General features: G+C 68.8%; 89 protein-coding genes. 24 read left to right on the plus strand and 65 right to left on the minus strand.

The features are described 5' to 3' along the window. Window positions 1-174: 174 nt before the first annotated feature. The 8 genes from TSO5_RS11545 to TSO5_RS11580 all read right to left on the minus strand — a co-directional run bounded on the left by TSO5_RS11545 (window position 175) and on the right by TSO5_RS11580 (window position 10,978). Window positions 175-846 (minus strand): hypothetical protein, encoded by a 672-nt coding sequence (locus tag TSO5_RS11545; RefSeq protein ID WP_109151726.1) that lies wholly within the window; start codon window positions 844-846, stop codon window positions 175-177. Window positions 847-903: 57 nt separating this feature from the next. After that, window positions 904-1,923: a cytochrome d ubiquinol oxidase subunit II gene (gene cydB / locus TSO5_RS11550; RefSeq protein WP_109151727.1), complete on the minus strand. Its 1,020-nt coding sequence runs from the start codon at window positions 1,921-1,923 to the stop codon at window positions 904-906. Window positions 1,924-1,928: 5 nt separating this feature from the next. Continuing rightward, window positions 1,929-3,326, minus strand: coding sequence for a cytochrome ubiquinol oxidase subunit I (locus TSO5_RS11555; protein ID WP_109151728.1), 1,398 nt, complete (start codon window positions 3,324-3,326; stop codon window positions 1,929-1,931). Window positions 3,327-3,519: 193 nt separating this feature from the next. Continuing rightward, window positions 3,520-4,146, minus strand: coding sequence for a MarC family protein (locus TSO5_RS11560; protein WP_109151729.1), 627 nt, complete (start codon window positions 4,144-4,146; stop codon window positions 3,520-3,522). A 66-nt stretch (window positions 4,147-4,212) separates the two neighbouring features. Further along, window positions 4,213-4,905: a DUF2161 family putative PD-(D/E)XK-type phosphodiesterase gene (locus TSO5_RS11565; RefSeq protein ID WP_109151730.1), complete on the minus strand. Its 693-nt coding sequence runs from the start codon at window positions 4,903-4,905 to the stop codon at window positions 4,213-4,215. Between the two features lie 229 nt (window positions 4,906-5,134). Further along, window positions 5,135-7,288, minus strand: a complete 2,154-nt coding sequence (gene scpA / locus TSO5_RS11570; RefSeq protein WP_109151731.1) for a methylmalonyl-CoA mutase — start codon at window positions 7,286-7,288, stop codon at window positions 5,135-5,137. 145 nt (window positions 7,289-7,433) lie between these two features. Continuing rightward, entirely contained in the window at window positions 7,434-9,434 is a 2,001-nt protein-coding gene (locus TSO5_RS11575; protein ID WP_109151732.1) for an acetyl/propionyl/methylcrotonyl-CoA carboxylase subunit alpha, read from the minus strand. Between the two features lie 11 nt (window positions 9,435-9,445). Continuing rightward, a complete protein-coding gene (locus tag TSO5_RS11580; protein ID WP_109151733.1) occupies window positions 9,446-10,978 on the minus strand; it encodes an acyl-CoA carboxylase subunit beta in 1,533 nt (510 codons plus the stop codon). Between the two features lie 231 nt (window positions 10,979-11,209). Here TSO5_RS11580 and TSO5_RS11585 point away from each other — a divergent pair, with 231 nt between their 5' ends. After that, window positions 11,210-12,670 (plus strand): short-chain fatty acyl-CoA regulator family protein, encoded by a 1,461-nt coding sequence (locus TSO5_RS11585; protein WP_109151734.1) that lies wholly within the window; start codon window positions 11,210-11,212, stop codon window positions 12,668-12,670. On the opposite strand, the gene TSO5_RS11590 is transcribed toward TSO5_RS11585, so the two are convergent. After that, window positions 12,642-14,090, minus strand: coding sequence for a diguanylate cyclase (locus TSO5_RS11590; RefSeq protein ID WP_109151735.1), 1,449 nt, complete (start codon window positions 14,088-14,090; stop codon window positions 12,642-12,644). The genes TSO5_RS11585 and TSO5_RS11590 overlap by 29 nt on opposite strands. A gap of 202 nt (window positions 14,091-14,292) precedes the next feature. On the opposite strand from TSO5_RS11590, the gene TSO5_RS11595 reads away from it, so the two are divergent. Further along, window positions 14,293-15,171 (plus strand): response regulator, encoded by an 879-nt coding sequence (locus TSO5_RS11595; protein ID WP_109151736.1) that lies wholly within the window; start codon window positions 14,293-14,295, stop codon window positions 15,169-15,171. Window positions 15,172-15,184: 13 nt separating this feature from the next. Here the strand turns inward: TSO5_RS11595 and TSO5_RS11600 are convergent, their stop codons facing one another. The 4 genes from TSO5_RS11600 to petA form a co-directional block, all read right to left on the minus strand. Continuing rightward, window positions 15,185-15,736 (minus strand): DUF924 family protein, encoded by a 552-nt coding sequence (locus TSO5_RS11600; protein ID WP_109151737.1) that lies wholly within the window; start codon window positions 15,734-15,736, stop codon window positions 15,185-15,187. Between the two features lie 114 nt (window positions 15,737-15,850). Beyond that, window positions 15,851-16,612 carry a cytochrome c1 gene (locus tag TSO5_RS11605; protein ID WP_109151738.1) on the minus strand — a complete coding sequence of 254 codons (762 nt, stop codon included), beginning with the start codon at window positions 16,610-16,612 and terminating at the stop codon, window positions 15,851-15,853. After that, complete coding sequence (locus TSO5_RS11610; protein WP_109151739.1) at window positions 16,612-17,880, minus strand: cytochrome b/b6; 1,269 nt, start codon at window positions 17,878-17,880, stop codon at window positions 16,612-16,614. Before TSO5_RS11610 ends, TSO5_RS11605 begins: the two co-directional genes overlap by 1 nt. Before the next feature lie 28 nt (window positions 17,881-17,908). Continuing rightward, window positions 17,909-18,478 (minus strand): ubiquinol-cytochrome c reductase iron-sulfur subunit, encoded by a 570-nt coding sequence (petA, locus tag TSO5_RS11615; RefSeq protein ID WP_109151740.1) that lies wholly within the window; start codon window positions 18,476-18,478, stop codon window positions 17,909-17,911. A 272-nt stretch (window positions 18,479-18,750) separates the two neighbouring features. Between petA and TSO5_RS11620 the strand changes: the two genes are divergently transcribed. After that, entirely contained in the window at window positions 18,751-19,233 is a 483-nt protein-coding gene (locus TSO5_RS11620; protein ID WP_109151741.1) for a tRNA (cytidine(34)-2'-O)-methyltransferase, read from the plus strand. Then, window positions 19,230-20,105: an oxygen-dependent coproporphyrinogen oxidase gene (hemF, locus tag TSO5_RS11625; RefSeq protein ID WP_109151742.1), complete on the plus strand. Its 876-nt coding sequence runs from the start codon at window positions 19,230-19,232 to the stop codon at window positions 20,103-20,105. Before TSO5_RS11620 ends, hemF begins: the two co-directional genes overlap by 4 nt. Before the next feature lies 1 nt (window position 20,106). On the opposite strand, the gene TSO5_RS11630 is transcribed toward hemF, so the two are convergent. Next, on the minus strand, window positions 20,107-20,442 hold the full coding sequence (locus TSO5_RS11630; protein ID WP_109151889.1) for a hypothetical protein: 336 nt from the start codon (window positions 20,440-20,442) through the stop codon (window positions 20,107-20,109). A 140-nt stretch (window positions 20,443-20,582) separates the two neighbouring features. On the opposite strand from TSO5_RS11630, the gene TSO5_RS11635 reads away from it, so the two are divergent. Beyond that, window positions 20,583-21,707: a DNA topoisomerase IB gene (locus tag TSO5_RS11635; protein ID WP_109151743.1), complete on the plus strand. Its 1,125-nt coding sequence runs from the start codon at window positions 20,583-20,585 to the stop codon at window positions 21,705-21,707. A 19-nt stretch (window positions 21,708-21,726) separates the two neighbouring features. Here the strand turns inward: TSO5_RS11635 and TSO5_RS11640 are convergent, their stop codons facing one another. Further along, window positions 21,727-23,721, minus strand: coding sequence for a SpoIIE family protein phosphatase (locus tag TSO5_RS11640; RefSeq protein ID WP_109151744.1), 1,995 nt, complete (start codon window positions 23,719-23,721; stop codon window positions 21,727-21,729). A gap of 225 nt (window positions 23,722-23,946) precedes the next feature. Between TSO5_RS11640 and TSO5_RS11645 the strand changes: the two genes are divergently transcribed. Further along, on the plus strand, window positions 23,947-24,321 hold the full coding sequence (locus TSO5_RS11645) for a hypothetical protein (protein WP_109151745.1): 375 nt from the start codon (window positions 23,947-23,949) through the stop codon (window positions 24,319-24,321). Window positions 24,322-24,334: 13 nt separating this feature from the next. Here the strand turns inward: TSO5_RS11645 and TSO5_RS11650 are convergent, their stop codons facing one another. The 3 genes from TSO5_RS11650 to wrbA all read right to left on the minus strand — a co-directional run bounded on the left by TSO5_RS11650 (window position 24,335) and on the right by wrbA (window position 26,385). Next, on the minus strand, window positions 24,335-24,718 hold the full coding sequence (locus TSO5_RS11650; RefSeq protein WP_109151746.1) for a hypothetical protein: 384 nt from the start codon (window positions 24,716-24,718) through the stop codon (window positions 24,335-24,337). Between the two features lie 62 nt (window positions 24,719-24,780). Next, a complete protein-coding gene (locus tag TSO5_RS11655; RefSeq protein WP_109151747.1) occupies window positions 24,781-25,746 on the minus strand; it encodes a glutathione S-transferase family protein in 966 nt (321 codons plus the stop codon). 36 nt (window positions 25,747-25,782) lie between these two features. After that, complete coding sequence (gene wrbA, locus TSO5_RS11660) at window positions 25,783-26,385, minus strand: NAD(P)H:quinone oxidoreductase (RefSeq protein ID WP_109151748.1); 603 nt, start codon at window positions 26,383-26,385, stop codon at window positions 25,783-25,785. Between the two features lie 142 nt (window positions 26,386-26,527). On the opposite strand from wrbA, the gene TSO5_RS11665 reads away from it, so the two are divergent. Next, complete coding sequence (locus TSO5_RS11665; protein WP_109151890.1) at window positions 26,528-27,463, plus strand: LysR family transcriptional regulator; 936 nt, start codon at window positions 26,528-26,530, stop codon at window positions 27,461-27,463. Window positions 27,464-27,469: 6 nt separating this feature from the next. Here TSO5_RS11665 and TSO5_RS11670 read toward each other — a convergent pair whose 3' ends face one another. From TSO5_RS11670 to TSO5_RS11720, 11 genes are all read right to left on the minus strand, one after another. After that, window positions 27,470-27,862: a hypothetical protein gene (locus TSO5_RS11670; protein WP_085086012.1), complete on the minus strand. Its 393-nt coding sequence runs from the start codon at window positions 27,860-27,862 to the stop codon at window positions 27,470-27,472. Between the two features lie 147 nt (window positions 27,863-28,009). Beyond that, on the minus strand, window positions 28,010-29,665 hold the full coding sequence (locus TSO5_RS11675; protein ID WP_109151749.1) for an alpha/beta fold hydrolase: 1,656 nt from the start codon (window positions 29,663-29,665) through the stop codon (window positions 28,010-28,012). Window positions 29,666-29,673: 8 nt separating this feature from the next. Continuing rightward, on the minus strand, window positions 29,674-31,983 hold the full coding sequence (locus TSO5_RS11680; protein WP_109151750.1) for a protein kinase: 2,310 nt from the start codon (window positions 31,981-31,983) through the stop codon (window positions 29,674-29,676). 53 nt (window positions 31,984-32,036) lie between these two features. Beyond that, window positions 32,037-33,677: a type VI secretion system-associated FHA domain protein TagH gene (tagH, locus tag TSO5_RS11685; protein ID WP_109151751.1), complete on the minus strand. Its 1,641-nt coding sequence runs from the start codon at window positions 33,675-33,677 to the stop codon at window positions 32,037-32,039. A gap of 55 nt (window positions 33,678-33,732) precedes the next feature. Continuing rightward, window positions 33,733-34,356 carry a DUF4123 domain-containing protein gene (locus TSO5_RS11690; RefSeq protein ID WP_247870706.1) on the minus strand — a complete coding sequence of 208 codons (624 nt, stop codon included), beginning with the start codon at window positions 34,354-34,356 and terminating at the stop codon, window positions 33,733-33,735. A 36-nt stretch (window positions 34,357-34,392) separates the two neighbouring features. Next, window positions 34,393-36,456 (minus strand): type VI secretion system tip protein TssI/VgrG, encoded by a 2,064-nt coding sequence (gene tssI, locus TSO5_RS11695; protein WP_109151753.1) that lies wholly within the window; start codon window positions 36,454-36,456, stop codon window positions 34,393-34,395. Continuing rightward, window positions 36,456-37,043: a type VI secretion system-associated protein TagF gene (gene tagF, locus TSO5_RS11700; RefSeq protein ID WP_247870707.1), complete on the minus strand. Its 588-nt coding sequence runs from the start codon at window positions 37,041-37,043 to the stop codon at window positions 36,456-36,458. Before tagF ends, tssI begins: the two co-directional genes overlap by 1 nt. Next, complete coding sequence (gene tssM, locus TSO5_RS11705) at window positions 37,043-40,552, minus strand: type VI secretion system membrane subunit TssM (protein WP_109151755.1); 3,510 nt, start codon at window positions 40,550-40,552, stop codon at window positions 37,043-37,045. Before tssM ends, tagF begins: the two co-directional genes overlap by 1 nt. A 92-nt stretch (window positions 40,553-40,644) precedes the next feature. Further along, window positions 40,645-42,036 carry a type VI secretion system protein TssL, long form gene (gene tssL / locus TSO5_RS11710; RefSeq protein WP_109151756.1) on the minus strand — a complete coding sequence of 464 codons (1,392 nt, stop codon included), beginning with the start codon at window positions 42,034-42,036 and terminating at the stop codon, window positions 40,645-40,647. Between the two features lie 163 nt (window positions 42,037-42,199). Continuing rightward, complete coding sequence (locus TSO5_RS11715; RefSeq protein WP_247870708.1) at window positions 42,200-45,484, minus strand: caspase family protein; 3,285 nt, start codon at window positions 45,482-45,484, stop codon at window positions 42,200-42,202. Between the two features lie 161 nt (window positions 45,485-45,645). Further along, window positions 45,646-46,461, minus strand: a complete 816-nt coding sequence (locus TSO5_RS11720) for a YMGG-like glycine zipper-containing protein (protein ID WP_109151758.1) — start codon at window positions 46,459-46,461, stop codon at window positions 45,646-45,648. A 293-nt stretch (window positions 46,462-46,754) separates the two neighbouring features. Here TSO5_RS11720 and TSO5_RS11725 point away from each other — a divergent pair, with 293 nt between their 5' ends. Further along, complete coding sequence (locus tag TSO5_RS11725; RefSeq protein WP_247870709.1) at window positions 46,755-48,326, plus strand: caspase family protein; 1,572 nt, start codon at window positions 46,755-46,757, stop codon at window positions 48,324-48,326. A gap of 18 nt (window positions 48,327-48,344) precedes the next feature. Here the strand turns inward: TSO5_RS11725 and TSO5_RS11730 are convergent, their stop codons facing one another. The 4 genes from TSO5_RS11730 to TSO5_RS11745 are packed head-to-tail and all read right to left on the minus strand — an operon-like array spanning window position 48,345 to window position 51,825. Further along, complete coding sequence (locus TSO5_RS11730; RefSeq protein ID WP_109151759.1) at window positions 48,345-48,788, minus strand: hypothetical protein; 444 nt, start codon at window positions 48,786-48,788, stop codon at window positions 48,345-48,347. Between the two features lie 33 nt (window positions 48,789-48,821). Beyond that, on the minus strand, window positions 48,822-49,628 hold the full coding sequence (locus tag TSO5_RS11735; protein WP_109151760.1) for an aminotransferase class IV: 807 nt from the start codon (window positions 49,626-49,628) through the stop codon (window positions 48,822-48,824). A 5-nt stretch (window positions 49,629-49,633) separates the two neighbouring features. After that, entirely contained in the window at window positions 49,634-51,016 is a 1,383-nt protein-coding gene (pabB, locus tag TSO5_RS11740; RefSeq protein ID WP_109151761.1) for an aminodeoxychorismate synthase component I, read from the minus strand. A 23-nt stretch (window positions 51,017-51,039) separates the two neighbouring features. Continuing rightward, window positions 51,040-51,825 (minus strand): SDR family oxidoreductase, encoded by a 786-nt coding sequence (locus tag TSO5_RS11745; RefSeq protein ID WP_109151762.1) that lies wholly within the window; start codon window positions 51,823-51,825, stop codon window positions 51,040-51,042. A 217-nt stretch (window positions 51,826-52,042) separates the two neighbouring features. On the opposite strand from TSO5_RS11745, the gene TSO5_RS11750 reads away from it, so the two are divergent. Next, window positions 52,043-52,732 carry a hypothetical protein gene (locus TSO5_RS11750; RefSeq protein ID WP_247870710.1) on the plus strand — a complete coding sequence of 230 codons (690 nt, stop codon included), beginning with the start codon at window positions 52,043-52,045 and terminating at the stop codon, window positions 52,730-52,732. A 92-nt stretch (window positions 52,733-52,824) separates the two neighbouring features. Here the strand turns inward: TSO5_RS11750 and clpB are convergent, their stop codons facing one another. Continuing rightward, window positions 52,825-55,509 carry an ATP-dependent chaperone ClpB gene (gene clpB / locus TSO5_RS11755; RefSeq protein WP_109151763.1) on the minus strand — a complete coding sequence of 895 codons (2,685 nt, stop codon included), beginning with the start codon at window positions 55,507-55,509 and terminating at the stop codon, window positions 52,825-52,827. Between the two features lie 271 nt (window positions 55,510-55,780). On the opposite strand from clpB, the gene TSO5_RS11760 reads away from it, so the two are divergent. The 3 genes from TSO5_RS11760 to TSO5_RS11770 all read left to right on the plus strand — a co-directional run bounded on the left by TSO5_RS11760 (window position 55,781) and on the right by TSO5_RS11770 (window position 57,711). Continuing rightward, window positions 55,781-56,065 carry a hypothetical protein gene (locus TSO5_RS11760; RefSeq protein WP_109151764.1) on the plus strand — a complete coding sequence of 95 codons (285 nt, stop codon included), beginning with the start codon at window positions 55,781-55,783 and terminating at the stop codon, window positions 56,063-56,065. 9 nt (window positions 56,066-56,074) lie between these two features. Further along, a complete protein-coding gene (locus TSO5_RS11765; protein ID WP_109151765.1) occupies window positions 56,075-56,698 on the plus strand; it encodes a hypothetical protein in 624 nt (207 codons plus the stop codon). A gap of 98 nt (window positions 56,699-56,796) precedes the next feature. Then, on the plus strand, window positions 56,797-57,711 hold the full coding sequence (locus TSO5_RS11770; RefSeq protein WP_109151766.1) for a LysR substrate-binding domain-containing protein: 915 nt from the start codon (window positions 56,797-56,799) through the stop codon (window positions 57,709-57,711). Window positions 57,712-57,719: 8 nt separating this feature from the next. Here the strand turns inward: TSO5_RS11770 and TSO5_RS11775 are convergent, their stop codons facing one another. Beyond that, the gene (locus TSO5_RS11775) at window positions 57,720-58,331 is read right to left on the minus strand and encodes an OmpA family protein (RefSeq protein ID WP_109151767.1); all 612 of its coding nucleotides are present in this window, start codon (window positions 58,329-58,331) and stop codon (window positions 57,720-57,722) included. 240 nt (window positions 58,332-58,571) lie between these two features. On the opposite strand from TSO5_RS11775, the gene TSO5_RS11780 reads away from it, so the two are divergent. The 4 genes from TSO5_RS11780 to TSO5_RS11795 all read left to right on the plus strand — a co-directional run bounded on the left by TSO5_RS11780 (window position 58,572) and on the right by TSO5_RS11795 (window position 67,432). Beyond that, window positions 58,572-61,088, plus strand: a complete 2,517-nt coding sequence (locus TSO5_RS11780; RefSeq protein WP_109151768.1) for a cation:proton antiporter — start codon at window positions 58,572-58,574, stop codon at window positions 61,086-61,088. A 24-nt stretch (window positions 61,089-61,112) separates the two neighbouring features. Next, the gene (locus tag TSO5_RS11785) at window positions 61,113-61,994 is read left to right on the plus strand and encodes a DMT family transporter (protein ID WP_109151769.1); all 882 of its coding nucleotides are present in this window, start codon (window positions 61,113-61,115) and stop codon (window positions 61,992-61,994) included. A 123-nt stretch (window positions 61,995-62,117) separates the two neighbouring features. Further along, window positions 62,118-63,755, plus strand: a complete 1,638-nt coding sequence (locus TSO5_RS11790; protein WP_109151770.1) for a GMC family oxidoreductase N-terminal domain-containing protein — start codon at window positions 62,118-62,120, stop codon at window positions 63,753-63,755. 173 nt (window positions 63,756-63,928) lie between these two features. After that, window positions 63,929-67,432: an indolepyruvate ferredoxin oxidoreductase family protein gene (locus TSO5_RS11795; protein ID WP_247870711.1), complete on the plus strand. Its 3,504-nt coding sequence runs from the start codon at window positions 63,929-63,931 to the stop codon at window positions 67,430-67,432. 21 nt (window positions 67,433-67,453) lie between these two features. Here TSO5_RS11795 and TSO5_RS11800 read toward each other — a convergent pair whose 3' ends face one another. The 6 genes from TSO5_RS11800 to bcsA are packed head-to-tail and all read right to left on the minus strand — an operon-like array spanning window position 67,454 to window position 77,471. Further along, on the minus strand, window positions 67,454-69,124 hold the full coding sequence (locus tag TSO5_RS11800; protein WP_109151772.1) for a tetratricopeptide repeat protein: 1,671 nt from the start codon (window positions 69,122-69,124) through the stop codon (window positions 67,454-67,456). Window positions 69,125-69,175: 51 nt separating this feature from the next. Then, window positions 69,176-69,886: a cellulose biosynthesis protein BcsN gene (bcsN, locus tag TSO5_RS11805; RefSeq protein ID WP_247870712.1), complete on the minus strand. Its 711-nt coding sequence runs from the start codon at window positions 69,884-69,886 to the stop codon at window positions 69,176-69,178. A 25-nt stretch (window positions 69,887-69,911) separates the two neighbouring features. After that, a complete protein-coding gene (locus tag TSO5_RS11810) occupies window positions 69,912-71,711 on the minus strand; it encodes a hypothetical protein (RefSeq protein WP_109151774.1) in 1,800 nt (599 codons plus the stop codon). Then, window positions 71,708-72,754 carry a glycosyl hydrolase family 8 gene (locus tag TSO5_RS11815; protein ID WP_109151775.1) on the minus strand — a complete coding sequence of 349 codons (1,047 nt, stop codon included), beginning with the start codon at window positions 72,752-72,754 and terminating at the stop codon, window positions 71,708-71,710. Before TSO5_RS11815 ends, TSO5_RS11810 begins: the two co-directional genes overlap by 4 nt. Next, window positions 72,751-75,300 carry a cellulose biosynthesis cyclic di-GMP-binding regulatory protein BcsB gene (locus tag TSO5_RS11820; protein WP_247870713.1) on the minus strand — a complete coding sequence of 850 codons (2,550 nt, stop codon included), beginning with the start codon at window positions 75,298-75,300 and terminating at the stop codon, window positions 72,751-72,753. The genes TSO5_RS11815 and TSO5_RS11820 overlap by 4 nt, the downstream gene beginning before the upstream one ends. Window positions 75,301-75,314: 14 nt before the next feature. Further along, a complete protein-coding gene (gene bcsA, locus TSO5_RS11825) occupies window positions 75,315-77,471 on the minus strand; it encodes a UDP-forming cellulose synthase catalytic subunit (protein ID WP_247870714.1) in 2,157 nt (718 codons plus the stop codon). A gap of 414 nt (window positions 77,472-77,885) precedes the next feature. On the opposite strand from bcsA, the gene TSO5_RS11830 reads away from it, so the two are divergent. Genes TSO5_RS11830 through TSO5_RS11840 form a run of 3 tightly spaced genes read left to right on the plus strand, consistent with a single transcriptional unit; the run spans window position 77,886 to window position 80,011 of the window. Beyond that, window positions 77,886-78,836, plus strand: a complete 951-nt coding sequence (locus tag TSO5_RS11830) for an AEC family transporter (RefSeq protein ID WP_247870715.1) — start codon at window positions 77,886-77,888, stop codon at window positions 78,834-78,836. A 15-nt stretch (window positions 78,837-78,851) separates the two neighbouring features. Then, entirely contained in the window at window positions 78,852-79,328 is a 477-nt protein-coding gene (locus TSO5_RS11835; RefSeq protein WP_109151777.1) for an OsmC family protein, read from the plus strand. Then, complete coding sequence (locus TSO5_RS11840; RefSeq protein WP_109151778.1) at window positions 79,325-80,011, plus strand: nitroreductase; 687 nt, start codon at window positions 79,325-79,327, stop codon at window positions 80,009-80,011. The genes TSO5_RS11835 and TSO5_RS11840 overlap by 4 nt, the downstream gene beginning before the upstream one ends. 12 nt (window positions 80,012-80,023) lie before the next feature. On the opposite strand, the gene TSO5_RS11845 is transcribed toward TSO5_RS11840, so the two are convergent. The 4 genes from TSO5_RS11845 to TSO5_RS11860 form a co-directional block, all read right to left on the minus strand. Then, on the minus strand, window positions 80,024-80,422 hold the full coding sequence (locus TSO5_RS11845; protein ID WP_109151779.1) for a response regulator: 399 nt from the start codon (window positions 80,420-80,422) through the stop codon (window positions 80,024-80,026). Window positions 80,423-80,459: 37 nt separating this feature from the next. Further along, window positions 80,460-81,800 carry a CHASE3 domain-containing protein gene (locus TSO5_RS11850; RefSeq protein ID WP_109151780.1) on the minus strand — a complete coding sequence of 447 codons (1,341 nt, stop codon included), beginning with the start codon at window positions 81,798-81,800 and terminating at the stop codon, window positions 80,460-80,462. 148 nt (window positions 81,801-81,948) lie between these two features. Beyond that, window positions 81,949-84,546: a PAS domain S-box protein gene (locus TSO5_RS11855; protein ID WP_109151781.1), complete on the minus strand. Its 2,598-nt coding sequence runs from the start codon at window positions 84,544-84,546 to the stop codon at window positions 81,949-81,951. Beyond that, complete coding sequence (locus TSO5_RS11860) at window positions 84,543-87,482, minus strand: chemotaxis protein CheB (RefSeq protein WP_109151782.1); 2,940 nt, start codon at window positions 87,480-87,482, stop codon at window positions 84,543-84,545. Before TSO5_RS11860 ends, TSO5_RS11855 begins: the two co-directional genes overlap by 4 nt. Before the next feature lie 427 nt (window positions 87,483-87,909). On the opposite strand from TSO5_RS11860, the gene TSO5_RS11865 reads away from it, so the two are divergent. Beyond that, a complete protein-coding gene (locus TSO5_RS11865) occupies window positions 87,910-89,955 on the plus strand; it encodes an NAD(+) synthase (protein WP_109151783.1) in 2,046 nt (681 codons plus the stop codon). A 283-nt stretch (window positions 89,956-90,238) separates the two neighbouring features. Here TSO5_RS11865 and TSO5_RS11870 read toward each other — a convergent pair whose 3' ends face one another. The 3 genes from TSO5_RS11870 to lptF form a co-directional block, all read right to left on the minus strand. Beyond that, complete coding sequence (locus TSO5_RS11870) at window positions 90,239-90,799, minus strand: flagellar biosynthesis regulator FlaF (RefSeq protein ID WP_109151784.1); 561 nt, start codon at window positions 90,797-90,799, stop codon at window positions 90,239-90,241. 87 nt (window positions 90,800-90,886) lie between these two features. After that, complete coding sequence (locus TSO5_RS11875) at window positions 90,887-91,897, minus strand: glycosyltransferase family 9 protein (protein WP_109151785.1); 1,011 nt, start codon at window positions 91,895-91,897, stop codon at window positions 90,887-90,889. Then, a complete protein-coding gene (lptF, locus tag TSO5_RS11880) occupies window positions 91,894-93,051 on the minus strand; it encodes an LPS export ABC transporter permease LptF (RefSeq protein WP_109151786.1) in 1,158 nt (385 codons plus the stop codon). The genes TSO5_RS11875 and lptF overlap by 4 nt, the downstream gene beginning before the upstream one ends. Before the next feature lie 186 nt (window positions 93,052-93,237). On the opposite strand from lptF, the gene TSO5_RS11885 reads away from it, so the two are divergent. The 4 genes from TSO5_RS11885 (at window position 93,238) to TSO5_RS11900 (ending at window position 98,826) form a co-directional block, all read left to right on the plus strand. Beyond that, complete coding sequence (locus TSO5_RS11885; RefSeq protein WP_247870716.1) at window positions 93,238-95,415, plus strand: tetratricopeptide repeat protein; 2,178 nt, start codon at window positions 93,238-93,240, stop codon at window positions 95,413-95,415. A gap of 109 nt (window positions 95,416-95,524) precedes the next feature. Then, window positions 95,525-96,862 (plus strand): sorbosone dehydrogenase family protein, encoded by a 1,338-nt coding sequence (locus TSO5_RS11890; RefSeq protein WP_247870717.1) that lies wholly within the window; start codon window positions 95,525-95,527, stop codon window positions 96,860-96,862. Window positions 96,863-96,928: 66 nt separating this feature from the next. After that, window positions 96,929-98,056, plus strand: coding sequence for a cysteine desulfurase family protein (locus tag TSO5_RS11895; RefSeq protein ID WP_109151789.1), 1,128 nt, complete (start codon window positions 96,929-96,931; stop codon window positions 98,054-98,056). A 98-nt stretch (window positions 98,057-98,154) separates the two neighbouring features. Next, the gene (locus tag TSO5_RS11900) at window positions 98,155-98,826 is read left to right on the plus strand and encodes a hypothetical protein (RefSeq protein ID WP_109151790.1); all 672 of its coding nucleotides are present in this window, start codon (window positions 98,155-98,157) and stop codon (window positions 98,824-98,826) included. Window positions 98,827-98,901: 75 nt separating this feature from the next. Here TSO5_RS11900 and TSO5_RS11905 read toward each other — a convergent pair whose 3' ends face one another. From TSO5_RS11905 to TSO5_RS11985, 17 genes are all read right to left on the minus strand, one after another. Then, on the minus strand, window positions 98,902-99,666 hold the full coding sequence (locus TSO5_RS11905; RefSeq protein WP_348981056.1) for a porin: 765 nt from the start codon (window positions 99,664-99,666) through the stop codon (window positions 98,902-98,904). A 320-nt stretch (window positions 99,667-99,986) separates the two neighbouring features. Further along, on the minus strand, window positions 99,987-100,760 hold the full coding sequence (locus TSO5_RS11910) for a 5-oxoprolinase subunit PxpA (RefSeq protein ID WP_199230871.1): 774 nt from the start codon (window positions 100,758-100,760) through the stop codon (window positions 99,987-99,989). 37 nt (window positions 100,761-100,797) lie between these two features. Beyond that, on the minus strand, window positions 100,798-102,372 hold the full coding sequence (locus tag TSO5_RS11915; RefSeq protein ID WP_109151793.1) for a HAMP domain-containing methyl-accepting chemotaxis protein: 1,575 nt from the start codon (window positions 102,370-102,372) through the stop codon (window positions 100,798-100,800). Window positions 102,373-102,410: 38 nt separating this feature from the next. Continuing rightward, complete coding sequence (locus TSO5_RS11920) at window positions 102,411-103,433, minus strand: biotin-dependent carboxyltransferase family protein (RefSeq protein WP_109151794.1); 1,023 nt, start codon at window positions 103,431-103,433, stop codon at window positions 102,411-102,413. Beyond that, complete coding sequence (gene pxpB / locus TSO5_RS11925) at window positions 103,430-104,197, minus strand: 5-oxoprolinase subunit PxpB (RefSeq protein WP_109151795.1); 768 nt, start codon at window positions 104,195-104,197, stop codon at window positions 103,430-103,432. Before pxpB ends, TSO5_RS11920 begins: the two co-directional genes overlap by 4 nt. A 58-nt stretch (window positions 104,198-104,255) precedes the next feature. Then, window positions 104,256-105,023: a transporter substrate-binding domain-containing protein gene (locus tag TSO5_RS11930; RefSeq protein WP_109151796.1), complete on the minus strand. Its 768-nt coding sequence runs from the start codon at window positions 105,021-105,023 to the stop codon at window positions 104,256-104,258. Window positions 105,024-105,112: 89 nt separating this feature from the next. After that, entirely contained in the window at window positions 105,113-105,901 is a 789-nt protein-coding gene (locus TSO5_RS11935; RefSeq protein WP_109151797.1) for a putative hydro-lyase, read from the minus strand. A gap of 178 nt (window positions 105,902-106,079) precedes the next feature. Then, window positions 106,080-106,784 carry an ABC transporter ATP-binding protein gene (locus TSO5_RS11940; protein ID WP_109151894.1) on the minus strand — a complete coding sequence of 235 codons (705 nt, stop codon included), beginning with the start codon at window positions 106,782-106,784 and terminating at the stop codon, window positions 106,080-106,082. 67 nt (window positions 106,785-106,851) lie between these two features. Beyond that, the gene (locus tag TSO5_RS11945; protein ID WP_247870719.1) at window positions 106,852-107,571 is read right to left on the minus strand and encodes an ABC transporter ATP-binding protein; all 720 of its coding nucleotides are present in this window, start codon (window positions 107,569-107,571) and stop codon (window positions 106,852-106,854) included. Further along, on the minus strand, window positions 107,568-108,614 hold the full coding sequence (locus tag TSO5_RS11950; protein WP_199230864.1) for a branched-chain amino acid ABC transporter permease: 1,047 nt from the start codon (window positions 108,612-108,614) through the stop codon (window positions 107,568-107,570). The genes TSO5_RS11945 and TSO5_RS11950 overlap by 4 nt, the downstream gene beginning before the upstream one ends. Beyond that, complete coding sequence (locus TSO5_RS11955) at window positions 108,614-109,480, minus strand: branched-chain amino acid ABC transporter permease (protein WP_109151798.1); 867 nt, start codon at window positions 109,478-109,480, stop codon at window positions 108,614-108,616. The genes TSO5_RS11950 and TSO5_RS11955 overlap by 1 nt, the downstream gene beginning before the upstream one ends. A 90-nt stretch (window positions 109,481-109,570) precedes the next feature. Beyond that, on the minus strand, window positions 109,571-110,911 hold the full coding sequence (locus TSO5_RS11960) for an ABC transporter substrate-binding protein (RefSeq protein WP_199230865.1): 1,341 nt from the start codon (window positions 110,909-110,911) through the stop codon (window positions 109,571-109,573). A 172-nt stretch (window positions 110,912-111,083) separates the two neighbouring features. Beyond that, complete coding sequence (locus tag TSO5_RS11965; protein ID WP_109151799.1) at window positions 111,084-112,004, minus strand: LysR family transcriptional regulator; 921 nt, start codon at window positions 112,002-112,004, stop codon at window positions 111,084-111,086. Window positions 112,005-112,061: 57 nt separating this feature from the next. Beyond that, window positions 112,062-112,631, minus strand: coding sequence for a hypothetical protein (locus tag TSO5_RS11970; protein WP_109151800.1), 570 nt, complete (start codon window positions 112,629-112,631; stop codon window positions 112,062-112,064). Further along, entirely contained in the window at window positions 112,628-113,290 is a 663-nt protein-coding gene (locus tag TSO5_RS11975; protein WP_109151801.1) for a ParA family protein, read from the minus strand. The genes TSO5_RS11970 and TSO5_RS11975 overlap by 4 nt, the downstream gene beginning before the upstream one ends. A 145-nt stretch (window positions 113,291-113,435) precedes the next feature. Beyond that, complete coding sequence (locus TSO5_RS11980) at window positions 113,436-114,092, minus strand: hypothetical protein (protein ID WP_109151802.1); 657 nt, start codon at window positions 114,090-114,092, stop codon at window positions 113,436-113,438. Next, window positions 114,089-114,919, minus strand: a complete 831-nt coding sequence (locus tag TSO5_RS11985; RefSeq protein WP_109151803.1) for a helix-turn-helix domain-containing protein — start codon at window positions 114,917-114,919, stop codon at window positions 114,089-114,091. Before TSO5_RS11985 ends, TSO5_RS11980 begins: the two co-directional genes overlap by 4 nt. Between the last annotated feature and the right edge of the window lie 424 nt (window positions 114,920-115,343).

Genomic DNA, 115,343 nt, shown 5'->3' on the forward strand with positions numbered 1-115,343 from the left:
AACAAGGAATGGGAGGCAATGCCACACTCACCATGAAAACAACATGGTTGCTCCCCCGCTTCGCGGGAGAGGGGGTAGGACGCTCGGTGACGTGGTATTATCGCAAAGCGGCGGAGTTCCCTCTCCCACCGAAGGTGGGGGAGGGTTAGGGAGGGGGCATTCGAAGCCGAACCCTTACGCACTCCCCTCCGGCGTCATCGTCGCCAGCCCTCTATCCTGGCCCCCATCCGCCCGCATCGACGCCAGCGTCAGCGCATGCCAGTAGAGGTCCAGCAGGGCCGCCGGCATGCCGCCTTCCTCATGGCCCTCCATCGGCATGATGGCGGCGGCATGGGCAAGCGCGGCGGTGGCGGCGTTCGCGCTGCGCGACACCGCGTCGCCCAACAGCCCAAGCGTCTGTCCCAGCGCGGCGGCGTCGAAGCGCAGCAGGGCCGGCGGCACGGTGATCTGCGCCTCTCCTCCGCGCAGGCGGCCGACGGCGATGTAGACATGCAGCAGGTCGGGCCGGTCCTCCGGCCGCAGCAGGGCGGCGACGATGCGGTTGCCGGTCAGCGGGCCAGTACCGTCGAACTCGTACATCGCGGCGCGCTCGCTCTGGCGGGTGGCGGCGAGGCCGGCGAGGCGGGCGGTCAGCGGCTCCCCGGCGCGGCGGTTGGCCTCGTCGAACAGGGCGGGGTGGCTGCCGCCCTCGCTCAGCACCACCAGCGGGGCGTCGGTCGCCGCCGCGGCGGCCAGTAGACGGGCCAGCACGGCGAAGGGATCGCTGCCCGCTTCGCCCGCTTCCGCTTCCAGCAGGCCGGCGCCGCGGCGCAGAACGGCCTCCGCAAAGCTGATGTCGATGTCCATGGCCGAGCCCTCCTCCCTGACGACGGAGCCCCTTTTAGGCCGGGCCGCCCCGTCCGCTCAATGGTAACCGAAGGCGCCCGTCACCTTTCCGCGGAAGATCCAGTAGGAATAGGCGGTGTAGCCCACGATCGCCGGGATCAGAAAGGCCATGCCGACCAGCAGGAACACCTGCGTTTCCGGCGGGGCCGCGGCCTCCCACACGGTGACGCCCGGCGGGATCAGGTGCGGCCACAGGCTGATGGCGAGGCCGAGATAGGAGAGGGCGAACAGCGCCATCGACAGCACGAAGGGTGCCACATCCCGGCTTTTGTCGATGGCCCGCCACAGGGCGACGGCCAGCACCGCCGTGAGGATGGGCACCGGCGACAGGAGGATCAGGTTGGGCATGGAGAACCAGCGCGCGGCGATCTCTGGCAGCAGGAAGGGCGTCCACAGGCTGACCACCGCCACCCCGGCCAGCACCACCAGCATCAGCAGACGCGCCATGCGGAAGCACCAGTCCTGCAACGGCCCGATGGTCCGCCAGATCAGCCATGTCGCTCCCAGCAGCGCATAGCCCACCACCAGCGCCACCCCACAGAACAGGCTGAAGGGCGACAGCCAGTGCAGCATGCCGCCGACGAACTGCCTCTCGTACACCGGAATCCCCTGGATGAAGGACCCCAGCACGACACCCTGCGCGAAGGTCGCCAGCAGCGAGCCGAGGAAGAAGGAGCGGTTCCACCAATGCCGCCCCGCCCGCGCCTTGAAACGGAACTCGAAAGCGACGCCGCGGAAGATCAGGGCGATCAGCATGACCAGCAGCGGCAGATACATCGCCGGCAGAACCACCGCATAGGCGATGGGAAAGGCCGCAAACAGCCCGGCTCCGCCCAGCACCAGCCAAGTCTCGTTGAAGTCCCAGACCGGCGCCACCGTGTTCATCATGGTGTCGCGGTCCTCCTCCGTCGGGGCGAAGGGATAGAGGATGCCGATGCCGAGGTCGAAGCCGTCCATCAGCACATACATGAACACCGCGAAGCCGACGATCCCGACCCAGATCAGGGTCAGCAGGCTTCCTTCCGCAATTTCCTGCATCGGGCTTACTCCGCCGCTTCGAGGGACTGGTCGGTGGCCGACAGCGGCCGTTTCGGGCTCTGCGCCTCCGGCGGCTGGGGCGCGTCATGGATGTGCGTCGGGCCGGTGCGCAGCAGCCGGATCAGGTAATAGGTGCCGGCGCCGTAGATGATGGTGTAGGCGACGACGAAGGACAGCAGCGAGATCAGCGCGGCCTCCGTCGTCAGGGACGGAGTCACTGCGTCGGCCGTTCTGAGATGGCCGTAGACCACCCAGGGCTGGCGCCCGATCTCGGTGGTGAACCAGCCGGCCAGGATGGCGACGAAGCCGATGGGCATGCAGCCGACCAGAATGCGGTAGAACCAGTCGCTGTTGTACAGCCGGCCGCGGAAACGCAGCACCAGATGAACCGCCGCCACCGTCAGCATCAACAGGCCGATGCCGACCATCAGGCGGAAGGTCCAGAAGATGATGCGCGGATCGGGGCGCTCGTCGGCCGGGAACTGCTTCAGGCCGGGCACCGTGCCGTTGAAGTCGTGGGTCAGGATCAGGCTGGACAGGGCGGGAATGCCGATCTCCAGATGGTTGGTTTCCTTCTCCACGTCGGGGATGGCGAACAGCACCAGCGGCGCGCGCGGGCCACCCTCCCAATTGCCTTCCATCGCGGCGATCTTGGCCGGCTGGTATTCCAGCGTGTTCAGCCCATGCTCGTCGCCGAGGAAGATCTGCAAGGGCGCAAGGACAGTGATGAGGGCGAGAGCCATGCCGAGCCCCAGCTTCGCATGGTCGAAATGCCGGCGCTTCAGCAGGTAGAAGGCGCTGATGCCGGCGACGACGAAGCTGGTGGTCAGGAACATCGCCGTCACCATATGGGCGAGGCGATAGGGGAAGGACGGGTTGAACACCACCTGCCACCAGTCGGTGACGAAGTAACGGCCGTCCCTGATCTCGAAGCCGGCCGGGGTGTGCATCCAACTGTTGGCCGACAGGATCCAGAAGGACGACAGCAGCGTGCCCAGCGCCACCAGACAGGCCGCCATCAGATGGATGCCGCGCGGCACCCGGTCACGCCCGAACAGCAGGATGCCGAGGAAGGCGGCCTCGAGGAAGAAGGCGGTCACGACCTCGTACTGGATCAGCGGACCCAGCACGTTGCCCACCGTGTCGGACCAGCGGCTCCAGTTGGTGCCGAACTGATAGGACATGACGATGCCCGACACCACGCCCAGCCCGAAGGACAGCGCGAAGATCCGCGTCCAGAACTCCGACAGGCTGCGGTAGATGCCCTTGCCGGTGCCCACCCACAGCGCCTCCAAGAGCGCGATCCAGCAGGCTAGTCCCACCGTGAAGCTGGGGAACAGAATATGGAAGGAGATCGTGAACGCGAACTGGATTCGCGACAGGATCAATGGATCGAGGTCCATGGCCGCCGCCTCTTTTGTTTGGGCGCGTGGATAGCCTTGCGCCGGGCGGAACCCGGCGCGGCTGTGGCAAGACCCCATGTAGGCTGAGTGATTGCGGCGGAAAGGGGACTAGGCTTTCGGGCTTGAGCAGGACTACGGGAAGCGGTAGCGAGGATGCGCTTTGCTGCGCGCACTGCCCCTTTGGACGATTTGGTCAGTGGGGCGGATATACCGCTGTGATGCCGGAAATCACCGTCTGCGCGGCCAGTGCGGCCAGCACGATGCCGAGCACCCGGCTGACCGTGTGGATCACCGTTCGGCCCAGCAGCCGCCCGACCCGGTCGGCGCCCAACAGGATCAGCGTCACCCCGCCGATTACCGTCGCCGCCGCGCCCAGGACGCTGACCTGCCCCGCCACCGTGGTGCCGACACGGTCCATCAGCAGCAGGATGGAGGTGATGGCGCCCGGCCCGGCGATCAGCGGCACCGCCAGCGGGAAAACGGCGATGTCATGGGCATCCTCGTCGGTCATCGCCTCTCCGGTCGCACGCTCCTTGCGTTCGGAGCGCTTGGCGAACAGCATTTCGAAGGCGATCCAGAACAGCAGCGCGCCGCCGGCGATGCGGAAGGCCGGCATCTCGATCGACAGAGTCTGTAGCACCACCTTGCCGAAATAGGCGAAGAAGACCAGGACGACGAAGGCGATGGCGTTGCCGCGGAGCGCAATGATCCGCTTGTGCCGGTCGTCGAAGCCGCGGGTCAGCGCGATGAACAGAGGCACCAGCCCCGGCGGATCGACGACGACGAAAAAGACGACAAGATTGCTGATGTAGTCCGACAAAGCGGGCTCCAGCCTTTTGTGATTATGGAATTGCGGCACCGATCATAGGCTTGGCGGTGCGGGGTGTCACCCCTCGGCCAGCGCGTGGGCGAACGCATCCACTCCCTGCAGGCCAGCCGGAGTCAGCGCGTAGGTGCCGCGCCCGACCCGCTCGAACCAGCCATAGACGTTGCGCAGCAGCATCGGCCCGACATCCTTCGGCGCCCCCGCCTTCCGCAACGCCGCGACGGTCAGCGGCCCGTCGCGCAGCAGGCGGGCGATGCGCAGCGCATCCTGGCGATAGGCGGTGACGATGGCGACGCGGGTGGAGCCGCCCCGGTTGGGGTCGCCGACCCGGCGGGCATGCTCGCCCAGCAGGCGGTGGGTGCGCTTCTTGTCCTTGCGCGGGGTATAGGGAACGGGATCGAGCAGCACGGTGACACGGCAGTCCTCCGCCAGCCCCGGATCGACCATCAGCAGACCGAGACCCAGCCGCCGACAGAGCTTTTTCACGTCGCTGTCGAGGGGGGACGGCCCAGTCGCCTTACGCCCCGGCTGCGGCACGGCAAGATAGACGCTGTCGCTAACCGCCAGCCGGTCCACCCCCTGCAGCACGAGGTCGAGCGTGAAACGCTTCTTCAGTTCGACGATCACCGGCGGCTCGGAGCCACGCGTGGCGACGAGATCGCAGCCATGGATCTCCGCCTTCACGTCGTAGCCCTGGGCTTCGAGGAACGCCTTCACGGGCGCGTAGAGGTCGGTTTCGGCGGTGACGGTCATCAATCCCCTCTCCCGCCCCGGGAGAGGGTGGCGCGAAGCGCCGGGTGAGGGGTGATGCAAGGAACCATGCGGTTCAGGTTCCTTGTACCACCCCTCACCCTCCCCGCCTGCCGCAGGTCCCCTCCCTCTCCCGGGGCTCTCAGCGTATCTTCGATCCGCCTGACGCCGTCAGCACAAACAGAGTTTGTGCGATAGGCGGGAGAGGGCTTATGTCAGCGGCATGGAGGCGTCAAGCCGCCGCCTTCTGCTTGCGCAGGATGCCCAGGATATCGGACGCCGCCTTCGGGATGTTGGTGCCCGGGCCGTAGATCGCCGCGGCGCCGGCCTTGTACAGGAAGTCGTAATCCTGCGGCGGGATCACGCCGCCGCACACCACCAGGATGTCGCCGGCGCCCTGCTTGCGCAGTTCCTCGATCAGCTGCGGCACCAGCGTCTTGTGGCCGGCGGCCTGGGACGACACGCCGATGACGTGGACGTCGTTCTCCACCGCCTGCCGCGCCGCCTCGTCCGGGGTCTGGAACAGCGGGCCGATGTCGACGTCGAAGCCGATGTCGGCGAAGCTGGTGGCGATCACCTTGGCGCCACGGTCGTGGCCGTCCTGGCCCATCTTCACCACCAGGATGCGCGGCCGGCGACCTTCGTCGGCGGCGAAGGACGCGACTTCCTCCTGGATCTTCTTGAAGCCCTCGTCGCCCTCATAGGCCGAACCATAAACGCCCGACACCGAGCGGATGACGGCGACATGGCGGGTGAAGGCCTTCTCCAGCGCGTCGGAGATTTCGCCGACGGTGGCGCGGGCGCGGGTGGCCTCGACCGACAGGGCCAGCAGATTGCCGGTCTTCTCGGTGGCGGCCTTGGTCAAGGCGGCCAGAGCCTCCTGGCACTTCGCCTCGTCGCGGCTGGCGCGGATCTGCTTCAGCCGGGCGATCTGCGCCTCGCGGACGGCGGTGTTGTCGATGTCCAGCACGTCCACCCCCTCGGGGTTCTCCGGACGGTACTTGTTGACGCCGACGATCACCTCCTCGCCGCGGTCGATGGCGGCCTGACGGCGGGCCGCGGCCTCCTCGATCAGCAGCTTGGGCATGCCGCTCTCGACCGCCTTGGTCATGCCGCCCATCTCTTCGACGCGGCCGATCAGTTCCAGCGCGGCGTTGGCGAGGCTGTGGGTCAGATGCTCGATGTAGTAGGAGCCGCCGAGCGGATCGACCACCTTGGTGACGCCGGCTTCCTCAGCGATGATCAGCTGGGTGTTGCGGGCGATGCGGGCGGAGAATTTGGTCGGCAGGCCCAGCGCCTCGTCGAAGGCGTTGGTGTGCAGCGACTGGGTGCCGCCCAGCACCGCGGCCATCGCCTCGATGGTGGTGCGGATGACGTTGTTGTAGGGGTCCTGCTCGGTCAGCGAGACGCCGGAGGTCTGGCAGTGGGTGCGCAACGCCAGCGAGCGCGCATCCTTCGGCTGGAACTTCTCCTGCATCAGCGAGGACCACAGCAGGCGCGCGGCGCGCAGCTTGGCGATCTCCATGAAGAAATTCATGCCGATGGAGAAGAAGAAGGACAGGCGCGGCGCGAACTTGTCGACCGGCAGCCCCTTGGACATCGCGGCGCGGACATATTCGAGGCCGTCGGCGATGGTGAAGGCCAGCTCCTGCACCGCCGTCGCCCCGGCCTCCTGCATGTGATAGCCGGAGATCGAGATCGAGTTGAACTTCGGCATGTGCTGGGAGGTGTACTCGATGATGTCGGCGATGATCCGCATCGAGGGTTCGGGCGGGTAGATGTAGGTGTTGCGGACCATGAACTCCTTGAGGATGTCGTTCTGGATGGTCCCGCTCAGCTTGTCCTGGGAAACGCCCTGCTCTTCCGCCGCGACGATGTAGCCGGCCAGGATCGGCAGCACCGCGCCGTTCATCGTCATCGACACCGACATCTTGTCGAGCGGGATGTCGGCGAAGAGAACCTTCATGTCCTCGACGCTGTCGATCGCCACGCCGGCCTTGCCGACGTCGCCGACGACGCGCGGATGGTCGCTGTCATAGCCGCGGTGGGTGGCGAGGTCGAAGGCCACCGACAGGCCCATCTGGCCGGCCTTGAGGTTGGCCTTGTAGAAGGCGTTCGACTCCTCCGCGGTGGAGAAGCCGGCATATTGCCGGATGGTCCAGGGCTTCACCGCGTACATCGTGGCGCGCGGGCCGCGGGTGAAGGGCGGGAAGCCGGGCAGCGTGTCCAGCTCCATCCCTTCGAGATCGGCGGCGGTGTAGAGCGCCTTGACGTCCAGACCTTCCGGGGTCTTCCAGGTCAGCTTGGAAAGGTCGCCGTCGGCGCCGAGATCCTTGGCCGCCAGCTTGTCCCAATCGGCAAGGGTCTTCTTCGGGAACTCGGTCATCGACGCCTCCTGATGGCTTCTTATGGCGCTGGTAGGGTATCAGTGCGTTTCCTCCCGATGCACCCTCTTCCAACGGTCCCATGAACCATTGGAAGAGGGGCAAGGGGGTACGCTTCCTCTCGGTACTGTTCTTCTTATTATACGGTTACGCGAATTCCACGATCTTCTGATCGACCGCCAGGCTGCTGCCCGGGGCTGCGTGGATTTTCGCGACCGTTCCGTCCTGCGCGGCGCGCAGAATGTTTTCCATCTTCATGGCCTCGACCACGGCCAGCACTTCGCCGGCCTTGACCTCCTGGCCTTCCGACACCGCCAGCGACACCAGCAGGCCCGGCATCGGCGACAGCAGGAACTTCGACATGTCCGGCGGAGCCTTGACCGGCATCAGCGCGTCCAGCTTGGCCGCCTTCGGGGTCAGCACCTTGACGATCGCCTGCGAGCCGCTGTGGTGCAGGCGATAGCCGACGCCGACGCGGTCGATCTGCACGCAGACATGCTCGCCGTTGACCGTGCCGCGGAACAGCGGCTCGCCAATCTGCCAGTCGCTCCACACCGTGTGGTGCTTGCCGTCGATGTCGACGGCGTAGCCGATGCGCTGCGGGCTGCCGTCGGCCGGGTGCAGGTGCACCGGATGCTGCGTGCCGTCCAGCACCACCACCCAGTCGTCGCGCACCGTCACCTTGCTGCCCGGCATCTTGCCGGAGATCTGGATGTCACGGTCGTTCAGGCTGCGGTGGATCACCGCCGCCACCGCGATCAGCACCGCCGGATCTTCCGGCGGCAGGTCGGAGGCGTGGAAGCCGTTCGGATATTCCTCGGCGATGAAGTTGGTGGTCAGCCGCCCGTCGACGAAGCGCTGGTTCGCCATCAGCGAGGCCAGGAACGGGATGTTGTGGCTGACGCCGCGGATGTAATACTGGTCCAGCGCCTCGCGCATGCCGGCGATCGCCGCGTCGCGCGTCGATCCCCAGGTGCAGAGCTTGGCGATCATCGGATCGTAGTACATCGAGATCTCGCCGCCCTCGAACACGCCGGTGTCGACGCGGACATGCGGATCGGCGGCCGGCGGCTGGTAATGGGTCAGGCGGCCGGTGGAGGGCAGGAAGTTGCGGAAGGGATCCTCGGCATAGACGCGCGCCTCGACCGCCCAGCCGGTCAGCTTCACGTCGTCCTGGGTGATCGACAGCTTCTCGCCGTAGGCGACGCGGATCATCTGCTCGACGAGGTCGAGGCCGGTGATCAGCTCGGTGACCGGATGTTCGACCTGAAGGCGGGTGTTCATCTCCAGGAAGTAGAAGTTGCGCTCGGCGTCGACGATGAACTCGACAGTGCCGGCCGACTTGTACTGCACCGCGTTGGCCAGGGCCACAGCCTGCTCGCCCATCGCCTTGCGGGTGGCGGCGTCGAGGAACGGCGACGGCGCCTCTTCGATGACCTTCTGGTGGCGGCGCTGGATCGAGCATTCACGCTCGCCCAGATACAGGCAGGTGCCTTGCCCGTCGGCCAGAACCTGGATTTCGATGTGGCGCGGCTGCTGGATGTACTTCTCGACGAAGACGCGGTCGTCGGCGAAGCTGGAGCGCGCCTCGTTCTGGGCCGAGCGGAAGCCCTCACGCGCCTCCTCGTCGTTCCAGGCGACCCGCATGCCCTTGCCGCCACCGCCGGCCGACGCCTTGATCATCACCGGATAGCCGATGTCGCGGGCGATGGTCACCGCCTCGCTGTCGTCGGCGATGACGCCGAGATAGCCGGGGACGGTGGAGACGCCGGCCGCCTTGGCCAGCTTCTTCGACTCGATCTTGTCGCCCATGGCCTGGATGGCGTGGGCGTCCGGACCGATGAAGGCGATGCCGGCGGCGGCCAGAGCCTCCTGGAACTCGCGCTTCTCGGACAGGAAGCCGTAGCCGGGGTGGACGGCCTGGGCGCCGGTCTTCTTGCAGGCATCGACGATGCGGTCGACCAGCAGATAGCTCTGGGCCGACGGGGCGGCGCCGATATGGACGGCCTCGTCGGCCATCTCGACATGCAGGGCGTTCTTGTCGGCGTCGGAATAGACCGCGACGGTCTTGATGCCCATGCGGCGTGCCGTGCGGATGACGCGGCAGGCGATCTCGCCACGATTGGCGATGAGGATCTTCTCGAACATGCTGCCGGCCCTCACAGCGGAATGTTGTCGTGCTTGCGCCAGGGGTTCTGGAGCTGCTTGTTCTTGAGCATGGACAGCGCCTTCGTGATGCGGCGGCGGGTGCCGTGCGGCATGATGACGTCGTCGATGTAACCGCGCGAGGCGGCGACGAAGGGATTGGCGAACTTCTGCTTGTACTCTTCCGTACGCGCCTCGATCTTCTCGGCGTCGCCGATATCGCTGCGGAAGATGATCTCCACCGCGCCCTTGGCACCCATCACCGCGATTTCAGCCGACGGCCACGCATAGTTCAGGTCGCCGCGCAGATGCTTGGACGACATCACGTCGTACGCGCCGCCGTACGCCTTGCGGGTGATGACGGTCACCTTCGGCACGGTGGCCTCGGCGTACGCGTACAGCAGCTTGGCGCCGTGCTTGATGATGCCGCCGTACTCCTGCGAAGTGCCGGGCATGAAGCCGGGGACGTCGACCAGGGTCAGGATCGGGATTTCGAAGGCGTCGCAGAAGCGGACGAAGCGCGCGGCCTTCTTGGAGCTGTCGATGTCCAGGCAGCCGGCCAGAACCATCGGCTGGTTGGCGACGATGCCGACCGTGGAGCCGTTCATGCGGGCGAAGCCGATGAGGATGTTCTTGGCGTATTCCGGCTGGAGTTCGAAGAAGTCGCCCTCATCCACGATCTTGAGGATCAGCTCCTTCATGTCGTAGGGCTTGTTCGGGTTCTCCGGCACCAGCGTGTCGAGCGAGAAGTCCTCGCGGTCGAGCGGGTCGCTGCAGGGGCGGACCGGCGCCTTCTCACGGTTGGAGGACGGCAGGAAATCGACGAAGCGGCGCAGCTGCAGCAGCGCCTCGACATCGTTCTCGAAGGCCAGATCGGCCACGCCCGACTTGGTGGAGTGGGTGACGGCGCCGCCCAGCTCTTCCGCGGTCACGACCTCGTGGGTGACGGTCTTCACCACGTCCGGGCCGGTGACGAACATGTAGGAGCTGTCCTTCACCATGAAGATGAAGTCGGTCATGGCCGGCGAGTACACCGCACCGCCGGCGCACGGCCCCATGATGAGGGAAATCTGCGGGATGACGCCCGACGCATCGACGTTGCGCTGGAACACCTCGGCATAGCCGCCCAGCGAGGCGACGCCCTCCTGGATGCGGGCGCCGCCCGAATCGTTCAGGCCGATGACCGGCGCGCCGACCTTCAGCGCCTGATCCATGATCTTGCAGATCTTCTCGGCATGCGCTTCGGACAGCGCGCCGCCGAAGACCGTGAAGTCCTGGCTGAAGACAAAGACGAGGCGGCCGTTGACGGTGCCGTGGCCGGTGACCACGCCGTCGCCGGGGACCTTCTGGTTTTCCATGCCGAAGTCGATGCAGCGATGTTCGACGAACATGTCGAACTCCTCGAACGATCCTTCGTCGAGGAACAGCTCGATCCGCTCGCGCGCGGTCAGCTTGCCTTTGGCGTGCTGGCCGGCGATGCGCTTCTCACCGCCGCCCAGCCGCGCGGCGGCGCGCTTGGACTCCAACTTGGCCAGAATGTCTTGCATCGGGCGTTTCCAATCCTTGGCGTCGCAGTGACGGTCCCCGCTCCGGCGGCAAGCGACGCAATCATTCACCGGAACGCCGCGGATTATTCACAAACTTCGCAGCGCTTCAAACAGCCTCTTCGCAAAAAGGTGCGAAGTTGCGAAGCCCTTTGCAATTGCGGCTTTGCGCTTGCTAAGATTGCGAAGAACGGCGGATTTCCAAGGCCGTCGCCGGGGCGGGAATTTATACGCATGCAAAAGAAGCTATTCCTTGGCTACAAGCTGCGCCGCCTGCGCGAACAGCGCAGCCTGACCCAGGCCTCGCTGGCCAAGACTCTGGAGCTTTCGCCCAGCTATCTCAACCAGTTGGAGAACAACCAGCGCCCGCTGACCCTGCCGGTGCTGATGCGGATCGCCGCCATCTTCGAGCTGGAACTGTCCGCCTTCCTGGAGGATGAAGACAGTCGGCTGGTCTCCGACCTGCGCGAGGCGCTGGCCGATCCGCTGTTCGTCGGCGCGCCGCTGACCGCGGGCGAGTTGCGCAGCGTGGTGGGCTCCAGCCCGGAACTGGCCCGCCGGGTGCTCAGCCTGCATCAGGCCTATCAGAAGCTGCATGAGCGGGTGCAGTCGCTGGCCGACAGCCTGTCCAACCGCGAACCCAGCAGTCAAGAGGGCGACAGCTTCGCCGGCCCGCAATTTCCCTACGAGGAGGTGCGGGACTATTTCCACTATTGCAACAATTACATCGGCCCGCTGGACGAGGCGGCGGAACGGCTGTGGGACACCGAGAAGATCCATTCCGGATCGCTGCTGAACGAGCTGGCCGCCTATCTGAAGCGCCGCCACGACGTGCGGGTGAAGATCGTCGCCGACGAGGCCGGCGAAACCGCCATGCGCAGCTACGACGCCACCACCGGGACGCTGCGGCTGTCGGCCTTGCTGACCAGCTCCAGCCGCGCCTTTCACATGGCGAACCAGATCGCGCAGCTGGAGTTCGGCGACCAGATCGACGAGCTGGTGGATCAGGCGAAATTCTCCAGCGAGGACGCGCGGTCGATCTGCCGGGTCGGGCTCGCGAATTACTTCGCCGGGGCTCTGGTTCTGCCCTACCGCGCCTTCGCGGCGCAGGCCCGCGCCTTGCGCCACGATGTGGAGCAACTGCAAAGCCGCTTCTCCGCCAGTTTCGAGCAGGTCTGCCACCGGCTGTCCACCCTGCAGCGGCCGGGGGCACGCGGCCTGCCCTTCTATTTCGTGCGGGTCGACATGGCCGGCAACATCACCAAGCGCCATTCGGCGACCCGCTTCCACTTCGCCCGCTTCGGCGGCGCCTGCCCGTTGTGGAACGTGCACGAGGCCTTCGCCCAGCCCGGCAAGATCCTGGTGCAGTTCGCCCAGATGCCCGACCGCACCGCCTATATCAGCATCGCCCGCACGGTGACCAAGCGCGGCGGCGCCTATCTGAAGCCGTCACGCCAGTTCGCCGTCGGGCTGGGCTGCGAGGCAAGCCACGCGCCGGAGTTGGTCTATGCCGCCGGCATCGACATCACCGACATGAAGGCGGCGGTGCCGATCGGCGTGAACTGCCGCCTGTGCGAGCGCACCGATTGCCAGCAGCGCGCCTTCCCGCCGATCGGCAGCGAATTGCGGGTGAACGAGCATCACCGCAGCTTCGTGCCCTATCTGTTCAACCCGCCGGACACACGGTCCGGCTGACCTTCGCGCCGGTCGGGACCGCCTCGCCCCCGTCGCCGTCGTCACCCCGGTCGAGAACGACCCGGTCACGCCCTTCGCCCTTGGCCCGGTACAGCGCATTGTCGGCACGGATCAGCAGGCGGTCGATGCCGTCGCCGTCCCGGAAGCCGGCGACGCCGAAACTGCCGGTCTGCCGGTGGCCGTTGGGGAAGCCATAGGCGCGCATGGTCCGCCGCAACCGCTCGGCAAGCGCAAACGCGGCTTCCAGGGTGGTCTCCGGGCAAAGAATCAGGAACTCCTCGCCACCCCAGCGGCCGACCGTGTCGGTCGACCGCAGCACTTCGCGGGCCAGACCGGCGAATTCAACCAGGACCTGATCGCCAAAAACATGGCCGTAGCGGTCGTTGACCTGCTTGAAATGGTCCAGATCGATGAGGATGATCGACATCGGCCTGCCATAGCGGACGGCCCGCTCCATTTCCGAGCGGCAGACGTCGTTCAGGTGGCTGCGGTTGGCAAGGCCGGTCAATACGTCGGTGCGCGACTGCACCCGCAGCCGCTCGTTCACCCGCATCAGCTTCAGAATCCAGAACAGGCTGGTCAGAATGACCGCCGCTGGAATGGCCAACAGCTTCGCCAGCGTCCACGGATCGAGCGGCGACTGGACCTGAATGGCGACATGCCGGTTGGCGATGACGGTACGCTCCGCGGACGAGATCGTCCGAACCCCGCGATCGAGGGCGGCCAGGAGGTCCGGCTCGTCCCGGCGCACGCCGATCCGCAGCAGATTCTCATAACCCGGCAGATGGCCCGCAACCTTCAGGTTGAACCAGCCGGCCGTCTTGATGGTGTAGACGGCGACCGTCAGCGACCTCAGCGTCATGTCGGCTTTGCCGCGGGAAACCATGGCAAATGCCTCGGCCTCGGTGTCGACCAGGACGATGCTCAGGTTGGGGAAATCGCGCCGCACCCTCTCTTCGATCGACGTGCCCTTGGGAAGCACCATCGTCTCGCCGCTGAGCCCGGCGAGATCGGCGACATAGTCGTGACCCTCCCGCGTCACCAGCACATTGGGATCGACGAACAGCGGTTCGGTGAAGGCCAGCCACTCCTCGCGCGTCGGCGTCCGGTTCAGAAAGCTGAGGAAGCGGCATCGCCCGTCACGCGCCGCCGCTATGCTTTCCTCCCAATCACGGGTCGGCAGGACACGCAGTTCCACCCCGGAGCGTTGCGAAACCAGGGACAGCAGGTCCGCGGCGATTCCCTGGTGCTTTCCGTCGGCGGTGATCGATTCGTAGGGCGGCCAGTCCGGATCGGTGCAATAGGGAATCGCCTCGCCGCCATGCGCCGCCGCACTGACCAGCAGTTGTACCGGAACCGCAAGCGCCGCCAGGAGGTGCCGCAGTCGGCCCAACGGTCGCCCGGACATCGATTCTGCCATAGAGCCACTTCTCCGGCGTCGGCCTGCCTACCCAGGTATTTCGTGGCAGGATAACGCGCTTCCTGGATCAGGGCTTGCTAAATGATGCTCCGCTGGCCCGTAACTTGCTGAGAATGGGTCGCAAGATCGGCCGGAGCGCTGACCTCGGTCGTTTTCCGGCCCGATCGCTGCAAGCTGCGTCGCATTTTGCCAATGGCGGGCCATGGACGGTGACAATCTGCATCACGCCCCCAACCGGCGGGGGACGGCCTTCGCTCCCGAAGCGCTGGCCCGCATGCTGTCGGTATCGACCGCGGCCCTGGCCCAGGGACGCGGCATCGCCCTGGACGTGAGCGTGCTGAGCGGCATGCCGCCGCGGCTGGTGGGCGATGCGGAAACCGCAGGCGCGCTGTGCAACGCGCTGGCCGCCAGCGCCATCGCCAATGCCGGCCCCGGCCGGCTGGATGTCCGCTTGTCGGCCCTGCCGGCGGGGGATGAGCGCGTGACCCTGCGGGCCGAGCTGACCGGACGCTTCGACAGCCATGGCGAGACCGGCTTCGGCCAGGAACTCGCCCGGCGCCTGCTGGCCGCGCTGGGCGCCCAGATGACGGTGGAACACCATGCCGACGGGATGCGGCGGGCGGTGCTGGACATGCCGGTCGCCCTGCCCTCCCGCACCACCGACGCCGAGCGGCTGATGAGCTGGGCACGCGCACGCGGCGGCCGGCTGCTGGTGGTGGACGACAGCGCCACCAACCGCATGGTGGTCGCCGGGCTGCTCGCCAAAGCGGGATTCTCGGTCGAAACCGCCAATGGCGGAGCGGAAGCGGTGGAGGCCGTCGCCCAGGCGCCGGTTCCGCCCGAAGCGGTGCTGATGGACGTCGCCATGCCCGACATGGACGGGGTGACGGCGACCGCAACCATCCGCCGGCTGGGCGACGGGCGGGGCCGCATCCCGATCATTGCCGTCACCGCCAACGCCCAGCCGGAAGATCGCATCCGCTGCCTGTCCGCCGGGATGAACGACTATCTGACCAAGCCGGTGCGGCGCGCCGACCTGCTGGGCGCCCTGGAACGCTGGCTGGCGACTCCACCGATCTGAGAAACCGTCCTCATCAGAAGGACGAGTCCGGCTCCGTCAGGAAGGCCACCTCTTCGGGCGTGCTGGTACGGCCGAGGATGGCGTTGCGGTGGGGGAAGCGGCCGAAGCGCTGGATGATCTCGCGGTGCCGCCGGGCATAGCGTACCGTCGTCTCGTCGCCCACCCGCTCGGTGAACAGGGCGACGGAGCGGTCCTGGCTCGCCATGTCTTCGTGATGCTCGAAGGGCAGGTAGAGGAAGATCCGCTCGTCGGTCGTGCATTCCAGATCGAAGCCGTTGGCGACGGCATGGTCGCTGATGCCCCGCGCCTTGCCGTCGGTGGCGAAGGCGCGCGGATCGTTGCGGAACATGTTGCGCGGCACCTGATCCAGCAGCACGCACAGCACGATGCAACCGTCGACATCCTCCTTCCAATGATCGTACGCGCCGCGCGCCGCCGCCTCGTAATGCGGGCCCAGCGTATCGGCGACCGCCCGGTCGAAGCTGGCCGATTTGCGGAACCAATAGGGCTTCATCGCCTCGTCGAACCAGAAATCGACGATCTCGTCGATCAGCGTGTCCACCATCGTTCTCTCCACCCCTGCGTCTGACGCCCGAAGAGCTTATACCCCCAAACAGGAACAGGGCGCCCAACGGGGCGCCCTGTCCAGGTCTCACATCACCTCACCGAACCGTCAGGCTCAGTGCAGCGTGCTCCACAGCTTGCGCTTGGCGGCGTACATCAGGCCGGCCAGCACCAGCAGGAACAGGATGACCTTGACGCCCATCTGCTTGCGGGCATCCAGGTGCGGTTCCGCGACGAAGGTCAGGAAGGTCGCCACGTCGTGCGCCTCCTGCTCCACCGTCGCCTTGGTGCCGTCGGCGTAGGTGACGCCGTCGGGCTGCAGGATGTTCGGCATGCCGACCTGATGGCCGGGGAACACCTTGTTGTAGTTCATGCCGTCCATCAGATGGACATCGGCCGGCGGCTCCTCGAAGCCGGTCAGGAAGGCGTAGACGTAATCCTCGCCACCCACACGGGCCTTGGCCATCAGCGACAGGTCCGGCGGCAGCGCGCCGTTGTTCGCCACGCGGGCGGCCTGGTCGTTCGGGAACGGAGCCGGGAAATGGTCGGCTGGGGTGCCCGGACGCATGAACATCTCACCCGCGTCGTTCGGGCCGGCATGCACCTCATAGCCGGCGGCGAGCGCCTTCAGCTCGTCTTCCTTGAAGCCGATGCCGGCCAGCGTGCGGATCGGCACCAGATTCATGGAGTGGCAGGCCGAGCAGACTTCCTTGTAGATCTGGAAGCCGCGCTGCGCCGCCGCCTTGTCGATGGTGCCGAAGATGCCGGAATGCGGCCAGCTCTGCTTGGGGATGTGCACGCCTTCGGCGGCCTGCGCGGCCCCGGCGATGCCGAGCGCCAGCGCCGCCGAAAGGATTGCAGTCTTCAACGCGCGCATCAGGCCTTCTCCATCGGCTTGGCATGGGCGCCGGCGGCGATGCCACCACCGCCCTTCAGAACGGACTCGGAGATGCTGGTGGGAAGCGGAGGCGTACGCTCCAGCTTGCCCAGCAACGGCAACAGAATCAGGAAGTGGAAGAAGTAGTAGGCGGTGCCGATACGCGCGATCAGCAGCCAGGAGCCCTCGGCCGGCTGCGAACCGGCATAGCCCAGGATCAGGGCGTCGATCGCCAGGATCCAGAAGAACTGGCGGTAGACCGGGCGGAACTTGCAGCTGCGGATCTTGGAACGGTCGAGCCACGGCAGGAAGGCCAGCAGCGCGATCGAGCCGAACATCGCCAGCACGCCGCCCAGCTTGTCCGGGATCGCGCGCAGCATGGCGTAGAAGGGCAGGAAGTACCATTCCGGCACGATGTGCGCCGGGGTCACCAGCGGGTTGGCCGGAATGTAGTTGTCCGGATGACCCATGTAGTTCGGCATGAAGAACACGAACACGGCGTAGATGATCAGGAAGATCACCACGGCGAAGCCGTCCTTGACCGTCACGTACGGGTTGAACGGGACGGTGTCCTGCGGACCCTTGGGTTCGATGCCGAGCGGGTTGTTCGAACCGCAGACATGCAGCGCCGCCGTGTGCAGGATCACCAGACCCAGCAGGACGAAGGGCAGCAGGAAATGCAGCGCGAAGAAGCGGTTCAGCGTCGGGTTGTCGACCGAGAAACCACCCCACAGCAGCGTGACGATGGGATCGCCGACGATCGGGAAGGCGGAGAACAGGTTCGTGATGACGGTGGCGCCCCAGAAGCTCATCTGGCCCCAGGGCAGCACATAGCCCATGAAGGCGGTGCCCATCATGACGAGGAAGATGATGACGCCCAGGATCCACAGGATCTCGCGCGGCGCCTTGTAGGAGCCGTAATACATGCCGCGGAACATGTGGATGTAGACGGCGATGAAGAACATCGACGCGCCGTTGGCGTGCACATAGCGCAGCAGCCAGCCGTAATTCACGTCGCGCATGATGCGCTCGACCGAAGTGAAGGCCAGCGAGGTGTGCGACGAGTACTGCATCGCCAGGAACAGGCCGCTGGCGATCATGATGACCAGCATGATGCCGGCAATGGCACCGAACGCCCACAGATAGTTGACGTTCCGCGGCATCGGGTAGTGGTTGTACTCGTGATCCAGCATCGTGAAGATCGGCAGGCGGCTGTCGATCCAGTTCACGACCGGATTCTTGAACTTGGTGGCTTGAACCTGAGCCATCTCGGGGTCTCCAGAACCGTTGGGCCGCTTAACCGAGCCGGATCTTGGTATCGCCGGTGAAGGCGTACGTCGGAAGGACAAGGTTGGCGGGGGCCGGGCCCTTGCGGATGCGCCCAGCGGTGTCGTAGTGCGAGCCGTGGCAGGGGCAGAACCACCCACCATAGTCGCCGCGCGGATCGGTGACCTTCTGCCCGAGCGGCACACAGCCCAGATGCGTGCAGATGCCGATGACGATCAGCCATTCCGGCTTCTTCACGCGGGCATCGTCGGCAACCGGGTCGCGCAGGTCGTTCAGATTGACTTCCTTGGCGGACTCGATCTCTTCAGCGGTGCGGTGGCGGACAAAGACAGGCTTTCCGCGCCAGGTGACCGTGATCGCCTGGCCGACGGCCACGGGGGCCAGATCGACGTCGATGGAGGCGAGCGCCAGGGTGTCGGCTGCCGGGTTCAGGCTGTCGATAAAGGGCCAAGCCGCCGAGGCCGCCCCGACGACGCCGACCGCACCGGTGGCAAGATACAGAAAATCGCGGCGGGAACCCCCCTCGCCGCCGGAGGCCGCGTGGCCACCCGTCCCGGGCGGATGCGTGGTCTGAGCCATAAGCCTGTTTCTCCTCAAGGCATGCCCGACGCCCTTTGCCCGCGCCGGACGACCGATGGACCGTAATACTGCAAGACGCGGTTAGCCCGCCCGCCGGAAGGAAAATCCTCAGGCACGCCGCGTCCGTCCGGAGTGGGTATCTCCGGATTCAGACCTGCGGTATACCGTCGCGTCGACATCTTGAAAAGTCCTTGGCCGGGGGACAATTTGTCGCGTGTGCGAAGGGCAAGAACATTTGTATGCAAAACAAACACTTCGAAGCAAGGCCCGCGTTGCGCCTTGTGCTGTTCGAACCCGACATTCCGCAGAATGCGGGGACCCTGATGCGACTCGCGGCAGGGCTCGGCGTCGCGCTCGACCTGATCGAACCCTGCGGCTTCGTGCTGGATGACCGCCGGTTGCGGCGCGCCGGGATGGACTATCTGGACCATCTGGACTGGGTACGGCACAGCTCGTGGTCCGCATACCGCGCGGCGCCGCAGGCCGGGCGGCTGGTGCTGCTGACCACGCGGGCGGCGATTCCCTACACCGACTTCCGCTTCGCCCCCGGCGACCGCATCCTGGTCGGCCGCGAGAGCGCCGGGGTGCCCGACGAGGTGCATGACGCCGCCGACGCCCGGCTGGTGATCCCGATGGTGCCGCCCGCCCGCTCCTTGAACGTTGCGGTCAGCGCCGCGATGGTGTTGGGTGAGGCCTTGCGGCAGACTGCCGCCGCAGGTCTCCAGACCCTCTCTGCACAGCCGGAAACGCCATGACAGCCGACCCCAGCACCGTCGAAGACCGCAAGGCCCGCGCCGCCGCCTGGTTCCAGGAGCTGCGCGACCGCATCTGCGCCGCCTTCGAGACGCTGGAGGACGAGCTGACCGGCACCCATGCCGACCTGCCCCCCGGCCGGTTCGAGCGCAAGAGCTGGGCCCGCCCCGACCATGGCGGCGGCGAGGGCGGCGGCGGCACCATGTCGGTGATGAAGGGCCGGGTGTTCGAGAAGGTCGGGGTCAACATCTCGACCGTCCACGGCACCTTCAGCCCGGAATTCCGCGCCAACATCCCCGGTGCCGCCGAGACCGGCGCGTTCTGGGCATCGGGGATCAGTCTGGTGGCGCACATGCGCTCGCCGCTGGTGCCGGCGACGCACATGAACACGCGCCACATCGTGACGACCAAAGGCTGGTTCGGCGGCGGCGCCGACCTGACGCCGATGATCCCGGACGACCGGGACACCGCCGATTTCCATGCCGGTCTGCGCGCCGCCTGCGACCGCCACGACCCGGACTATTATCCGCGCTACAAGGAGTGGTGCGACCGCTATTTCTACCTGCCCCACCGGGACGAGGCGCGCGGCGTCGGCGGCATCTTCTTCGACAATCTCGAGTCGGGCGACTGGGATGCCGACTTCGCCTTCACACGCGACGTCGGCACCGCCTTCCTCGACACCTACGTCGCCCTGGTCCGCCGGCACATGAACCGGCCCTGGACCGCCGAGCAGCGCGAGCACCAGCTGGTCCGCCGCGGCCGGTACGTCGAATTCAACCTGCTCTACGACCGCGGCACCACCTTCGGCCTGAAGACCGGCGGCAACACCGAGGCGATCCTGATGAGCCTGCCGCCGGAAGTGAAGTGGCCCTGACCTAGCGGCGGGGACCGAGGCCCATCTGCAGCCAGGGTGCCCAGGCCTGCCGCACCATCTCGCCCCACAGCCGCATCGGCGCCATCCACAGCTCGGCCATGCCGGCTGCCGCCGCCATCGGGTCGGCGGCCGGCTTGCCGCCGAGGGGGCCGGCCAGCAGCAGCGGGGTCATCAGGCTGGGGGCCAGCAGCTTGGCCACGGCATCGAAGGACGGGGTGGCGCGGAACTGGATGGCGATCACCTCCGTGCCGTCGTCGCCGGCCTCGCGGTGGCGGATCTGGATTTCCAGGTTCGGCAGATGGGCGGTCAGCGTCGTCTCGTCCGGCTTGCGGTCCATGCTCAGGCGCTCCATTCGGGTTTTTGGCCGGGATTGGGCCGGAATTTTGCCGATCCAGGATAGGGTTTTCGCAACTGCGAAGAAACCCTCTCCGAAGGGGGTAAAGGCAACCAAACACCGCGCCGGCCGTTGTTGGCCGTATGGACAGCACCCTCCCCCCACCCGATGCGGCCCCGTCCGACGCGGACACCCCCTCGCCCGAGCAGGAAGCCGCCTGCGCCGGGCTGACCTACAGCTCCGACGAGATGCCCGGCATCCGGCGGCGGCGCTACGGCAAGGGCTTCCGCTTTCTCTGGCCCGACGGGGCGCAGGTGACGGAGGAGGACACGCTGGCGCGCATCCGGAAGCTGGCGATCCCGCCCGCCTACCGCGACGTCTGGATCTGCCCCGATCCTGACGGCCATCTGCAGGCGACCGGCCGCGACGCCAAGGGGCGCAAGCAGTATCGCTACCACCGCCGCTGGACCGAACTGCGCGAGGGCACAAAGTTCGGCCGCATGCTGGATTTCTGCCGCGCCCTGCCGCATCTGCGCGAGCGGGTGAACGCCGACCTCGGCCATCGCGGCCTGCCGCGGGAGAAGGTGCTGGCTGCCGTGGTCGGCCTGCTGGAAACCACGCTGATCCGCGTCGGCAACGAGAGCTATGCCCGCGAGAACAAGAGCTATGGCCTGACCACGCTGCGCGACGGCCACACCGAGATCGAGGGGTCGGAGGTCCGCTTTTCCTTCAAAGGCAAGTCGGGCAAGGAATGGAATGTCTCGCTGCGTGACCGCCGGCTGTCGCGCGTCGTCGCCGCCTGCCGCGACGTGCCGGGCGACGAGCTGTTTCAGTATCTCGATGCCGACGGCCAGCGCCACGCGGTGACCTCCGGCGACGTCAACGCCTATCTGCGCGAGGCGACCGGCGCCGATTTCACCGCCAAGGACTTCCGCACCTGGGCGGGCACGGTGCTGGCCGCCATGGCTCTGCGCGAGTTCGAGAGCTTCGACAGCGCCAGCGCCGCCAAGCGCAACGTCACCCGCGCCATCGAGCAGGTCGCCACCCGCCTGGGCAACACCCCCAGCGTCTGCCGCAAGAGCTACGTCCACCCCGAGGTGCTGGACGCCTATCTGGAGGGCGACCTGCTGGAGTCGCTCAAGCGCGAGGTCGAGGCGGAGCTGCGCAACGAGTTGGCGGGGCTGAGTGGCGAAGAGGCCGCGGTGCTGGCATTCTTGCGCGAGAGGCTGGAACGGGAGACGGCGTCGCGGGCGCGGGAGAAGCGGTAGGTAGCGGGCTCTCGCCCGCTCAAACCGCCTCCGCCGCCTCCGTCACCGGCAGCAGGCGGCGCATGACCAGGCAGACCAGATCGCCGGCGATCAGGCCGTCCGCTCCCACATGGGACTGCACGCTGCGCAGCACCAATTCGGTGCGGTCGCGGGCGGACATGCCGCGGCTGTGGGCCAGGGCGGCGGCGAGCCGCTCCTCGCCGAAGGGCTCGCGCTGGCCATCGATGGAGCGCAGCACGCCGTCGGTGCACAGGAACAGCGTTTCGTCCTGGTTCAGCGTCACCACAGCTTCGGCATAGGGCGCGCCGCGGCGGACGCCCAGCGCCGGACCGCCGGTGGCGGTCAGGAACTCCACCCCGCCGTCGGCGGTGATGCGGCAAGCGCCGCGATGACCGGCGGCGGCATGGACCAGCGTGCCGGCGACACGGTCATAGACGGCGACGAAGACGGAAGCGAAGCCGTTGAAGGGGCTTTCGCCGCACAGCCGCTCGTTCGCATGGGTCAGGATCGCCGCCGGGCCGACGCCGGGACGGGCCGCTTCGCGGATGGCGCCGCGCACCATCAGCATCAGGAAGGCCGCCGGCACGCCGCCGCCGGACACGCCGGCGGTGACCAGCAGGCTGTAGCGCTCGTCCAGCTCGATCACGTCATAGAAGTCGCCGCTGACCGTATGGCCGGGCAGCAGCATACCGTAGAACTGGCTGTCGCGGCCGACCGGCAGCTGGCGGGGCAGCAGGTTGGACTGCACGTCGCGGGCGGCGCGCTGCTCCTCCTCGATCAGCTGTTCGGCGGCGGCCAGCTTCTCCGTCTTGGTCTCCAGCTCCGCCCCGCGCATGACCAGCTGAGCGTCGAGCGTCTCCTCGCGCGCGGTCGCCTCCATCGCCATGCGGCGGAAGACGCGCGACAGCCGGCCAAACTCGTCGTCACGGTCGGCGGCCTCGTTCAGGGTGAAGGGGTTGAAGCGGCCGGCCTCCACCGCCTTGACCGCCTCGCTCAGCCGCTCCACCGGCGCCATCTGGTCGCGGGCGAAGCGCACGCAGGCATAGACGCCGAGCGCCAGCACGAGGACGCCGACCAGACCGCCGATCTTCAACTGGCGGCTCAGCATCGCCCCGGGCTCCGTATAGGGAACCCGCACGACGGCGACCGTCGGCACGCCCGCCGCCGAACCCGCGGCGGTGGCGGGGCCGGCGTAACGGATCGGCGCCAGCGCCAGCATGCTGTTGCCCGCCACGCGGATCGCCACGTCGCCGCCCGGCACCACCGCCTTCGCCGCCGAAATGTCGGCGTCCGACAACGGACCGCCGGCCCCGTCGCCCATCACCGCCCCACGGGCCAGCACCCGCCCGTCGCGGTCGAGCAGCCATGCCCCCTCCACCGCGCGGGTGGCGAGCAGCCCGTCGATCAGGCCGTCGGTGCCGGCGTTGCGCACGATGTCGGCGAGGCGCCGCACGTCGGTGCCAACCTGGACGATGCGCGGCTTGTCGACGCCGGTCACGCCGGCGAACTTCATCAGCCGGCCGTTCTCCGTCGCCGGTTCGGAAACCACCGACGCGGGGGAGCGGTTCAGCAGGCCGGTATAAGCGCCGTGGCGCGGCCCGCCCTTGGCATCCTGGCCGAAGACCGGGTCGGGACCGGCGAGATTGTGCAGATAGGCCCGGCCGCGGTTGTCGGTGATCCACATTTCGTCCGGGCCGCCGGCTTCGGCGATCTGCTTCAGCCGGTCGTTGATCGCGCGCGGCGACTGCTTCGCCGCTTCCGCCATCGCCACCAGATGGGCGGTCAGCGTCGCTTCCGACAGCAGCCGTTCAGACAGCAGGGCGTCGACCTCCTGCGGGATGTCGCGGGCCTGGGCGGCCCCGCGCGCGAGCAGCCCGGCGGTCAGCCGCGCCTCCGCCTCGATCCGCTCGGTCAGGGCGGCGCGCGTCGTCCAGGCCATCGTCGTGGTGACCGCCGCGATCGCCAGCAGCACCAGACCGGTGACCAGCAGGATCAAACGCTGTTGGAACGTCATGGGTTTGCGCCCGCCCCCTGTGGCTGAACAAGCAATTTGCCTTTGCCACCGCTTCTACCGGTCCCGGGCGCGCAAGTCCAGGCACCGGTCGGTGTGGACTTGCGGCAGAACGCTCCGCCGGAGCATCGTGCGCAAGATTCAACCGCAGGCGCGACATTATCTCTTTCGTAACCAGATGGTCGGTATGACGGACAGGATCCGCCGCCTTCCCGCTGGTGCACGCCCATGCCGATGAATGTCCTGGAAATCGCCATCTATGCCATGGTCCTCACCGCCGGCAATCCGCAACCCTACGAATGCGTGGCGGTGAAGCCGGAGGGGGTGAACTGCACCAACGGCCTGTCGGCGAAGCCCGACGGACCGAATCTGCTGTTCAACTCCGGGATCCAGGTCATCAAGGACCGTCAGGGCCGCGTGCAGCTGAGCAACGGGCTGCAGACCCGCTTCGACAGCTCCGCCTGGGTGGAATTCCAAGATGCGGGCAAGAAGCCGGTGGTCAGCGTCCGCAAGACCGGCCCGCTGCGCTTCAAATTTTCCAACGGCTTCCAGTGCGAGGCGATGGGCAACCCGGAAGACATGGCCCGCTGCTACAAGCCCTGACGGCAGTCTCTGCTCAGCGGCTGATGCCGCGGCGGTCCATCTCGTCTTCGATGGCGCGGCGGTTCTGCCGGATCTGGCGCTGTTCCTCGCTCAACCGTTCATACTGGTTGCGCAGGTCGCGGTCGGAATAGTCGCTATAGGCATTGCCGCGGCGATTGCCGGAGGAACCTTCGTAGCGGCGGCCATCCCGATTCACGTCGCGGTTCAGATCGCGCTCGTCGCCCGCGCGGCCGTCGCGGTCCTGCGGGTAGGCGTTGGGGTTGACCGCACGGTTCAGCTGGTCGAGAGCCCCGCCCCATCCATTCTGCGATTGCCCATTCTGGGATTGGCCGCTCTGGGCCAGCGCCGGTGACGAGAGGGCCAGGACGGCCGCGGCCGCCAGGATGACTGTACGCATCGGACGTATCCCCTTCATGCGGTTGTCGTTCTCTTATCGACAACCGCCGGGGAAGCGATCCGTTACGACGCCAAGGGATCAGGACCCAGATCGGCACGGCCGTGCGGGGCGTCGAGGTCCAACTCCGGCCCCTTCGGCACGATGCCGGTGGGGTTGATGGTGGCGTGGCTGCCGTAGTAATGGCGCTTGATGTGGTCGAAATTCACCGTCTCCGCCACGCCCGGCACCTGATAGAGGTCGCGCAGATAGCCCGACAGGTGCGGATAGTCGGCGATCCGCCGCTTGTTGCACTTGAAATGCCCGACATAGACGGCGTCGAATCGCACCAGCGTGGTGAAGAGGCGCCAATCCGCCTCGGTCAGGCGGTTTCCGACCAGCCAACGCCGGGTCGCCAGCTTGGCGTCGATGCCGTCCAGCGCGGCGAACAGCGCGTCGAAGGCGGCCTCGTACTTGTCCTGGGAGGTGGCGAAGCCGGCCTTGTAGACGCCGTTGTTGATGGCGTCGTAGACGAAGGCGTTGACGCGGTCGATCTCCCCCACCAGCTCCGGCGGGCAGAAGTCGGTGTGCACGTCGGTGAAGGCGTCGAACTCACGGTTGAGCATGCGGATGATCTCCGCCGACTCGTTGTTCACGATGCTGCCGGTCTTCTTGTCCCACAGCACCGGAACCGTCACCCGGCCGCTGTAGCCGGGATTGGCCTTCAGGTAGACTTCGTACAGCCGGCGGGCGCCGGTGACGGGTTCCGGCTCCGCGAAGGTCCAGCCGTCCGACAGCATCAGCGGATCGACCACGCTGACGCCGATCACCCCGTCCAGCCGCTTCAGCTTGCGGAAAATCAAGGTGCGGTGCGCCCAGGGGCAGGCCAGCGACACCATCAGGTGATAGCGTCCGGCCTCCGCCGGGTAGGGGGTGGAGCCGTCGGCCGACACCCGGTCGCGGAACTGCGCCTCCGTCCGAACGAACGCGCCGCCGGTCTTCTTGGTGTCGTACCACTGGTCGTGCCACTGTCCGTCGATCAGCAGGCCCACGGCTCCCTCCTCTTCTTCAGCGTTTGTGACGGGTCATCAACCGTGCAGCTTGGTCGCGATCTCGGCGACATGGCGGCCCTGATAGCGGGCGCCGTCCAACTCGACCGCGCTCGGCCGGCGGGAGCCGTCGCCGTCGGCGATGGTGCTGGCGCCATAGGGCGAGTTGCCCATCACCTCCGAAACGCCCATCTGGCCCTGGAAGGAATAGGGCAGGCCGACGATCACCAAGCCCAGATGCAGAAGCACGGTGTGGGTGCTGAGGATCGTGCTCTCCTGCCCGCCATGCTGGGTTGCAGTGGAGGTGAAGGCCGCGCCGACCTTGCCGACGAGCGCACCCTTGGCCCACAGGCCGCCGGTCTGGTCGAGGAAGTTCTTCATCTGCGAGGCCATGTTGCCGTAGCGGGTCGGCGTGCCGATGACGATGGCGTCGTACTGGGCCAACTCGTCCACCGTGGCGACGGGGATGTTGCTCTCGTCCTTGTAATGGGCGGACTGGCGGACGGCCTCCGGCACCAGTTCCGGCACGCGCTTCACCGCCACCTCGGTCCCGGCGACGGAGCGGGCGCCCTCGGCCACCGCCTGCGCCATCTCCGACACGTGACCCCAGCTGCTGTAATAGAGGACCAGAACCTTCGCCATCGCCGTCACTCCCTGTTTCGTTGCGTCATCGGGCCGCCGTGGCCGGTCATGGCCGCGGCGTGACACCAAACATAGGGCGCAACGGCCTTTCCGGTATTGCCGGATCTTGGCACCTCATTGTTTCCGGGTGTACAACAATGCCATGGATCGCCTCGACGACATGCTCGCCTTCATCAAGGTGGTGGACACCAAGAGCTTCACCGCCGCCGCCGATCGGCTCAACCTGTCGAAGTCGGTGGTCTCCCGCCGCATCGGTGAGTTGGAGAACCGGCTCGGCGCCCGGCTGCTGAACCGCACCACCCGCAAGCTCAGCCTGACCGAGGTGGGGCAGGCCTATTACGAGCGCTGCACCCGCATCCTGGCCGATCTGGAGGAGGCGGAGCAGGCGGTCGCCGACCTGCATGCCGCGCCGCGCGGCCGGCTGCGGCTGAACGCGCCGGTCAGCTTCGGCATCCTGCATCTGGCCCCGGCGGTGGCGGAGTTCCTGGAGCGTTATCCGGCCATCGAGATCGACATGGACCTGAACGACCGCACGGTCGATCTGGTCGACGAAGGCTATGATCTGGCGGTTCGCATCGGCAAGCTGCGCGACAGTTCGCTGATCGCCCGGCGGCTGGCCCCCGCGCGGATGGCGCTGTGCGCCAGCCCGGCCTATCTGCAGAAGCATGGCGTGCCGGAGACGCCGGACGATCTGGCCAACCACAACTGCCTGATCTACACCAACGTGCCGACGCCGGACCTCTGGCCCTTCACCGTCGATGGCGAGCCCCGCAACGTCCGCGTCTCCGGGCCGATCCGCAGCAACAACGGCGATCTGCTGCGCGAAGCGGCGGTGGCCGGTGTCGGCTTCATCATGTCGCCGACCTTCCTGTGCGGTCAGGCGCTGGCGCGCGGCGAACTGGTCAGCGTCATGCACCGCCACATCCCCTCGGAACTGGCGGTCAACGCGGTCTATCCGCAGAACCGCCACCTGTCGCCGAAGGTGCGGGTGTTCGTGGATTTCCTGGTCCAGCGATTCGGCCCGCGCCCCTATTGGGACTGCGCGCTGCTGGACACGCTGTCGCCGGAGGAAGGCTGATAAGGTTTAGGAGGGCTGGTTGGGCCGGCGGCGGGAACGCAGGTTCAGCGCGGTGATGAAATTCGGCTGCTGGCCAACCACCGGGCCTTGCGGAACCGGCTTCTTCGGGGCGGTGGACAGGAAGCCGCCGACCCGGCCGCGCAGTTCGACCGCATGGTGCGCCGCCTCGTCCGCGGTTTCCGCCACCTGGCGGCGGACCGACGGCTCCAGCGTGTTGAAGGCGCGGGAGGCGAATTCGAAGGCCGGCTGCGATTTGGTGGCGATCACCTGACGCAGCGCCTTGGACACCAGCACCGTGTCGAGACCGCCCGGCCCCTCCACCCCGTCCAGCACGTCGGCGAGGATGCCGATGGCCTGGATCGTGCGGTTGTCGTCCAGCGAAAGGTCGTGAGCGTCCATACGGGTCTTCCGATCGTCTCAAGCGGTACGGGTCCCGTCCCTGCGGACACCCGGTTTGCACCAGACGAATCATAGTGTTTGCGCCGGCATCTGGCAATGGACGCCATATCGGCCGGCGGTGGAATCGTTAAGACTGCGCTTGGATGTTTATTGCCGGGTGGCGAAGGTCGGCGGCAGCAGCCGTTCGACGCAGGCGCCGGCATCGCCCACGGCCAGCGTCTCGACAAAGCGGGCGGCGGCGTTGCGGCCGCACAGGCTGGCGCCCAGCACGTCATGGCCGAGGCCGCGGAAGGACAGCAGCGTTGCCCGCGGCAGGCTCCGCCCCATCGCCTCGGCCTGCGCCGGGGCGGTGAAGGTGTCGTAGGCGCCGGTCAGGATCAGCACCGGCACGTCCGACGTGGCCGGCCGGTAGAAGGACGCATCGACCGGCCGCAGGCCAAGCGCCGGACAGGCGGCGTCGTAATCGGTCTCCACCGATTCGGCCATCACATAGGGGCGCAGGTCGGCGGCCGCGCGGCGGGCGGCGGCGGCGTCGATGTGCGGCCGGTTCTCGCGGCAGCCGACGGTCAGGTTCAGGCCGTAGGCCAGACTGTCCAGCACGGTCCAGATCGGCGGCGGCATCACCAGGGACAGGATGGCCGGGTCGTCCACCCGCCCCGCTGCCGCAGGATCGCCGACGATGCGATCGAGACGGTCGAGCAGGGCCGGCACCGCCACCATCCCGTCGCCGCTGCCCAGACGCAGCGCCAGGACGCCCGCCAGCGTCGGCCAGTCCAGGCGCAGGTTGGTCTCCCGCCCGGTGACGGGATGACGCAGACGCAACTCCAGTGGCCGGCGTTCCAACGCGACCGACAGCCGCTCGACCGCCTGTCCCAGCCGGGGAAAGGCGCGGGCGCAGTCGGGCTGGGCGGCGCAATCCTCGACCATGCGGCGGTGGGCCTTCCGGATGGCGGTCAGACGGTCAAGGTCGAGCCACGTCGCGTCCGCCGTGGCCGGGGAGTTCAGCACGAGGCTGCGCACCGCCGCCCCGTCGATGCGCAGAAGTGCCTGCGCCAGCACCCCACCGTATGAGGTCGCGACAACGTTCCAGCGCTCCACCCCCAACGCGCGGCGCAGTGCCGGCAGGTCGGCCGCGCTCTGGCCGCTGTCGAAATTCTCAAGCCGGTAGCCGGCGCGGCGCAAGGGCTCCAGGCAGGCGGTGGCGTCCTCCGCCGTCACGCCGCCGAACCAGTAGCGCAGCGGGTCGAGCCCCGGACAGCGCAACGAGGGTTTCGACAGGCCCGTGCCGCGTTGATCGACCAGGATGACGTCGCGGCCGGCCCGTATCGGCGCCAGGATCGCGGCGGTGCCGCGCAGATCGTCGCTGCCGCCCTGCCCCGGCCCGCCGCTGAGCAGCACCACCGGATCGGCCGCGGGCGCGCCGTTCAGCGCCGGCAGGATCGTCACGAACAGGTCGACCGGCAGGCTGTCCGCCCGCTGCCAGTCGGACGGCACGCGAAAGGACCGGCAGCGCGGCGCCGGCCCGGCCGGCAATGGGCCATCCGGGCAGCGGGTCTCCGACAGCGCCGGGAGGGCCGGCGGGACGGGAGCGACGGCGGGGACCGGCGCGGGAAGAGGGGCCGGGAGGGGAGCGGGGACGGGAGCCGGTATGGCAGGCGACGGCTCCACCGCCACGATCTGCGGCGGCGCAGGAGCAGGGCTCGCCAGCCGGTCGATGCCGCGGCCGAGCAGCCCGCCGGCCAGCGCGCAGAGCGCCAGAAGGCCGGCGATGACGGCAAGACGCCGGCCGCCACCGCTTTTCATCGGCGGAGCTATTCGGCGACGGTGGCGAAGAAGGCGGACTGGGCGACCACGCCGCCCTTGGCCTCCGCCTTCGCCAGCGCGCCGCGCAGGCTCGCCAGATAGGGGCCAGCCGGCTCCACCTCCTCGCGGTCGGCGGGAAACAGCGGTTCGCGGGTGACCAGCGCCAGGATCATCGCCGGGCCATAGGGCGGGGCGATGGTATAGACGCGGTCGCTCGCCGATTTCGCGATGCCCAGCGTCACCGGCCGGCCGGCCTCCAGCCGGTCGTCGCGACGCAGCCGCATCGGCACCATGTGGATCGCGTTGCCTTCCATGTCGATGTAATCGACGGTCAGGTAACCCGAGGTCCCGGCGGTCACGGTGACCTCCAGCTTGTCACCCTTGCGGTAGACCATCGACGGCCGGTTGAAACCCAGCCCCAAGGCGCCGTTCCCCTGGGCCTCGGCCCGTGCCGGCAGTCCGGCGGCGCCCAGCGCCTCGCACAGCGGCCAGGGCCGCACCGCGACCTGCGCATCGACGTCGATGCCGGCCGGCAGGGCGGTGATCGCCGCCTTCAGGATCTTGGCATCGTCCTCCGTGCCGACATAGCCGCCGATCCGCAGCCCGTTCCCGGCCTCCGCCATCCTGACTCCGGCGCAGGTGAAGGCACCGGCGGCCGTCTCCACCGCCTTGCGCGCCTCGGCCGGCGTCAGGCGCGGGACCGGTGGCGCGACGGGAAGGGCCGCCTGCTGGACCGGTGGAGTCGGCTGCGGCTGAACTTGCGGCTGCGCCGGGGGCGGGCTCGGCGGGGTCACGGTCTGGACCGCCGGCGTGATCGGCAGCAGCGGCGTGGCCGGATCGGCAGGCTGTATGGCGGGCTTGACCGGGCTGGGCGGCTGGGCGTCCAGGTTCGTCGCCTCGACGGGAGGCGGCTTCTGCTGCTGCTCCGAAGTCGAGGCGGAGGTGCCGAGCGGCGCCGTCGTCATGCCGGTCGAGGGCGGCGGAGCGGACGCGGTGGCAGCCGGCGGTGCGGTCGTTGTGGCCGCCGTCGTTGCAGTCGTTGCGGGGGTATCCGCCTGCTTGGCGGGAGCGGTCGACTGCGATTGCCCGAACAGCAGGAATCCGGCGATGCCGGCCGCCACCAGACCGCCGACGCCACCGGCGATCAGGCCGACCGGCGCCTTTTTCGTCTCACCGGGGGCTTTCCGACCGGCATCCGCCGGCTCGGGCTTGGCGGCCACCGTTGGCGCCACCACCGTCTTCGTCTCCTTTTCCGGCGTGGAGACCGGAAGGGAGGTGTGTTCGAAGGGCGTGATGTCGGCGGCGCGGCGGGTCAGGGCGCCGACCAGCTCCGCCATCGTCCTGGCGCGGTTCTGCGGGTCCGGCTCCAGCATCGAACAGAGGACGCCGCGCAACGGCTCCTCCAGCGCCGACAGGTCGGGCACCGACATGCGCCGCTCGATCATCGCTTGCGGCGTGCGGCCCATGTCGAGCGGATGCCCCAGCGCCGCCGCGGCCAGCACCAGACCGGCGCTGTAGATGTCGGACTGCGGCCCGACCTGCCCGCCGAACAGCCCGAACTGCTCGGGCGAGGCGAAGCCGTATTTGCCGGCGAAGCCGTCGCCGATGACGGTTCCCGCCCCGGCGGCGGTCTGCTTTGCGATGCCGAAGTCGATGATCTTGGCGTTGGCGATGTCGCGGCCGGGCAGGATGACGTTGTCGGTCGACATGTCGCGGTGGATGATGCCGCGCTGGTGCGCCGCCGCCAGACCGGAGGCGATGCGGTCGAGCAGGACGGCGACCGACGCCGCGTCCAGCGGGCCGGCCTGCAGCACCTCATGCAGCGACGGGCCGTCGAGAAACTCCATCGACAGCAGAAGCCGGCCGAATTCGTCGCGGAAGACGCCGTCGTAGGACACCACCGCCTCGTGCCGGATCTCCCGCAATGCCGCCGCCTCGCGCCGCAGCAGCTCGACCATCTTGGCGTCCTGCGCCAGTTCCGGCCGGATAACCTTCACCGCATGCCGGGTGTCCATGTCGACATGGCGGGCGCGGTGCACCTCACCCATGCCGCCGCGGGCGATCAATCCCTCCACCAGATAGGTGTGGCTCAGCAGCGTGCCCGGCCCGATCGGTTCCGGAACGGCCCGGACGCCCGACGGCTCCACGCCCGAAGCGGTGGAGGTCGGCACTGGGGTGGCCGGCACCGGGGTTGCGGGCGGCGCCGTCAGCCGGGTGGCCTGGGGATCCGCCCCTGTCTGCGTGCCCGTTTCCGCCCCCGCGCCGGCGGCGGGCAGGATGGCGGTGGGCTCGTGGCTGTCGTCAGGGGGCTGGGCCATGGAAGGGGCGTGGTCCGGTCAGAGGGTTGATGCGGCGGCGGAGTCGGGCGCGTTCAGTCGGGTTTTTCGCCGTCCGTGCCATCGCGGCGGATGAAGCGGTCATATTCACGGGCGATGGCATCGCCGACGACGCGGTCGAAATCCTCCTCCAGCTCGACCACCAGATCCTTGTAAAGGACCTCGTACTGGTCCCAGTAGCGCGCTTTGCGCGCGGCCGGAACGAGGCTGTCGAGAAGCCGGGTCTCCAGCCGCTGGCTGAGCGCGCCGGGATCGAACTTGGCGACCACCTGCTTCAGCGCGATCTGCAGCGCCGCGGCATAGGCAAGGTGATGGACCTGCACGTCGCTTGCCGCCTCGCGCACCGCGTCGCCCATCGGCAGGAAGCCGCGCAGGCGCGGGTTGGCCAGCACCGACACCGCCTCGTCCAGGGTTTCGCAGCGCTTCAGCGGATTCTCGCCCGCAGGGCGGAAGCTGGTCTGCTCCAGATGGAACTCGTCCTTGAAGCGCGCCCGCGCCCGCAGGCTGCCATGCAGCGCCCCCAGGCTGGCGCGCAACGCCTCGCCGAGGCTGCGCATCATCGCGGTGGCATCCGGCAGCCCGTCCGGCGGCAGCGGAGCACCGAACCCCTCGTAGAAGGCGGCAACCGCCGCACCGGCATCGGGCGCCGCCAGGGGTGCAGACAGTGGCGCCGGGGGAGGCGCCGGTGTCGGTCTTGGCGTCGGAGCCGGCATTGCCGCGACCGGACGGGGAGCGATGTCGGTATCATCCGGCAGCGGGTCCGGTTCCGGCGGCGGGACCGATTCCGAAGGAAGAATCTGGGCGGCGGAGTTGAGCGGCAGGTCCGGCGCCGCCTGATCGGGCAGCGTCTCGTCGATGTTCCAGTCGTCCGGCAGCGCCTGGGCCGATTTCGGCGGCGAGAAAAACTGTGGGTCCGGGGTGGCCGGGGCTGCCGGCTGCGGCATGCCGAAGAGCTCGTCATCCCAATCATCGGGGATGCCGCCGCCGGACGACCGCTGCGGCTCGTCCGGGAATGGGGCTGGGAAAGGAGCCGAGACCGGGGCCGGGAAGGAGACGCCGACCGACAGCGGCTGGTTCAGCGGATCGGAATGGTCGTCGACGGTGCCGAAATGCCAGTCGTCCGCCCGCTCCCGCGCCGCCGCCCCACTGCTGGAGGAGGTCCAGGAATCGAACGGCTCAGCCTCCGAACGCAGCGGCTGGTCTTCGAAGGGGCGTGCCGTCGGATCGCCGAACAGCTCGTCGAACGGATCCTGCCCAGCGGCATGCCGGGCCGGTGCCGGAGCGAACGGGTCGGCCTCACCGCCTCTGCCGCCCAGCGAGAACGCCCCGGTGATTTCGGTGAAGCTGGGGGCGTTCAGCGACTCCACCATCGCCTCGATGATGAAGCGACCGATGCGGATGCGATCGCCCGACGACAGCGGCGCCGTCGCGTTGCGGCCGATCGGCTGCTCCGATCCGTTGAGGAAGACGCCGTTGGTGCTGGTGTCGGTCACCCGGAAGCCGGATCCGGCCGCTTCGATCACGCAATGCTGGCGCGACAGCAGCAGGTCGGGATCGGGCAGGATCCAGCCGTTCTCCACCCCCCGCCCGACGGTGAGGCTGCCGCCATGCAGCGTCTTCTCGGCATTGCCGCCCAGCGACGCCCGATGGTCCGACACGATCCTCAGCCTCAGCATTCCACCATCTCCACCGCTGGCATCTCCACCGCTGGGGTCTCCTTTGGCTCGGGCATCAGCGGACAGGAAGGGCGCCGGCCGCCCCCGCGGGCGCGCCGAGGGGCACTTCGACGCGGCGCAGGTCGCCGTCCACCAGTTCGAACAGGATGAGCGCTTCGCCGCCCGCGTCCTCCATCATGAACCGGATGCCGGACCCGAACAATGCGCCGCGCTGGGCCGCATCGCTGATCGGCAGGAAGCTGCGCAGCACCGCCGGATCGTAGAAGCGGAACAGGTAAGTCGCCCCCTTCGCGTCGTTGACGATGGTGAGCTTGCGGAAATGCCGGCGCACCATGTCGATATCGCCGCCGGCCTGCACCAGGATGCCCCAGCCACGGCCCCAGCCCTCCCCGATCAGCCAGTCGGCGACGGCGCCGCCGCGATCCAGCCGGACCAGATAGGGGGCCACCTCGGCCATCTCGCTCGCGGTTTCGCCCTGGTAGAGGGCGCGCATCTCCGCCTCCTCCTCCCGCGCCAGCAGGCCGGGATAGAGGCCGGGGTCGCGCGCGGCGTCGACGATCATGTAGAGACCGCGCTCCTCCCCATCCGATCCGCTCTCTCTCTCGCCCTGCGGCCACAGATGATGCGCGAGCCGGGCAACCACCTCCTGCGGGGTGCGGCGGGGGGATGGGCCTGTCATCGCCTGGTTCATTTCTGGTGGGTCATGTCCGGTGGGTCATTTTTGGCAGATCTCGCACAGCGGCGTGTTGGACGCGGCGGCGTTGCGCATCACCATCGCCTGCGCCGCGGCCTTCGGGCTGTGACTTTGCGCCGCGCGCGGCAGCTTCGCCTTGGGCGGCGCCTTGATCGACCCGCCCTTGTCCTTGTCGGCGGGCGACGGCTTGTCTGGCTTTGCCGGCGCCGCGCTCAGCCCGTTGGCGGCACCGCCGCTGTTGATCAGCACCATGGTGCCATTCATCGAGATGCCGGCGGCGTTCAGCGTGATGAAGCTGCCGCCGACCTTCAGGGTCAGCGAGGCCCCGGCCTCCAGGCACAGGTTGGTCCCGGCATGGACGGCGTAGTTGGTGCCGACCTTGTCGTGCACATCGACGCCGACATTGCGCGACACGCCGCCGCCGATGGATTCGACATGGTCGCCGTCCACCGTGGCGTGGTGGTTCTTGCCCACCCACTCCCACAGGCCACCGGCGACGTTCACATGCTGGCCGGACGCCACCGACGTCCGGCTGTCATGGCCGATGCGCAGGTCGTAGTCGCGCTGGGCATGGAGGAAGACCTGCTCCTTCCCCGCCTTGTCCTCGAATCGGATTTCGTTGAAGCCGCGCCCGCCGGGCGAACTGCGCGTCTTGATGCCCGACCGCGTCTTGTGTTCGGGCAGGGCGTAGGTGGGCAGCGCATCGGCGTTGTTGACCACGCCGATCACCATCGGCCGGTCGGGATCGCCATCGACGAAATCGACCAGCACCTCCATGCCGACGCGCGGCACCGTCTGCATGCCCCACTGGTGCCCGGCCCAGCTCTGCGCCACCCGGATCCAGCAGGAGCTTTTTTCGTCCGACCGGCTGCGGCGGTCCCAATGGAACTGCACCATGATGCGGCCGAACTTGTCGGTATAGATCTCCTCCCCCGCCGGCCCGACGACGAAGGCGGTCTGGATGCCGCGCACCGACGGCTTCGGCGTCGACCGCGCCGGCCGCACCACCGATTTCGCCGGCAGGGCATAGAAGCTGTTGCCGTAGGAGGCCTTGCGCTTGTCGCCGGGCAGGAACCCTTCATTGCAGGCGTCGAACTCCAACTCCGCCACCACGACCGGCTGGTTGTTCTCGGCCGCCGTCGGGTGGTCGGTCAGCGCGAAGGTCATGCCGGGATGCAGGGTGCGGCAGGCGCCGATGCCGCGCACCCCCTCCAGCCCGCGCTCCTCCGTCTCCATCCGGCGGCGGGCGATCGCGGAGCCTGCATCGCGCGTGGCATAGCGGCCGGGATATTCGAACAGCTCGTATTTGGTGGACACCGGCACCTTGGCGACCGACGCCTCGTCGCTGTCGAGCGGCGTGCGCGGCGCCTGGAAATCATAATCCTTGGTTGCCCAGCGCCCCGACGCGATGGAATAGACCCGCTGCCACCGCTCGATCTGGTCGGCATATTGGCCGCTGGGGTTGAAGCGCAGCGTCGCCGCCGACAGCTTGGCATAGCCGGCGGCACTGTCCGACAGGATCAGCTTGTGGCGATTGCGCTCGTGCGCGAAGTAATAATAGATGCCCTCTTCTTCCAGCAGCCGGCTGACGAAATCGAAATAGGTCTCGTTGTACTGGACGCAATATTCGCGCGGTTGGTAGCTGCCGGTCAGGCTGCGGAATTCGAAGTTGGAAAAGCCGAATTCATGGAAGATCGTCTCGACGATCTTCGGAACCGCCATCGGGCCGCCGTTGCCCAGGCTGTGGAAGATGCGGCAATCGCTGGTGTAGGACAGCAGCGACAGCCAGGGCACCACCTCGATCGTGTAATAGCGCTGGTCGCGCCCCACCGGCACGCCGACGCCGAGCGAGCGGGCGATGCCGTTGACGTAATGCCGCTCGCCGTCCAACTGGCGGAAGCCGATGTTGATGCTGTTGCCGACGATGACTTCCGGCGCCAGCGGTTCGATGGGCCCGAGCGCATCGATGCGGTAGAGGAAGGGGCTGGACAGCGACTCCCGCCCCTGCACCCGCTCCACCAGCAGCACGTCGGGGCCGGCCGGGGTTTCCAGCGACAGTAGACGGTCATCCTGGACGAACTGCATCACGCCCCCTCCCCGGCCCGGCCGGTCAGGAAATCGGCGAAGCGCGCCGCGGACGGCAGACCGGCGCCGGTGAAGCCCTGCTCCGCCACGCCCTCGCCGCCCAGCGTCCACCAGCGGGCGGCGGCGGACGATGACGGCCCGGAGGACTGCGGCACCGACAGGGCGCCGACGGAGCCGACGAAGGCTTCGACATCCAGCGTGTGGGTCAGGGCGGACAGGGCCAACTCCTCCGCCGCCTCGAACCATGGGCCGTCGGCTTCGGCGCCGTCGGCGGAGTGGCCGGGCGCCAGCAGCGCCACCAGGGTCAGCGGGAAATGCCGGCCGGCCTTGTCGACACTGGACATCATCACGCCGGCCGCCGCCTGCGGGCCACACACGCCGGCCTCCAGCACGAAACGCCAGATCGGCGCGTTGAGGTAGCGGTCCATCCACCCCTCGCCCAGCGCCGCCCGGCTGGCCTGCAACCCGTCGAGCAGCCACTCGTGCCACGGGTCGGCGAAGCTCCGCGGCAGGCCGCGCAGCAAGAAGTCGCCGCGCGCCGGCAGTTTGCCGAAACAGCCGGCATGTCCCATCAAAGACCGGCCCATCAAAGACTGTCCGGGCATCGGAAGTCCTTAAGGTCGCGGATCGAGAACGGGTTGACGGCGCTGGTCATGCGCACGTCGAACCCGGCCGACTTGCCGGCGGCGCCGAAGCTCAGCGGGATGCGGTCGGGCACCGCCCCCTTGCGGCCGCGGTTGGCGTCCAGCGTGCGGAACCACGCCCAACTTCCGCTGCGCTGGGTCATCTCCGGCGGTTCGGTCGGCTGGCCGGTGAAGGTCACGCGCAGGTCGCCCGCCCCGCCCGGCTTCGGCCATTGCAGCCCCTGCGCCAGCGTGGCGTTGCGGGCGAAGGTCAGGCGCTGGCCGTCGATGTCCAGATCGACCTGCTCCACCCCCGGTCCGAGGTAGGTCGGGCGCAGTTCGAAGCGCAGCGACGGCGCCCGGCCCCCGTCGGGGAAGAAGGCGTCGCGAATCGCCGCCGCATGCTGGAAGGCCGGCAGGACGGCGGCCGGGATGCCGAGGTCGGCGGCCGACGGCTGCCAGCGCCAGGGTTCCTTCGTCGTGTCGACGAACGGCCGCAGCCGGTTGGTGAAGAAGGCGTCGATCAGCCCGCCGGGCGCGAACATCCGGGCGAAATCATCCATGCCGACATCGGCCGAGGCGCCCTTGACGAAGGGATAGCGGTTGTCGAGCGCGCGCCGGCACCAGGGCACGACCGTGCTTTGCCATTCCGCATTGATCTGCGCGCGGGCGCCGCTCAGCGTCCGCGCCGTGCCCTGCTCCACCAGTTCCTCGGTCCAACGACGGACCGGCTGCGGGAAATAGCCGACATCGGTGGCCAGCTTCTGGAACACCTCGCCGCCGCCGTTGGCCGCCAGATCGAACAGCTTCTGCCCGCCGCCGGAGCCGAGCGACAGCCGCGCCAGCACGGCATGCACGGCCTCCAGCTGACGCAGCAACTCCTCCAGCCGGGCGTTGCCGCTGTTGCGGGTGAAGTCGTTCAACGGGCGGAAGCGGTCGTCGACCATCTGCGTGACCAGCTTCGCCACGCCGCTGTCGGCCGCCGCCGCGGCCACCGCTGCCACCGCGGGCGAGGCGCCGGCCGGCGCCTCCGGCACGCGTTGCAGCGTCGTCTCGTTCGCCACCGCCGTCAGCAGCTTCTGCAGGGGAGAGCTGCGGCCGGACAGGATGTTGACCTCCTCGGCCAGCGCCTGCGGGTTGGCGGCCGGCACCAGGGTGATGTCGTTCAGCAGCGCATCCCAGCGGCCGGCATAATCGCGCAGGTAAAGCGTCAGTGCCGCCGTCTCAAGTTCCGGACCGGCTTCCTCCCCGCGCGGGGGCCCTAGCAGCCAGCTGAGGTCGCGCACCGAGCGCGCCGCGCCGGGCAGGCCCGGCAGCATGACGGAGGTGAAGCCTTGCAGGGTGTAGAAGCCGGGAACGCCATCGCTGAGGCGCGCACCGGAGGACCGGCGGAACACCCGGTCGCCTTCCGGACCGGCCTGCTCCGACGGGCGCCAGTCCTGCAGCTTGCGCGCCGCCTCGCCGTCACGCACGACGGCATAGGCGCGGGCGGCCAGCGGCGTGCGGGCCAGCACCTCGCGCGCCTGCCGGATCAACTCGGCATCCAGATTGGCCTTAGGCAGGCCGGCGGGGGCGGACAGCCCGGCGTCGATGTGGCCGAGGATCGCCTTGGTCTCGTCCTCGCCCGGCGGGGGCGAAACGCGGCGCAGCCAGCCGACGGTCCAGCCCTTCACCTCGTCGCCGTTGACCGGACCGGCGCCGCCCAGCGTCAGGTAGAGGCGCAGCAGGGCTTCCACCGCCGGGCCGTCGTCGGCCATCAGCCGGTCGCGCAGGTCGCGCTGCACCCGCACCAGCAGGCGCGGCATCAGCAGCCCGTTGATCGCGCGGCGATAGAGCGTGTCGCCGGCCTCCTCCAGCTTGTCGCCCTGGTAGAGGCCGAAATCGAGCGCCAGCTTCTGCTTCAGCGCCAGCGTGTCATGGCCGGCCGGCAGGGCACGCAGTTCGTTCAGCACCGGCAGGACGCGACGGATGTCGTCGTCGGCAACGGTGCCGGCGGCCAGCGCCTCCGCCTTCGGCCGATAGGCGTCGACCGCCTGCTGTTCACGGTCGATCAGCCCGGCATTGCCGAGATAGCTGGCGACCCAGGCGGCGGTCGCGGCGGTGGTGACCAGCCCGAACAGGCTGTAGGCGATGCGCGGGATCCAGATGCGCCGCCGTTCCGCCGCCGGGTCGAAGCCGACCATGTTGGCCTCGCGGAACACCAGATCGTTCAGCAGGCCGCCCAGGAAATAGCTGCGCTGCTGCCCCGCGGCGACGGCGCCGCCGCGGAAGGGCGCCGCCGGCAGGCCGAAGCTTTCGGCCAGCCCGCCGATCAGCCGGTCGATCTGCGTGCCTTCCTGGGTGCCGCTGGTGAAATAGATGCCGCGCAGCCGCAGCGCCGGCTCGTACCGGTTAGCCTTGAAAGCGGCGGACACGAAGTCGAGCAGCGGTTCCTTCAACGAGGCGAGCTGCGACGGGAAGGCGAAGATGGCGCCGCGGCGTTCCTGCGCATGTTCCTGCTGGATGCGGTCGACGGCGCGGGCGGACAGCCGGCCGGCGATGCCGTCCAACTCGCTGCCCAGCGTCGCCATGCCGGCATCGCCCAGTTCGCTTTCGGCCGCCGGCAGGGTGACGCCGACGATCTGCCGGCGTTCGTCGCGGTTCAGGTCGTGGAAGAACTCGTTGAAGCCGGCGATCAGATCGGCCTTGGTCAGCAGCAGATAGACCGGCGCCTTGACCTTGAGCGTCTCGTACAGCTCGCGCAGGCGGCGGCGGATGGCGGCGGCATGCTGCGCCCGCTCCTCCGGCCCGGCGGCGGCGAGGTCGGGGACCGCCATCGCCACCAGCACGCCGTTGATCGGCTGGCGCGAGCGCGCATCCTTCAGCAGCTTCAGGAAGGCGCCCCAGCCGGTCTGGTCGACCGTCTCGTGGCTGTCCTGGGTGGTGTAGCGCCCGGCGGTGTCGAGGAAGATCGCCTCGTCGGCGAACCACCAGTCGCATTGCCGGGTGCCGCCGACGCCCTTCAGCGGCTTGCCCCCGGTCTGGTCGGCCAGTGGGAAGTTCAGGCCGCTCTTCAGCAGCGCCGTGGTCTTGCCGGCGCCCGGCGGGCCGATGATGACGTACCAGGGGGTGCTGTAGAGATAGCCGTCGCCCAGGCCCCGCTGCTTGCGTCCGGCCTTCAGCAGGGCAAGCGATTCGGCGAAGGTCTTGCGCAGGCCGGCGACCTCGTCGGCCTGGTCCACCGCCGCCATGCGCGCCGCGTCGGCGCCGCCGGTCAGCTCCGCCGTCATCCGCTCCTCGGCTTTGGCGTCGCGGCGCTTCAGCAGGATCAGCACGATAGCAAGGATCGGGAAGGGCACGGCCGCGGCGACCGCCAGCCAGGGCATGTCCAGACCGGCGAGCGGCGCCAGCAGCGCGATCAGCGCCGCGGCGATCACCGCGCCGATGAGGCCCAACACTGCGCGGGAGAGCAAGATGGCGGTCAGCCGACTCATTCCGATACCCCTGTCCCTGATCTTCTTGCGGCGTCTTCGCCTTTCGGCGTCTCTGCCGGCCGCTGGCACCGCCCCCGGCGGGGCGGTTCCGCTCATTTCTTGAGGATGATGTCGATCCGGCGATTCGCCGCCCGGCCCTCGGGCGTGTCGTTGGACGCCACCGGCTCGGTATCGGACTTGCCCTCCGCCTTCAGGCGGGACTTGTCGGCGAACAGCGGATCGAACTCCGCCATCACCGATTCGGCGCGGGCCTTCGACAGGTGCCAGTTCGACGGGAAGCGCAGACGTCCGCCGCCGGTCATCGGCACATTGTCGGTGTGGCCGGTGATCAGCACCGCGCCCGGCTCCTCCGCGACGGCGCGGCCGACGCGCAGGACCGATCCCCGCACCTTGTCGTTCAGGGTGGCGCTGCCGCTGGCGAACAGGGTGGTGCCGCGCATGCGCACGGTGACCGACAGCGCGTCCTCCGTCACCTCGACCAGTCCCTCGGCGATCTCCGGTTCCAGGAATTTGCGCACACGCTGGACCTGGGTCGTCGGCGGCGGGGGCGGCGGGGCGATCTGCGGCGGGGGCGGCGCCTCTTCCGCCAGCTTGACCGGGGCGGGCGCCTCGATCACCACGCCGCCATGCGGCGGCAGCCCGGCCAAGCCGGCGAACAGCCGGTCGGACGCGCCGTTCAGCAGGAAGCTCAAGGCCAGGAACAGCAGCAGCAGGAACAGCGCCGTGCCGGCGCCGGTCACCCAGACCGGCAGCGAGCTGCGCGGCGGCCGGTACTCCATCGCCATCGCCGCCGCGTTCGGGCAGAGGATGCGGTCGGCGTAGCCGCGTTGCTTGACCAGGATGTTGTAGACGTCTTCGCGGATGCGGGCGTGCTCGGTGTCCTGGCGCCCGCCGACACGGTAGCGGCCGCGGAAGCCCAGCGACAGGCAGAGATACATCAGCTCCAGCAGATCACCGTACTTGCCCGGATCCTGACGGGCGGAGGCGAGACGCTCATAGAACTGCTCGCCGCCGACCACGTTCTTGTGGAACATGCTGGTGACGTTCTGGCGCGTCCAGGAGCTCTGGCTGCCCCAGGGGGAGTTCAGCACGATGTCGTCGATCAGCGCGCAGAGCACATAGTGCGCGGTCGCCTGGGTCGCCCCGTCCATGCCGGACGACGTCACCCATTTCTTGAAGTCGCCGAGCGCGCCGATCACGCGCTGGCGCAGCGACTCAAGGTCCGGCACGCCGCCGATGTCGTTCAGCCGCGCCGCCAGAAGCAGCACCGGCGAAGCGGCGGCGGCCAGCGGCGATCGCGCGGCGAAGATCGCCGCCAGCGCCGGGCCGGAAACCCCGACCGCCGATGCCCGCGATGCGAAAACCGCCTCCCCGCCGGCTGAACCGTCCGACGCGGCCGGCCGCCGGCCGCCCGGCGTCGGCATCAGGACCGTGCGTTCCGATTCCGGTCCGGGCGTGCCGCCAAACTGATCGCCGCCTTGCATGTCCACCCCAATCCCCGTGCCGTTCCCGAAACGGTCCGGTCCATCATTTCCAAACACTGTGAACGAACCAATCGACGTTAATCTACCCAATTCTGGCTGGCGATTTTGGCAGACGTCGCAACGGTCGGCCCCATGGCGGCGTTCCGCCCCCACCCCACCCGCCTCATGGCTTTCCGGCCTCCGGCGCGGCCAGCGGGAACGGGTTCAGTTCGTTGCCGCCGGTCTTGAAGATCGCGGACTGGTGCCAGCGCTTTTCCCGCGCCAGACGCGGCACAGCACGGTTCACATATTGGCCGAGCGTCAGGTTGTAGACCGCCTCGTCCCCCGGCAGCAGCGCCTTGCCCTTCAGCCCTTCCAGCACCGCGTGGGCGAAGATGCCGTTGCGGCCGTCATAGCTGTCCAACGCCTCCTCCTGCTCCGACGAAGCAGCCAGCAGGTAGCGCTGTCCCATGTCCTGGTACAGCTTGTCGACCGTGCCGGCGGAGACCGCACCGGAATGGCAGGTGTCGAGCATCACCAATACGTTGCGGGCGGAAATCGCGCTGACCAGCCGGTTCAGATCCTTCTCCGACAGGCCCTCCCGGCTGATCGCCTCGGCGGTGGCGGCGGTCACGTCCTGGGTGATGAAGTGATAGAGCTTGACCGACGGGTCCTTCGGCGACGGCACGATCACGCCATGGCCGGCAAGGTAGAGGACGACCGTATCCTCCTCCCGCGCATTGGCGGCGAGTGCTTCCAGCCCGGCGACCACGGCTTCGCGGCTCGCCTCCTCGTCATAGAGCGTCTTGGACAGCGCCAGCGAGCGTTCACGGTCATAGCTGGCGGGAATCCGGCCGCGCAGCGCGTCGGCGAAGGCGGTGGCGTCGGCGCGGGCGAAGCGCAGCTGCGACCCCTCCGGCCGGTACTTGTCGATGCCGACGACGAAGGTGATCAGCCGCGGCCGGTCCGGCACCGCGCGCTGCCCCTTGCCGTCGTCCGCCGCGGCGTTGGCAACCGCGGCAGGCTTCGGCAGCACGAAATCGACCAGTGCCGAGCGTTCGTAGATCGCGTCGGAGCCGTTGTAGGCGCGGATCTGCACCCGGTTGCTGCCGGCGTCGAGCCGGACGGTGCTGACGCGCTCCTCCGGTGCCGGGGTCTGGTCCTTTGGCGGAGCGACAGAGGGTTGCGAAGCAGTTGCGGGTTGGGGCGCCGGCTCCTTGGCGCGGGCGAAGGCGCGGGACTTGTCCTGACCGCTGACGTTGCGGCCGTTGCGGAACAGGTCGACCGTGCCGATGCCGCCGCCGGTGTCGGCGAGACGATAACGCAGACGGACGGAACCGATCCCCTCCGGCAACGCGACGGTCAGGCGCGGTTCCTCCGCCGCAACGTCCAGATCCACCCCCTGCGCCCCGCCCTGAGCCGCAGGCTTCGGCGGTGTCGGCTCCTTGGCGCGGGCGAAGGCGCGGCTGACCGGCGTCATGTCCAGCGGATGGCAGGTTTCGGCATCCGCCGCCGCGGTCGGAGCGGCCGGCGTGGGGGCCGGGGCGGGGGCCGGGCTTTCCGTCGGCGCGGGTGCCTCGGCAGCGCCGGTGCCGAGCGCCAGTCCGCGGGCGGCGGCGGGCACGGTGCAATAATCCAGCAGGGTCACCTGCGGCCGGCGCTGGGTCAGCAGGCGGATGTCACCGATGGCGGCGAGCCGCGCCGCGATGTCCGCCTGCCCGGTCTGCTGCAGCTTGGCACGCACCAGTTCGGGCGCGTCGAAGACGCGGTAGACCTGCTTGAACTCGATCCACTGGCTGCCCTTCTTCTTCGGGTCGTTCAGGTGGAAGCCGACCAGCGTCTCGCCACCGCTTTCCGAATGGTCAAAGAAGGCCTCTGGCGTCCACAGCACCCAGCGGCGGCCGTCGCGGTGCGGGAACAGCGCCGCCAACTCCTCCAGCGGGCGGGCGCCGCCGGACAGCGCGTACCAGCGCAGCGTGCCGTCGCCCAGCGCCGCCACGGCGACCCGACCGTCTGCGGAGGCCACGACACCCCACACGGCGGCCGGCACCTCGGCGCGGGCAAGCTCGGCCCCGGCCGAATCGAGCAGGCGCAGACTGAATTCACCGCCCAGCAGCACGCGGCGCTGCGGCCCCAGCACGGTGACGCTGCGCGCCCACTCGCCGCTGTCCAGCTTCACCGGCTGGCCGTTGACCTTCGGCGCGCGGCTGTTGCGCCAGTCCGCCACACCGATCCCCGGCCCTTCGGCGGCCGGACGGTTCAGGCCCGGCAGCGGTTCCGGCGCCGGGGTCAGGCTGCGGGCCAGAACATCGAAGCGCATCGGCCGCTGGCCGCCCTGCTCCATGCCGAATTCCAGCACCAGACCGTCGTCGGACAGGCCGAAACGGCCGAGATGGATATCGCGGTAATCGGCGACGTCGCCCATGCGGGCGAACTGCAGCCGGCCGGCCGGATCGATCACGCCCCAACCGGGATCGGCGGCGGCGAAGGCCACGCCGCCGCCCGGCAGGGCCAAAAGGTGGGTCACGGAATCGCGCGCCGCCGCGACGTCGGTGAAGGCGCCCTTCCCCGCCTCGGCCCAGCGGCGCACCACGTTGCGCGTTCCGTCCTGGGTCGCGGTGCCGGCGGCGACCAGGGTGGTGCCATCCCAGGCGACGGCTGCGAAGCTGCCCCCGGTGATGCCGGCGGTCTTGGGCGAATAGCGCGTCTTCAGGTCGGTGCCGGACAGCACGTCGACCCGCGTCTGATCGGCATAGCCGACCGCCAGCAACGCCCCGTCATGGGAAAAGGCGACCGAGTAGGGCAACCCCTTGCCCGGATTGCGCTTGGCCTTCTGCTTGAACCCGGCGTCATAGAGCCGGACATTGCCGTCGAAGGAGGCGGTGGCGAGCCGCCCGTCGGGGGCGAAGGCGAGGGCCGAGACCCGCGCCCCGTATCCCGCATCCTCCGCGACCATACGGAAGCTGGCGCTGTCCCACACGCGGAGACCGGCGGTACCGCCGAAGGCCCCGGCGACGAACCGGCCGTCCGGCGAGATGGCCAGATCGTTCAGCACCTGCGGCTGGCCGGGAAGCCGTGCCTTCAGCCGCTGCGCCTTCACGTCGAACAGGTAGAGCGTGACGCCGTCGCCCCAGCTGGTTCCCGTGTTCCCCGCAGCGACGGCCAGCGAGCCGTCGGCGGACAGGGCGACGGCATAGAGCGCCCCCTCGTCCCCCGCCTCCATCGGCACGCGCAGCACGCCCAGCGGCTCGCCGCTGTCGCGGCTCCACAGGCGCAGGGTCTTGTCGTTGGAAACGCTGGCGATCAGCCGGCCCTGCGCATCGCTGGCCAGCCGGTTGACGCGCGCGGTGTGGCCGCCGGTCTCGATGCGCAGGAAAGCCCCGGTCGACGCATCGCCTGCCAGCGCCGCCCCGGCCCCGAGCCAGCCCGGCAGGAGCCCGGCCAGCAGCAGGCCGAAAACGGCCCACAAGTAGACGGCGGCGCGGAGGCCGCATCGAAGTCGCACGTTCTGGCGAGTAGGACAGCCGGCCATCATCCGTTCCGCTTGCACTGTGTCACCGGGACTGGTCCGGCCGCAGGTCCCGACGATACCAGGGACACGCGGTCGGACCGCGCCGGTCAGACTACGCCTCAGACCGCGTCGAGGGTGGCTTCCTTCTGGGCGATCTGCTGAATGCTGCTGGTGGTGGCGTTGATGCGCTCCGACGTCTCGAAGGCGGTGTTGGTGCGCTGGACCACCTGCGACGCCGGGGTACCGCTGGCGGTGGTGGTCTGCTTGGGCTTCTTCTTCTTGGTGTGCGCCTGGACCACGGTCTTTGTGCGGATCTTCTCGGCGGAGCCGGGTTCGATATTGTCGGCGGCGATCAGATATTCGTCGCGGCGCTTGACGATGTTCTGGTTGATGCTGCTGGCGATGGCGTAATCCTTGTCCAGCTGGGCACGGATCAAGGTCATGCGCTGCTCCGCCTCCGGCTTGCCGATGCGCTTGGCCTTGTAGTCGGCCTTGACGCGCGCGATCTCGGCGCGGCGGCAGTTCACCAGCTGGTCGAGAGCGATCTGGGTACGGTTGAGGTTCTGGTTCTCGGTGTCGAGGTCGTTCATCACGCCCAGGATCGCCTGATCGCGGCCCTGCTGCGCCTTGGAATTCCAGTAGCCGCCGAGCGTGCCCAGCGCGGCACCGGCAGCGGCGCCGATCAGCGCGCCCTTCAGGTTGCCGCTGGCCAGCACGCCGGTCAGCGCGCCGACGCCGGCACCGATGACCGCGCCCTTCAGCATGTCCTCGGCATAATAATCGCCGGTCGAGTCGAGGGCGACGCGGTACTGGTAGCAGGCGTCGGTGCCGTCATTCGCGCCGATGCGGTCCTGCTGCGTGGTCACGCAGCCGCTGAGCGCCATGGCGACGATGGTGATGGAGACGAGGCTTGCCTTGGCGCGGTTGCTTCGCATGAGCTTATTCCCGTTTGCACTGCCGTTCGCGGCGTCATTCGTTCCGTCCCCGAATTCCCAGCCGGCCGTTCCACCCCCACAGTGGATGCGGCCCCCCTGCCGATCGGGTCCGGCTGCAACGCTGCCACAGCAACAACCGCAAAGGAAGGGATCTTTACCACCAATTCGTGCGGCCTTTTATGCATCGGCATCCACGTGTAGCCTGTGCTGCATGGCATCGTTGGGGGACTGCAATGTTTGGAGGAAGGCGACGCCAGGGCGCAGCCGCCGGCGCAATTCTGGGCGGCTTCGCCATGGTCGCGACCGCGGCGGGGCTTGCGCTCGCCGCCACGCCGGCGCGGGCGGAAATCGCCGCCCTGGTCATCGGAATTGACCGCTATACCCAGGTCAACCCGCTGCAGGGCGCGGTGAACGACGCCCGTGATATCGCCGACGCGCTGAAGGGGCTGGGCGTCCGCAAGCTGCGCCTGTTCATCGACGGGGAGGCGGAGCGCAGCCGGATCATCACCGCGTGGCGGCAGCTGATCGCCGAGACCACCCCCGACTCGACGCTGGTGCTGACCTTCGCCGGCCATGGCGCCCAGCAACCGGAGCGTGTGCCCGGCAGCGAGGCCGACGGCATGGACGAGTTCCTGGTGCTGGCCGATTTCGCCCCGCGCGGCCCCGGCACCGCCCAGCGTCTGACCGACGACGAGATCGCCGTTCTGCTGAAGGAGGCCGCCCCCCGCCGGGTGATCTTCATCTCCGATTCGTGCCATTCCGGCACGATGACCCGCGCCTTCGACGACCGCGCCGGCATGCTGGGCACGCGGGCGGCGAAGATCGACGGCGTTCCGGTCGACCACATCGAGGACGACGCCCTTCCCCTGCCCACCCGCGCCGCCCTGCAGGCGGAGGCGGAGGAGCAGCCGAACGTCACCTTCTTCGCCGCGGTGGCCGACCACGAGCTGGCGCCGGAGGTGATGATCGACCAAAAGCCGCGCGGGGCGCTCAGCTGGGCATTCGCCAATGCCTTGCGCGGTCAGGCCGACCGCGACGGCGACGGCATCGTCACCAAGGGAGAGCTGGAGGCGCATGTCCGCGGCGCCGTGCGCATGGCGCTGGAGGGGCGGCAGCATCCGCAGGTGCAGCCGCGCGGCCGTGGCGAGATTCCGCTGATCGATCCGGTCGCCGGCCGGCCGAAGCCGCCGTCCCTGCTGCCGGCCGCCGGGCCGATCCCGCTGCGCATCCTGGGCAAGCCGGCGGCGGTGAAGAAGCTGGCGGCGGGCTTCACCGGGATCGAACTCGCCGGCAAGGACGATCCCGCCCTGGTCTGGGACAGCGCCACCGGCGAGGTGGTCAGCTCGATGGGCGACGTGCTGGCCAGCATCCCCGGCGACCCGGCGGACCCGGAAACCCGGCGGCGGGTGCAGGGGGTGGTCGACAAATGGGCGCTGGTGGTGCGGGTGAAGGCGGCGGCGCAGGACCGCTCGCTGACCCTGGCGGTGGAGCCGGGCGACCGCGATTACCGCAGGGGGGAGACGGTCTCGCTCGACATCGGCGGCAACAGCGGGACCTATTTCACCCTGATCAACCTCGCCGCCGACGGCACGGTCAACTACCTCTACCCGCTGGCGGACCGCAACGACCCGGCGCAGATCCCGCGTGGCGGTCCCTACCGGCTGGCGCTGACGGTGGAGCCGCCCTTCGGCGCCGACCATTTCCTCGCCATCGCCTCGCCGAAGCCGATGACGGCGCTGCAACGCGATCTGGCGGCGCTCGACGGCAAGCCGGCCGCGGCGGAGGTCGCCGCCCTGCTGACCCGTCACCTGACCGGACAGCCGGTGGAGTTCGGCATCCACGGCGTCTACAGCACCGCAAAATGACGGGCGGCGGAGGCGGCGTCAGGCCAGCGCCGGCAGTTGCGGGGCGAGCGCCAGATGCAGTTCGTGGCGCCCGTCCGGCAACCCCGGCCGGTAACCGAAGTCGAGGGCGATGCCGGACAGCTTCAGCCCTTTCGCCTCGGCATGGGCCTGCAGACGGGCGAAACCGTCGGCGATCCCCGCCGCCGGTCCGTCCTGCACGGTGCGCAGATAGCGGCCGGCGTCGAGATCGACGCGGACCATGCCGGTGGGAATCTCGCTCGCCTTCGCTGCCATGAAGCCGACCAGCCGGCGCTGCAGCCCGTTCTCCTCCGGCAGCGACACGGCAGCGAAAGCGGCCGTTCCGGTGTCGGCGGCGAACACGCGCTCCCACGCGGCGGCGACGGCGGCGGGCAGGTCGTCGCGGCCCGCCTCGACCATGCAGCCGATGACGGTCAGTTCGGGAAAGGTCACTGTCTCGATCATCGCGATCTCTTGAATGGCGCCATGAATGGCAAATTACAGGTCCGCATCGGCCAGCAGACGGGTCAGCACCGGGCCTGCGGTACCGGAGCCGACCGGCCGGCCGTCGACGGCAACCAGCGGGCGCAGGCCCAGGCTGTTGGTCAGGATGACCTCGTCGGCGCGGGCGAGGTCGTCTGGGGTGAGCGGCGTCTCCTCCGCGCCATGGCGCTCCAGGATCAGGGCGCGGCGGATGCCGGGCAGGGCGCCGTCGGCGACGGTCGGGGTCAGCAGCCGACCACCGATGGACAGGAACAGATTGGCGACGCTCGATTCCGCCAGCCGGCCGGCGCCGTTCAGCAGCAGCGCCTCGTCGGCGCCGCGCTCCGCCGCCTCCTGCCGGGCCAGGATGGAATCCAGATAGTTCAGCGACTTCAGCCGGGACAGCGGCGAATGCTCGTTGCGGCGGGTGCAGCCGGCGATGATCGCGGCGACCGGCGACGTCATGTGGGCGGCCGGCGCCGCCGTCATCAGCAGGGTCGGCCGGGCATCGGCCGGCGGCAGCACGCCGCGGGCGCCGGTGCCGCGCGACAGGGTCAGGCGCACGACGCCGTCGGTCAGGCCCACCGCCTCGATCAGCGCCGTCATGGCACCGATCAGATCCGCGGCGTCATAGGGCAGTGGCAGGCGGAGCAGCGCCGCTCCGGCGCCCAACCGGTCGAGATGGCGCGGCAGGTGGCGCGGAGCGCCGTCCTTGATCCGGATCGTTTCGAACAGCCCGTCGCCCAGCGTGAAGCCGCGATCGGCCGGGTCGATCCGAGCATCCGCAGCGGGCATCAGCCGCCCGTTCAGCCAGATTGTCATTCCAGTCATTCCCCTGCCCAATCCACCACCGGATCGCCGGCGGCGCGCAGCTGGGCGCGGGCCTTGACCAGCATCTCCTCATGCTCGTCCGCCGGATCGGAATCGGCGACGATGCCACCGCCGGCCTGGGCGATCACATGATCCTGCGTCACCGACAGGGTGCGGATGACGATGTTGCTGTCCATGGCGCCGTCGAAGCCGATCCAGGCCACAGACCCGCAATAGGCGCCGCGCCGCGCCACCTCCAGCTCGTCGATGATCTGCATGGCCCGGATCTTCGGCGCCCCGGTGATCGACCCGCCGGGACAGGCGGCGCGCAGCAGGTCCACCGGACCCAGCCCCGGCACCAGGCGGGACGTCACCACCGACACCAGATGATGGACGGTGGCGAAGCTCTCCAGCCCGAACAGCACCGGCACCTTGACGCTGCCGACCTCCGACACCCGCGCCAGATCGTTGCGCAGCAGGTCGGTGATCATCAGGTTTTCCGCCCGGTCCTTGATGCTGGCCGACAGCTCCGCCGCCGCCGCCGCGTCGGCCGCCGCATCGGCCCCTGGATCTGCTGGGCGCGGGCGGGTGCCCTTGATCGGCCGCGTCTCGATCGTCCGGTCGGCGCCCAGCCGGATGAAGCGCTCCGGCGACGCCCCGGCCAGCCGCAGCCTGGGGCCGCAGTTCAGGAAAGCGGCGAAGGGTGCCGGGCTGAACCGGCGCAGCCGCTCGTACAGCGCATAGGCGTCGGTGTCCGGCCCGGCATCGGCCAGGAAGCGCTGGGTGAAGTTGGCCTGATAGATGTCGCCGGCGCGGATATACTCCAGAACCTGCCCGACCCGGTCGAGGTAGTCGGGACGCGACAGCTCCGACCGCCAGCGCATCGGCGCAGGCCCGGCCGATTGTTCCGGAGGCGGAACGGACAGCCGCGCCGCCATGCGCCGGGCGCGGTCCTCCGCCTCCGGCCGGGCGGCGATGACCCAGGCGCGCCGTTCCTGCCGGTCGAAGGCCGCAACGACGTCGTACAGGCCGAAGGCGAAGTCCGGCTGCCCGCCCGGATTGCCATGGCGGGAGCGCAGCCCCTCCAAAGCCGTTCCGGCTTCGTAACCGATGAAGCCTACAGCGCCTCCGGTGAAGGGAACCGGGCCGTCGGAGGGACGCGGATGAGCGGCAAGCGCCCGTTCCAGCGCGTCGAAAGGACTGCCGCCAACCGGGCGGCCGTCGATCAGGGTCTGGCCGCCGATGGCTTCGACGGTTTGGAACGGTTCCGCAACGATATAGGAATGCCGCCCATTCCGCGGATGGGGCGCGGCGCTGTCGAGCAGCATCGCCCAGGGCTCGGCGCTCCAGGGGCGGAACAGGGCGGCGGGATCGCCGCAGGAAATGGGAATCATCAGCATGGCGGGGGCAGTCGGCCGTCGGCTTACATCAAGATGGTGGCGCCGCCATCGACGACCAAGACGTGACCATTGACATAGGACGCCGCCGCCGAGGCCAGGAACACCGCCGCCCCGGCGATCTCCTCCGGCCGGCCCCAGCGCCGCATCGGCGTGCGGTTGGCGAAATAGGCGGAGCGCTCCGGATCGCCGGTGATGGCCGCATTCGTTTCGGTTGCGAAAAAGCCGGGAGCGATGGCGTTGCTGGTCAGTCCCACCGGTCCATATTCGGCGGCCAGCGCCCGCACCATGCCGTTCAGCCCCGATTTCGCCGCGGCATAGACGCTGTCGTTGGCCCGCGAAATCTGCCCGGCGACGGAGGTGACGGCGATCAGCCGTCCGCTGCCCCGCGGCAGCATCAGCCGCGCCGCTTCCCGCGCCAGGATCAGGCTGGAGGCCAGATCGACGTCGAGAAGGGTGACGATCTCGTCGTCCGTCAGATCGGCCAGCGGCTTGCGGTTGCGCTGCCCGACATTCTGGACCAGCACATCGAGCCGCCCATGCTCCCCTGCGATCTGTGCGAAGGCATCGCGCACCGCCGCCCGGTCGGCCACGTCGAAGGGCAGCGCCGAAGCCGATCCGCCGGCGGCTTCGATTTCGGCGACGCGGGCCTCCAGCGTCGCGGCGTCGCGGCCGTTCAGAAGCACATGCGCGCCCGATCCGGCCAGCGCCCGCGCAATCTCCAGCCCAAGCCCGCGACCCGACCCGGTGACGAGCGCGACCTGCCCGGCCAACGAGAAGGTCGACAGATACGGTTGGATGGCTGCGGTCATCTCTGCCCCCGGCTGTTGCGGCGCCGCCGAGATGTAGCAGAGCCGCAGACTGATTGGCACCCTCGATGGCAGGCCGAGGCATCACACTCGGCGAGGATTTCCCTTGTCCGGGACGGGAGAGGGGGTCATCGGCAGGCGCTTGCCGGCCAATTGTTTCCTCGATACCACTATTTTGCAAACCGGCCTCGCAAGCCGTCCCACTGCGAAAGGTCCGGCCATGCCGCTTCCCCCTCCCGACAAGCTTCGCGAACTCGCGACGATGTTTGCGACCAACGCGCCGGCCGCCGACAGTTTCGAGCCGTTCAGCGAAACACGGAACAAGCTGGCGAAATACTCCAAGATGGCGCTGATCGGCGGAGCCCAGAGCGGCCTGCAGACCGGCGTCACCATGCTCAGCGGGGTGGCGACCACGAGTATCAATATCGGGATCGGCTCGATCGCCCTGTTCCCGCTGGGGGCGGCGCTGGGGCCGTGGCTGGTGGCGCTGGCCATCGGCGTCACTGCGAACGGCATCTTCGCCCTGCACGACCTCCGCACCGCCGCCACGCGCAGCAACGGCTATCCCTGCAGCTGCGGCAAGTGCAAGGCCAACCTGACCTACGTGATCGACCGCAAAGAGAACAACATGGCGATCAAGGCGGTCAGCGTCTTCACCGTCGGGCTTCCCTTCATCGCCGACCGCATCTGGTCGATCCGCAAGTCCTTCCGGAAGGACAGCCCGAAGGAGAATGTCTGCACCAGCCTGATCGAAGGCGCGCGCGGCGGCTGCGTGTGCGCGATCGCCTCGATCATGATGCTGTGCGGCGAGTGGAAGCAGAACGAAAAGGCGGATGCCGCGCTGGTTGTCGACGCCGTCGCCATCATCTGGTCGAGCGACGGCGCCAAGCGCCTGAAGTCCCATTGGTAACGGCGCGCCGGACGGATTGGAGCAGGCCGGTCGCATGGCAAAAAGGCTTCGGATGCCGGAGCATCCGAAGCCTTTCCGTTACCGCGCCACCGTCAGTGGACCGACGCCTCCCGCGCCGCGGCGGCGCTCGCCACCGGCGGCAGGGCGAAGCCCAAGGGCGGCCGTTCCGGCGCCTTGAAGCCGTGCGCCCGGTCCTCCTCGACCACCACGCCGTCCAGCGCCAGCCGGCCATCGACCACCGACAGGGTCATGGTGGTCTTGCCCTCCACCTCCTCGTCGAGCAGGCGCTCGGCGATCGGGTCTTCCACAAGACCCTGGATGGCCCGCTTCAGCGGGCGGGCGCCGAACGCCGGATCCCAGCCCAGATCGCCCAGCCGCCGCTTGGCCGCCGCATCCGCCGCCAGGGTGACGCCGCGCTCGGCCAGCCGCTCGTTGACGCGGGCGAGTTGGATGTCGACGATCCGCGACATCTGGTCCCGGCCCAGCCGGCGGAAGATCAGCACATCGTCCAGCCGGTTGAGGAACTCCGGCCGGAAGGCCTTGCGCACCGCGTCCATCACCTCCACCGTCGCACCGGCCATATCCTCGTCATCGCCCAGCGCGCTCAGCGCCTCGGCCCCCAGGTTGGAGGTCATGATGAGGATGGCGTGGCGGAAGTCGGCGGTGCGGCCCTGCCCGTCGGTCAGCCGCCCGTCGTCGAGCGCCTGCAGCAGGACGTTCAGCACGTCGGGATGCGCCTTCTCCACCTCGTCCAGCAGCACGACCTGATAGGGCCGGCGCCGAATGCGTTCCGCCAGCGAACCGCCGTCGTCATAGCCGACATAGCCCGGCGGCGAGCCGATCATGCGGCTGACCGCGTGCTTTTCCATGTACTCCGACATGTCGAGGCGGGTGATCGCCGTCTCGTCGTCGAACAGGAAGGCGGCCAGGGCCTTGGCCAGTTCGGTCTTGCCGACGCCGGTCGGACCGAGGAACAGGAAGGAGCCGGTCGGGCGGCTGGGGTCCTTCAGCCCGGCGCGGGCACGCCGCACCGCCTTGGACACCGCACGCACCGCCTCTTTCTGGCCGACCACGCGCTCGGCCAGCTTGTCCTCCATGCCCTTCAGCCGCTGGCGTTCGCCCTCCAGCATCCGTTCGACCGGAATGCCGGTCCAGCGGGTGACGACGGCGCCGATGTCCTTGGCCGTCACCTCGTCACGCTCCGTGCTGGCGCGCGATTCGGCCTCGGCCAGACGCTTTTCCAGGTCGGGCACCACGCCATAGGCAAGCTCGCCGGCCTTGGCCCAGTCGCCGTCGCGCTGGGCGCGCTCCAGCTTGGTGCGGGCCTGGTCCAGCTCCTCCTTCAGGCGGCGTCCCTCGGTGCGGCGGGACTGCGAGGCGCGCCAGTCCTCTTCCATCGAGGTCTGACGGGCTTCCGCCTCGGCCAGTTCGCCTTCCAGGGCGTGCAGCCGCTCCTGCGAGGCGGCGTCCGGCTCGGCCTTCAGTGCTTCGCGCTCGATCTTCAACTGGGCGACGCGACGGTCGACGGCGTCGAGCGCTTCCGGCTTGCTGTCGATCGCCATGCGCAGGCGGCTCGCCGCCTCATCGACGAGGTCGATCGCCTTGTCGGGCAGCCGGCGGTCGCCGATGTAGCGCGACGACAGGCTCACCGCCGCGACCACCGCCGCGTCGGCGATGCGCACGCCGTGGTGCACCTCGTACTTGCCCTTGATGCCGCGCAGGATCGACACGGCGTCGTCCACCGACGGCTCGTCCACCGTCACCGGCTGGAAGCGGCGGGCCAGCGCCGCGTCCTTCTCGATGTACTTGCGGTATTCGTCCGGCGTGGTGGCGCCGACGCAGCGCAGCTCGCCGCGCGCCAGGGCGGGCTTCAGCATGTTGGCGGCGTCCATCGCCCCATCGGTGCGCCCGGCGCCGATCAGGGTGTGCAGCTCATCGATGAACAGGATGATGCGGCCGTTGGCCTCCTGCACCTCGGCCAGCACCGACTTCAGCCGCTCCTCGAACTCGCCACGGAACTTGGCGCCGGCCAGCAGGGCGGTGAGGTCGAGCGCCAGCACGCGCCGGTCCTTCAGCCCTTCCGGCACATCGCCGGAGGCCAGACGCTGGGCCAACCCCTCGACCACGGCGGTCTTGCCGACGCCGGGATCGCCGATCAGCACCGGGTTGTTCTTGGTGCGGCGCGCCAGCACCTGGATGGTGCGGCGGATCTCGTCGTCACGGCCAATGACCGGGTCGAGCCGGCCCTGCCGCGCCTCGTCCGTCAGGTCGCGGGTGTAGCGGGCCAGCGCCTCGCCGGAGGTGGTTTCGGTCTCGGCGTCGGCGGGGTGGTCCTTGCGCTGGGCATCGGCGGCGGCGGCCAGCGCGTCGGCATCGACACCGGCGCGGCGGAACAGCGCGCGTAGCGGGCCGCTCTGGCGGGCGAGGCTCTCCAGCAGCCGTTCGGCGGTGACGAAGCGGTCGCCGCCGTTGCGCGCCGAGGCGACGGCGCCCTGCAGCACGGCGGCCAGCGCCGGCGACATATAGAGCGGCTGCGGGCCTTCGTTGGCGCCCGGCTGGACCGGAGCGCGGGATAGCTGTTCCTCGGTCGCGGACTTCAGCAGATCGGGATCGCCGCCGGTGTCGCGCACCAGACGCGCGGCGACGCCGCTGGTGTCGTCGATCAGGGCCTTCAGCAGATGTTCGGGGAGAAGCTGTTGGTGCCGCTCGGCAAGGGCGGCGATCTGCGCGGCCTGAATGACGCCACGCGCACGATCGGTGAATTGACCGAAGTCCATCCGGCACTCCGTTTCCATGGTCTCCCGCCCAGCAATCCGGCGCGGGACGGCGCGTCCACGATCCGCAAAATGCGCGATCGCCCGGCGCCTGATGGGTAAATGGTTAACGGAATTGCGGCGATCAAGAGGGGGGAGGTTCGAGGGCGCCGGCTGCGCCCGTTGCCCGCAACCGGGCTTGCAACGGAAGCTCAACAGTTCGATCCTCTGGCCGCACCGGTAACTCCGGCCAGCTTGAAAAATACGAGGATCATCGTATATTGTGGGGGCACCGGTGGATTGGTCGACGGTAAAGCCCAAGGTCATTCGGGCCTTGAAGGACGGGACGTTTCAGCACGAAGTCCGAAACGCGATCGATACGAAGAACTTGCTGCAGATGGGGGCCGTTACCGCTGACGACGTCATTCAGGTATTGAGGAATGCCCGGGGCAACGATCACAGCGTCAGTCCTCATCACAGGGATCCGGACATCGAGGTGAACATCGTAAAGCGTCAGGGCTGGTACATTAAGTTTTACTTCGTAGATCCTGACACGATCTTTATCAGCGTCCATCAATGAGGTGTCGTCGTGAAGATCTATCGTGAAGGCGACAAGAGCAAGGCCGTGTGCGAGACGGACGGGCTGACGACGACCACCTTCGCCCTGCGCGACGTCCCGTTCGAAGACGGCAAAGGCGTGGCGCAGAATATCCTTGTCGCCGTATGCGACAAGTGCGGTGCGGTCGTCGCCACTCCGCCGCAATCGACGCCGGCCATCAAGGCCGCCTATGACAGGGCCACGGTCTCCATTGAAGCCAACCTGCCGTCGGTCTACACCGACGCTCTCGATCTTGCGGCGTATCGCATCGACGCGGGCCTGACGACCGAGTTCCGCAAGCCGTTGCTGATGTATTACATCAACCGGTACGCCGCCGACCGGAACCTGTCACGGCAGCTTGCCGACAGCCTCATCGAGACCAAGGCCTTCTTCGAAGACGCACCGAAGGCCGGGCGTGGTTCGGCAAGGCGGCGTCTGTCGATGAAAATCACCCCGACCAATTCGCGTGATCTGGAGGCGGTCGCCGAAGTCACGGCGCTCAACAAGACGGATGTCATCAAGTCCGTGATCGGCTGCATCCACAAGGACATCGTTGCCCCTGAGAAGCCAAAGGGCCTGAAGACGCTCAGGATGCTGGCCGCCGTCGCCTCCTGAGCCACAAGGTCAGGCACCAGAAGGTCGCGCCATATTGACACACGATCCCCATCGCCCCTTTCATAGCACCACGATATGGCAACAAGGGTTCCGGTGGGATGGACGTGCGGCAGCTTCGCTATTTCCTGGGCATCGTCGAGCATGGCTCGATCTCCCGCGCGGCGGAGACGTTACGGGTGGCACAGCCGGCGCTCAGTCTGCATCTAAAGCGGATGGAGGAGGATTTCGGCTGCCAACTGGTCCTGCGCACGGCGCGCGGCGTGGTGCCGACGGAAAGCGGACGGCGCCTGGCGCAGCGGGCGGCGGCGCTGATCGGCCAGATGGACGGGCTGCGCGACGAGGTGCGGGCGGTCGAGGCGGTGCCGGCCGGGCCGGCGACCGTCGGCATCCCGACCTCGCTGGGTCCGGTGCTGACCGTGCCGCTGGCGCTGGCGGTGCGCCGCACCCATCCGCAGATCCGGCTGCGGGTGGTGGAGGGGCTGTCCGGCCACATGCTGGAATGGGTACTGTCGGGGCAGCTCGACCTTGCGCTGGTGTTCGGCACCAAGGAGATGGGCGGGCTGGAAACCGAACTGGTGGCGCGGGAACGGCTGCATCTGGTCGGGCCGGCCGACGACCCGCTGCTGCGCGGCCGGAGCGCCATTCCCTTCGCCGAGGCGCTGTCCCTGCCGCTGATCCTGCCCGGCCGCCCGCACGGCGTACGCGAGGAGGTGGAGCATGCCGCCCTGTTGGCGCGGGCCGGCGTCACCGTCGCGCTGGAGATCGACGCGCTGGAGCAGATCAAAGCGCTGGTGGCGGAGGGCTGCGGCTATACCGTCCTGTCGGATCGGGTGGCGCGGCATGGCGCGGCGGCGGAGCGGTTGACCGGCCTGCCCATCGTCGATCCGCAGATTGACCGGACCATCCTGCTGGCCCATGCCGCCGGCCGGCCGATGTCGGCCGCCGCCCGCGCGACGCACGGCATCCTCGGCGGCATCCTGGCTGGCCTGACGCAGGACGGCGGGTGGCGGTAACCCGCCGGTCAGGATCCTAGGTTGACGATCTCCACCCGCCGGTTGGCTTCGCTGGCCGGGTTCGCCGGGTCGAGAAGCTGTTGGGATCCGCGGCCGACGGCGACCAGCCGGCCCGACGACACGCCGAAGGTCCGGGTCAGGTAATCGCGAACCGAGGCGGCGCGCCGCTTCGACAAAGCGAGGTTGTAGTCGGGGTTGCCGACGCCGTCGGTGTGGCCGGTCAGCTGGAAACGGTAGGCGGCGAGATCCGGCGAGGTCAGGGCGCGGCCCAACTCGTTCAGGATGCCGGTCGCCTTCGGCGTCAGCTCCGCCGAATTGAAGGCGAACTCCACCTGGAAGCTGATGCGCGGCGCCGCCTTCGGCTGGGGGGCGGGACTGCCGTAGCCCGGTGCCGGAGCGGGAGCGGTAGTCGGCGCCGCGGTGGTGTCGCCGGTTCCCAGCGCCAGACCGCGGGTCCGCGGCTTCTCGTCGCCCTGCGGCCGGTCCGGCTTCAGCGCGCGGATGAAATCCTCCGACGTGGTCGGTGCGGCAGCCGGATCGGTGGCCAGCGCCGAACCGCTCACCGACAGCAGCAGACCCAGGCCGGCCAGCGCCGGCCGCAACATCCCGACCGCATTCATTCCCGCACCCCCGCTTCCATATCAGGACCAAGCTTCGGCCATCCTAGCCAAATGCGTGTCCCGCCGCCAGCGCCGGCCCGCGGGGTTGTGACCCGGCGCCCCGATTCAGCCCGGCGGCGGGGCGGCACCGCGCGCATCGCTGCGGACCATTTTTGCCGCAGGACCGGACGGTTCCCGGTCTTGCCCCGGCAAGAGTGCGGCGATACCGTGCAGCCCACGCCGCAGCCGTTCCGTGGAAACATGCACGATATCGTCATTCAAGTCCTGGGCGTTGCCGGGCTTCTCGCCCTCGTCAGTTTCCTGCCGCCGCTGGCCGCCCGCTTCCAGGTGCCCTACACGGTGCTGCTGGCCGGTGTCGGCGTGGCGCTGGGTGCCGTGATCCAGACCTTCGCCGGCATGCCGGGCAAGGGACCGTTCCACGACTTCCTGGCGTCGCTGGCGGAGCTGGACGTTTCCTCCGACGTGCTGCTGCACATCTTCCTGCCGATCCTGCTGTTCGAAACCGCGCTTGCGGTCGATGTGCGCCGGCTGTTCGACGATCTGGGGCCGATCCTGCTGATGGCGGTGGTGGCGGTGTTCGTCTGCACCTTCGCCGTCGGCTATGCGGTCAATCTGTTCACCCCGATGCCGCTGGTCGCCTGCCTGCTGCTGGGCTCCATCGTCGCCTCCACCGACCCGGCGGCGGTGATCGGCATCTTCCGCGACCTGGGCGCGCCGCGCCGGCTGACCACGCTGGTCGAAGGCGAAAGCCTGCTGAACGACGCCGCGGCCATCGCGCTGTTCACGCTGCTGCTCGACATGCTGACGCGCAAGGCCACCGGCGGAGCGGGAGCGGCGGCGCTGGACTTCCTGCGCGATTTCTCCGGCGGCGTCGTCACCGGCTACATCTGCGGCCGCATCGTCTGCATGCTGGTGGAACCGGTGCGCAACCAGCCGATGGCGGAGATCACGCTGACGGTGGCGCTGGCCTATCTGTCCTATGTGCTGGCCGAACATTATGTCGGCGCGTCCGGCGTGGTGGCGGTGGTGGCGTCGGCTCTGGTCATCGGATCGGTCGGCCGCACCCGCATCTCCCCCGCCACCTGGGGCGCCATGGAGCATGTCTGGCAGCAGCTGGGCTTCTGGGCCAACTCCCTGATCTTCCTGCTGACCGCCATCCTGGTGCCGCGGCTGATGGCCGACGCCGGCTGGGCGGAGGTCGGGCTGGTGCTGGTCGTGGTGCTGGCCGCCTTCGCCGCCCGCGCGGTGGTGCTGTTCGGGCTGCTGCCGATCCTGTCCTGGGCCGGTCTGGCGCAGAAGGTCAGCAATTCCTACAAGTCGGTGATGCTGTGGGGCGGCATGCGCGGGGCGGTGTCGCTGACGCTGGCCCTGGCGGTGACCGAGAATTTCCGGGTGCCCGACCGGGTGCAGAGCTTCGTTGCGGTGATGGTCACCGGCTTCGTCTTCGTCACCCTGTTCGTCAACGGCACGACACTGCGCTGGCTGATCCGCCTGCTGAAGCTGGACGAGCTGACGCCGGTCGAGCGCGCCATGCGCAACCGCGCGCTGGCGCTGTCCACCGACAGCATCCGCGACCGCGTCGCCGCGGTGGCCGAGACCTATGAGGTCGACGGCGTCGTCAAGGACGTGATGGTCGCCCGCTATGAGGAGCGGCGGAAGCAGATCGACCAGGACCGCCAGGAGGAGGCTCAGCTGACCGGCGAGGACCGCGTCACCATCGGCCTCGTCATCCTGGTGAACCGCGAGGAGGAACTCTATTACGCCCACTTCTCCGAAGGGGTGGTGTCGCGCGCGGTGATGGAGATGCTGGCCGGCCGCAGCGGCCGGCTGCTCGACGCGGTCAAGAGCCAGGGCCGCAACGGTTATCGCGCCTTCGAGGAGCCCTTCATCGCCTTCTCCCCCTGGATGCGGGCGGCGAGCTGGCTGCAGCGCCGCTTCGGCATCCACCGGCCGCTGGCCCGGCGCCTGTCGATGCGGTTCGAGGTGCTGGTAGCCGTGCGCACGGTGCTGCGCGAGCTGCTGGCCTTCACCCGCGACCGGCTTGCCCGCGTGCTGGGCCAGGAGGTGGCGTTCGAGCTGGAGGGCATGCTGGTCGGCCGGCTCGGCATCGTCGAACAGGCGCTGTCGGCCCTGAAGCTGCAATATCCCGACTATGCGGTGGTGCTGCAGAGCCGTTACGTCGGCCGCGCCGCGCTGCGGCTGGAGCATGCCGAATACCGCGCCATGCACGCCGAATCGATCATCAGCCAGGAGGTGCTGACCGACCTGGAACGCGATCTGGAACAGCGCCGCCGCGTGCTGGAACGCTTGCCGAAGCTGGATGTCCGATTCGACGTGGCGGAGCTGGTGCGCCGGGTGCCGCTGTTCGCCGGCCTGCCGTCGGAGCGGGTGGCGACCATCGCCACGCTGTTGCGCGCCCAGCTGGCGCTGCCGGGCGAGACCATCGTGCGCAAGGGCGAGCGCGGCGATGCCATGTTCTTCATCGCGTCGGGTGCCGTGGAGGTGCTGGTGCCGATGCTGGCGGAGCCGGTGAAACTGGGCACCGGCGACTTCTTCGGCGAGATGGCGCTGCTGTCCCGCCAGCGGCGCAATGCAGACGTGCGCGCGCTTGGCTATTGCCAACTGCTGGTGTTGGATGAGAAAGATTTTCGCCGACTGGTGCAGAAGGACGCGGATTTGCAGTCCCACATCCAGGCGGTCGCCGAAGCGCGCCGCCAGCCGACCCAGTCGTCGCCGGCCGTCCCGGCGGTGAGCTGACCGGACGGGGAAGGGATTTCAAAGATGAGCGGGATCGCGACGGGCGGCCAACCCTGGCTGCGCCTGATGCCGGGCCTTTTCGTGCTGCTGTGGAGCACCGGCTTCATCGGCGCGAAATACGGCCTGCCCTATGTGGAGCCGCTGACCTTCCTGCTGATCCGGCTGGGGCTGGTCGCCGTGGTGCTGGCGCTGGTGGCGCTGGTCAGCCGGGCGCCCTGGCCCAAGGACTGGCCGACTGCCGGGCGGATCGTGCTGGCCGGATTGCTGGTGCATGGCGTCTATCTCAGCGGCATCTTTATCGCCATCTCGCAAGGTCTGCCGGCCGGGGTGACCGCCCTGGTGGTCGGCATCCAGCCGCTGCTGACCGCCGCCCTGTCCGGCCCGCTGCTGGGCGAACGGGTGACCGGCCGGCAATGGGTCGGACTGCTGCTGGGCCTTGCCGGCGTCGGTCTGGTGGTGCGGGAGAAGCTGTCGATCGACGCCGCGCATCTGGTCCCGTTCGCCTATGCCCTGGTCGCGCTGATCGGCATCACGCTGGGCACGCTGTACCAGAAGCGCCATGGCGGCGGCATGGATCTGCGCAGCGGCACCGCCATCCAATACGGCGCCACCGCGGCCGCCCTGGCGATCGCCGCCACGCTGACCGAGACAATGCAGGTGCAGTGGACCGGGGAGTTCATCTTCGCCCTGCTGTGGCTGTGCTTCGTGCTGTCGGTCGGCGCCATCTTCCTGCTGTTCGCCCTGATCCGCCGTGGTGCGGCGGCCAAGGTCGCCAGCCTGTTCTACCTGACCCCGCCGGTCACCGCGCTGATCGCCTGGATCCTGTTCGGCGAGAAGCTGGGCCTCGTGGCATTGGCCGGCATGGCGGTGGCGGTCTGCGGCGTGGCGCTGGTGAACCGGAAGTAGGCGAAGGGGCCGGGTGAGCCGCCGGGCGAAAGCGCCGGCCGCGGCAAGATTTCGCTGGATCGTCCGCCCGCTCAGCAATTTAATACGTCTGACAAATCGATAAATCCCCTGGGGAGGGACGCGATGGCGGACGTGTTGGATTTCGGCAGCTTCGACTACATCATCGCGGGCGGCGGCACGGCCGGCTGCGTGCTGGCCAACCGGCTGTCGGCCGATCCGGACGTCTCGGTCCTGTTGCTGGAGGCGGGCGGCAAGGACAGCTGGGTCTGGCTGCACATCCCTGCCGGCTATCTGTTCTGCATCGGCAATCCGCGCACCGACTGGTGTTTCAAGACGGAGGCCGAGCCGGGGCTGAACGGCCGCAGCATCCATTACGCCCGCGGCAAGGTGCTGGGCGGCTGTTCGTCGATCAACGGCATGATCGCCATGCGCGGGCAGGCGCGCGATTACGACGAGTGGGCGGCCATCACCGGTGATTCGCGCTGGAGTTGGAAGGAGGTGCTGCCGGTCTTCAAGGGCAGCGAGGATTATTGGCGCGGCGCCGACGAGATGCACGGTGCCGGCGGCGAATGGCGGGTGGAGAGGCAGCGGCTGCGCTGGGACCTGCTCGACCGCTTCGCCGATGCGGCGCAGCAGGCCGGCATTCCCCGCAACGACGACTTCAACCGCGGCGACAATTTCGGCGTCGGCAGTTTCGAGGTGAACCAGAAGGGCGGAATCCGCTGGAGCGCGGCCAAGGCCTTCCTGCGCCCCGCCCTCGACCGGCCGAACCTGAAGCTCGCCATCGATGCGGCCATCGACAAGGTGGAGATCGCCGACGGCCGCGTCACCGGCATCCGCTTCACCGTCAAGGGGGAGCCGGCGCGGGCGACATCCAAGATCGAGACGGTCCTGGCCGCCGGATCCATCGGCAGCCCGGCAATCCTCCAGCGTTCAGGCATCGGCCCGGCGGAGCATCTGAAGAAACTCGGCATTCCAGTGGTGCTGGACGCGCCCGATGTCGGCGCCAACCTGCAGGACCATCTGCAGCTGCGCATGATCTACAAGGTCGACGGCATCGTCACGCTGAACAAGCGGGCGGGCAGCCTGTTCGGCAAGGCGATGATGGGGCTGGAATACGCGCTGTTCCGCAAGGGGCCGCTGACTATGGCGCCCAGCCAGCTCGGCGTCTTCGCCAAATCGTCGCCGGAGGTCGCAACCGCCGACCTGGAATACCATGTGCAGCCGCTATCGCTGGAGAAGTTCGGCGATCCGCTGCACGGCTTCCCGGCCTTCACCGCCAGCGTCTGCGACCTGCGCCCGGCGTCGCGCGGCTGGACCCGCATCACCACCGCCGACCATCGCGAGAATCCGGCCATCGCCCCCTGCTACCTGTCCGATCCGGCCGACCGGGCGAAGGCGGCCAAGGCGCTGGCGCTGACCCGCCGGATCGTGGCGCAGCCGGCGCTCGCCCCCTACCACCCGCAGGAATATAAGCCCGGCCCCAGCTTCCAGACCGAAGAGGAACTGGCCAAGGCCGCCGGCGACATCGGCACCACCATCTTCCACCCGGTCGGCACCTGCCGGATGGGCGGCAAGGACGACGCCACCGCCGTCACCGATGCGGAGATGCGGGTGCGCGGCGTGCGTGGCCTGCGGGTGATCGATGCCTCGGTGATGCCGACGCTGACCTCGGGCAACACCAACACGCCGACGGTGATGATCGCCGAACGCGGCGCCGCCCTGATGCGGGCCGACCGCCGCGTCGCTCTGAAAGGGTAATCCAGCCGGAAAGCCCCGCGGCCTCCGCAAAAATTTCGCTAAGTGACCCAACAATCCGCAATGGGATTTTCCGATCACCCCCGATCCACGGCCAACCCGCAAAATCATTTGCCTGCGAAAGGTGCAGACTTGTCCCCAACGATAGAAATCCGAGGGGACGAGAGATGGACGGCATGCCGAAAGGCCTGCGGCCGGAACAGGTGGCGGCAGAACAGGTGGCGATCGATGACGGCTATCGCCTCGACGACCGCTATGCCCGAGCGGAGGGCCAAGTCTATCTGTCCGGCACCCAGGCGCTGGTCAGGCTGCTGCTGCTCCAGGCGGAAAGCGACCGGCGGGCGGGGCTGAACACCGCCGGCTTCGTCAGCGGCTATCGCGGGTCGCCGCTGGGCGGACTGGATCAGGCGCTGTGGCAGGCACGCAGCCAACTGGACGCCCACGCCATCAGCTTCGTCCCCGGCGTGAACGAAGATCTGGGCGCCACCGCCGTGATGGGGACACAGCAGGTCGAATCCTCGGGCGAGGGCACCGTCGATGGCGTGTTCGGCCTGTGGTACGGCAAGGGGCCGGGAGTGGACCGCTCCGGCGACGTGCTGAAGCATGCCAACGCCTATGGCAGCTCGCCGCGCGGCGGGGTGCTTGCGGTGGCCGGCGACGACCACGGCTGCGTGTCCTCCAGCATGCCGCACCAGAGCGACCTTGCGATGATTGCGTGGTCGATGCCGGTGCTGAACCCGTCGGGCGTGCGCGAATTCCTTGATTTCGGCCTCTACGGCTATGCCCTGTCGCGCTTTTCCGGCGCCTGGGTCGGGTTCAAGGCGATCTCGGAATCGGTGGAAAGCTCCGCCACCGTGCGCCTGCCGTCGCTCGACCGCGGCTTCCTGCCGGTGGAGTTCGATCCGCCGCCGGGGGGCTTGCATTACCGCTGGCCCGACCTGCCCAGCCTCGCCATCGAGGAAAGGCTGGCCGCCAAGGTCGCGGCGGTGAAGGCCTTCGCCCGCGTCAACCGCATCGACCGCACGGTACTGGGCCGGGGCGGCTGGCTGCGCATCGTCACCACCGGCAAGGCGCATCTCGACCTGATGGAGGCGCTGAGAGTCCTGGGCATCGGCCCGGTGGAGGCGGCGGAGATCGGGCTGTCGGTCCACAAGATCGGCCTGTCCTGGCCGCTGGAACCCGACTTCGCGCTGACCGCCGCCCGCGGTGCCGAGGAGATCCTGGTGGTCGAAGAAAAAGCCCCCGTCGTCGAGGGCCAGTTGAAGGATCTGCTGTTCCACCTGCCGGCCGGCGAGCGCCCGCGCGCCGTGGTCGGCAAGACCGACGAGTTCGGCGCCCCGCTGCTGCCCGCCACCGGCGAACTGCGCCCCTGGATCGTCGCCAAGGCCCTGGTGGAGCGCATCCGCCACCGCTTTCCGGAACGCGATTTCTCCGCGCGTCTGGCCGAGCTGCTGCCGGGCGAGGCGCCGACTGCCCCTGCCCTGCCGCGCACGCCCTATTTCTGCTCCGGCTGCCCGCACAACAGCTCGACCAAGGTGCCGGAGGGCAGCAAGGCGATGGCCGGCATCGGCTGCCATTTCATGGCGTCGTGGATGGACCGCGACACGGTCGGCCTCAGCCAGATGGGTGGCGAGGGCGTCAGCTGGATCGGGCAGTCGCGCTACAGCAAGCGCCCGCACATCTTCCAGAATCTGGGCGAGGGCACCTATTTCCACTCCGGCCTGCTGGCGATCCGGCAGGCGGTGGCCGCCAAGGTCAACATCACCTACAAAATTCTGTTCAACGACGCCGTCGCCATGACCGGCGGCCAGCCGGTGGACGGCCCGATCTCCGTCGACGCCATCACCCGCCAGCTGGCGGCGGAGGGAATCACCCGCATCGCCGTGGTCAGCGACGCGCCGGAGAAGTACGACAGCCGCAGCGGCCTCGCGCCTTTCACCACCGTGCATCACCGTGAGGAACTGGACGCCGTCCAGCGCGAGATGCGCGAGATCCCCGGCGTCACCGCCATCGTCTATGAGCAGACCTGCGCCGCCGAAAAGCGCCGCCGGCGCAAGCGCGGCACCCTGGCCGACCCGGCGCGCCGCATGGTCATCAACGATCTGGTCTGCGAAGGCTGCGGCGATTGCGGCCGGAAGTCGAACTGCCTGTCGGTCCAGCCGAAGCAGACCGAATTCGGCGTGAAGCGCCAGATCGACCAGTCCAGCTGCAACAAGGATTATTCCTGCGCCGACGGCTTCTGCCCCAGCTTCGTCTCGGTGATGGGCGGAAGTTTGCGCAAGCCGAACCCCGACAAGGTCGCCGCCCGCTTCGCCGACGATCTGGCGGCATTGCCGCTGCCGCATTACAGCGCGTCTGATGACCCGGCCGAGATCCTGGCCGAGATTTTGATTGTCGGCATCGGCGGCACCGGCGTCGTCACAATCGGCGCGGTACTGGCGATGGCCGCCCATCTTGAGGGCAAGGCGTCTTCCGTGCTCGACTTCATGGGCTTCGCGCAAAAGGGCGGTGCAGTCTACAGCTACCTCCGCGTGGCGGGCGACGCGGCGAGGCTCAACCAAGCGCGGATCGATCCGAAGCAGGCGCAGCTGGTGCTGGCCTGCGACACGGTTGTCGCGGGGTCGCCGGACGCGCTGAAGACGGTACGGCTGGGCCGGACGCGGGTGGTGGCGAACGCCCATGTCGCGCCGACCGGCGCCTTCACCCGCGACGGCAGCAAACTGCCCGATGCCGGCGGGCTGCTGCGGAGCTTGCGCCGCGCCGCCGGACCGGACCGGGTGGATGTGGTGGACGCCAACCGGGTGGTCACCGCCCTGTTCGGCGACAGCATCCTCGCCAACGTCTTTCTGATGGGCGTCGCCTTCCAGAAGGGGCTGCTGCCGGTCGGGCTGGAGGCGCTGACCCGTGCCATCGAACTGAACGGCACCGGCGTTCCCGCCAACCTGCGCGCCTTCGCCTTCGGCCGCCTCGCCGCGCACCGGCCGGAGTTGCTGAAGACTCTGGGCGCGGAGGAGGAGGCGCCCGCAACCGATCTCGCCACCATCGTCGAGCGCCGCGCCGCCTTCCTTACCGACTATCAGGACCGCGCCTATGCCGACCGCTACCGCGCGCTGGTGGAGCGGGCGCGGCAGGCGGAGGCCCGCGTTGCCCCCGGTTCGACTGCGCTGGCCGAGGCGGTGGCGCGCAGCGCCTTCAAGCTGATGGCCTACAAGGACGAGTATGAGGTCGCCCGCCTGCACAGCAACCCCGCTTTCCGCAAAAGCCTGGAGGATCGCTTCGAGGGCGACTGGAAGCCGGTCTTCCACCTCGCCCCGCCGCTGTTGTCGCGTGACACCAACGGCTATGGCGAGCCGCGCAAGATGGCGTTGGGCGCCTGGATCCTGCCGGTGTTCCGCGGGATGGCGGCGATGAAACGGCTGCGCGGCACGGCGCTCGACCCGTTCGGCTACACGGCGGAGCGGAAGATGGAACGCGCCCTGATCGCCCGCTATGAGGCCACGGTGGCGGAGATCGCCGAACGGCTGTCGGCCGACCGGCTTGCCACCGCGGTGGAGCTGGCCGCCTTGCCGCAGGAAATCCGCGGCTTCGGCCCGGTCAAGCACCGCGCAATGGAAGCGGTCGAGCCGCGCTGGCGGGCGTTGGAGCAGCGGCTGCGCGAACGCACCGCCCAGGCAGCATAAGGGAGACGGCGTGGGGCGGCCTCACTTCGCCAGGAAGTGAAGGTAGGGGAAGGCTTCGAAGTCGAAACGAATCAGGGCCGGCGCCCCGCTGCTGCGGACCAGATGGTCGTATGTGGAGTAGGGCGCCGCCTGATCCAGCCCCCAGAAAGCCCGGCCCTCGTCGAAATGTCGGCCGATATAGGCGACGACGAGGTCGAGGTATCGCTGGGCGGCCGGCGTTCGGTTGAAGGCGAGGAAGCCGACGAGGAAATCGCGGGTCGGCCCACGGCCCCGCCGGTCCTGCATCACCGCCACGTCCCAATCCTGCCAATCGGCCATCGCAAGCCCCGGATCGGCGAGCAGCAGCGCATCGACATCGACCTGGATCACCGGCCCCGACCCCTGCCGCAGAAGCTGCTGCGTCACCGCGAAACGGGCGGAGGCGAAATAGGTCAGCCGCACCGGGTCAGGCAATGCTGCGAGGTCGATGGTCTCGAAGGAGACCGACAGCGGGGCATCGCCCGCCAACCGCATCAGCTCCGCCGCGGTCTCGTCCGACGGGTTGACGACATGGACATGCAGGGCGCAGGACGGCGCCTTCTCCAGCCGGGTGGCGAGAAATCCGGCGCCGAAACGGCGCCAATAGGTCTCGTCGCAGCCCACCAACAGGATCGGCCGACCATCGGCATGCGGCGGGACCGACATGCGGCGGACGGCGCGGCTGAAGCATGCCGGCGGCTCGGCGGCCAGACCGTCGAAGAAGGCCGGTTCGCCGCGCACCATCGACCACAGCAGCATCTCGAAATCGGTGGCGATGTCCTGCGGCGTCCAATGGCGAGCGTGTTTGCGGAAATAACGGCTGGCGAGGTCGAGCCGTCCCCGGCGATACAGCCAATAGCAGACCACCGACAGGGCGACGCTGTCGCGCGGCTCCGCCATCAGCCGCCGGCGCGCCGCGGCGGCGATCCGTTCCAGCGCCGCATCGTCCATCACCCCGGTCTGGATCGCCACCACCGCTGTGCCGAACAGGTTCTTCACGGCATCGGCATGGCCGTCCGCCGCGGCATCGGCGAAGGCGGCGACCGCCTCCCCCAGGGCGATCCGGTCGACCGTCTTTCCGGCGGTGGCGAGCACCGCCGCCATCAGCCGGCTCGCCGCCAGCCGGCACAGGCCCAGCCGGTACCGGCAGTCGGCCCTGCCGGGATGGAGGGCGTCCAGTCTCCGGTAACACTCCTCCGCCTCGTCCGTCCGCTCCTGGGCATAGAGGTAGTCGCCAAGCCGCAGCAGATAGGTGTCGGACCCGGGCGCCAGCCGCAAGGCCCGGCGCAGCGCTCCGGCGGCAGCGGTGCCATCGCCCAGATCCGTCAGGGCGCCCGCCAGATTGCCAAAGGGCTTGACCCACCCCGGATCGATGGCGGTCGCCACCCGGTGATGAGCGGCGGCCCGCTCCGCCTGACCCGCCGCCCGAAATGCCGATCCGAGATTGTCGTGATAGGCGGCACAGAGGGGATCCCGCCGGATCGCCTCGCCGATCAGACGCACGGCTTCGGCGGACTGGCCGGACTGGTGGTGCAGCACGCCCAGCAGGTGCCACGCATCGGCGACCTCGGGGGCCGCCTGGATGATCTTCCGGTAGATGTCCGCCGCCTCGGCCAGGCGATCGCCCTGGTGCAGCCCGACGGCCATGCGCAGCGCTTCGGATACGGTGGTCATGGCGGGCGGGCTTCCGATGTGGGATCTTTCGTCGGAGAGGGGATCTTTAGGCTACATCCCGCCCAGATCCTGCGCCTCCAGCACCGTTTCCGGCAAGGTCAGCGACAGCCCGTCGAAGGGGACCAGCAAGGTGCGGACGTTGGAGCCGACGCCGCAGGCCCGGTATTCCAGACGCACCGCCTCGATCCTTTCCGGCAGCATCCGCTTGTGGTCGGTAATCAGCTGCCACGCCAGGACGCAGCTGTTCTCCCCGTCCTGGGCGGTGACATAATCGTAGTCGCCGTAGCGGTTGCGGCGGGCGGCGTCGGCGACTTTGACGGTCATCTCCGGAAATTCGCGCTTGGTCGTCGCCAGCAGCGTTTCCATGGTGTAGAGCGGCACCGGGAAGACGCGCGGCGGCTGGACCAGGGCGCCGAACAGGCTGTCGGGCAGGGTCTGCACGTCAACGGTCAGGCGGTTCTCGCCCGGCAGGACCGTCGGGTTACCCAGCACGACGACGTAGGATTTGTAGACGGCGCCGGTGTCGCGCATCCGGGCGGCGACGATGGGGAAGTCGCGGCTGTCCGGCATGGTCACCGGCAGCGCAGTCGGCTGCACGCGCCGCCACGGGGTGGGCGCCTGGGTCAGGTTGTCGCGGACCCAGCCGGCGCAGCCGGAGGTCAGCAGCGTCGCTGCCGCCAAAGCAGCCAACAGCGCTGCGCGCCTGCGGCCGGTCCGCGCCATACCGGGCATCGAAGTCTCGGAAATTGGACTCTCGGGCATCGGGGCTCCCTTACCAGTCATGCCCTTACCAGTCATGGTAAATGGTCTTCCAGGTGATGCTGACGCCTTCGCGCGATTCCTCGGTGCTCAGCCGGTCGTCGACGGACTTGAACTGGGCATAGGCCTCGTCGAAGCGCATCAGGTTGTAGAGCGCCCAGCCGCGCAGGATCCCGAGGTTCCGCGGCTCCGGCGTCAGTTCCTTGCGGGCGTCGAGCAGGCGCAGCACGTCGTTGTAGCGCTTGTCCTCCAGCGCCCGGTTCGCCTCCGTCGCCATCAGCGACGCGCGGATTTCCGCCTTCTGCGCCGGGGTCATGTTGGCGCGCGGCAAGTCGCGGGTCAGGCCGACCGTGTCGCCGGTGGCCAGCCGCGCCACCGCCTGACCATAGGCGTTCTCCTGCGCCAGCGTCGCCTTCTGCGGCAGGCCGGATGCCGCCGGTGTACGCGTCGTCCCGGTGGATGCGCCGCCCTTCGCCGGTTCGCGCGCGGCCATCGCCTGCGCCTCGGCGAAGGCGGCCTCGGCTTCCGACGGGCGCTTCATCTCCAGCAGGCACCAGCCGCGCTGTTGCAGGAGAGCGGCGGTCGGGCCGCTTTTGGCGATGCTGTTGCGGATGATGCTGAGGCATTCGGCGAAGTCCTGGCGGGCCAGCGCCCGGTCAAGCTCGCTCGGCCCCTGCGGACCGCTGCGCCCGCCGCCGGCCCCACGGGGCGGGTCCACCGCCTTCAGCGCCTGATCGATCCGGCTCGACTTGCCCTTCCACGGCGCGGCTGCGGCACGGGCCTGAGCCTTCTCACCCAAGCCGTTGTAGGCCAGGACCAGCCCTTCCGCCGCCTTGTCGGACGGCGCCCAGCCGTTGGCCTGCGAGAACCAGCTCTGCGCCTCGGCGAAGTTCTTCTGCTTCTGGAAATACCAGCCGAGCGCAATGGCGCCGTCGGTATCCTGCTTGTCGCGGACGATGCCCTGGATGCGCGACAGGTCGGCGGCAGACAAGGCGCCGGGCTTGGCATTGCCGAGACGCTCCAGCAGCCGGCCGGTCTCCAGTTCCGCTTCCGCGGTGCGGACGGTGGAGTAATCCTCCCCCTTCGCCGGATTGGCGGTGGCGCCCAGCGCGGTCAGTTCGCGCAGCTGGTCCGGGCTGAGATAGCGGGACGCCTTGAAGATGGTGTCGCGCCGTTCCTTCGCCTTGGGGCAGGTGCTGACGATGGTCCGGTAGGTGTCGAAGGCGCGGTCGGCCTGCTTCAGCTCGGCATAGGCCTCGGCCAGCCGCCAAGCATTGTCCAGCCGGTTGCAGGCCACCGCCTCCGGATGGGCGGCGGCGGCATCGACCACCTCCTGCCAGCGCTTGGTATCGCTGGCCGAGCGGATGCGGCCGGCGCTTTCGGCGGTGTCGAGTTCCTGCAGAAGCTTGTCCGACGGCTGCCAGGACGGCGACTTGCGCCGCTGTTCGGCGATGGCCGCCCGCGCCTCCGCCACCTTGCCGCCGGACATCAGGTTCCAGAACGGCGTCTCGTCTACACCGGGGGTGGTCGGCTGCGGCGCGAACAGGTCCTTCGGCGGCTCCCAGCCCGGGTCGAGCGCGCGCAGCCGGGCGATTTCCGCCTCCAGCCGCTCGCCGTCGCCGATGCGGGCGTAATAGCGCAACGCCGTCTCGTCCACCTTGCCGGCGGCGGGGGCGGAGCCGCTGCCGGGAGCCGGCGCCACCTCCACCTTCACGCCGGGGGCCAGCGCGCGGGCGCCGCCGTTCGACTGCGCCCATGCACCGGTTCCGGCAGCGGTGGCGGCGATGCCGGCGAGAAGAAGGGCCGAAAGAAGGACAGGACGGGTCACGGATCGATCCCCAGGCTTTGCGCCGCCAGCGCGGACAGATGGGCCAAGGTGGTGGAGTAATAGTCTTCGTCGGGCGCCAGCGGCGGCACCGTCACTGCGTCGCCCGCGCCCGCAAGACGGCAGGCCAAGCGGTAGACCGCCAGCATGCCGACCGATGCCGCCACCTGCGTGGTGGTGCCGCCCGGCAGCGAGACGGTGGCGGGAACCGCTGTGCCGCCGAACTTCGCGACCAAGGCGGCGAAGGGCCGGAAATAATAGGGATCGCGGTAGCCGTCCCACGCCAGATACAGCGGCACCCGCACGGCGTCGTAGCCGTACTGTTTCTTGAAGCCGTCGGCGATGCCCACCGTCCCGGCGGCATCCAGCGTCATCCAGTCCGGCGGCAGCTGGAACCCGCCGAAGCGCGCCTTCGACAGCAGCACCAGCCCGGCATCCGACAGCTTACCCCAGCGTTCTCCGTCGGGCAGGGCGGCGAAGGCGCGGATGGCCGGAAAGATCCAGTAGCTGGGGTTGAGGACCAGCGTCTCGCCCTTGCGGAAACCGTCGCGTCCCGGCAGCAGCACGGTCAGCCCGGCCTGCTCCACCAGCAGGCCGGAGGCCAGCGCCTTGACGATGGCGGTGGCGGCGGTGCGGTAGGCCTCGGCCTGCCAGACCTCGGCGGCGCGCAGCAGCGCCCAGGCGATCAGCATGTCGCCGTCCGACGCGTTGTTGCGGTCGGCAACCCCGCCGTCGGGCGTCCAGCGCCAGGCGGCCAGCCCGTCGCCGCGCACCATCAGCACGCGCTGGGTCCAGCCCCACAGCCGGTCGAAGGCGGCGCGGTCGCCCGCCGCCACCGCCAGCAGCATGCCGTAGCCCTGCCCTTCGGAATGGCTGATGCCCTTGTTGCCGGTGTCGACGATCCGCCCTTCCGGCAGCAGAAAGCGCTCGGCATAGCGGCGCCACGCCGCCACGTCGAAGGGCGCCGCGCGCAGGTTTCCCGGCAAGGCCGCCGCCAGCCCGAGGGCGGCCGATCCGATCAGCACGTCACGCCGCGATGCCGTCATGATCCGCTCACTTCCTCCCCACTGCCGTCTCCCCCGCTGCGTTCACGATGCCCACCCTTCAGCAGCAGGCGCATGCTGACCGTCAGCACCACCGCCGTGCCCAGCAGCAGGGCGAACAGGACCTCGATCCGCTGCGACAGGTTGCGGGCCAGAATCAGGATCAGGTTGCCGATGTCAAAGGGATTGAGAATGATCTGGTAGGGGCGCGACGCCTCCACCGTGGTAACCGCCGGCGCCGCGCTGCTCCACAGCGCCCCGCCGCCGCGCAGCTTGTCCCACTGCTTCTCCCCTTGGCCCGCCTCGCCCAGGCTGCGCATGGCGCGGTCGATGGCGCGCGGGTCCGAAGCGGTCAGCAGGGTCCAGGTCAGCGGATCGTTGCCGGGAGCCCGGTATTGCAGCAGGGCCGCCTCCGGCAGCGTCTCGGCGGTCTCGGTCAGCGCCACGACGTCGACCGGGGCATCCTCCACCGTCCAGTGGTTGATGTAGCGCGCGGCGGCGGCCACCACCCGCCGCGCCCAATCGGGCAGCCAGCCATGTCCGGCGGCCGGTTCCCTGGCGTCGCCGGCCATCCGCTGCCAGCGGTTCGCCGTTCCGCCGTCGGCCGCCATCGCCGACCCCATCAGGCCGATCTGCCCCGACGTCTGCGCCGTCGCCCCCGGCCGTGCCGCACCGGCGCGGGCGGCGTTGCCGGACCAGCCCAGCCGCAGCCGGTCGGCCAGGGCGCGGCGGTCGGCCGCCGCCATCGGCTCGCCCCGCGCCTTGGCCTGGGCGATCAGCGCTCCTGCCTCCAGCAGTCCGGCCAGACGGTCGGCGGGAAGCGGCGCGGTGGCGAAGACCGCCTGCGGCAGCGCCGCGACCGGGCCGACGATCAGCGCGTTGTCGTTCGGCGCGCCGTCCCAGCCGGTGTAGGGCACCACCGCCATCAGGTCGCCGGCCCGCTGCGCCAGCTTGGCGGTCAGGCTCCAGGCGGCACCGGACCAGGCGGGATCGCGCCCGACCACCACGAGATCGAAGGGCGGCGCCGGCTCGCCCCCGGCAGTGCCGCCATAGGGGAAGGCGGTGTTGGCGAAACCGCGCAGGTTGGGCAAGGTGACCAGACGGGCGAAGCCGGGGATTTCGATGCTGGAGCTGTCCAGCAGGGTGAAGGTCGGGCGCCGCACCGCAAAGACGCAGTCGGTGCCGCCGGCTGGCGGCAGTTCCGCCTCCACCTCGATCAGGTTGGGGCCGGGGCGGAACAGCGCCATCGCCAGCGGCATCTCGCCATTCTCGATGACGCCGCTGGACCGTTTGTCGACCTCCATGGCGCCGGCCGACTTGCCGTTCACTCGGACGTTCAGCACCGCGCCGGGGCCGAGATTGCCTTCGAAGGCGCCATTGACGTGGAACAGGATGGAACGGTCGCTGACCGGGGCGAAGCCGGCGGGCAGCGTCAGGTCGAAATGGCCGGTGTAGCGGTATCCGCTGTGCTGAACCGTCTGGAAGCCCAACTCCGACAGGCGATAGCGCCCCTCCGCCTGCACCGGTGGGGGCGGCGGAGCGGCGGGCGCGGTCGGGTCGGCGACGATCATCGCGGTTTGGGTCGGCAGCGGCCGGGTGACGTCGGACAGCCGCATCACCGCCTGATCGACCTCCTGCTGCGTGCGGCCGGTGGCGACGGTGACGAAGCCGCCGCCGGTCCCGTCGGCTGCGGCCGGCAGGGGATAAACCGCCAGGAATGGGCCGGTGATGGCGGCGGCGCGCGCCTCCCCCAGGATCGGGGCGATGCGGTCGCGGGTGCCGATCAGGATGTTCTTGCCGCCGGGCAGCGGCAGGCTTTCCAGCGTCTGCACCGCACCACCGGCGGGCTTGGCCGGCACCGGCACCGCCACCACGCGCGGGGTCCGGTCACCCAGCAGCAGGCCATAGGACTGCGCCACCATCGCGCCCCAGCCGAGATGGTCGGCGTCGATCTCGCTGCCGGGATAGAGGATCGCCAGCGGTTCGCGCGCCCGGTCGGCGGAGGCCAGCAGCTGGCGCATCATCGCGAGGTCCGGTTCCGGCACGCCGCCGTCCGACAGCAGGGTCAGCGAGGACGCCGCCAGATTGACCCGCGCCCACAGGTCGTAGGTGCCGCGGACCGTGCAGATGGCGCGGTGCTGGGCGCTGGTCTGGAAGACAATCTGGTTCTCGCCGGGGCGGATCAGGCTGCCCGGCAGGGTGATGGAGGCGTTGACCGGTCCGCGGAAGGCGGAAAGCGGCAGGTCGGCCACCGCCGAGCCGTTGATGAAGACCGACATCGCCCCCTTCTCGGGCAGGATGTCGATGCCGTTCTCGTAGGTCAGCGCCAGCACGGCGGAGGTCAGCCCGACCACCGGCGGCAGGACGGCGCGCAGGACCACCGTCTCCGTTTCGCCGTTGAGGGTGACGTCCGGCTGGTCGTCGCGCAGGTTCGACAGCGGGATCACCCGCTTGTCGGCCGCCAGTGCCGGCGGCGCCCAGCCGATCCACAGGGACAGCAGAGCCAGCAGCATCCAGCCGGCCCGGCGGACGCCGGTATGATTGCGCATGCCCGCCATCGCCATTACGGAGCCTGGAAGGTCACGATGCGCCGCAGGGCGCCGGGCAGGGCCAGCAGCACATGCCCCAGCCGCGGCACCACCCGCGTGGCGAAGAACAGCAGCCCGCCGAAGAAGGTCGGCGCGGCCACCCGCTTGCGGTCCAGGAAGATGTCCCAGCCGACGCTGTTGCCGAAGACGAAGCGCGCCATCTCCACGATGTCCTGGCGGTCACGCGGGGCGAATCCGGCACCAACCGCCAGTTCGCCGCCGCGCATCTCGATCCGGAAGATGCGCACGCCGGTGGTGGTCGCCGCCTCCGTCTCCGTCGCGGCGATGGTCAGGACCGGCGTGCGGTCGGGCTGGGCCAGCAGATCGCGCCATTTCGGATCGACCAGCAGCCCGACGCCGCCGGCCGACACGTCGGCGACCGTCAGGTCGATGCTGGTGCCGTCCTCGAACTTCAGGGCCGCCGGGCGGTCGACGGTGAAACGCTCCTGCCGGCGGACGCGCTTGCGCTCGTAGACGACGGCGAGGCCGCCCAGCGCCAGCAGGAAGCTCAGCGAACACCACACCGCCACCGGGACGATGGCGGCGCGATGTTCCGGGAAGATCGAATAGCGCCAGGCGCAGGCGGCCAGCCCGGCGGCGAGCAGCAGCGTGGTGACGATGAAGGGCGTGGCCAGCGGCGAAAAGCCGTCCTCGTCCACCAATTGGCCCTTGGCGGTCACCTTGAACACCGGGTCGCGCGGCCGGATCATCGTCGCCAGCGCCGCGCGGGAGACGTGGAAGGACTGCAGATATTCGTACAGTTCCGAGAACAGCGGCCAGCGCATCCGCCCGTGCAGGAACTGCGACAGGAAGGCGGCGGCGAAGACATGCGGAATGACGAAGCAGGCGAAGTCCGGCAGGTTGATGCGATAGATCTCCAGCCCGAACAGGGCGTAGCACAGCGGCGACAGCAGGAAGATCGGCCGCCAGAACCAGAAGAACCAGTAAAGCATGGTGCTGGTGTAGCAGAGCCGCTGCGAGATGGTCAGGCCGCGCTTGAACAGCGGGTTCTTCAGCAGGAACAGCTGGATCATGCCCTGGGTCCAGCGCGAGCGCTGGGCGATGAAGCTGTCGAAGGTTTCCGGCTGCAGCCCGGCGATCAGCGGGCGCGGCAGATAGACGCTGCGCCAGCCGCGCGAATGCAGTTCCAGCGCGGTCTCGCAATCCTCCGTCACCGTGTCACCGCTGAAACCGCCGACCTCCTCCAGCGCCGCGCGGCGCAGGATGGCGGCGGACCCGCAGAAGAAGGAGCCGTTCCAGCGGTCGAGCCCCGGCTGGATCGAGTAATAGAACATCTCGTTCTCGCTCGGCATCCGCTCGAAGGTGCCGAGGTTGTATTCGACCGGGTCGGGATTGACGAAGAAATGCGGCGTCTGCACCAGGAACAGGCCCGAATCCTGCTGGAAGAAGCCGACCGTCGCCTTCAGGATGCCGACCGTCGGCACATGGTCGGCGTCCAGGATCAGCAACAGATCGCCCGACGTCTTGTGAAAGGCGTGGTTGATGTTGCCGGCCTTGGCATGCTCATTGCGCGGCCGGGTCATGTAGGTGACCTGCAGCCGTTCGCACAGCGCCTGCAGCGTCTGGCGCCGCTCCTTCGCCGCGGCGGCCTGCGCCGGGTTGCTGTGGGCCAGCTTCTGGTCGGTGCCGCCGTCGTCCAGCAGATAGACCTGCAGCTTGTCGCGCGGGTAGTCGATGCAGACCGCGGCGGCCAGCGTCGTCTCCAGCAGCTCCGGCTCCTCGTTGTAGGAGGGGATGTAGACGTCGACGCTGGGCCAGAGGGCGGGATCGCCCGTCGGTTCCGACGGTTCGCGGGCGACGGGGTCGATGATGACGAACAGCGAGGTCAGGAACAGCACGAAGGACAGCGCTTCGGCCGCGAACAGCGTCACGCCGGGGATGAAGTTCACCAGATCGTCCACCGGCGGCATCGTGCCGGTCAGCCGCCAGAAGAAATAGCGGAAGGTGACGAAGGCCAGCAGCAGCACGGTCAGCGTGCGGGCATGCCAGAAGCGCTGGGCGAAGCGCCCCAGCACGAAGGCCGCCGCAACCACGCCGGCGGAAATGGCGGCGCTGGCAAATCTTCCGACGGGCAGGGCCGCCAGCGCAAGGAACAAACCCGCCGACAGCAACAATAGAATCCAGAGCAGAACCGACCGCAGCGAGAACCGGCGACTCTTCAGGCTCGACTGTCGTTTGGCTTGCTGCGCCTTATTGTTCAGAGGGCGAACAACGGTCTTGGCGCCGGACGAAGTTGTCATGCGGATCCGCGGAATGGGGCCATTCCACCTTAGTGGGTGCCCACTTATCGCTCAAGCTTCGTTACAAATCGTTACTCACTCGAGATAAAGATTGCTCAAAAGTCATGCTTGCCGGGCCGCAGCCTTGGCGACGACCCTCCCGGCCCGGACGGACGCTGTCATTGCCCGCCCACAGTGTCACGACTCGGGCTGGACACCGGCCCCGCCGCGCAAACTGATCCTTTGCGCGGCTGCCTTGCGCGGCGGCTTGGGCTTGGGGGGATGACGCGGCGCGGGAATGCCGCCATGGTGGCTGACAATTCGTCCACCCACCGGTTGCAGCACGGGATCCCGACCGCCTCCATGCCCGCCTTCGCCCTTCTGTCCGACGCCTTCGCGGTGCTGGCCCCGGTCTTCCTTGTGGCGGCGCTGGGCTATGGCTGGACCCGCCGAAAGCTTCCCTACGACAGCGCCTTCATCACCACCTTCGCGATCAACGTGTCGTCGCCCTGCCTGGTCTTTTCCGCCCTGACCCGGCTGCACCTGTCGGCCGACGTGATGGGGGAGATGGCGCTGGCGGCGACGGCCTGCATGGCGTTGACCGCGCTGGCGTCGGTGCCTGTGCTGCTGGCGAGCGGGCTGTCGCTGCGGGTCTACATACCGGCGATGGCCTTTCCCAACGCCGGCAACCTTGGTCTGCCGGTCTGCCTGTTCGCCTTCGGCGAGAACGGCCTCAGCCTTGCCGTGCTGTTCTATGCGGTGATGGCGGTCGGCCAGTTCACGCTGGGGCCGGCGCTGGCCGCCGGGCGGTTCGACCTGGGGCAGATGGCGCGCACGCCGACGATCTACGCGGTGGCGCTGGCGGTGGCGATCCAACTGGCCGGGCTGCCGCTGCCGGTATGGATCGGCAACACCACCACGCTGCTGGGCAACTGCGCCGTGCCGCTGATGCTGTTCTCGCTGGGGGTGGCGCTGTCGAAGCTGCGGCTGTCGGGGGCGGTGCGGGCGCTGTCGATGTCGGCCTTCCGGCTGGCGGTGGGCTTCGCCATGGGGCTGTTGGTGGCCTGGGCGCTGGGGCTGACCGGGACGACGCGCGGCGTGGTGCTGGTGCAAAGCTCGATGCCGGTGGCGGTCTTCAACTATCTATGGGCGCTGCGCTACGGCAATTCGCCGGAGGATGTCGCCGGCATGGTGCTGGGCTCCACCGCCATGGCCTTCGTCGGGCTGCCGGCGCTTCTGATGATCGTGATGCAGTAGGAAGGGAGGGAGTTCATGGCGCACAGGCAACACCGCTATGCCGTCCGGCTGGGCTGGACCGGCAATCTCGGCACCGGCACCTCGGCCTACAAGGCGTACAGCCGCGACCACGAGCTGACCGCCGGGACCAAGCCGGCAATTCCTGCGACCTCCGATCCGGCCTTCCGCGGCGATCCGGCGCGCTGGAACCCGGAGGAGATGCTGGTCGGCGCCCTGTCCTCCTGCCACCAGCTCTGGTACCTGCATCTCTGCTCGGTCGCCGGGATCGTCGTCATAGCCTACAGCGACGATGCCGAGGGGGTGATGGAGGAGGAATCCTGCGGCGCCGGACAGTTCACCACCGTCGTGCTGCGGCCGCGGGTGACCCTGGCGCCGGGATCGGACGCCGACAAGGCGCTGGCCCTGCACCACGACGCCGCGCAGAAATGCTTCATCGCCCGCTCCGTCAACTTCCCGGTCCGGCACGAGCCGACGGTGGAGGTCGAGGGATGAGCGGCGCCCCTCCCCTCTCCGCACTCGATGCCGTCGCCGGCCGGCGCAGCATCCGCGCCTTCCTGCCCACGCCGGTGGAGCGGGAGACGGTGCTGCGCATCCTCGACCTCGCCGCCCGCGCGCCCAGTGGTTCCAACATCCAGCCCTGGAAGGTCCATGCCATCGCCGGGGAGGCACGCGCCGCCCTGTCGGCCGACCTGCTGGCCGCCCATGAGGCGGGGGAGCCGGAGGTGCCGGAATATCCCTATTACCCGGAAAATTGGCGGGAGCCCTATCTCGGCCGCCGCCGCGCGGTGGGTTGGGCGCTCTACGGTTCGATCGGCATCGGCAAGGGCGACCGCGAGCGGATGGCGCGCCAGCATGGCCGCAACTGGCTGTTCTTCGGGGCGCCGGTCGGGCTGTTTTTTTCGATCGACCGCGACATGGGCAAGGGTGCCTGGCTCGACCTCGGCATGTTCATGCAGAATGTCATGATCGTCGCCCGCGGCTTCGGGCTGGAGACCTGCCCGCAGGCGGCCTTCTGCTACCGCCACGCCATCACCGCGCGCCATCTTGGGCTGCCCGATACGGAAATCATCGCCAGCGGCATGGCGCTGGGCTTCGCCGACTGGTCGGCCCCGGAAAACAACTTCCCGACCGACCGCGAACCGGCCGAGGCGTTCACCCGCTTCACCGGCTTCTGAAAACGTCGCTTCTTAGAGGGTGACGAATCCGCTGGGCGCCGCCGGGGCCGGGGCGCAGGGCGACAGCAGCCGGGAGACGAAGGCGGCGGTCTGCACCAGGACGCGCGGCGAGAACGGCTTGGCGATATAGCCGAGCCCGATGCCGCCGGCCTGGGCCTTGCTGGGCGGGTTCCCGGTGGCGAAGACGCACGGAATCCCCAGCGCCTTCAGTTCGCGGGCGACGTCCAGCCCGTTCGATCCGTTGGCCAGCTTGATGTCGACGAAGGCCATGTCGGGCCTCTCCTTCCCGGCCAGGGTGAGGGCGGAGGGCAGATCCTCGGCGATCCCCGTCACCTCGTGGCCGGCGGACTGAAGCGTCAGCGCCACGCCCTCGGCAATCAGAAATTCATCTTCTATGATCAGTATCTTCATTGTTTTTCTTGTAATTTTTGTACGATGTCCGGAAACGTCACGCCTGGGTTGGCGCTCCCGGCTTCATGGGGAAAGTTAAAAGGAAGCGCGTGCCCGGAGTCAAACGTTCGATCTCCAGCCGCCCCCTTATCTGCCGCGTCAGATTGCGGACCGTGTTGAGCCCGAAGCCGCCGCCGCTGCTGCTGGCGACTCCCTCGGGCAGGCCGATGCCGTCGTCGGTGACGTCGATATGGACCTCGTCGCCGTCCACCTCCATGTCCAGCCTGACGGTGCCGGTCCGCCCATCGGGGAAGGCGTGCTTGTAGCTGTTGGTCAGCAACTCGTTGACGATCAGCGCCACCGGAACCGCAGTGTGGACCGGCGCCGGCAGCGGCGTGCCCACCGCCACGCTCATCGCCGGTTCGCTGCCGCCATCGGCGCCGCGATCGCTGTTGGACGGGACCGCGTTCTCGGCGATGCTGCGGATCAGGTCCGACAGTTCGACCGTGTCATACACCGCACCTTCGCCGTAGAGGCGGCGATGGACCTCGGCGATCGCCAGCACACGGCTGCTGCTGTCCAGCAATTCCTGCCGCACCTCCTGGCTGCGATGGCGGAGCGCCTGGGTCCGCAGCAGATTGGCGACGATCTGCAGCGAGTTCTTCACCCGGTGGTTCACCTCGTCCAGCAGGATGCGGTTCTCCTGCAGCGCCACGGCCAGCGCCTGCCCCTCCGCCCGTTCCGCCTGATAGTCCCGCTCCAGCCGCCGGACGGTCGTGTAGCCGAGCCAGCCCATGACCGTCACGAACAGCAGCCCATAGGCGATCATCAGCAGTTCGAGGATGGTGGCGTGGCGGCTGCGCCGGGCGAGCAGCATGTCCTCCTCCGCCCGCATGGTGGCGGTCAGGCGGCGAATCTCGGCCATCGTGCTGGCGCCCTTCCCCTCACGGATGGTCGCCAGTGCCTGCTCCAGCCCGCTTTCGGCGGCCTGCCGCAGCACCTCGCCGATCTGGTCCAGCCTTTGGGCGGTCAGGGCACGCAAGGCCTTCAATGTGTCCTGCTGAACCGGGTTGTCGGCGGTCAGCGACCCGACGCTGTCCAGCAATCGACGGCTGTGCTCCCTCGCCTCCTCGTAGGCGGCGAGATGACCGGGGTCCCGCAGCAGCAGGTATCCCCGCTCGCCGGATTCCGTGTCCGAGAGAGCGGATTGCAAAGCCTCGACGGCAGAGATCACCTCGCGGGTGTGGTCGACCCAGTCGATGGCGCGGCGATACTCGATGAACACGGTGACGAGCAGCAGGAAGCCGACGAACAGGCCGCCGAGCAGCAATGCCGATACTCTGGCGGCACGGGCGCGCATCATCCGGCGCGCAATGCTGGCATCCGTGTTGATGGACATAGCCCGTTCCCGCTTCACGCCGACGACCGCCCGATCCGTAGCCCGAGCAGTCTGTATCTTCTCGCATTGGCGGCATTGACGTGAGTCAAATGAAACGGCGCTGGAAAAAGGCTATGGGCACTACCCCCAATATGACAGGACTCCACCGTCACCGGCCCAGCGCCGAAGCCAACGTGTCCTGCAGGCGGCCGGGTTGGATCGGCTTGTGCAGCAGTGCGCACTGCGCGCCGGCCGCCTCGCGCAGACGGTCGGCCGAGGTGTCGCCGGTCAGCAGAACGCCGGGAACGTCGCGCGACAGGCGGCGGCGGACCATGTCCATCACCATCAGCCCCGTGGTTCCTTCGGGCAGGCGATAGTCGGCGAGGATCAGGTCCGGCGGTTCGCCGGCGTCGATCAGGCTGTTCAGAAGCTGTTCCGCCTCCGCCCCGCTGCCCGCCTCCACCACGCGATAGCTCCAATCCTCCAGCATCAGGACCAGGGCCATGCGGATGACGGCGTCGTCCTCCACCAGCATGACCAGCCGGTCCGTGCCGCCGCCGGAGCGGGTGCCGTCGGCGTTCCCGCCGGCATCGGCCCGATCCCGGCCATCCGCCTCGGTTTCCGTCAGCGGCAGGCTGACGGTGAAGCGGCTGCCGCGGCCGAGCGAGGAGGTCACGTCGATGACCCCGCCCAGCATGGTGACCAGCCGCCGGGCGATGCTCAGCCCCAGCCCCAGCCCTTCCCGCCGGTCGCGGGCGGCGTTGCCGACCTGGAAGAAGTCCTGGAAGATTCGGCCGATATGCTGGTCGGCGATGCCGATGCCGTTGTCCCAAACCTCGATCTGCAGGCGGTCACCGCGACGCCGGGCGCCGAGCAGCACCCGGCCGCCGGGGGCGTAGCGCAGCGCGTTGGTCAGCAGGTTGCGCAGCACCCGCTCCAGCAGTCCGGGATCGGTCCGCGTCGTCAGCGGCGGGGCCACCAGACGCAGCCTCTGCCCGCCCTTTTCGGCCGCGTGAGCGAATTCGCCATGCAGCCGGGCCAGCAGGGCGGCGATGTCGACGGATTCCGGATTGGGGGCCACCAGTCCGGCCTCCAGCTTGGAGATGTCGAGCATCCCGTCCAGCATGCCGCCCAGCCCGCCGAGCGAGGACTGGATCTGCTCCGCCATCCGCCGCGCTCCGGCGGGAAGGCTTTCCTTCAGCAGCAGGTCGGACAGCAGCAGCAAGGCCTGCACCGGCTGGCGCAGATCGTGGCTGGCCGCCGCCAGGAAGCGTTCGCGGGCGTCCAGCGCCACGTTCAGGTCACGCTCCAGCGCCTTCACCGCGGTGATGTCGGCGACGCTGGACACCACGGCCTCCACCCCGCCGGCCTGATCGGCGACGGGATGGCTCGACACCCGCAGCCAGCGGGTGGGCGCGGTCGCCTCCTCTCCCTCGACCAGACCGATGATGCGTTCGACCACCGGCTTGCCGTTGCGCACCGCCTCCGCCGCGGGGGGAAGCCCGTGCAGGCGGTTGCCGTTGGCGTCGATGAAGCGGCGGCCGGCGGTGGTCGGCGCCGGCTGCCCGTCCGCCGCGTCATAGGCGGATGCAGTGGGGTCGAGCAGCGCACGGGCCGGGCCGTCCAGCAGCCGCTCCGCCATGGCATTCGCCAGCAGGTTGCGGCCGTCGGCGGCGGTCATCGCCAGCGCGTCGTGCAGCGACTGCACCAGCACCCGATGCCGCCGTTCGCTGAGGTTCAGCGCCGCTTCCGCCGTCCGCCGCGCGGTGACGTCGCGGAAGGCGACGACGGCGCCCTGGATGCGCTCCTCCATCGGTGCGAGGCGCTTGCCCGACGCCAGCATCGGCGAGATGGAGATCTCCACCAGCAGCGTGCCGCCATCCTCGCGACGCAGCCTTTCACAGGCGACCCGGCGGGGCCGGCCATCGGTCAGCGACAGGGCCAGCGCGCGGGCCGCCCCGCCGGCCGGAACCGCGTCGCCCTCCCCGACCGGCAATCCCGCCTCGGTCTCCGGCGCCGGGCCGGCCAGCAGGTCCGACGGCGGCCGGCCGATCAGGTCGAGGTCGAGATGGCCGGTCATCGCCGTTGCCGCGGCGTTGACGAAGCGGATGCGGCCGTCGGCGTCCACCCCCAGGATGCCGTCGCCGACCGATTGCAGGATGTGGTGATAGTCGGCGCGCGCCCGCTCGGCGTCGTCGCGGGCCTGCTGCACTTCGCGCAGCCAGGCGTTGCGTTCGGTCAGGTCGGTGATGGTCAGCAGCACGTCGCCGCGGTCGCTGTCGTCCAGCGTCACCCGGCGGGCGTCGGTCAGCCCGTCGATGACCGTGCCCTGCGGCCCGAGGAAGCGGAACTCCTGCCGGATCCACTCGCCGCCGTCGCGCAGCCGGCCGAGGGCGGTGAACAGCCGGCCATGGTCGAGACTGTCGACCAGCAGCGTCAGCGGCCGACCCTTCAGCCGCAGCATCGGCAGGCCGAACTGGCGTTCGGCGGCGCTGTTGGCCTCGCCGACGATGCCGGCGGCGTTCACCGCCAGACAGGCCAGCGGCACCGACTGGAACAGCTGGAGATATTGCAGGCGCGACGCCTCCAGCGCCTGCTGGGCGCCGCGCAACTCCTCGTTCTGGATCTCCAGTTCGGCCTGATGGACGTACAGCTCGTGCAGCAGTTCCTTCATCGAGGTGGCGGTGACGTCCGCCGCCTCGAAATGCCCGCCGCTGAGGATGGTTTCGGCACGGCGCCGCAGGCGACCGGAGGAGTCCTCGCTCAATTCTCGCCTCCGCCGGCCTTACCGGCCCCGTCCAGTTGCAACTCCATCAGCCTGCGGTTGGTGATGTTGATGTGGCTGACGACGATGCCGCCGCCATGGTCGTTCAGGCGGGTGGCGTGCATCAGGAACCAGCGTTGCTCGTCAGGCGAATGGCAGGGATATTCGATGGTGAAGTGGTCGGCTTCGCCGTCCAGGATGCGGCGCAGACCGTCATGCACCGCGCGGCCGATGCCGTGCTTTTCCCGCTCCTCCGGAGTGAGGCAGACGTTGAGATAGTTGCTGCCGACGCCGCAACGCTCCATCGCCGGGGCGCCGTTGCGCTGCGCGAAGCCCTGCCAGGCGGCGTTCACCATGACGATCCTGCCGTCGCGGTCGGTGACGGCGATATGCTCCGGCAGGCTGTCCAGCACCTTCTGCAGCCGCTCTTCCGCCAGCTTGGTGTCGGTCACGTCGACGAAGGTCACCACCACGCCGCCGACCTGATTCTTGTCGGTCAGGTAGGGCAGGATGCGGGTCAGCACCCAGCGGCCGTCATGGACGCGGACATGGCGCTCCATCGCCTCGTGCCCGTCGAACACCTTGCGGATGTCGCCCAGGAAGTTCGGATAGTCGATGTTGGTCGACAGGTGCGCGATGGAGCGGCCGATGTCGCGCGGGATGATGTTGATGAAGCCGGCCGCCGCCGGGGTGAAGCGGCGGATGACGAAATCGCCGTCCAGGAACACCGTGCCGATCTCGGTCGAGCGCAGCAGATTGTCGAGGTCGTTGGTGATCTCCGTCAGTTCCTCCACCTTCGCCTGATATTCGGCGTTGACGGAGTAAAGCTCTTCGTTGACCGACTGCAGCTCCTCGTTGGTGCTCTGCAATTCCTCGTTGGAGGCCAGAAGTTCCTCGTTGGTGGCCTGCAGCTCCTCGTTGGCGGTTTCCAGCTCCTCGATGGTCGCCTGCAGGTTCTCGCCGCGCGACAGCAGCTCCTGCTCCAGCCCGCGGATGCGTTCGGCGGCGTCGGCATTCAGGTCGAAGTCGGAATCCGGAACCGACAGCGGCAGCATGTTGGCGCGGTCCAGCACCACCAGGGCGAAGCGGCGCCCGGTCTTGCGCGCGACATAGGGTTGGACGCGCAGGCTGATCGCCGCAACGCCTTCGCGGTCCTTCACCGGGATGTTGGACAGCGCGAACTCCTCGCCGGAGCGGAAGGCGCGGTTCAGCGCGGTGCCCGTCACCATGGCGACCGACGACGGCAGCATCTTCAGCACGTTCAGCGTCGCCTCGCCCGCCGGCACCTTCAGGAGGGACGACGCGTCGCCGAACACATGCATGATCGTCATCTGCTCGTTGACCAGCAGGCAGGGCGGCACATAGGCCTTCATCAGCGCGGCCATCGCCTCGTCGATGGCCGCGCCCTCCTCCATCGCATGGGATCCGCCGTCCTCGCCATGCCGCGCCAGCGGGGCCGAGACGGTGGGCACCAGCAGCCGCGACAGCCGGAACGACCCGGCGCGCAGGCTCTGGAACACCTTGTTGCGGCTGTCCACCGTGTGGAAATCGCCTTGCAGGTCGCCCAGCGTCTCGCTGGTGCCCAGGAACAGGAAGCCGCCCTGGCGCAGCGCGTACTGGAACAGGCTGAGCACCTTGCGCTGCAGCGGCTGGTCCATATAGATCAGCAGGTTGCGGCAGCTCAGCAAATCGATCTTGGTGAAGGGCGGGTCGCGCATGATGTTGTGGGCGGCGAACACCACCATGCGGCGGATGTCGCGCGCCACCACATAGCTCTCGCCCTGTGCGGTGAAGAAGCGGGCGAGCCGTTCCTGCGACACGTCTTCGGCGATGGCGCGCGGATATTCGCCCAGGCTCGCCACCTCGATGCTGTCCTGGTCGATGTCGGTGGCGAAGATCTTGACGTCGAAACTGCGACCCAACCGCTCCTGCGCCTCGGCGAACAGGATGGCGAGGGAGTAGGCTTCCTCCCCGCTGGCACAGCCGCAGACCCAGACGCGGATCATGTCGGTCGGGCTGCGGTTCGCCAGCAGACCGGGGATCACCCGGTCGGCCAGGACGCGGAAGGCCGCCTCGTCGCGGAAGAAGCGGGTGACGCCGATCAGCATCTCCTTGTAGAGATTGACCGCTTCGGCGCTGTTCCGCCGCAGCAGGGCGGCATATTCCTCCATCGACTCCAGCCCGGCGCCCTGCATCCGCCGTTCGATCCGCCGCAGCAGCGTCGCCAGCTTGTAATGCGAGAAATCGACCCCGGTGACGGAGCGGATGACCGCGATGATCTGGGCAAGCGGATCGTCGCCGTCCTCGCGCCGCTGCCGGGCGGGCATGGGACGGGCGCGGGTCAGTGCCTTGCGCGCATGCTCGATCAGCCGGGCCGGCAGGTCTTCCGGCGGCAGGGTGGCGTCGATCTGCCCGGTGGCGAGCGCGCTGCGCGGCATGCCGTCGAACTGCGCCGTCTCCGGCTGCTGGACCGCGGTGAAGCCGCCCGCCGACTTGATCGCCATCAGGCCGCGCGTGCCGTCCGACCCGGTGCCCGACAGGATCAGCCCGATGGCGAACGGCCCTTGGTCGCGGGCGAGCGCGGTCAGGAAGATGTCGATCGGCAGGCTCATGCCGCTGCCGGCATCCTTGGTGGTCAGCCGCAGGCGGCCGTCATCGATGGTCAAATGCTTGCCCGGCGGCAGCAGATAGACGGTGTTGCGCTGGACCGGCACGCCGTCGGTCGCCTGCACAACCTCCATCTCCGTGTGCTTGGCGAGCAGATCGACCATCAGGCTCTTGTGCACCGGCGACAGGTGCTGGACCACGACATAGGCGAGGTCGCTGTCGCCCGGCACCGCATCGAAGAAGCGCTGCAACGCCTCCAGCCCGCCGGCCGAGGCACCGATGCCGACGATGCAGCAGGCCTGCTCCGGCGGTGCGCCATTTTCCGCCGGCATGGTCGCAACCTCCGCATTCTCCTGCGGTGTTGCGGTGTTCACATCAGGTTGCGTGACCGGTGTTTCCGTTGACACGGCGATAAACAAGTCCTTCCGGGGTGGGCTGTCGGTTCTTGGCGCAGGCGAGCCTTTGGCTATATCCGCCGCACTTGGTTTGGTCAACTTGGCTGTCGTAGGTCTTCTCCTCCAACGTCATCATTTTAACTGGATTGCATCCTATGAGGTATCGATTTGACTTTGGTTTTATAACGAATGTATCGTGTCTGAAGTATCTTGTGCGGAAGGCCATGCCGGCGGAGTCCGATTGGACCGAAAGCCGCGCCCCATCGGGACGGGAGACCTGACGCGCGCGAAATTCCTGCTATGTTTGCTTCCCGGGCGCCACATCCGGGAGCGTCAGGGGCATGCAAGTCAGCAGGAACGGGTCATGAGCTTCACCTCGATCTATCGCCACGGATTCGCGCGGGTGGCCGCCTGTACCACGCGCTGCACCCCGGCCGATCCGGCGGCCAACGCCGCCGCCGTCCTGGAGGCCGCACGCGCCTGCCACGACAAGTCGGTGGCGGTGGCGCTGTTTCCCGAACTGGCGCTGTCCGGCTATGCCATCGACGATCTGCTGATGCAGGACCCGCTGATCGACGCGGTGGAGCAGGCGATCCTCGATCTGGTCCAGGCTTCGACCGGGCTGATGCCGCTGCTGCTGGTCGGCGCGCCACTGCTGTATGACGGGCGGCTCTACAACACGGCGGTGGCGATCCAGCGCGGCGAGCTGCTGGGCGTGGTGCCGAAGCAGCATCTGCCGAATTACCGGGAATTCTACGAGCGCCGCCAGTTCGCGTCCGGCGTCGGCACCGAGGGCGGGATGATCCGCATCGGCGACCTGACCGCCCCCTTCGGTCCCGACCTGCTGTTCTCCGCCGAGGACCAGCCCGGTCTGGTCGTCCATGCCGAGATTTGCGAGGATCTGTGGGTGCCGGCGCCGCCCAGCACCATGGCCGCCCTGGCCGGCGCCACCGTGCTGGCCAACCTGTCGGCCAGCAACATCACCATCGGCAAGTCCGACACCCGCCGCCTGCTGGCGAAGTCGCAGTCGGCGCGCTGTCTCGCCGCCTATCTCTATTCGTCGGCCGGGACCGGGGAATCGACCACCGACCTCGCCTGGGACGGCCAGACCTCGATCTTCGAGAATGGCGAGATGCTGGCGGAGACCGACCGTTTCCCAGACGGCGCGCAGATGGCGGTGGCCGACGTCGATCTCGACCTGCTGCGCCAGGAACGGCTGCGCCAGGGCACCTTCGACGACAACCGGCGGCTGTTCCTTGATGCCACCGGCGGCTTCCGCACCGTCGCCTTCCGGCTCGACGCGCCGGAGGTGGATGTCGGGCTGCTGCGCGTGGTGCCGCGCCTGCCCTTCGTTCCGGCCGCCGCCGAACGGCTGGAGCAGGACTGCTACGAGGCCTACAACATCCAGGTCGCAGGATTGGTGCAGCGGCTGCGCGCCACCGGCATCGGCACGGTGGTGATCGGCGTGTCAGGCGGGCTGGACAGCACCCACGCCCTGATCGTCGCCGCCCGCGCCATGGACCGGCTGGGCCTGCCGCGCTCGGGCATCCTCGCCTACACCATGCCCGGCTTCGGCACCAGCGAGGGCACCAAGTCCAACGCCTGGCGGCTGATGACGGCGCTGGGGGTGACGGCCAAGGAACTCGACATTCGGCCGGCCGCCAACCAGATGCTGAAGGACATGGAGCATCCCTTCGCCCGCGGCGAGGCGGTGTATGACGTGACCTTCGAGAATGTGCAGGCCGGCCTGCGCACCGATTACCTGTTCCGCCTCGCCAACCACAACAACGGCTTGGTGCTCGGCACCGGCGACCTGTCGGAGCTGGCGCTGGGCTGGTGCACCTATGGCGTCGGCGATCAGATGTCCCACTACAACGTCAATGCCGGCGTGCCGAAGACGCTGATTCAGCATTTGATCCGCTGGGTCAGTCGCACCGGCCAGTTCCAGCAGGAGGTGTCGGAGACGCTGGACGCCATCCTGAAGACGGAGATCTCGCCGGAACTGGTGCCGGCCGGGTCGGACAAGGCGCTGCAAAGCTCCGAATCCGTGGTCGGGCCGTATGATTTGCAGGATTTCAACCTGTTCTACGTGCTGCGCTACGGCTTCCGCCCATCGAAGATCGCCTTCCTGGCCCGCCATGCCTGGGGCGACGTCGCCAAGGGCGACTGGCCGGAGGGCTACCCGCTGGAGAAGCGCCGCGCCTACAGCCCGGCCGAGATTCGCGACTGGCTGCGCGTGTTCCTGCGCCGCTTCTTCGGCTTCAGCCAGTTCAAGCGCTCCGCCATGCCGAACGGCCCGAAGGTGACGGCCGGCGGCTCGCTGTCGCCGCGCGGCGACTGGCGCGCCCCGTCGGACGGCAACGCCCGCATCTGGCTGGAGGAGCTGGAACGCGAGATTCCGGCGGAGTGAGGGTGGTTCCCGCCCCCTCCTCTGCCGTCATTCCCGCGAAGGCGGGAATCTAGCCGTTTCAGCCGCTTCATGGCGGAGCTTCCTGGATCCCCGCCTTCACGGGGATGACGCAAAGTTCCTTTTATTCCAGAGGCTTAGCATCGCTCTGAGTTGTGTGCATCCCGTAGCGCCTACGCGGGGATGACGACCGAGAGGCGCTCTGAAACGTAAAAAGTCTGAAAATAAGCAAAAAGGCTGGCGCCCCATCGGAGCGCCAGCCTTTTTGCTGTCGATATCAACCCGCTCAGATCGAAATGCGCAGGGACTCGCGGTTCACCGGCGCAGCATCGGGAGCCGTCATCGGGCGCGGCGGCACGGCCGGGCGCATGCCGGCGGGCGGCTGGCCCGGTGCCGGGGCGGCGGGCGGAGCGGCCTGGGCGGCAGGCGCCTGCGGAGCGGCGGCCTGCGGCGTGCCCGGATGCGGCTGGGTCGCCTGCTGGGCGGCGATGAACTGGCCCTGGGCGGTCAGGCCGCTGGCGACGTTGCGGTTGATGTTGACCAGCGTGTCGATCTTGGCGAAATCAAGGTCAATCAGGCGGTTGGTCGTCTCGCGGTCGACCAGCAGCGACAGGGCCGCGATGTTGGTACGGACCTCCGGCGGATGTCCGCAATCCTCTTCGGTGATCGCCGCCTGGAAGATCGTCCACAGGCGCTGGTTCAGCTGAAGAGCCTCGCGGTAGGCCTTTTCGTCCTTGGCATGGCTGGCGGCGATGATACGGCGCGCCGCTTCCGCCAGGGCCCAAGCCTCGACGTCGCGCGGATTGTCCGAGGTCGGCTTGTTGGCGTAGGTGGGAGTCGGCTTCATTCCAAACCCTCGGGGGAAAACCCATCCGGTGGGGCGGACCTGCCCCTTTGCTTCGTCGCGGAAGTGTCGGTTATCCGGCCGGCTTTGTCAACGCAACGGGGGTACTTCGGCCGGTCCGCAGGCCCTTGCCGCAAACTGGTCACAAGTTCTATGCGCTTCGGACAGGAGTTCAATTGCGGTTTCCACCACCCGCTCCTCGCCGATGCCGTCCATCAGGCCGCGGTCGTCGGGGTCGGCGGCGACGCGGGCCAGCAAATCCGCCTGCGGCACGCTGCTGGTCACCACCCGGCCGCGTGGCCCCCAGGGGCCATAGATGGCGGGATAGCCGGGGCCGAACAGCCCGACGGTCGGCACGCCCGCCGCCGCCGCGATGTGCATCAGCCCGCTGTCGTTGCCGACATAGAGCGCCGCCCGCTCCAGGCAGGCGGCGGCAGCCATCGGGTCGGTGCGGCCGGTCAGGTCGATGGCCTTCGATCCCAGCGCGTCCAGCACCGGCCGCGCCCGCTCGCGCTCCGGCGGGGCGGCCAGCACCGCCACCCGGGCACCAGCCAACGGCCCGTCGTCTCCCGTCAGGCGCAGCGCCAGCCGGGCGAAACGGTCGGCCGGCCATTCCTTGCCCAGCCAGTTGGCCGTCGGCCCGATGGCGAGGAAGGGGCCGGTCCCGGCGGGAATCAGGGCGTCGGCCTGCTCCCTCGCCGCCGTGTCGATCCACAGACGCGGGGCCGGCGGCGGCGACAGGCCCAGCACGGCGGCATTCTCCTCCACCTTGTGCATCGGGCGGACGGCCTTGGCGTGGAAGGCGCGGCGCCGGGCCGGCACCAGCCGCCCGACCGCCGAGTTGCGCAGATCGACCACCAGATCCCAGCGCGTGCCCACGCACTCCAGCCACAGCCGCATCCAGTGCCGGGCATAGGAGCGTTTGGCCAGCGGGATCAGCCGCTCCAACCCCGGCACGGCGCGGAACAGCGGCGCCGGCAGCGGCCCGCAGGCGATGGTCAGCCGGGCCTCCGGATAGGTCCGGGTCAGATGGTCGAGCAGCCCGGTCGACAGCACCGCGTCGCCCAGCCGGTTGGAGGTGATGAACAGGATGCGGCTCATGACGCGGGCCCGGCCGCCGCATCATGTCCGGACGTGGCCCCATCCGGTGCGCCGTTCCGCCGTCCGGGCCGCAGGCTGAGGCCGCGCGACATCACCCACAGGGCCGGCAGCAGCGCGACCAGCGGCATGGCGTACATCAGCGGCACGAAGACCGTCGCCTTGCCGGCGAGGCTGGTCAGCCCCAGCGCCGCCGCCTGCAGCCCCATCACCAGCAGCACGGCGATGGTGACGCGCGACGACTGGCCGCGCCGGTTGAATTCGCCCGACAGCAGCGCCGACAGCGCCACCAGCGCATAGGTCAGGGCCAGCAGCGGCGAGGAGAAGCGGTGGTGCAGCTCGGCAATCAAGCCGCGGCGCATGCGGTCGTCCTGCGCCGGGACGTTGCCGTCCATCAGCTCCGCCGTGGTGCGTTCACGGGCGTCGGGCCAGCGCTCCGCCGCCTGGGGAGCCACCGCCTTCAGGTCGACTGCATAGCGGTCGAAGAACAGCTGCGACAGCCGGTTGGTCTTGCGGTCCAGTTCCTGCCGGTTGCCGTCATAGACGACGAAGCGCGTGCCCTCCGGCCCGGTCTGCATCACCGCGCGGTCGCCCATGATCGTCACCGGCTTGTCCGGCTGGCGGCCGTCATGGATCAGCACCTTGTGCAGGTTGCCGTCGCTGTCGCGGTCGCGCAGGAAGACGCTGAAGCGGTCGCCGACCTCGTTGAACACGCCTTCGCGCAGGAACAGCTGCGAATAGTCGCTGCGCACCGTGTATTCCATCCGAACCAGCTCGCGGTGGGCGGCCGGGGTGATCCAGACATTCAGGACGAAGACGACGGCCATCACCCCCACCGCCAGCACCAGCGCCGGCTTCGACAGCGAGAAGGGACCGACGCCGGCCGCGCGCATCACCACCAGCTCGCTGTCCGTTGCCATCTTGTTGTAGGTGAACAGGATGGCCCCGACCAGCGCCAGCGGCAGCACGATGCCGAGGAAGGTCGGCACGGTCAGCAGCAGCAGCCACAGGAACATGCCCATCGGCGCGCCGGCGCTGACCACGATCTCGATCAGGCGCAACGACTGGCTGAGCCAGATGGTCAGCGTCAGGCCGGCGGTCGAATAGAGCGTGGCGATCAGCAGGTTGCGGAACAGGTACCGTTGCAGTCGGTTCATGGAGATCGGCCGAGATCTGTATAAGGCCGGCAAGCTGACCGCCCCGGCCCGCCGGGTCAAGTGTTGAAAACCGGCGGCGGCGATACGGGTGGCCCGTCCGCCGCCATCCCGCCCCCAATCACACCTTGGCACACTATACCGGGAAAGGGCTGGCACCGGCCCCCGCCAACCGGTATGACGGTCGTCATGGCGACGATCCAGGAAGCGATGGCTGCCGCGGTGGCGCATCATCAGGCCGGCCGGCTTGCCCAGGCGGCGGCCCTCTACCATGCCGTGCTCGACGCAATGCCCGGCCAGGCCGACGCCGCCCACCTGCTGGGGGTCGTCCATCTGCAGTCGGGCCAGCCTGACCGCGCCGTCACCCTGATCCGCGGCGCCATCCAGCAGAACCACCGGGTCGCCGACTATCACGACAATCTCGGCAGCGCGCTGAAGGCGCTCGGCCGGCTGGAGGAGGCATTGGCGGCCCACCGGCAGGCGGTCCGCCTGCGGCCGGAATTCGCCCAGGCGCTCTACAATCTGGGGAACGCGCTGGAGGCGCTCGGCCGGCTGGAGGAGGCGGCGACCGCATTCCGGCAGGCGGCGGCGCGCCGTCCCGGCTATGCCCGCGCCCGCTTCAACCTGGGCAACGTGCTGGCCGCCCTCGGCCAGCGGGCCGACGCCGACGACGCCTATCGCGCCGCCCTGGCCGACGATCCGACCTTCGTCGAGGCGCATGCCAACCGAGGGTCGCTGCTGCTGGCGCTGGACCGGCCGCAGGACGCGGCGGCGGCATTGGCCCGCGCGCTGGCACTGCGCCCCGACCATGCCGCGGCTCTGTCCAACCTCGCGGCGGCCCGTCTTGCGCTGGGCGACCGCGACAGCGCGGAGAGCGCCGCCCGCCATGCCGTGGCGGCTCGCCCGGATCTGGCCGACTGCCTGCTGCGGCTGGGAGAGGTGCGCCAGCGCGCTGACCGGCTGGGCGCCGCGGCCGATGCCTACCGCGCGGCGCTGGCGCTGAACCCGGCGCTAGCGGAGGCGCATGCCAACCTCGCGCTGGTGCGGCAGGGCCAGGGGCTGCTCGACGCGGCGGAGCTGGGCAACCGGCGGGCTCTGGCGCTCGATCCGTCGCTGGCCGACGTGCGCTCCAACCAGGCCTATCTGCTGCTGTTCCGGCCGGGGGTGACGGCGGCGGCGGTGCTGGAGGCGCATCGGGACTGGGACCGCGTCCATGGCGCCCCCCACCGCGGGCGCTGGGTCAAGCCCGGCAAGGTGACCTCCGGCAAGGGGCCGCTGACCGTGGCCATCCTGTCCGGCGATTTCCGCCGCCACCCCGCCGGTCTGTTCGCCGTCCGCACGGTGGAGGCGCTGCCCGCCCATGATATCCGCCTGCTGCTCTACGCCAACCAGACCGAGTCCGACGACGTGACCGACCGCTTCCGCAAGGCGGCGGCCCGCTGGATCCCGGTCGCCGGGCTGCCGGATGCCGAGGTGGCGAGCCGGATCCGCCACGACCGGCCGGACGTGCTGATCGACCTCGCCGGCCACAACGCCCGCGGCCGGCCCGGCGTCTTCGCGCGCAAGCCGGCGCCGGTGCAGGTCGCGTGGTCCGGCTATATGGCGACCACCGGGCTCGCCGCCATGGATGCGCTGGTCGCCGACCGCCACCATGTGCCCGACGGGATGGAAGCCTTCTATGCGGAGCGGGTGCTGCGCATGCCCGACGCCTTCATCGCCTATGATGCGCCCAGTGGCGAGGGGGGCGACGATACGGAGCTTCCGCTGACGCCGCCGCCCAGCCTGTCGGGCAAGCCAGTGACCTTCGGCAGCTTCAACATCCTGACCAAGCTGAACGACGGCGTGCTGGCTGCCTGGGCAGCCATCCTGGGCCGGGTGCCGGACTCCCGCCTGCTGATGAAGACCAAGGCGCTGTCCTGCCCCGCCACCGCCGATCTGTGGCGCGGCCGGCTGGCCGCCGCCGGCATCGATCCCGGCCGGGTGACGATGGTCGGCGCCACCAACAGCCTGGACCACATGCGGCGCTGCGCGTCGGTCGACGTGGCGCTCGACCCCTTCCCGTTTTCCGGCAGCACCACGACGCTGGAGACGATGTGGATGGGCGTGCCGGTCGTCACCCTGCCGGGGGAGACCTTCTCCAGCCGCCATTCCCTGGCCTTCCTGACCGTGGCGGGGGTGGAGGGCTGCATCGCTTCCGACCCGGCCGACTATGTGGACCGCGCCGTCGCCTGGGCATCCGACCCGCAGCGGCTGGCGGAGCTGCGCCGCACCTTGCGCAGCCGCATGGCCGCCGGCCCGCTGTGCGACGGCAACCGGGTGGCCGCCGCCCTGGCGGCGGAGCTGCGGGCGCTCGCCCGGCCGCACTGAGGGCCGCAACGGAACCAACACATCGGCGGCACCGTTGACCGTGGGTACTCCCTCCACGCCCACAGACGCGGGATTTCGGCGCATGCACAGCACCATACGGCCAGCCCTCATGCTTTCCGCGACGGTCGCGGTCCTGTCGCTCGCCGGCTGCGGCGATCAGGCGACCTTACCGGTGTCGGCCGGCACCGGTCCCAACCCGACCCTGCCGGAACCGAAATCCTCGCTGATTCCCACGGTCAACATCGCCGACGCCGTCGGCTGGCCGCAGGGAGCACAGCCGGTCGCGGCCCAGGGGCTGAGCGTTACCCCCTTCGCCACCGGGCTGGACCATCCGCGCTGGCTGCTGGCCCTGCCCAACGGCGATGTGTTGGTGGCGGAGACCAACGCCCCGCCGAAGCCGGAAGACGGCAAGGGCATCAAGGGCTGGGTCATGGGGCTGGTGATGGGCAAGGCCGGCGCCAAGACGCCCAGCGCCGACCGCATCACCCTGCTGCGCGACAGCGACGGCGACGGCAAGGCCGATGTCCGCGAACCCTTCCTGCAAGGGCTGTATTCGCCCTTCGGCATGGCGCTGGTCGGCAACGACCTCTACATCGCCAACACCGACGCGGTGGTGAAGGTGCCCTACAAGGAGGGCGACACGAAGATCGCCGCCAAGCCGGTGAAGGTCGTCGACCTGCCGGCCGGGCCGATCAACCACCATTGGACCAAGAACATCATCGCCAGCCGCGACGGCGGCAAGCTCTACGCCACCGTCGGGTCCAACAGCAATGTCGGCGAGAACGGGATGAAGGCGGAGCAAGGCCGAGCCGCCATCTGGGAGATCGACCTGAAGACGGGCGCGCACCGCATCTTCGCGTCGGGCCTGCGCAATCCCAACGGCATGGACTGGAATCCGGTGACCGGCGAGCTGTGGACCGCCGTCAACGAGCGTGACGAAATCGGCAGCGACCTCGTTCCCGATTACATGACCTCGGTGAAGGACGGCGGCTTCTACGGCTGGCCCTACAGCTATTACGGCCAGCATGTCGACCAGCGGGTGGAGCCGCAGCGCCCCGACCTCGTCGCCAAGGCGATCCCGCCCGACTATGCGCTGGGTCCGCACACCGCCTCGCTCGGCTTCACTTTCTCGCACCAGGGCGAATTGCCGCCGAACCTGCAGCAGGGCGCCTTCGTCGGCCAGCACGGCTCCTGGAACCGCGAGCCGGCCAGCGGCTACAAGGTGATCTTCGTGCCCTTCCAGAACGGCAAGCCGGCGGGCGAACCGGTCGACGTGCTGGCCGGCTTCCTCGACAAGGACGGCAAGGCGCAGGGCCGCCCGGTCGGTGTCACGTTGGACAACAAGGGCGCGCTGCTGGTCGCCGACGATGTCGGCAATGCCGTCTGGCGCGTCAGCGGCAGCAACGCGGCCCAATCGGCAGAGCGGCCGGACCAGCCGTCGCAGTGATTTGAATGAAGGGGAGAAGGACATCCCACCTCCCCTTCCGCCGCCGATGGCGCGATACTGCGCGCCATGATCTATCTCGACCATCTGGCCTCGACGCCGCTCGACCCGCAGGTTCTTGAGACGATGCTGCCCTGGATGCGGGCACAAGCGGCCGGCAACCCGCATGCCGCCCATCCGGCCGGGTGGCGCGCCGGCGACGCCATCGCGCATGCGCGGGCGGAGGTCGCCGCCCTGGTCGGCGCGCAGCCGGGCGAGGTGGTCTTCACCTCCGGCGCCACCGAGGCCAACACGCTGGCGCTGCTGGGCGGCGTCCCGGCGGGTGGCGGCTGCGTCGTCTCGGCGGTGGAGCATGCCAGCGTGCTGGGCTGCCTGCCGGAGCTGCGGCGGCGCGGCCACGCGGTGGCGATCCTGCCGGTGGATTCCGGCGGCCGGGTCGAACCCGCCGCCTTGGACGACGCCCTGGCCGGTTTGCCGAAGCCCGCGCTGGTATCGGTGATGGCCGCCAACAACGAGGTCGGGACGGTCCAGCCGCTGGCCGATCTGGCGGCGGTCGCGGCGCGCCATGGCGCAATGATGCACAGCGACGCCGTGCAGGCCCTGAGCACGCGCGCCCTCGACATGGCGGCGCTCGGGATCCACGGCCTCAGCCTGTCGGGGCACAAGCTTTATGGACCGATGGGAATCGGCGCCCTGATCGTCCGGCGTCCCTTCCGGCCGGTGCCGGCCTCGCCCGGCGGCGGGCAGCAGCGCGGCCTGCGGGGCGGAACCTTGCCGACGCCGCTCTGCGTCGGGCTGGGTGTCGCTTGCCGGCTGGCCCGTGAACGGCGGGAGGAGGACGCCCGGCGCATCGGCGAATTGCGCGACCGGCTGTGGCAACGGCTGCAGAGCCGCCTGCCCGGCATCCGCCGCAATGGCGCGGCGGATGGACTGGCCGGTTGCCTGAACGTCACCATACCCGGCATCGACGCCGCCGACCGGCTGCTGGATCTGCCGGAGCTTGCCGTTGCCACCGGCTCCGCCTGCCACAGCGGGACGAGCGAGGCGTCGCATGTGCTGCTGGCGCTCGGTCTTTCCGTCATGGATGCCCATGCCAGCCTGCGTTTCGGCCTCGGCCGCGGCACGACGGCGGCGGAGGTGGACGAGGCGGCCGACCGGCTGGCCGCCGCGCTGGGTTCGGCGAAAGTGGGGGAATGAGCGGGGGAATGAATCGCCCGGTCTGAGCGTCTTCATTCAACTGGCTCTGCCAGCGAGGTCCATCCCGGCCACACAACAAACAGCAACGGAGGAAACCCATGAGCAGTGCAAGCGTCCGGATCGTAGCGGCGGCCGCCTTCCTGTTGGCGATCCCGGGGGCTGCGGCGGCGCAACAGGCCGGCCCGTCCGCCATGACGTTCTTCGTCACCAGCGTGGGCGCGGGCAAGGGGGCCGACCTGGGCGGGCTGAACGGCGCCGACCGGCATTGCCAGCAGTTGGCCCAGGCTGCGGGCGCCGGCAACCACACATGGCGGGCTTATCTCAGCACCCAGGCCGCCGATGGCCAGCCGGCAGTCAACGCGCGCGACCGCATCGGCAAGGGCCCCTGGCAGAACGCCAAGGGTGACGTGATCGCCCGCTCGGTCGCAGAGCTGCACGGGACCAACGCCTTGACCAAGCAGACCGCGTTGAACGAGAAGGGTGAAACGATCAACGGCCGCGGCGACCAGCCCAACACGCACGACATCCTGACCGGGTCGCAGCCCGACGGCACCGCCTTCCCCGCCGGCCAGGACATGACCTGCGGCAACTGGACCAAAAGCGGCACCGAGGGTGCGGCCATGCTCGGCCACCATGACCGCATGGGGCTGGACGAGCAGCCGCCGGCGAAATCCTGGAACTCGTCGCACGCCTCGCGCGGCGGCTGCAGCCAGGACGCCCTGAAGGGCACCGGCGGCGCTGGGCTGCTCTATTGCTTCGCGGCGAACTGAACGGTTTGTCGCCGGCTGCGGCAGTGGGATGTGGCTGGGGGATGGCGATGTCATCCCCCACCCGTTCCGCCGCGGCTAGAACAACAGGCGGGCGCCGACCTTCACCACGGCGGCCAGGGAATCGGCACTGGTGTCGATATCGGTGTCGGCCATCACCTGCCAGCGCGGCGTGATGTGATAGGTCAGGTCGGCCAGATATTGGCCACCGGCGACGCCTTGGTAAGGGACCGTCCGCCGCACCCGCAGCGACAGGGTCAAGTCGCCAGTACCATAGGCCAGCGCCGCATTCAGGCTGCGGATCGAAGCGCCGTCCGCTTCTTCCTGCTGGCGGAGGTCGCCGTTCAGGGTCACGCTTTTCCAGGCCAGTTGGGTGCCGACCATCCAAGTCTGGCGCGGCAGCCGCCGGCTGTCGCTGCGCACCCGCGCCCAACTGGTGCCAGCGGTCAGCCGACTGCTGATGGCGCCGAACTGCATGGTCTTGCGCAACGCGGCCTCCACCAGATGCATCGCTTCGCGCGGATCGGGCATGTCGCCGTTGCCGCGGGGCATCGGCGTATAGCTGGCCCCCACCTCGAACCCCCGCAATGGAGGGGTGTAGTAGGTCAGCTTCGCCGAGTTGCTGCCGGCCCCGAAGGATGTCGGCAGGATCGACGATCCCACCAGACGGTTGCGGGCACTGTCGGTCTGCCCGATCTCCAGCTCTCCCCAGGAGACATCGACCTGCAAGAAATGTCGCTGATCTGCAACACTACCCTTTTGGTAGAGAATATCAGCAGACGCCTCGCCGGCCGAAAAAATCGCCACTGCCGCCAGAATAGGCATGGAAATTCGTCGTTGCATTGGCAAGACCTGTGCTGTTTGGCCGAGGATCGACTATCCTTCTGGTCGACACGGCCGTGTGTATCCTTTCTCGTTTGAGGGATGTTCGTCTAAAATTCTGACAAAACTGTGACCCGATCTTGGCATGCTGCGATGCAAAGATGAGCGGTGGTTCGCGTAATGCGGGAGGTCGTGGGAGGCTGCAGGCTTGGAGTGCCCCCTCCCCACCCCTCCCCCGCTTCGCGGGAGAGGGGGTAGGAGCTTTGCGGGAGTACGGCGGCAGTCCCCTCTCCCACCGAAGGTGGGGGAGGGTTAGGGAGGGGGCAAAGACCTACTGGAAATCAGACACTCCCCACCGCCCGCACCACCACCCCCGCCGCTTCCAGCGCCCGGCGCACCGTCGCTGCCATCGCCACCGCCGTCGGCGTATCGCCATGGACGCAGATGGTGTCGGCGACGATCGGCAGCCGGGTGCCGTGACGGCTTTCCACCGCCCCGTCCAGCACCATCCGCACCACCCGCGCGGCGGCCAGATCCGGATCGTGGATCACCGATCCGGCCACAGTCCGCGGTGTCAGCGTGCCGTCATCCTCATAGGTGCGGTCGGCGAAGGCCTCGCGCGCGACGCGCAGACCCACATCCTGCCCGGCGCGTTCCATGGCGCTCAGCGGCGGGACGACGAACAGCAGGGCGGGGTCCACCGCCTTGATGGCGCCGGCGATGGCGCCGGCCAGATCCGGCTCCACCGCCGCCATGTTGTAGAGCGCGCCGTGCGGCTTCACATGGGTCACCCGCTGGCCCGACAGCGCGGCACAGGCCTGGAGCGCGCCGACCTGATAGGCGACCAGCCGCTCGACCTCCGTGGTGGTAATGCCACGGATCACCCGGCGACCGAAGCCGGAGCGGTCCTCGAAGCCGGGATGGGCGCCGATGCGCACCCCCTTCTCCCCCGCCAGCCGGGCGGTGTCGGCCATGATGGTGGGATCGCCGGCATGAAAGCCGCAGGCGATGTTGGCGGAGGTGACGATGTCCAGCATCGCCCGGTCGTCGCCCATGGTCCAGGCGCCGTACCCTTCCCCCATGTCGCAATTCAGATCGATACTCGGCATGGCAATTCTCGCAATTCATTCAGGAAAAGACGACAGGGCGTTTTCACGCCGCCTCCGACTGTCGCAGGGAATGGATGAAGCCGGCAACCTCGCTGCGCATCGCCCCCATCTGCTCCGCCAGCATGCCGGCGGCGCCGTCCAGCTGGTTGGATGCGGCGCCGGTCTGCCCCGCCACGTCGGACGTGGCGTTGACGTCGCCCAGCAGGGCGCGCACTCCCTGCGCCGCCTCGCTGACGCCGCGGCCGATTTCCGCCGTCGCCGCATTCTGCTCCTCCACTGCCGCAGCGATGGAGGCGCTGATCTGGCTGAGGCTCTCCACCACGCGGGCGATCTCGACGATCTCGTCGGCAGCGGAACCGGTGGAGCCCTGGATGGCGCGGATCTGCGTCTCGATGTCCTCGGTTGCCTTGGCGGTCTGGGTCGCCAGCGCCTTCACCTCGCCGGCGACGACGGCGAAGCCCTTGCCGGCCTCCCCGGCGCGAGCCGCTTCGATGGTGGCGTTCAGCGCCAGCAAATTGGTCTGCTTGGCGATGGCGTGGATCAGCGTCACCACCGCCGACACGCGGTCGGAGGCCTGGACCAGACCCGCCACCTGCTCCGTCGCCTTTGAGGCCCGGCGCGACGCCTCGTCGGCGATGGACTGCGAATGCTGCGCCTGGACCGATATCTCGCGGATCGAGGCAACCAGCTCGTCCACTGCGGCGGCCATCCCGTCGACCGAGGCGTTCACCGCCGCCGCGTTGCCGGCGGCCTGCCGGCTGACCTGCCCGTTGTGTTCCGCCACGTCGGCAAGATCGCGGGTGGCGGTGCCCATGCCGTCGGTGGTGCGCAGCACCTCGCCCAGCACGCTGCCGACACGGCGTTCGAAATCATCGGCGACCGCGGCGATGGCGGCATGCCGCTCCGCCTCGGCCTGCCGACGCAGTGCGACCTGTTCGGCCTCCAGCCGCTGCTTGGCGGCGCCCTGCTCCTTGAAGACCTGGACGGCGGCGGCCATGCGGCCGATCTCGTCCCGGCGGTCGAGCGACGGCACGTCGAGCGCGATCTCACCGTCGGCCAGCCGGGTCATCACCCCGGTCAGCCGGACGATGGGCCGGGTGGCGCCGCGCACCATCAGGAACAGCACACCGCACAGCGCCACCAGCGCCGCCAGCCCACCGCCGGCCAGCAGCCATGCCCGCTCCCGCGCTTGAACCTCCGCCCGGCGGGGCGACAGGTGGATTTCCACCGTGCCCAGCTTGTCCATACGGGCGCCGCTCTTGCGCTGGATGTCGGCGCGGCGGACCAGCACCGTCGGGTCGCCGTCCGACACGTCGCCGCTCTTAGCGAAGAGCTGCCCCTTGGGATCGAGCACCCGGCTGCCGAGAAAGTCGGGATCGTTGGTCAGCGCCGCCAGCTGCGCCGCGGCGGAGTCGGCATCGACGTTCCAAAGCGGCTCCGCCAGCCCACCGGCGATGACGCGGACGGTGACGGCGGCCCGGTCCTCCAACGCGGTGCGGGCATCCTCGCGGTTGACGGTGACGACGGCGGCTATGCCGGTCGCGCTGATGACCGTGACCATCAGGGCGATGGGAACGACGACACGCATGGCAAGGGTACGGCCCACACGCTGCAGCATCGGGAGACCTCCATTGTGGGTGACAAAAGGGAAGCGGATCAGTCCCAGCCGGTGACGGCGCCGCCGATCAGGTTGAAGCCGAGCAGCCGGCCGCTGTCGTACAGCGCGAAGCCGCCGACCGATTGCAGAAGCGCCGGCAGGCCGTCCACCATCTCGCGATGGCGGGCCTGGATGCGTCCGGCCTCCGCCGCATCGACCGGGGTGAAGCGCAGCCGCTCGCCCGGCCGCATCTGCGCCAGCGCCGCGACGTCCGGGCCGACGACGCAGGCGATCTTGGGATAGCCGCCGGTGGTCTGGCGGTCGGCCAACAACACGATGGGACGCCCGGTCCCCGGCACCTGCACCGCGCCCAGCGGAATGCCGTCTGAGGTGATGTTGAAGCCGCGGGCATGCTCGATCACCGGGCCGTCCAGCCGGCAGCCCATGCGGTCGGCCTCGTGGCTGACGGTGTAGTCCTCTTCCAGGAAGGCTTCGATGCCGGCCGGGGTGAAGTAGTCCTGCTGCGGGCCCAGCATGACGCGCAGCCGTTTGCCGCGCGCCGGCAACAGCGACGGGTCGAGGCAGCGCTCTCCCCTGTCCGCCGCGTGATCCAGGGCCAGCGGCAACCGGTCGCCAGCCTTCAGCGCACCGCCGTCCAGCCCGCCCATACGGCTGCGTATGTGCGTTGCGACGCTGCCCAGCACCGGCTGAAGGGCAAAGCCGCCCTCCACCGCCCAATAGCCGCGCATGCCGCTACGCAAGGCACCGATGCGCAGGGTCTGCCCATCGGTCAGGCGCAGGCTGGTCCAGGCCGGGGCCGGCTCGCCATCGACCGTCAGCTCGGCATCAGCGGCGACGGCGATGCGCACCGGCCCGCCCTCCACCACGATGCTGTCGCCGGTCAGGGTGAACTCCACCGCCCCCTCCCCCGGCCGGTTGCCGACCAGGGCGTTGGCGACCGCATGGAGCAGCGGATCGGCCGCCCCGGCGACCGAGACACCATAGCGCTGATACCCGACCCGTCCGCGATCCTGGATGGTGGAGCTGGGACCGGCGGCCACGACACGAAGATGTGTGGTCATGCGGCGGCTCCCTGCAGCAGGGCGGCGGGTGCGGTCACCGTCTCGCAGTCGGGCAGATAGCCGCTCATCCCCTCCAGCCGGTCGAACTCGGCGGCGCTGATGGCGGTGAAGCGGATGCGGTCGCCCGGCGCCAGCAGAAAGGGTGGGTCCCGTTTAAGATCGAAGGTCTTTGCCGGGGTGCGGCCCAGCAGATGCCAGCCGCTGGGCATGACGATGGGGGAGATCGCCGCCTGCGCCCCGCCCTGCATGACGCTGCCCGCCGGGGTGACCATACGCGGGTTCTCGCGCCGCGGCTGGTGCAGCACCTCCGGCAGCCCGCCGAGATAGGCGAAGCCGGGGGAGAAGCCCAGCATATAGACCCGGTAGTCGGCGGTGCAGTGCAGCCGCACCACCTCCTCGGCGCTCAGCCCCGACCGGCGCGCCACATCGTCCAGATCCTCGCCATGCCGGCCGCCGAAACAGACCGGCACGATCCAGCGCAGTTGCGGTTCGGCCGCCGCCTGCGTCAGTTCCGCCGCCAGCCCGAGCAGGGCTTGGCCCAGCGGTTCTGCCGCCGTGACCGCCGGATCGAACTGCACCAGGATCGAGCGGTATGTCGGTACCGTCTCTACGATTCCGGGAAGGCCGGCGTCGGCAATGCGGCGGTCGAGCCGGTGGACGGCGGCGTTCAGATCCTGGGCGATGCCGTCGCCCAACTCGACGATCAGGGCGCTGTCCCCGGCCGGCCGCAGAACGGGCGCCGGAAACGAAGTGGTCACGCTCATGGCGGCTTCTCGAAGTCTGGTCGAAGGGGGAAGGCGCCCGCCACTCAGCGGGCATTTTTCAGCGAGCGTATTTGTCCAGGATCTGCTGATAGGCGCCGCTGGCCTTCATCGCCGCGACGCCCTTGTCGAACTCGTCGCGCAGCTTGGTGGTGTCGCGCGCCTTGGTGAAGGCGATGTAGCTGGGGATGTCCTGCACCGCCGGGGTCAGTTCCTTCACCTTGTCCAGCGCGCCGGCCTGCTTCAGGAAATACTGCGCGACATAGCGGTTGCTGGGCATCACCTCGAAGCGGCCGGAGACCAGCTTCTTCACGTTGCTGTCGCTGTCGTTCGACTTCTCCACCGCCGGCAGCACGCCGTTCTTGATCGCGTCGTCGACGATGGAGCCATAGCTGATCTGGTTGACGACGCCGAACTTGCGGTCGGCCAGCTTGGACAGGTCGCCGTCGAAGCTGACCGGGCTATCCGTCGCCACGAACAGCGACACCACCTGCGGCACCAGCACCTGGGTGGAGTAGTTCAAGAACTGCTCGCGCTCCGGCGTCTTGTAAGCGGTGAAGATGGCGTCCGCCCCGCCCTCGCGCACGGTGTCGAGCGCACGCGCCCACGGCATGATCTCCACCGTCACGGCATGCCCGGCGGCCTTCATCGCCTCGGTCACGATGTCAAAGGCGATGCCGGCCGGCTTGCCGCCGTCGTCATAGATCAGCGGCGGAAAGCTGAGCGCCACCATGCGCAGTTGGTCGGCCGAGGCCGGTCCGGCAACGGCCAGCAGGCCGGCGGCGAGAATGGACGTGGACAGCAGGCGGGAGGGGAACGGACGCGGCATCGGGCAAGCCTCCACTGTTACCGCGCGAGGCGGAGTGCCCGCGCGGCGGCCGGTGTTGCTGGATTTTGAAAGGGAGAGAAAGAGAGCGCTCAGAGCACCGACAGGTGCGTGTTCAGCAGGTCGGTGATCAGCATGGCGCCGGGGCTGTGGGTGATGGCGATCGGCGGACGGGCGTTGCGGATCGCGACCTGTGGCGTCACCCCGCAGGCCCAGAAGACCGGCACTTCACCGGGTTCGATCGGAACCGCCTCGCCATGTTCGGGATCGGCGATGTCGCGGATGCCGACGGCGGCCGGGTCGCCGAAATGCACCGGCGCACCATGCACCGACGGGAAGCGCGAGGTGATCTGGATGGCGCGGATGGCGTCCTTCGGCACCATCGGCCGCATCGACACCACCATGGTGCCGCCGAAGCGACCGGCCGGCGTGCAGGCGATATTGGTCTCGTACATCGGCACATTGCGGTTCATCGCGATGTGCCGCACCGGCAGCCCGTCGGCCAGCAGTGCCTCCTCGAACGAGAAGGAGCAGCCGATCAGGAAGGCGACGAAATCATCCTGCCACAGATCGGTGATGTCGGTCGGCTCGGCGGAGAGCACGCCGTCGCGGTAGACGCGGTAGCGCGGAACGTCGGTGCGGATGTCGATGTCGTGGCCCAGCGTCGGCAGGCGCGGGTCGCCGACCTCCGACACCGCCAGCAGCGGGCAGGGCCGCGGGTTTGCCTGACAGAAGCGCAGGAAGTCGCCGGCCCAATCCGCCGGCAGGATGGCGAGGTTGGCCTGGACATGGCCGGGAGCCAGCCCGGCGGTCTGGCCGCTGTTGGCGCCGCTGCGGATGCGCATGCGCTCGGCAGCGGCGGTGAGGAAGGGTGTGGTCATGGGGATGGTCCGGGGAGTTGGTGTGTGTGGAATTGTGCAGGTGGGGAAAAGTGCTGTGCCCCCTCCCTAACCCTCCCGCGCCTTTAACGGTGGAGGGGACTGCCGCCGCTTCGCAGAAGGCACCCTCTCCCGCGAAGCGGGGGAGGGTTGGGGAGGGGGCAATCGAAGCCGACTTCTCTCACATGCCCAGATACGCCTGCCGCACCTCGTCGTTGCCCAGCAGGTCCTGGCCGCTGCCTTCCATCACGACGCGGCCGGTCTGGATGACATAGCCGCGGTCGGCGATCTCCAGCGCGCGGTGGACGTTCTGTTCGACCAGCAGCACGGTGATGCCGCGTCGGCGGATCAGCTGGATGGTCTCGAAGATGCGGGTCACCAGCTTGGGCGCGACGCCCCAGGACGGCTCGTCCAGCATCAGCAGGTCGGGCTGGCTCATAAGGCCGCGGCACATCGCCAGCATCTGCTGCTCGCCGCCGGACAGGGTGCCGGCCTGCTGTTTCCGCCGCTCACCCAGCACGGTGAAGGTGTCGTAGGCGAATTGGAGCGTTTCCTCGCGCTTGGCCGCGTCGCTGGTGGTGAAGCCGCCCAGCATCAGGTTCTGTTCCACCGTCAGTCGGGGAAACAGCCGGCGGCCTTCCGGCACCAGCACCAGCCCGCGCTTGACCCGCTCATGGGCGGGCACGGCGGAGATGTCCTGGCCCTTCAGCAGGACCGACCCGCCATCGAGAGCGTTCAGCCCGGCGACGGCGCGCAGCGTGGTGGACTTGCCGTTGCCGTTGCCGCCGACCAGCGCGACGATCTCCCCCCGGTTCAGGGTCAGGCTGATGTCGCGGATGGCCGGGACGCGGCGGTAGCTGGACTGGATGTTGCGGACCTGGAGCATCGGCTCGCCCGGCGGCGCGACGGCCACGGGGCGGACGGGTTCGGACAACGTCGGTTGGAGCATCGTCTCACTCCCCCAGATAGGCGGCGATCACCGCCGGGTTCTCGGCGATCTCGGCCGGGGTGCCGTCGGCGATCTTGGCACCATAATCCAGCACAAGCATCCGGTGGGCGATGGGCATGATGCCCTCCATCACATGTTCGACGATGATGCTGGCGATGCCGCGCTGGTGGATGCGGTGGACCAGTTGCGATGCCTCGCGCACCTCGGTCGGGTTCAGCCCGGCCATCACCTCGTCCAGCAGGATCAGCTTCGGTTCGGTGGCGAGCGCGCGGGCGACCTCCAACCGCTTCTGTTCCGACACCGTCAGGTCGGACGCCGGGGTATCGGCGCGGTGCGACAGGCCGACGAAGGCCAGTTCCTCCTCCGCCCGGTCGCGGGCTTCGGCCACCCGCTTGTTGCGCAGCATGGCGCCGACCATGACGTTCTCCAGCGCGGTCATCGACTGGAAGACACGGACGATCTGGAAGGTGCGGGCGATGCCCAGCGCCGCCGCGGCCTCCGGCGTCGAGCCGGTGATGTCGTGCCCTTCGAAGGCGATGCGGCCGGTGGTGGGGGTGTGGAAGCCGGCAAGGCAGTTGAACAGCGTGGTCTTGCCGGCGCCGTTCGGGCCGATCAGCCCGATGATCTCGCCATGATGAACGATGAAGCTTATGTCGCGGTTGGCGATCAGTCCGTCGAAGGCCTTGCCCAGGCCGTCCACGGCAAGCAGGGGAGCGGTGTTCACGGGCGGACCTCCATCTTCTCGGCCTTCACGCCCTCCGACTTGGCGGCGGGCTTGGCGCCCGGCAGGTGGCGACGCAGGTCGCCCAGCAGGCCCAGCACGCCGGACGGGCTGAACACGGCGACCAGGATGATCATGGCGGCGTAGATGATCATGTCGGTGCCGGACCCGGTGCTGCCGAACAGGGTGCGGCTGTATTCCTCGATGGTGATGAGGATGACGGCGCCCAGCACCGGCCCCATCAGGCGACCCACCCCGCCCAGGATGGCGATCAGCGCGATCTTGATCGAGATCGTCGTGGCCAGCACCGAGCCCGGATCGATGAACATCTCCTTCTGGGCGTAGAAGCTACCGCCCATCGCGGTCAGGAACGCCGACACCGACAGCGCGATCAGCTTGTAGCGGGTCAGGCTGACGCCCAGCGCGCGTGCCGCCTCAGGCTCGTCCTTGATGGCGCGGAAATAATAGCCGATGTGGCTGCGCTCGATCGCCCAGGAGACCAGCACCGTCAGCACCAGCAGGCCGAGGATGATGTAGTAGTAGGGCAGCTTGGACAGGAAGATCAGCCAGGTCCAGCCGCTGCGGTCCATCGGCAGATAGAGGCCGACGGCACCCTCCAGAAAATCGCTGTTGGTGACCAGGATCTGCATGATCTCCGCCACCGCGATGGTCGCCATGGCGAAATAGTGCCCCTTCAGCCGGAAGCAGGGCCATCCCATGGCGAGCGCGAACAGCGCCGCCACCAGCCCGCCGGCCACCGCTCCGATCCAGGGGCTGATCCCCAGCGTCAGCAGCAGCATGGTCGAGGTGTAGGCGCCGATGCCGTAGAACACCGCATGGCCGAGCGAGACCTGACCGGCATAGCCGCCGACGATGTTCCAGGCGACGCCCATCTGGGCGCCCATCAGGATCAGGATCAGGAAATTCTGCTGCGACGGTTCGGTGATCGCCAGCGGCAGCACGGCGGCAAGCGCCAGCAGGGCGCCGGTGCCCATTGCTTTGCGCGAGACGGGCGCCTTGCGTGAGAGAGTGGTTCCGGTCGTCATCAGGCTTTCCCCAACAGGCCGCGCGGACGCACCAGCAGCACGATCAGCAGCAGCGACAGCACGATGGCGGTCTTGTATTCCGGGCCGATCAGGAAGCCGCCCAGCACCTCGATCAGTCCGACGATGATGCCGGCCAGGAAGGCGCCGGTGACGCTGCCGAAGCCGCCCAGCACGACCACCACGAAGGCGATCAGGATGAAGTTCGACCCCACCTCCGGGAAGATCGGGAAGAAGGTGGCAATCAGACCGCCGGCCAGACCGGCGCAGGCGGCGCCGATGCCCCAGGCAAGAGCGAACATCTTCTGCCCGTCGATGCCCATCAGGGTCGCCGCCTCACGGTCGATGGCGGTGGCCTCCAGCGCGGTGCCGAGCCGGGTGCGGTGCAGGAACATCCACAAGGCGCCGGTGACGCCGACCGCCCCCAGCGCCGCCACGAACTGCGGCAGGCCGAACTGGACGGGACCGAGGGCGATGTTGCCGCTGACCAGGCTGTGCGGGATCAGCCGATGGTCGGGCTTCCAGAAGAACTGCGCCAGACCGCGCAGCAGGATCATCAGGCCGAAGGTCGCGAAGATCTGCGACAGCATCGGCGCCTTCAGGATGCGCCGGATCACCGTCTGGTAGACGATGACGCCCACCGCGAACAGCAGCAGCGCGGTCAGCGGCAGAGCGACGATGGGGTCGATAGCGAAAAGGGCGAAGGCCCAGAAACTGGCGTACATGCCCAGCATCAGGAATTCGCCATGGGCGAAATTGACGATGTCCATCACGCCGAAGATCAGCGTCAGGCCCACCGCAACCAGGGCATAGATCAGCCCGATCAGCAGGCCCGAGACGAGCACTTGGATGAGAATGTCTGCGGTCATTGCCGCGCCCCTTTTGCGGTCAGGGTGGGCCGGAGGAGCTTTGGCGGGCGGGATATCTCCCCGCCAAAGCTCCAACGAAAAAACGTCGCCTCAGCGGCCGTCCCAGGCCGGCATCGGGTAGACGACCGGCTTGGTCGCCACGTCGAACGGCCACACCGTTACATACTGCCCGCCCTGCACCTGGACGATGATGCCCTGGCCCAGTTCGTTCTGGCCGTTGGCATCGAACTTGACGCCCTTCCACGGCATGATCAGGCCGCTGGCCGGGATGTCGGTCTTCTGAAGCGCCTCGCGGATCGCGTCGGGCTTGGTCGAGCCGGCCCGGTCGAGCGCGTCGGCCAGCACGGCTATGCCGGTGAAGGCGCGGGCGGAGTTGCCGTTGAAATTCACGCCGGTGCGCTGGTGCATCAGGTCGTTGACCTGTTTGATCAGCGGATTGCGCTCCGCCTGATCGAGCGCCCAGACCTCGCGGCTGATGACGAACTCGCCATCCTTGCCCATGGTCTTCAGGAACTCGCTGTCGTTGAAGCCGGCGTCGTTGGCCAGCAGCATCTTCGGCGAGAAGCCCAACTCCTTGTAGGTCTTCATCGACAGGATGGCGTCGCCGAGATAGCTGGACTGCATGATGACCGCCGGGGCGGCTGCCTTGATCCGCTGCACCTCCGACGTCATCTGCGTCGTCTTCGCCGGATAGAGGATCTTCTCGGCGATGGTGAACTTCTGCTCCTCGGCCAGCTTCACCTGCAGCTTGGTCGTCTCGTTGCCCCACAGCGTGTTCTCGTTGAACAGCGCGACGGTGCGCAGCTTGTCGCCGGTCTTGTTCTCCATGTCCTGCAGGAAGGTGAAGAAGTTGCCGACGAACAGGTCGTCATGCGGCGTGGTGCGGAAGAACCATTTGAACTTGCGCTGGGTCAGCGAAGCCGACGAAGACTCCCCGTTCAGGAAGGGGACGCCATAGCGTTCGGCGACCTGACTGGCGGTGGCGGTGACGTTGGAGAAATAGGCGCCGGTCAGCGCCACCACCTTCTCACTGGTGATGAGGCGTTCGGCCTCGGTGGCGCCAACCTGCGGGTTGCCCTGATGGTCGCCGAAAATCAGCTTGATCTTGGCGCCGTGCAGGTGCGGCAGGCCGATGCCGGCGACCAGCCCCGGCGGGGCGGGGATTTCCTTGTTGATGATAGCGGCGGCCAGTTCGGCGGCGGCCTTCAGCTCCACACCGGTGGAGGCGGCGGCGCCGGTCAGCGGATAGATCACGCCGATGCGGATCTCGTCCTCCGCCTGGGCCGGAGAGGCGCCGAAGCCGACGCCGGTCAGCGCGGTCGTGGTCAGCAGGGCCGCCGCCGCAAGCATGCGCTTGATCGTCTGCCGGCGGGTGGGGAGCTTGCCCTTGGGCGTGCGGGTGAGGTCGGTGATCGCTGCCGCGAACCGCATCGTGAAATCTCCTCTGTTCAGTGCCTTGGTGGCTTTTGGCGCGTGCCTTTGTGGCTGTTCGGTTGCGCCTCTGACAAGGATGATGACACGAACAGTCTTGTGTCCGTCCAATCGTATGTTTTGATCTGGATTGATAAGCAGCGACGATCAATCGCTTGCTAATGCGCGCCGATCACTCCGCGGCCTGGGGCGCCTCGTTGCCCGTCGTCGCCTCGTAATTGGCGGCCACCTCGGCCGCGAGATCGGCGACGACCGACGCCATATGGTTCTCCGCCGTGGCGGAATGGGCGGCGCAGAAGGTCATGCCGGGCAGCGGTGCCTGCGACCGGATCAGCCGCAGCCGGCCTTCCGCCAGTTCGCGCTGGACGATGACGGTGGGAATGACGCTGACGCCGACGGCATCCACCGCCATCCGTACGACGCTGGCGAGCGAGCTGTTGCCGAACATCCGCACCGGCAGGCCGATGGACGAGAACATCTCGCGGATCACGCCATAGGGCTGGGTGGTGCGGGAAAAGGTGATGATCGGCCAAGCCGCCAGATCCGCCAGCGACACCGGCTCCGCCGGCAGCGACAGCGCCGGACTGGCCACCCAGCCCAGCGGGTAATTGCCGACGGGGATCGTCCTGAACCGCATGTCGGTGTAGGAAGCCAGCATCACCGCCACGTCCAGCTCATGCCGGGCGAGCGCATCGCGCAAGCTGGGGGAGGTTTCGACCTCGATCTCCAGCGATACGGCGGGGTAGAGGGCATTCAGCCGTTCGATCAGCTGGCTGAGCCAGGTGTGGACCACTGTTTCCGCAACGCCCAGCCGGATGACGCCGCGGATGGCGCTGCGGTCCGCGACCGCGGTCAGCAGCTCCGACCTCAGCGCCATCATCTTCTCGGCATAGGACAGCAGGACCATCGCCTGCGGTGTCGGCGCCACCCGCCGGCCGACCCGTTCGAACAGGATGACGCCCAACTCGTCCTGAAGCTGGGCGATGCGGGCGGAGACCGCCGGCTGGGTGGTGTTCAACCGTTCCGCCGCCCGACGGAACCCGCCGAGCCGCATCGTCCAGATGAAGATTTCCAGCGATTTCAGGTCCAGCATGCCTCACCCATCCCCGTCCCGGATCATCGCACGCCGCACCGTCATCGCCGGCCGTCCTCAGTCCTCGTCGGCCAGCGTCGCCAGTTCCGCCTCCAGAACCGCCAGCCGCTCGCGCAGCCGGTCGCGCTCCGCCTCCAGCGCCTCGCGGCGGCTGACGTGGTCGATCGCCTTGTTCCGCAGGTCGCGCTTGAAGCGGACGATCTCCGGCCGGGTGACGTCGGGCCGGATCAGGTTGCGCTGGTCGGCCAGCCGCAGCTGCTCGCTGGTCAGGGTGGCGAGCTGGTAGACGGTGGCGTAGCTCGGCGGCAGCTTCGGTCCGGGCAGGCGCCCGCTGTCCACCGCCTCCGCCACCATGCGCAGCTGATAGGCGACCTGATAGCCGAAGGGCAGCTCGTTCTCGACCATCGCCTGGAACTCGCCATGCGGCAGCCGCGCCCGCGCCTGGACCAGATAGCGGCCGATCAGCAGGAACTTCTCCTGCGCGCTCCGCCAGAGGGTGGAGATTTCCTGGACGAACTCCTCGCGCCGGACGAGGTCGACCGTCGCCTCCGACATGCGTTCGATCCGCTCGTCCACCGCGATGTGGCGACGGGCCTGGGCCTTGGAAACCTGCTTGAATCCGCTCATTGCGCCAGCTCCAGTTCGTGGCGGACGAAGGCCCAGACGCCGGCGACATGCTCGGCCCCCTTGCCCCCCTTCAGCTCCAGCAGGCCGAGACCCCGGCCGGCGGTGAACTGGATGTCCTCGTAATCCGGCACCTCGACCGGGCAGATCCGGCCGTCGCCCAACAGCTTGCGCTGCGCCTCGGTGAAGCCGCGGGTGCGCGGCTTGACGCGGTTCATGACGAAGGCGGCGTTCTTGCCATAGCGGCGGACGAAGCGCATCCAGGGTCGGACGGAGTCCAGGTCGTCGTCGCTCTGCCCGGTCGGCACAACGATTAGGTCGGAGGACAGCGCCAGCAGCTTGAACTCCTCCGGATGGTCCTCGATCGACGGCGGTGTGTCGATCACCAGAAGATCGAAGCCCGCGATGCCGTCCAGCGCCGCCCGGATGTCGACCGGCGTCATGCCCGCCTCGAAATGGGTGATGGAGGCCATGCCGTCCGGCCGCTTGGCGAACCACTTGGTCAGGCTGCGCTGCGGATCGAGGTCCAGCGTCGCCACCGCGCAACCGTCGAGCGCGGCGGCCACCGCGATGTTGCGGCTGAGCGTCGTCTTGCCGATCCCGCCCTTCGGGCCATTGACCAGCAAGCGCTTCACCGGCCCGTGTCCCGTGTCGTTGCTCATTCCCATGCCCCTTATCGCCATCGGCTGTCGGCCCCTTTTACCAAAGCCGGGCCGTGGCGCAAATCTAAGACATGTCTTAGCTTCGCACCGCCGGTACAGGGTGTCACCCCTGCCACAGAAGCGCCAGTTAAGACAGAAGCCATTCTCATCTTCGCATACGACGCATCGCCGACGCCAGCACCGGACGCACCGCACCGGCACCGCCGCCCAATTCCCCGGTCCGCTCGCCGGCCCTTTCCCCTGCCAGGGCGATGGCGCGCAACCGTTCGGCCAGAGCCCGTTCGGCGGCACAGGCCTCCTCGCACAGCGCGCGGATCTCGGCGATGCTCGGCCGCCATTTGCGGGTGCGTCGCCAGCGGCGGGCCGCCTGATCGATGGCCCAGGCCGGAAACTCCCCCAGATCGTCCGCCCAATCCATCGCGAGCAATTGCTCCACCTCCGGCGTCGTCGCCTTCGCCGGGAAATGGCTGAGCAGCGCCAGCACGCGGCCCAGCAGGTGATTGGCCGGCGCCGGCGCCAGGATGGTTTCGTCGATCTCCGCAAGCGCCATGCTGGCGAGTGCGGCATGGCGCGGCGTCACCCCGTCGGGAGGCGTCCAGTCCTCCACCACATCGGCAAAGCCATCCTCGGTGAAGCGGCTGTGACGCCCAACCTGCCCGCGGTCGAGCAACCGTTGCAGCGGCTCCGGCAATGCTTCGCGCAGCATCCGGCTGCGCAGGGCCGGGGTCATCGCCGGATCGAAGGGCAGCGGCAGGCTGGGCGGAGCAGCGGGTGCAGCGGGAAACGGATGCAGGTTGCTCATGCGATCCCCCAGGGATTGGCGGGCGTGGCCGATTGTCCGGAGTTCAGGCGCGCGGCAACGCTGGCCCAGGCCGACAGGCGCTGTTCCGCATTCGCGGCGGCAGCGGGTGGTGACGTGCGGGAAGCGGTGCGGGCACCGCGGTTGACCGATCCCCGGACCGTTCCCGCGGGCTGTGGCGCCATACGCCCGGCGTCCTGCAACAGCCAGGACCGCCATGCCGCCGCCGGATCGCGGTAGCGGTAGCCATGGGCCTGGCATTGCTGGACGAAGCGCTCAGCATGTCCATCAACGTCGAGGTCGGGGAAGCGATTTGCAGCCCACTCGCGGTCGGCGGTCGGTGGCGTCCAGTCCTGCGGAACCGCCTCGGCCACCGGTGCCATCCCGTCGTCCGCACGCCGGTGGAGCGTGTCTGGAATCTGTTCTGGTTCAGGCTGTTCATGACTCGCCGCTGAACAGGGGGAGTCCGCCGCTGAGTCAGCGGGGCTGTCCATCCCTGCACCATCGCCGGCCTTCTCGTCCGGCGCGTTTCCGGCGATCAGCGCCAGCCGGTAGCGGCAACTCAGCCGGCCACCGTTGGCCGAGCGGCGGTGTTCGATGCCGACCAGCCCGAGCGCCTCCAACCGGCCCAGGATCCGGTTGACGGTGGGCCGGCTGCGTTTCAGCTTGTCCGCCAGCGTCGCCTGTGACGGCCAGCACACCCCCGCCTCGTCGGCGTAGGTGCTGAGTGCCGCCAGTACGGCAAGGCCGTCGGCGTCGAGGTCGGGGTGGTCGAGCCACCAGGCCGGGATCCGGCCCCAGCGGTTGGGGTTCGTGCTGTTCTCGGTCATCTGTGGCGATACTCCTCCGCGCCATCCGCGCAAGATTGGACGCATGGACGGCCGCATGTCTGGCTGTCGCGATTGGTCCAGAGGATTCGAAGCGGTTGATGGCAGAGTCGAATCGCGGGCAGGCACTCCATGACCACCCCATGGAGCGGGAGCCCGCGCATGGTGAGCGACAGCCCGCGACCGTAAAGCCCCTGCCCGCGACCATGGAGCATCGGCTCGCGGTTCCGCGGCGAATCGGAATCCTGGTGCTTTTGGCCGCGGTCTTGGAGCCTTTGCCCGCGATTAGACACCCGCCACCCGTCCGCGATCGCGGGCATTCCTAGAGCAACAGCCCGCGATTGACCGCGGATAGCGGCATTCGCGAGCAATCCGGCCCCTCTCGCTTCCGCTCCCGCCTGCCATGGAGTGGCAGCCCGCGGCTCCG

It is taken from the genome of Azospirillum sp. TSO5, assembly GCF_003116065.1.
In the GTDB taxonomy this organism is placed as follows: Bacteria; Pseudomonadota; Alphaproteobacteria; order Azospirillales; family Azospirillaceae; genus Azospirillum.

Bases quoted from the DNA above. Each gene is read 5' to 3' on its own strand.
- petA (WP_109151740.1), bottom strand. From the start codon at position 18,478: ATGGCTCAGACCACGCATCCGCCCGGGACGGGTGGCCACGCGGCCTCC.
- TSO5_RS11820 (WP_247870713.1), bottom strand. From the start codon at position 75,300: ATGCGCAATCATACCGGCGTCCGCCGGGCCGGCTGGATGCTGCTGGCT.
- TSO5_RS11840 (WP_109151778.1), top strand. From the start codon at position 79,325: ATGAGCGGCGCCCCTCCCCTCTCCGCACTCGATGCCGTCGCCGGCCGG.
- TSO5_RS11940 (WP_109151894.1), bottom strand. From the start codon at position 106,784: ATGCTCCAGGTCCGCAACATCCAGTCCAGCTACCGCCGCGTCCCGGCC.
- TSO5_RS11950 (WP_199230864.1), bottom strand. From the start codon at position 108,614: ATGACGACCGGAACCACTCTCTCACGCAAGGCGCCCGTCTCGCGCAAA.
- wrbA (WP_109151748.1), bottom strand. From the start codon at position 26,385: ATGGCGAAGGTTCTGGTCCTCTATTACAGCAGCTGGGGTCACGTGTCG.
- TSO5_RS11730 (WP_109151759.1), bottom strand. From the start codon at position 48,788: ATGATCGAGACAGTGACCTTTCCCGAACTGACCGTCATCGGCTGCATG.
- TSO5_RS11780 (WP_109151768.1), top strand. From the start codon at position 58,572: ATGCACGATATCGTCATTCAAGTCCTGGGCGTTGCCGGGCTTCTCGCC.
- TSO5_RS11585 (WP_109151734.1), top strand. From the start codon at position 11,210: ATGCAAAAGAAGCTATTCCTTGGCTACAAGCTGCGCCGCCTGCGCGAA.
- bcsN (WP_247870712.1), bottom strand. From the start codon at position 69,886: ATGCCCGAGAGTCCAATTTCCGAGACTTCGATGCCCGGTATGGCGCGG.
- TSO5_RS11790 (WP_109151770.1), top strand. From the start codon at position 62,118: ATGGCGGACGTGTTGGATTTCGGCAGCTTCGACTACATCATCGCGGGC.
- TSO5_RS11795 (WP_247870711.1), top strand. From the start codon at position 63,929: ATGCCGAAAGGCCTGCGGCCGGAACAGGTGGCGGCAGAACAGGTGGCG.
- TSO5_RS11875 (WP_109151785.1), bottom strand. From the start codon at position 91,897: ATGAGCCGCATCCTGTTCATCACCTCCAACCGGCTGGGCGACGCGGTG.
- TSO5_RS11600 (WP_109151737.1), bottom strand. From the start codon at position 15,736: ATGGTGGACACGCTGATCGACGAGATCGTCGATTTCTGGTTCGACGAG.
- cydB (WP_109151727.1), bottom strand. From the start codon at position 1,923: ATGCAGGAAATTGCGGAAGGAAGCCTGCTGACCCTGATCTGGGTCGGG.
- TSO5_RS11745 (WP_109151762.1), bottom strand. From the start codon at position 51,825: ATGACCGCAGCCATCCAACCGTATCTGTCGACCTTCTCGTTGGCCGGG.
- TSO5_RS11605 (WP_109151738.1), bottom strand. From the start codon at position 16,612: ATGCGCGCGTTGAAGACTGCAATCCTTTCGGCGGCGCTGGCGCTCGGC.
- TSO5_RS11890 (WP_247870717.1), top strand. From the start codon at position 95,525: ATGCTTTCCGCGACGGTCGCGGTCCTGTCGCTCGCCGGCTGCGGCGAT.
- TSO5_RS11750 (WP_247870710.1), top strand. From the start codon at position 52,043: ATGCCGCTTCCCCCTCCCGACAAGCTTCGCGAACTCGCGACGATGTTT.
- TSO5_RS11900 (WP_109151790.1), top strand. From the start codon at position 98,155: ATGAGCAGTGCAAGCGTCCGGATCGTAGCGGCGGCCGCCTTCCTGTTG.
- TSO5_RS11915 (WP_109151793.1), bottom strand. From the start codon at position 102,372: ATGCTGCAGCGTGTGGGCCGTACCCTTGCCATGCGTGTCGTCGTTCCC.
- TSO5_RS11555 (WP_109151728.1), bottom strand. From the start codon at position 3,326: ATGGACCTCGATCCATTGATCCTGTCGCGAATCCAGTTCGCGTTCACG.
- TSO5_RS11920 (WP_109151794.1), bottom strand. From the start codon at position 103,433: ATGACCACACATCTTCGTGTCGTGGCCGCCGGTCCCAGCTCCACCATC.
- TSO5_RS11905 (WP_348981056.1), bottom strand. From the start codon at position 99,666: ATGCAACGACGAATTTCCATGCCTATTCTGGCGGCAGTGGCGATTTTT.
- TSO5_RS11670 (WP_085086012.1), bottom strand. From the start codon at position 27,862: ATGGACGCTCACGACCTTTCGCTGGACGACAACCGCACGATCCAGGCC.
- tagH (WP_109151751.1), bottom strand. From the start codon at position 33,677: ATGCTGAGGCTGAGGATCGTGTCGGACCATCGGGCGTCGCTGGGCGGC.
- scpA (WP_109151731.1), bottom strand. From the start codon at position 7,288: ATGACCGAGTTCCCGAAGAAGACCCTTGCCGATTGGGACAAGCTGGCG.
- TSO5_RS11930 (WP_109151796.1), bottom strand. From the start codon at position 105,023: ATGCCGCGTCCGTTCCCCTCCCGCCTGCTGTCCACGTCCATTCTCGCC.
- TSO5_RS11635 (WP_109151743.1), top strand. From the start codon at position 20,583: ATGGACAGCACCCTCCCCCCACCCGATGCGGCCCCGTCCGACGCGGAC.
- TSO5_RS11590 (WP_109151735.1), bottom strand. From the start codon at position 14,090: ATGGCAGAATCGATGTCCGGGCGACCGTTGGGCCGACTGCGGCACCTC.
- TSO5_RS11775 (WP_109151767.1), bottom strand. From the start codon at position 58,331: ATGAATGCGGTCGGGATGTTGCGGCCGGCGCTGGCCGGCCTGGGTCTG.
- TSO5_RS11985 (WP_109151803.1), bottom strand. From the start codon at position 114,919: ATGACCGAGAACAGCACGAACCCCAACCGCTGGGGCCGGATCCCGGCC.
- TSO5_RS11850 (WP_109151780.1), bottom strand. From the start codon at position 81,800: ATGTCCATCAACACGGATGCCAGCATTGCGCGCCGGATGATGCGCGCC.
- TSO5_RS11975 (WP_109151801.1), bottom strand. From the start codon at position 113,290: ATGAGCAACGACACGGGACACGGGCCGGTGAAGCGCTTGCTGGTCAAT.
- TSO5_RS11720 (WP_109151758.1), bottom strand. From the start codon at position 46,461: ATGCGAAGCAACCGCGCCAAGGCAAGCCTCGTCTCCATCACCATCGTC.
- TSO5_RS11845 (WP_109151779.1), bottom strand. From the start codon at position 80,422: ATGAAGATACTGATCATAGAAGATGAATTTCTGATTGCCGAGGGCGTG.
- TSO5_RS11735 (WP_109151760.1), bottom strand. From the start codon at position 49,628: ATGACAATCTGGCTGAACGGGCGGCTGATGCCCGCTGCGGATGCTCGG.
- TSO5_RS11935 (WP_109151797.1), bottom strand. From the start codon at position 105,901: ATGACCACACCCTTCCTCACCGCCGCTGCCGAGCGCATGCGCATCCGC.
- pabB (WP_109151761.1), bottom strand. From the start codon at position 51,016: ATGCTGATGATTCCCATTTCCTGCGGCGATCCCGCCGCCCTGTTCCGC.
- hemF (WP_109151742.1), top strand. From the start codon at position 19,230: ATGACAGCCGACCCCAGCACCGTCGAAGACCGCAAGGCCCGCGCCGCC.
- tssI (WP_109151753.1), bottom strand. From the start codon at position 36,456: ATGCAGTTCGTCCAGGATGACCGTCTACTGTCGCTGGAAACCCCGGCC.
- TSO5_RS11610 (WP_109151739.1), bottom strand. From the start codon at position 17,880: ATGGCTCAGGTTCAAGCCACCAAGTTCAAGAATCCGGTCGTGAACTGG.
- TSO5_RS11630 (WP_109151889.1), bottom strand. From the start codon at position 20,442: ATGGACCGCAAGCCGGACGAGACGACGCTGACCGCCCATCTGCCGAAC.
- TSO5_RS11860 (WP_109151782.1), bottom strand. From the start codon at position 87,482: ATGCCGGCGGAAAATGGCGCACCGCCGGAGCAGGCCTGCTGCATCGTC.
- TSO5_RS11980 (WP_109151802.1), bottom strand. From the start codon at position 114,092: ATGAGCAACCTGCATCCGTTTCCCGCTGCACCCGCTGCTCCGCCCAGC.
- TSO5_RS11595 (WP_109151736.1), top strand. From the start codon at position 14,293: ATGGACGGTGACAATCTGCATCACGCCCCCAACCGGCGGGGGACGGCC.
- lptF (WP_109151786.1), bottom strand. From the start codon at position 93,051: ATGAACCGACTGCAACGGTACCTGTTCCGCAACCTGCTGATCGCCACG.
- TSO5_RS11565 (WP_109151730.1), bottom strand. From the start codon at position 4,905: ATGACCGTCACCGCCGAAACCGACCTCTACGCGCCCGTGAAGGCGTTC.
- TSO5_RS11650 (WP_109151746.1), bottom strand. From the start codon at position 24,718: ATGCGTACAGTCATCCTGGCGGCCGCGGCCGTCCTGGCCCTCTCGTCA.
- TSO5_RS11830 (WP_247870715.1), top strand. From the start codon at position 77,886: ATGGTGGCTGACAATTCGTCCACCCACCGGTTGCAGCACGGGATCCCG.
- TSO5_RS11815 (WP_109151775.1), bottom strand. From the start codon at position 72,754: ATGACGGCATCGCGGCGTGACGTGCTGATCGGATCGGCCGCCCTCGGG.
- TSO5_RS11770 (WP_109151766.1), top strand. From the start codon at position 56,797: ATGGACGTGCGGCAGCTTCGCTATTTCCTGGGCATCGTCGAGCATGGC.
- TSO5_RS11575 (WP_109151732.1), bottom strand. From the start codon at position 9,434: ATGTTCGAGAAGATCCTCATCGCCAATCGTGGCGAGATCGCCTGCCGC.
- TSO5_RS11885 (WP_247870716.1), top strand. From the start codon at position 93,238: ATGGCGACGATCCAGGAAGCGATGGCTGCCGCGGTGGCGCATCATCAG.
- TSO5_RS11725 (WP_247870709.1), top strand. From the start codon at position 46,755: ATGGTCGCGACCGCGGCGGGGCTTGCGCTCGCCGCCACGCCGGCGCGG.
- TSO5_RS11545 (WP_109151726.1), bottom strand. From the start codon at position 846: ATGGACATCGACATCAGCTTTGCGGAGGCCGTTCTGCGCCGCGGCGCC.
- TSO5_RS11640 (WP_109151744.1), bottom strand. From the start codon at position 23,721: ATGACGTTCCAACAGCGTTTGATCCTGCTGGTCACCGGTCTGGTGCTG.
- pxpB (WP_109151795.1), bottom strand. From the start codon at position 104,197: ATGAGCGTGACCACTTCGTTTCCGGCGCCCGTTCTGCGGCCGGCCGGG.
- TSO5_RS11835 (WP_109151777.1), top strand. From the start codon at position 78,852: ATGGCGCACAGGCAACACCGCTATGCCGTCCGGCTGGGCTGGACCGGC.
- tagF (WP_247870707.1), bottom strand. From the start codon at position 37,043: ATGGGCCGGTCTTTGATGGGACATGCCGGCTGTTTCGGCAAACTGCCG.
- TSO5_RS11965 (WP_109151799.1), bottom strand. From the start codon at position 112,004: ATGCTGGACCTGAAATCGCTGGAAATCTTCATCTGGACGATGCGGCTC.
- TSO5_RS11960 (WP_199230865.1), bottom strand. From the start codon at position 110,911: ATGCGGTTCGCGGCAGCGATCACCGACCTCACCCGCACGCCCAAGGGC.
- TSO5_RS11665 (WP_109151890.1), top strand. From the start codon at position 26,528: ATGGATCGCCTCGACGACATGCTCGCCTTCATCAAGGTGGTGGACACC.
- tssL (WP_109151756.1), bottom strand. From the start codon at position 42,036: ATGCAAGGCGGCGATCAGTTTGGCGGCACGCCCGGACCGGAATCGGAA.
- TSO5_RS11645 (WP_109151745.1), top strand. From the start codon at position 23,947: ATGCCGATGAATGTCCTGGAAATCGCCATCTATGCCATGGTCCTCACC.
- TSO5_RS11895 (WP_109151789.1), top strand. From the start codon at position 96,929: ATGATCTATCTCGACCATCTGGCCTCGACGCCGCTCGACCCGCAGGTT.
- TSO5_RS11870 (WP_109151784.1), bottom strand. From the start codon at position 90,799: ATGAAGCCGACTCCCACCTACGCCAACAAGCCGACCTCGGACAATCCG.
- TSO5_RS11690 (WP_247870706.1), bottom strand. From the start codon at position 34,356: ATGACAGGCCCATCCCCCCGCCGCACCCCGCAGGAGGTGGTTGCCCGG.
- TSO5_RS11970 (WP_109151800.1), bottom strand. From the start codon at position 112,631: ATGAGCGGATTCAAGCAGGTTTCCAAGGCCCAGGCCCGTCGCCACATC.
- TSO5_RS11955 (WP_109151798.1), bottom strand. From the start codon at position 109,480: ATGACCGCAGACATTCTCATCCAAGTGCTCGTCTCGGGCCTGCTGATC.
- TSO5_RS11785 (WP_109151769.1), top strand. From the start codon at position 61,113: ATGAGCGGGATCGCGACGGGCGGCCAACCCTGGCTGCGCCTGATGCCG.
- TSO5_RS11865 (WP_109151783.1), top strand. From the start codon at position 87,910: ATGAGCTTCACCTCGATCTATCGCCACGGATTCGCGCGGGTGGCCGCC.
- TSO5_RS11680 (WP_109151750.1), bottom strand. From the start codon at position 31,983: ATGGCCCAGCCCCCTGACGACAGCCACGAGCCCACCGCCATCCTGCCC.
- clpB (WP_109151763.1), bottom strand. From the start codon at position 55,509: ATGGACTTCGGTCAATTCACCGATCGTGCGCGTGGCGTCATTCAGGCC.
- TSO5_RS11675 (WP_109151749.1), bottom strand. From the start codon at position 29,665: ATGAAAAGCGGTGGCGGCCGGCGTCTTGCCGTCATCGCCGGCCTTCTG.
- tssM (WP_109151755.1), bottom strand. From the start codon at position 40,552: ATGAGTCGGCTGACCGCCATCTTGCTCTCCCGCGCAGTGTTGGGCCTC.
- TSO5_RS11580 (WP_109151733.1), bottom strand. From the start codon at position 10,978: ATGCAAGACATTCTGGCCAAGTTGGAGTCCAAGCGCGCCGCCGCGCGG.
- TSO5_RS11800 (WP_109151772.1), bottom strand. From the start codon at position 69,124: ATGACCACCGTATCCGAAGCGCTGCGCATGGCCGTCGGGCTGCACCAG.